General features: G+C 61.0%; 134 protein-coding genes, 2 tRNA genes and 2 riboswitches. Of the genes, 77 read left to right on the top strand and 59 right to left on the bottom strand.

The window, feature by feature from the left end; genetic code table 11:
* Nucleotides 1-53 precede the first annotated feature (53 nt).
* The 6 genes from ALII_RS0104190 (at nt 54) to thiD (ending at nt 6,426) form a co-directional block, all read left to right on the top strand.
* Nucleotides 54-1,241: a CaiB/BaiF CoA-transferase family protein gene (locus ALII_RS0104190; RefSeq protein ID WP_024586074.1), complete on the top strand. Its 1,188-nt coding sequence runs from the start codon at nt 54-56 to the stop codon at nt 1,239-1,241.
* Nucleotides 1,238-2,197, top strand: coding sequence for a hydroxymethylglutaryl-CoA lyase (locus tag ALII_RS0104185; RefSeq protein ID WP_024586073.1), 960 nt, complete (start codon nt 1,238-1,240; stop codon nt 2,195-2,197). The genes ALII_RS0104190 and ALII_RS0104185 overlap by 4 nt, the downstream gene beginning before the upstream one ends.
* A 32-nt stretch (nt 2,198-2,229) precedes the next feature.
* Complete coding sequence (gene dctP / locus ALII_RS0104180; protein WP_201767704.1) at nt 2,230-3,216, top strand: TRAP transporter substrate-binding protein DctP; 987 nt, start codon at nt 2,230-2,232, stop codon at nt 3,214-3,216.
* Between the two features lie 6 nt (nt 3,217-3,222).
* A complete protein-coding gene (locus ALII_RS0104175; RefSeq protein ID WP_024586071.1) occupies nt 3,223-3,753 on the top strand; it encodes a TRAP transporter small permease in 531 nt (176 codons plus the stop codon).
* Nucleotides 3,750-5,033 (top strand): TRAP transporter large permease, encoded by a 1,284-nt coding sequence (locus ALII_RS0104170; RefSeq protein WP_024586070.1) that lies wholly within the window; start codon nt 3,750-3,752, stop codon nt 5,031-5,033. The genes ALII_RS0104175 and ALII_RS0104170 overlap by 4 nt, the downstream gene beginning before the upstream one ends.
* A gap of 434 nt (nt 5,034-5,467) precedes the next feature.
* Nucleotides 5,468-5,584, top strand: a riboswitch (TPP riboswitch).
* 26 nt (nt 5,585-5,610) lie between these two features.
* Nucleotides 5,611-6,426: a bifunctional hydroxymethylpyrimidine kinase/phosphomethylpyrimidine kinase gene (thiD, locus tag ALII_RS0104165; protein ID WP_024586069.1), complete on the top strand. Its 816-nt coding sequence runs from the start codon at nt 5,611-5,613 to the stop codon at nt 6,424-6,426.
* Here thiD and ALII_RS0104160 read toward each other — a convergent pair.
* Genes ALII_RS0104160 through thiC form a run of 5 tightly spaced genes read right to left on the bottom strand, consistent with a single transcriptional unit; the run spans nt 6,423 to nt 10,782 of the window.
* Nucleotides 6,423-7,028 carry a thiamine phosphate synthase gene (locus tag ALII_RS0104160; protein WP_024586068.1) on the bottom strand — a complete coding sequence of 202 codons (606 nt, stop codon included), beginning with the start codon at nt 7,026-7,028 and terminating at the stop codon, nt 6,423-6,425. The two genes, thiD and ALII_RS0104160, sit on opposite strands and share 4 nt — an antisense overlap.
* Nucleotides 7,025-7,798 carry a thiazole synthase gene (locus ALII_RS0104155; protein ID WP_024586067.1) on the bottom strand — a complete coding sequence of 258 codons (774 nt, stop codon included), beginning with the start codon at nt 7,796-7,798 and terminating at the stop codon, nt 7,025-7,027. Before ALII_RS0104155 ends, ALII_RS0104160 begins: the two co-directional genes overlap by 4 nt.
* A 1-nt stretch (nt 7,799) precedes the next feature.
* The gene (gene thiS, locus ALII_RS0104150) at nt 7,800-8,000 is read right to left on the bottom strand and encodes a sulfur carrier protein ThiS (protein ID WP_024586066.1); all 201 of its coding nucleotides are present in this window, start codon (nt 7,998-8,000) and stop codon (nt 7,800-7,802) included.
* Entirely contained in the window at nt 7,997-8,971 is a 975-nt protein-coding gene (thiO, locus tag ALII_RS0104145) for a glycine oxidase ThiO (RefSeq protein ID WP_029660189.1), read from the bottom strand. Before thiO ends, thiS begins: the two co-directional genes overlap by 4 nt.
* Nucleotides 8,972-8,973: 2 nt before the next feature.
* Entirely contained in the window at nt 8,974-10,782 is a 1,809-nt protein-coding gene (gene thiC / locus ALII_RS0104140; RefSeq protein WP_024586064.1) for a phosphomethylpyrimidine synthase ThiC, read from the bottom strand.
* A gap of 84 nt (nt 10,783-10,866) precedes the next feature.
* Nucleotides 10,867-10,986: riboswitch (TPP riboswitch) on the bottom strand.
* Between the two features lie 331 nt (nt 10,987-11,317).
* Here thiC and ALII_RS0104135 point away from each other — a divergent pair.
* The 3 genes from ALII_RS0104135 to ALII_RS21805 all read left to right on the top strand — a co-directional run bounded on the left by ALII_RS0104135 (nt 11,318) and on the right by ALII_RS21805 (nt 13,668).
* Complete coding sequence (locus tag ALII_RS0104135) at nt 11,318-11,677, top strand: transposase (RefSeq protein ID WP_024586063.1); 360 nt, start codon at nt 11,318-11,320, stop codon at nt 11,675-11,677.
* A gap of 177 nt (nt 11,678-11,854) precedes the next feature.
* The gene (locus ALII_RS22270; RefSeq protein ID WP_152529537.1) at nt 11,855-12,301 is read left to right on the top strand and encodes a hypothetical protein; all 447 of its coding nucleotides are present in this window, start codon (nt 11,855-11,857) and stop codon (nt 12,299-12,301) included.
* Between the two features lie 338 nt (nt 12,302-12,639).
* Complete coding sequence (locus ALII_RS21805) at nt 12,640-13,668, top strand: rhamnan synthesis F family protein (RefSeq protein ID WP_024586061.1); 1,029 nt, start codon at nt 12,640-12,642, stop codon at nt 13,666-13,668.
* Nucleotides 13,669-13,716: 48 nt separating this feature from the next.
* Here ALII_RS21805 and ALII_RS0104120 read toward each other — a convergent pair whose 3' ends face one another.
* Complete coding sequence (locus ALII_RS0104120; protein ID WP_152529536.1) at nt 13,717-14,613, bottom strand: hypothetical protein; 897 nt, start codon at nt 14,611-14,613, stop codon at nt 13,717-13,719.
* Between the two features lie 39 nt (nt 14,614-14,652).
* Nucleotides 14,653-15,492 (bottom strand): hypothetical protein, encoded by an 840-nt coding sequence (locus ALII_RS22265; protein ID WP_152529535.1) that lies wholly within the window; start codon nt 15,490-15,492, stop codon nt 14,653-14,655.
* Between the two features lie 1,381 nt (nt 15,493-16,873).
* Between ALII_RS22265 and ALII_RS21800 the strand changes: the two genes are divergently transcribed.
* Genes ALII_RS21800 through ALII_RS23050 form a run of 4 tightly spaced genes read left to right on the top strand, consistent with a single transcriptional unit; the run spans nt 16,874 to nt 18,466 of the window.
* The gene (locus ALII_RS21800) at nt 16,874-17,302 is read left to right on the top strand and encodes a S24 family peptidase (RefSeq protein ID WP_244437292.1); all 429 of its coding nucleotides are present in this window, start codon (nt 16,874-16,876) and stop codon (nt 17,300-17,302) included.
* 5 nt (nt 17,303-17,307) lie between these two features.
* On the top strand, nt 17,308-17,553 hold the full coding sequence (locus ALII_RS23265; RefSeq protein ID WP_348265976.1) for a hypothetical protein: 246 nt from the start codon (nt 17,308-17,310) through the stop codon (nt 17,551-17,553).
* Nucleotides 17,463-18,332, top strand: coding sequence for a hypothetical protein (locus ALII_RS21000; RefSeq protein WP_244437290.1), 870 nt, complete (start codon nt 17,463-17,465; stop codon nt 18,330-18,332). The genes ALII_RS23265 and ALII_RS21000 overlap by 91 nt, the downstream gene beginning before the upstream one ends.
* Entirely contained in the window at nt 18,311-18,466 is a 156-nt protein-coding gene (locus ALII_RS23050) for a DUF4113 domain-containing protein (RefSeq protein WP_244437289.1), read from the top strand. The genes ALII_RS21000 and ALII_RS23050 overlap by 22 nt, the downstream gene beginning before the upstream one ends.
* Before the next feature lie 317 nt (nt 18,467-18,783).
* Here the strand turns inward: ALII_RS23050 and ALII_RS0104100 are convergent, their stop codons facing one another.
* The 10 genes from ALII_RS0104100 to ALII_RS21530 form a co-directional block, all read right to left on the bottom strand.
* Nucleotides 18,784-19,767: a site-specific integrase gene (locus ALII_RS0104100; protein ID WP_024586058.1), complete on the bottom strand. Its 984-nt coding sequence runs from the start codon at nt 19,765-19,767 to the stop codon at nt 18,784-18,786.
* A 151-nt stretch (nt 19,768-19,918) separates the two neighbouring features.
* Nucleotides 19,919-20,341, bottom strand: a complete 423-nt coding sequence (locus ALII_RS20995; protein WP_024586057.1) for a hypothetical protein — start codon at nt 20,339-20,341, stop codon at nt 19,919-19,921.
* Nucleotides 20,341-20,556, bottom strand: a complete 216-nt coding sequence (locus ALII_RS0104090; protein WP_024586056.1) for a hypothetical protein — start codon at nt 20,554-20,556, stop codon at nt 20,341-20,343. Before ALII_RS0104090 ends, ALII_RS20995 begins: the two co-directional genes overlap by 1 nt.
* Nucleotides 20,553-21,212 (bottom strand): hypothetical protein, encoded by a 660-nt coding sequence (locus ALII_RS0104085; RefSeq protein ID WP_024586055.1) that lies wholly within the window; start codon nt 21,210-21,212, stop codon nt 20,553-20,555. Before ALII_RS0104085 ends, ALII_RS0104090 begins: the two co-directional genes overlap by 4 nt.
* Nucleotides 21,212-22,030, bottom strand: a complete 819-nt coding sequence (locus ALII_RS21540; protein ID WP_024586054.1) for a hypothetical protein — start codon at nt 22,028-22,030, stop codon at nt 21,212-21,214. The genes ALII_RS0104085 and ALII_RS21540 overlap by 1 nt, the downstream gene beginning before the upstream one ends.
* Nucleotides 22,017-22,910, bottom strand: a complete 894-nt coding sequence (locus tag ALII_RS0104075; protein ID WP_024586053.1) for a recombinase RecT — start codon at nt 22,908-22,910, stop codon at nt 22,017-22,019. The genes ALII_RS21540 and ALII_RS0104075 overlap by 14 nt, the downstream gene beginning before the upstream one ends.
* A complete protein-coding gene (locus ALII_RS0104070; protein WP_244437296.1) occupies nt 22,910-23,992 on the bottom strand; it encodes a hypothetical protein in 1,083 nt (360 codons plus the stop codon). The genes ALII_RS0104075 and ALII_RS0104070 overlap by 1 nt, the downstream gene beginning before the upstream one ends.
* 5 nt (nt 23,993-23,997) lie before the next feature.
* Nucleotides 23,998-24,189, bottom strand: coding sequence for a hypothetical protein (locus tag ALII_RS0104065; protein ID WP_024586051.1), 192 nt, complete (start codon nt 24,187-24,189; stop codon nt 23,998-24,000).
* A gap of 91 nt (nt 24,190-24,280) precedes the next feature.
* Nucleotides 24,281-24,616: a hypothetical protein gene (locus tag ALII_RS21535; protein ID WP_051375765.1), complete on the bottom strand. Its 336-nt coding sequence runs from the start codon at nt 24,614-24,616 to the stop codon at nt 24,281-24,283.
* Complete coding sequence (locus ALII_RS21530; RefSeq protein WP_051375764.1) at nt 24,617-25,069, bottom strand: hypothetical protein; 453 nt, start codon at nt 25,067-25,069, stop codon at nt 24,617-24,619.
* Between the two features lie 463 nt (nt 25,070-25,532).
* Here ALII_RS21530 and ALII_RS0104055 point away from each other — a divergent pair, with 463 nt between their 5' ends.
* On the top strand, nt 25,533-25,958 hold the full coding sequence (locus ALII_RS0104055) for a DUF1330 domain-containing protein (protein WP_024586050.1): 426 nt from the start codon (nt 25,533-25,535) through the stop codon (nt 25,956-25,958).
* 120 nt (nt 25,959-26,078) lie between these two features.
* Here ALII_RS0104055 and ALII_RS0104050 read toward each other — a convergent pair whose 3' ends face one another.
* A complete protein-coding gene (locus ALII_RS0104050; RefSeq protein ID WP_152529533.1) occupies nt 26,079-26,267 on the bottom strand; it encodes a hypothetical protein in 189 nt (62 codons plus the stop codon).
* 390 nt (nt 26,268-26,657) lie between these two features.
* Between ALII_RS0104050 and ALII_RS22825 the strand changes: the two genes are divergently transcribed.
* The 3 genes from ALII_RS22825 to ALII_RS21790 are packed head-to-tail and all read left to right on the top strand — an operon-like array spanning nt 26,658 to nt 27,388.
* Nucleotides 26,658-26,834, top strand: coding sequence for a hypothetical protein (locus ALII_RS22825; RefSeq protein ID WP_173401392.1), 177 nt, complete (start codon nt 26,658-26,660; stop codon nt 26,832-26,834).
* Nucleotides 26,831-27,172 carry a hypothetical protein gene (locus ALII_RS0104040; RefSeq protein WP_024586048.1) on the top strand — a complete coding sequence of 114 codons (342 nt, stop codon included), beginning with the start codon at nt 26,831-26,833 and terminating at the stop codon, nt 27,170-27,172. The genes ALII_RS22825 and ALII_RS0104040 overlap by 4 nt, the downstream gene beginning before the upstream one ends.
* A gap of 39 nt (nt 27,173-27,211) precedes the next feature.
* Entirely contained in the window at nt 27,212-27,388 is a 177-nt protein-coding gene (locus ALII_RS21790) for a DUF2256 domain-containing protein (protein ID WP_081718884.1), read from the top strand.
* A 72-nt stretch (nt 27,389-27,460) separates the two neighbouring features.
* Here ALII_RS21790 and ALII_RS0104035 read toward each other — a convergent pair whose 3' ends face one another.
* Together ALII_RS0104035 and ALII_RS0104030 are read right to left on the bottom strand one after the other, a co-directional pair.
* Entirely contained in the window at nt 27,461-27,700 is a 240-nt protein-coding gene (locus tag ALII_RS0104035; RefSeq protein ID WP_024586047.1) for a hypothetical protein, read from the bottom strand.
* Nucleotides 27,697-28,395, bottom strand: a complete 699-nt coding sequence (locus ALII_RS0104030) for a S24 family peptidase (RefSeq protein WP_152529532.1) — start codon at nt 28,393-28,395, stop codon at nt 27,697-27,699. Before ALII_RS0104030 ends, ALII_RS0104035 begins: the two co-directional genes overlap by 4 nt.
* Between ALII_RS0104030 and ALII_RS0104025 the strand changes: the two genes are divergently transcribed.
* From ALII_RS0104025 to ALII_RS0103995, 7 genes are read left to right on the top strand one after another with little or no spacing between them, the layout of a single operon-like run.
* Entirely contained in the window at nt 28,383-28,733 is a 351-nt protein-coding gene (locus ALII_RS0104025) for a hypothetical protein (protein ID WP_244437287.1), read from the top strand. The two genes, ALII_RS0104030 and ALII_RS0104025, sit on opposite strands and share 13 nt — an antisense overlap.
* Nucleotides 28,730-28,960: a hypothetical protein gene (locus ALII_RS0104020; protein WP_024586044.1), complete on the top strand. Its 231-nt coding sequence runs from the start codon at nt 28,730-28,732 to the stop codon at nt 28,958-28,960. The genes ALII_RS0104025 and ALII_RS0104020 overlap by 4 nt, the downstream gene beginning before the upstream one ends.
* Nucleotides 28,957-29,274, top strand: coding sequence for a hypothetical protein (locus ALII_RS0104015; RefSeq protein WP_024586043.1), 318 nt, complete (start codon nt 28,957-28,959; stop codon nt 29,272-29,274). The genes ALII_RS0104020 and ALII_RS0104015 overlap by 4 nt, the downstream gene beginning before the upstream one ends.
* Nucleotides 29,271-29,444, top strand: a complete 174-nt coding sequence (locus ALII_RS22635; protein WP_161632235.1) for a hypothetical protein — start codon at nt 29,271-29,273, stop codon at nt 29,442-29,444. The genes ALII_RS0104015 and ALII_RS22635 overlap by 4 nt, the downstream gene beginning before the upstream one ends.
* Nucleotides 29,445-29,486: 42 nt before the next feature.
* Complete coding sequence (locus ALII_RS0104005) at nt 29,487-30,023, top strand: hypothetical protein (protein ID WP_152529531.1); 537 nt, start codon at nt 29,487-29,489, stop codon at nt 30,021-30,023.
* Between the two features lies 1 nt (nt 30,024).
* Nucleotides 30,025-30,195 (top strand): hypothetical protein, encoded by a 171-nt coding sequence (locus tag ALII_RS22630; RefSeq protein ID WP_161632234.1) that lies wholly within the window; start codon nt 30,025-30,027, stop codon nt 30,193-30,195.
* Nucleotides 30,195-30,830 carry a hypothetical protein gene (locus tag ALII_RS0103995; RefSeq protein WP_024586040.1) on the top strand — a complete coding sequence of 212 codons (636 nt, stop codon included), beginning with the start codon at nt 30,195-30,197 and terminating at the stop codon, nt 30,828-30,830. Before ALII_RS22630 ends, ALII_RS0103995 begins: the two co-directional genes overlap by 1 nt.
* A gap of 26 nt (nt 30,831-30,856) precedes the next feature.
* On the opposite strand, the gene ALII_RS0103990 is transcribed toward ALII_RS0103995, so the two are convergent.
* Together ALII_RS0103990 and ALII_RS0103985 are read right to left on the bottom strand one after the other, a co-directional pair.
* Nucleotides 30,857-31,141: a DUF982 domain-containing protein gene (locus ALII_RS0103990; RefSeq protein ID WP_024586039.1), complete on the bottom strand. Its 285-nt coding sequence runs from the start codon at nt 31,139-31,141 to the stop codon at nt 30,857-30,859.
* A gap of 33 nt (nt 31,142-31,174) precedes the next feature.
* Nucleotides 31,175-31,471 carry a DUF982 domain-containing protein gene (locus tag ALII_RS0103985; RefSeq protein WP_024586038.1) on the bottom strand — a complete coding sequence of 99 codons (297 nt, stop codon included), beginning with the start codon at nt 31,469-31,471 and terminating at the stop codon, nt 31,175-31,177.
* Between the two features lie 185 nt (nt 31,472-31,656).
* Here ALII_RS0103985 and ALII_RS0103980 point away from each other — a divergent pair, with 185 nt between their 5' ends.
* Entirely contained in the window at nt 31,657-32,547 is an 891-nt protein-coding gene (locus tag ALII_RS0103980; protein ID WP_024586037.1) for a hypothetical protein, read from the top strand.
* Complete coding sequence (locus tag ALII_RS0103975) at nt 32,544-33,221, top strand: hypothetical protein (protein ID WP_024586036.1); 678 nt, start codon at nt 32,544-32,546, stop codon at nt 33,219-33,221. Before ALII_RS0103980 ends, ALII_RS0103975 begins: the two co-directional genes overlap by 4 nt.
* A 2-nt stretch (nt 33,222-33,223) precedes the next feature.
* On the opposite strand, the gene ALII_RS21525 is transcribed toward ALII_RS0103975, so the two are convergent.
* Both ALII_RS21525 and ALII_RS0103965 read right to left on the bottom strand, forming a co-directional pair.
* Nucleotides 33,224-33,553 (bottom strand): DUF982 domain-containing protein, encoded by a 330-nt coding sequence (locus ALII_RS21525; protein WP_081718883.1) that lies wholly within the window; start codon nt 33,551-33,553, stop codon nt 33,224-33,226.
* A gap of 3 nt (nt 33,554-33,556) precedes the next feature.
* Nucleotides 33,557-33,739 carry a hypothetical protein gene (locus ALII_RS0103965; protein ID WP_051375769.1) on the bottom strand — a complete coding sequence of 61 codons (183 nt, stop codon included), beginning with the start codon at nt 33,737-33,739 and terminating at the stop codon, nt 33,557-33,559.
* Between the two features lie 161 nt (nt 33,740-33,900).
* Between ALII_RS0103965 and ALII_RS21520 the strand changes: the two genes are divergently transcribed.
* Genes ALII_RS21520 through ALII_RS0103935 form a run of 6 tightly spaced genes read left to right on the top strand, consistent with a single transcriptional unit; the run spans nt 33,901 to nt 37,245 of the window.
* Entirely contained in the window at nt 33,901-34,449 is a 549-nt protein-coding gene (locus tag ALII_RS21520; protein ID WP_024586033.1) for a hypothetical protein, read from the top strand.
* Nucleotides 34,446-35,018 carry a hypothetical protein gene (locus ALII_RS21515; RefSeq protein ID WP_024586032.1) on the top strand — a complete coding sequence of 191 codons (573 nt, stop codon included), beginning with the start codon at nt 34,446-34,448 and terminating at the stop codon, nt 35,016-35,018. Before ALII_RS21520 ends, ALII_RS21515 begins: the two co-directional genes overlap by 4 nt.
* Nucleotides 35,015-36,442, top strand: a complete 1,428-nt coding sequence (locus tag ALII_RS0103950; RefSeq protein WP_024586031.1) for a DnaB-like helicase N-terminal domain-containing protein — start codon at nt 35,015-35,017, stop codon at nt 36,440-36,442. The genes ALII_RS21515 and ALII_RS0103950 overlap by 4 nt, the downstream gene beginning before the upstream one ends.
* A gap of 1 nt (nt 36,443) precedes the next feature.
* Nucleotides 36,444-36,800 (top strand): hypothetical protein, encoded by a 357-nt coding sequence (locus ALII_RS0103945; protein ID WP_024586030.1) that lies wholly within the window; start codon nt 36,444-36,446, stop codon nt 36,798-36,800.
* Nucleotides 36,797-37,039, top strand: a complete 243-nt coding sequence (locus ALII_RS0103940) for a hypothetical protein (RefSeq protein WP_024586029.1) — start codon at nt 36,797-36,799, stop codon at nt 37,037-37,039. Before ALII_RS0103945 ends, ALII_RS0103940 begins: the two co-directional genes overlap by 4 nt.
* The gene (locus tag ALII_RS0103935; RefSeq protein ID WP_024586028.1) at nt 37,036-37,245 is read left to right on the top strand and encodes a hypothetical protein; all 210 of its coding nucleotides are present in this window, start codon (nt 37,036-37,038) and stop codon (nt 37,243-37,245) included. The genes ALII_RS0103940 and ALII_RS0103935 overlap by 4 nt, the downstream gene beginning before the upstream one ends.
* 8 nt (nt 37,246-37,253) lie before the next feature.
* On the opposite strand, the gene ALII_RS22255 is transcribed toward ALII_RS0103935, so the two are convergent.
* Together ALII_RS22255 and ALII_RS22250 are read right to left on the bottom strand one after the other, a co-directional pair.
* Nucleotides 37,254-37,499, bottom strand: a complete 246-nt coding sequence (locus tag ALII_RS22255) for a hypothetical protein (RefSeq protein ID WP_152529530.1) — start codon at nt 37,497-37,499, stop codon at nt 37,254-37,256.
* 3 nt (nt 37,500-37,502) lie between these two features.
* Nucleotides 37,503-37,757: a hypothetical protein gene (locus ALII_RS22250; protein WP_152529529.1), complete on the bottom strand. Its 255-nt coding sequence runs from the start codon at nt 37,755-37,757 to the stop codon at nt 37,503-37,505.
* Between the two features lie 62 nt (nt 37,758-37,819).
* On the opposite strand from ALII_RS22250, the gene ALII_RS0103925 reads away from it, so the two are divergent.
* A complete protein-coding gene (locus tag ALII_RS0103925) occupies nt 37,820-38,242 on the top strand; it encodes a hypothetical protein (RefSeq protein WP_024586026.1) in 423 nt (140 codons plus the stop codon).
* Nucleotides 38,232-38,831, top strand: coding sequence for a DUF6362 family protein (locus tag ALII_RS0103920; protein ID WP_029660180.1), 600 nt, complete (start codon nt 38,232-38,234; stop codon nt 38,829-38,831). Before ALII_RS0103925 ends, ALII_RS0103920 begins: the two co-directional genes overlap by 11 nt.
* 517 nt (nt 38,832-39,348) lie before the next feature.
* On the opposite strand, the gene ALII_RS22245 is transcribed toward ALII_RS0103920, so the two are convergent.
* On the bottom strand, nt 39,349-39,708 hold the full coding sequence (locus tag ALII_RS22245) for a hypothetical protein (protein WP_152529528.1): 360 nt from the start codon (nt 39,706-39,708) through the stop codon (nt 39,349-39,351).
* Here ALII_RS22245 and ALII_RS23045 point away from each other — a divergent pair.
* The 4 genes from ALII_RS23045 to ALII_RS0103890 all read left to right on the top strand — a co-directional run bounded on the left by ALII_RS23045 (nt 39,624) and on the right by ALII_RS0103890 (nt 43,905).
* Nucleotides 39,624-40,190: a terminase small subunit gene (locus tag ALII_RS23045; protein ID WP_348265975.1), complete on the top strand. Its 567-nt coding sequence runs from the start codon at nt 39,624-39,626 to the stop codon at nt 40,188-40,190. The genes ALII_RS22245 and ALII_RS23045 overlap by 85 nt on opposite strands.
* Nucleotides 40,147-41,652 carry a phage terminase large subunit gene (terL, locus tag ALII_RS0103900; protein ID WP_024586023.1) on the top strand — a complete coding sequence of 502 codons (1,506 nt, stop codon included), beginning with the start codon at nt 40,147-40,149 and terminating at the stop codon, nt 41,650-41,652. Before ALII_RS23045 ends, terL begins: the two co-directional genes overlap by 44 nt.
* Nucleotides 41,652-43,022: a DUF4055 domain-containing protein gene (locus tag ALII_RS0103895; RefSeq protein WP_024586022.1), complete on the top strand. Its 1,371-nt coding sequence runs from the start codon at nt 41,652-41,654 to the stop codon at nt 43,020-43,022. The genes terL and ALII_RS0103895 overlap by 1 nt, the downstream gene beginning before the upstream one ends.
* 67 nt (nt 43,023-43,089) lie before the next feature.
* Complete coding sequence (locus ALII_RS0103890) at nt 43,090-43,905, top strand: transglutaminase family protein (protein ID WP_024586021.1); 816 nt, start codon at nt 43,090-43,092, stop codon at nt 43,903-43,905.
* Nucleotides 43,906-44,012: 107 nt separating this feature from the next.
* Here the strand turns inward: ALII_RS0103890 and ALII_RS0103885 are convergent, their stop codons facing one another.
* Entirely contained in the window at nt 44,013-44,414 is a 402-nt protein-coding gene (locus ALII_RS0103885) for a cupin domain-containing protein (RefSeq protein WP_024586020.1), read from the bottom strand.
* A gap of 48 nt (nt 44,415-44,462) precedes the next feature.
* Here ALII_RS0103885 and ALII_RS0103880 point away from each other — a divergent pair, with 48 nt between their 5' ends.
* The 4 genes from ALII_RS0103880 (at nt 44,463) to ALII_RS21505 (ending at nt 47,753) form a co-directional block, all read left to right on the top strand.
* On the top strand, nt 44,463-45,332 hold the full coding sequence (locus ALII_RS0103880) for a hypothetical protein (RefSeq protein ID WP_152529527.1): 870 nt from the start codon (nt 44,463-44,465) through the stop codon (nt 45,330-45,332).
* 98 nt (nt 45,333-45,430) lie between these two features.
* The gene (locus tag ALII_RS0103875; protein ID WP_024586018.1) at nt 45,431-46,435 is read left to right on the top strand and encodes a hypothetical protein; all 1,005 of its coding nucleotides are present in this window, start codon (nt 45,431-45,433) and stop codon (nt 46,433-46,435) included.
* Between the two features lie 53 nt (nt 46,436-46,488).
* Nucleotides 46,489-47,091: a hypothetical protein gene (locus ALII_RS0103870; RefSeq protein ID WP_024586017.1), complete on the top strand. Its 603-nt coding sequence runs from the start codon at nt 46,489-46,491 to the stop codon at nt 47,089-47,091.
* 230 nt (nt 47,092-47,321) lie between these two features.
* Complete coding sequence (locus ALII_RS21505; protein ID WP_024586015.1) at nt 47,322-47,753, top strand: DnaT-like ssDNA-binding protein; 432 nt, start codon at nt 47,322-47,324, stop codon at nt 47,751-47,753.
* Here the strand turns inward: ALII_RS21505 and ALII_RS0103855 are convergent.
* Entirely contained in the window at nt 47,750-48,067 is a 318-nt protein-coding gene (locus ALII_RS0103855; RefSeq protein WP_024586014.1) for a hypothetical protein, read from the bottom strand. The genes ALII_RS21505 and ALII_RS0103855 overlap by 4 nt on opposite strands.
* 13 nt (nt 48,068-48,080) lie before the next feature.
* Nucleotides 48,081-48,386, bottom strand: coding sequence for a hypothetical protein (locus ALII_RS0103850; protein ID WP_024586013.1), 306 nt, complete (start codon nt 48,384-48,386; stop codon nt 48,081-48,083).
* Between the two features lie 62 nt (nt 48,387-48,448).
* Between ALII_RS0103850 and ALII_RS0103845 the strand changes: the two genes are divergently transcribed.
* On the top strand, nt 48,449-48,826 hold the full coding sequence (locus tag ALII_RS0103845) for a hypothetical protein (protein ID WP_152529526.1): 378 nt from the start codon (nt 48,449-48,451) through the stop codon (nt 48,824-48,826).
* 18 nt (nt 48,827-48,844) lie between these two features.
* Here ALII_RS0103845 and ALII_RS0103840 read toward each other — a convergent pair whose 3' ends face one another.
* Nucleotides 48,845-49,309 carry a MucR family transcriptional regulator gene (locus tag ALII_RS0103840; RefSeq protein ID WP_024586011.1) on the bottom strand — a complete coding sequence of 155 codons (465 nt, stop codon included), beginning with the start codon at nt 49,307-49,309 and terminating at the stop codon, nt 48,845-48,847.
* A 66-nt stretch (nt 49,310-49,375) separates the two neighbouring features.
* Between ALII_RS0103840 and ALII_RS0103835 the strand changes: the two genes are divergently transcribed.
* Entirely contained in the window at nt 49,376-50,401 is a 1,026-nt protein-coding gene (locus ALII_RS0103835) for a phage minor head protein (protein ID WP_024586010.1), read from the top strand.
* A 46-nt stretch (nt 50,402-50,447) separates the two neighbouring features.
* Entirely contained in the window at nt 50,448-50,822 is a 375-nt protein-coding gene (locus ALII_RS0103830; RefSeq protein WP_152529525.1) for an HK97 gp10 family phage protein, read from the top strand.
* Here ALII_RS0103830 and ALII_RS0103825 read toward each other — a convergent pair.
* Entirely contained in the window at nt 50,794-50,994 is a 201-nt protein-coding gene (locus tag ALII_RS0103825; protein ID WP_024586008.1) for a hypothetical protein, read from the bottom strand. The genes ALII_RS0103830 and ALII_RS0103825 overlap by 29 nt on opposite strands.
* Here ALII_RS0103825 and ALII_RS0103820 point away from each other — a divergent pair.
* The 4 genes from ALII_RS0103820 (at nt 50,993) to ALII_RS0103805 (ending at nt 52,855) form a co-directional block, all read left to right on the top strand.
* Nucleotides 50,993-51,406 carry a DUF4128 domain-containing protein gene (locus ALII_RS0103820; protein WP_024586007.1) on the top strand — a complete coding sequence of 138 codons (414 nt, stop codon included), beginning with the start codon at nt 50,993-50,995 and terminating at the stop codon, nt 51,404-51,406. The genes ALII_RS0103825 and ALII_RS0103820 overlap by 2 nt on opposite strands.
* Nucleotides 51,407-51,588: 182 nt before the next feature.
* Entirely contained in the window at nt 51,589-52,116 is a 528-nt protein-coding gene (locus ALII_RS0103815; protein ID WP_051375763.1) for a hypothetical protein, read from the top strand.
* Complete coding sequence (locus tag ALII_RS0103810; RefSeq protein ID WP_024586005.1) at nt 52,116-52,568, top strand: hypothetical protein; 453 nt, start codon at nt 52,116-52,118, stop codon at nt 52,566-52,568. The genes ALII_RS0103815 and ALII_RS0103810 overlap by 1 nt, the downstream gene beginning before the upstream one ends.
* An 80-nt stretch (nt 52,569-52,648) precedes the next feature.
* On the top strand, nt 52,649-52,855 hold the full coding sequence (locus tag ALII_RS0103805) for a hypothetical protein (RefSeq protein ID WP_024586004.1): 207 nt from the start codon (nt 52,649-52,651) through the stop codon (nt 52,853-52,855).
* A gap of 142 nt (nt 52,856-52,997) precedes the next feature.
* Here the strand turns inward: ALII_RS0103805 and ALII_RS23225 are convergent, their stop codons facing one another.
* Nucleotides 52,998-53,123: a hypothetical protein gene (locus ALII_RS23225; RefSeq protein WP_280113752.1), complete on the bottom strand. Its 126-nt coding sequence runs from the start codon at nt 53,121-53,123 to the stop codon at nt 52,998-53,000.
* Nucleotides 53,124-53,244: 121 nt separating this feature from the next.
* On the opposite strand from ALII_RS23225, the gene ALII_RS0103790 reads away from it, so the two are divergent.
* From ALII_RS0103790 to ALII_RS0103725, 14 genes are read left to right on the top strand one after another with little or no spacing between them, the layout of a single operon-like run.
* Nucleotides 53,245-55,443 carry a tape measure protein gene (locus ALII_RS0103790; RefSeq protein WP_161632233.1) on the top strand — a complete coding sequence of 733 codons (2,199 nt, stop codon included), beginning with the start codon at nt 53,245-53,247 and terminating at the stop codon, nt 55,441-55,443.
* Complete coding sequence (locus ALII_RS0103785) at nt 55,443-56,096, top strand: hypothetical protein (protein WP_024586002.1); 654 nt, start codon at nt 55,443-55,445, stop codon at nt 56,094-56,096. The genes ALII_RS0103790 and ALII_RS0103785 overlap by 1 nt, the downstream gene beginning before the upstream one ends.
* Nucleotides 56,093-56,722 carry a hypothetical protein gene (locus ALII_RS0103780; RefSeq protein WP_024586001.1) on the top strand — a complete coding sequence of 210 codons (630 nt, stop codon included), beginning with the start codon at nt 56,093-56,095 and terminating at the stop codon, nt 56,720-56,722. The genes ALII_RS0103785 and ALII_RS0103780 overlap by 4 nt, the downstream gene beginning before the upstream one ends.
* Complete coding sequence (locus ALII_RS0103775; protein ID WP_024586000.1) at nt 56,719-57,135, top strand: hypothetical protein; 417 nt, start codon at nt 56,719-56,721, stop codon at nt 57,133-57,135. The genes ALII_RS0103780 and ALII_RS0103775 overlap by 4 nt, the downstream gene beginning before the upstream one ends.
* Nucleotides 57,136-57,149: 14 nt before the next feature.
* A complete protein-coding gene (locus tag ALII_RS0103770) occupies nt 57,150-59,873 on the top strand; it encodes a phage tail protein (protein WP_024585999.1) in 2,724 nt (907 codons plus the stop codon).
* A complete protein-coding gene (locus tag ALII_RS0103765) occupies nt 59,870-60,847 on the top strand; it encodes a hypothetical protein (protein WP_024585998.1) in 978 nt (325 codons plus the stop codon). Before ALII_RS0103770 ends, ALII_RS0103765 begins: the two co-directional genes overlap by 4 nt.
* Nucleotides 60,847-61,260 (top strand): hypothetical protein, encoded by a 414-nt coding sequence (locus ALII_RS0103760; RefSeq protein ID WP_024585997.1) that lies wholly within the window; start codon nt 60,847-60,849, stop codon nt 61,258-61,260. The genes ALII_RS0103765 and ALII_RS0103760 overlap by 1 nt, the downstream gene beginning before the upstream one ends.
* A gap of 2 nt (nt 61,261-61,262) precedes the next feature.
* Complete coding sequence (locus ALII_RS0103755; protein WP_024585996.1) at nt 61,263-61,577, top strand: hypothetical protein; 315 nt, start codon at nt 61,263-61,265, stop codon at nt 61,575-61,577.
* The gene (locus ALII_RS22625; protein ID WP_161632232.1) at nt 61,574-61,741 is read left to right on the top strand and encodes a hypothetical protein; all 168 of its coding nucleotides are present in this window, start codon (nt 61,574-61,576) and stop codon (nt 61,739-61,741) included. Before ALII_RS0103755 ends, ALII_RS22625 begins: the two co-directional genes overlap by 4 nt.
* Entirely contained in the window at nt 61,738-61,896 is a 159-nt protein-coding gene (locus tag ALII_RS22620; protein WP_161632231.1) for a hypothetical protein, read from the top strand. The genes ALII_RS22625 and ALII_RS22620 overlap by 4 nt, the downstream gene beginning before the upstream one ends.
* 23 nt (nt 61,897-61,919) lie before the next feature.
* Nucleotides 61,920-62,138, top strand: a complete 219-nt coding sequence (locus tag ALII_RS0103740; protein ID WP_024585995.1) for a hypothetical protein — start codon at nt 61,920-61,922, stop codon at nt 62,136-62,138.
* Nucleotides 62,138-63,049 (top strand): hypothetical protein, encoded by a 912-nt coding sequence (locus ALII_RS22930; protein WP_024585994.1) that lies wholly within the window; start codon nt 62,138-62,140, stop codon nt 63,047-63,049. Before ALII_RS0103740 ends, ALII_RS22930 begins: the two co-directional genes overlap by 1 nt.
* Entirely contained in the window at nt 63,049-63,378 is a 330-nt protein-coding gene (locus ALII_RS0103730) for a hypothetical protein (protein WP_024585993.1), read from the top strand. The genes ALII_RS22930 and ALII_RS0103730 overlap by 1 nt, the downstream gene beginning before the upstream one ends.
* Nucleotides 63,365-63,700 carry a hypothetical protein gene (locus ALII_RS0103725; RefSeq protein ID WP_024585992.1) on the top strand — a complete coding sequence of 112 codons (336 nt, stop codon included), beginning with the start codon at nt 63,365-63,367 and terminating at the stop codon, nt 63,698-63,700. The genes ALII_RS0103730 and ALII_RS0103725 overlap by 14 nt, the downstream gene beginning before the upstream one ends.
* 173 nt (nt 63,701-63,873) lie before the next feature.
* Here the strand turns inward: ALII_RS0103725 and ALII_RS0103720 are convergent, their stop codons facing one another.
* The 4 genes from ALII_RS0103720 to ALII_RS22225 form a co-directional block, all read right to left on the bottom strand.
* Nucleotides 63,874-64,311 carry a hypothetical protein gene (locus ALII_RS0103720; protein ID WP_152529524.1) on the bottom strand — a complete coding sequence of 146 codons (438 nt, stop codon included), beginning with the start codon at nt 64,309-64,311 and terminating at the stop codon, nt 63,874-63,876.
* Nucleotides 64,312-64,477: 166 nt separating this feature from the next.
* On the bottom strand, nt 64,478-65,230 hold the full coding sequence (locus ALII_RS0103715) for a hypothetical protein (RefSeq protein ID WP_152529523.1): 753 nt from the start codon (nt 65,228-65,230) through the stop codon (nt 64,478-64,480).
* A 323-nt stretch (nt 65,231-65,553) separates the two neighbouring features.
* The gene (locus ALII_RS22230; protein ID WP_152529522.1) at nt 65,554-67,392 is read right to left on the bottom strand and encodes a hypothetical protein; all 1,839 of its coding nucleotides are present in this window, start codon (nt 67,390-67,392) and stop codon (nt 65,554-65,556) included.
* Nucleotides 67,361-69,502 (bottom strand): hypothetical protein, encoded by a 2,142-nt coding sequence (locus ALII_RS22225; protein WP_152529521.1) that lies wholly within the window; start codon nt 69,500-69,502, stop codon nt 67,361-67,363. Before ALII_RS22225 ends, ALII_RS22230 begins: the two co-directional genes overlap by 32 nt.
* 1,087 nt (nt 69,503-70,589) lie before the next feature.
* Between ALII_RS22225 and ALII_RS21495 the strand changes: the two genes are divergently transcribed.
* From ALII_RS21495 to ALII_RS0103695, 3 genes are read left to right on the top strand one after another with little or no spacing between them, the layout of a single operon-like run.
* Nucleotides 70,590-71,555, top strand: coding sequence for a glycoside hydrolase family 19 protein (locus ALII_RS21495; protein WP_024585988.1), 966 nt, complete (start codon nt 70,590-70,592; stop codon nt 71,553-71,555).
* Nucleotides 71,555-72,010, top strand: coding sequence for a hypothetical protein (locus ALII_RS0103700; RefSeq protein WP_024585987.1), 456 nt, complete (start codon nt 71,555-71,557; stop codon nt 72,008-72,010). Before ALII_RS21495 ends, ALII_RS0103700 begins: the two co-directional genes overlap by 1 nt.
* Nucleotides 72,010-72,324, top strand: coding sequence for a hypothetical protein (locus ALII_RS0103695; RefSeq protein WP_024585986.1), 315 nt, complete (start codon nt 72,010-72,012; stop codon nt 72,322-72,324). Before ALII_RS0103700 ends, ALII_RS0103695 begins: the two co-directional genes overlap by 1 nt.
* A gap of 43 nt (nt 72,325-72,367) precedes the next feature.
* Here ALII_RS0103695 and ALII_RS0103690 read toward each other — a convergent pair whose 3' ends face one another.
* Entirely contained in the window at nt 72,368-73,117 is a 750-nt protein-coding gene (locus tag ALII_RS0103690; protein WP_024585985.1) for an ATP-binding cassette domain-containing protein, read from the bottom strand.
* A 3-nt stretch (nt 73,118-73,120) separates the two neighbouring features.
* Nucleotides 73,121-73,906, bottom strand: coding sequence for an ABC transporter (locus tag ALII_RS0103685; protein ID WP_024585984.1), 786 nt, complete (start codon nt 73,904-73,906; stop codon nt 73,121-73,123).
* Nucleotides 73,907-74,142: 236 nt separating this feature from the next.
* Between ALII_RS0103685 and wecB the strand changes: the two genes are divergently transcribed.
* Both wecB and ALII_RS20965 read left to right on the top strand, forming a co-directional pair.
* Nucleotides 74,143-75,255: a UDP-N-acetylglucosamine 2-epimerase (non-hydrolyzing) gene (gene wecB / locus ALII_RS0103680; protein ID WP_024585983.1), complete on the top strand. Its 1,113-nt coding sequence runs from the start codon at nt 74,143-74,145 to the stop codon at nt 75,253-75,255.
* Entirely contained in the window at nt 75,252-76,808 is a 1,557-nt protein-coding gene (locus ALII_RS20965) for a glycosyltransferase family A protein (RefSeq protein ID WP_152529520.1), read from the top strand. Before wecB ends, ALII_RS20965 begins: the two co-directional genes overlap by 4 nt.
* A gap of 1 nt (nt 76,809) precedes the next feature.
* On the opposite strand, the gene ALII_RS0103665 is transcribed toward ALII_RS20965, so the two are convergent.
* The 10 genes from ALII_RS0103665 to ALII_RS0103615 form a co-directional block, all read right to left on the bottom strand.
* Nucleotides 76,810-79,767 carry a hypothetical protein gene (locus ALII_RS0103665; RefSeq protein WP_152529519.1) on the bottom strand — a complete coding sequence of 986 codons (2,958 nt, stop codon included), beginning with the start codon at nt 79,765-79,767 and terminating at the stop codon, nt 76,810-76,812.
* Nucleotides 79,768-80,823 (bottom strand): pseudaminic acid synthase, encoded by a 1,056-nt coding sequence (gene pseI, locus ALII_RS0103660; protein ID WP_024585980.1) that lies wholly within the window; start codon nt 80,821-80,823, stop codon nt 79,768-79,770.
* Nucleotides 80,824-80,839: 16 nt separating this feature from the next.
* Nucleotides 80,840-82,321, bottom strand: a complete 1,482-nt coding sequence (pseG, locus tag ALII_RS0103655; RefSeq protein ID WP_024585979.1) for a UDP-2,4-diacetamido-2,4,6-trideoxy-beta-L-altropyranose hydrolase — start codon at nt 82,319-82,321, stop codon at nt 80,840-80,842.
* On the bottom strand, nt 82,321-83,019 hold the full coding sequence (pseF, locus tag ALII_RS0103650) for a pseudaminic acid cytidylyltransferase (RefSeq protein ID WP_029660169.1): 699 nt from the start codon (nt 83,017-83,019) through the stop codon (nt 82,321-82,323). Before pseF ends, pseG begins: the two co-directional genes overlap by 1 nt.
* The gene (pseC, locus tag ALII_RS0103645) at nt 83,019-84,191 is read right to left on the bottom strand and encodes a UDP-4-amino-4,6-dideoxy-N-acetyl-beta-L-altrosamine transaminase (protein ID WP_244437282.1); all 1,173 of its coding nucleotides are present in this window, start codon (nt 84,189-84,191) and stop codon (nt 83,019-83,021) included. Before pseC ends, pseF begins: the two co-directional genes overlap by 1 nt.
* On the bottom strand, nt 84,178-85,176 hold the full coding sequence (gene pseB, locus ALII_RS0103640; protein WP_024585976.1) for a UDP-N-acetylglucosamine 4,6-dehydratase (inverting): 999 nt from the start codon (nt 85,174-85,176) through the stop codon (nt 84,178-84,180). The genes pseC and pseB overlap by 14 nt, the downstream gene beginning before the upstream one ends.
* Before the next feature lie 371 nt (nt 85,177-85,547).
* The gene (locus ALII_RS0103635) at nt 85,548-86,276 is read right to left on the bottom strand and encodes an SOS response-associated peptidase (protein WP_024585975.1); all 729 of its coding nucleotides are present in this window, start codon (nt 86,274-86,276) and stop codon (nt 85,548-85,550) included.
* A 367-nt stretch (nt 86,277-86,643) separates the two neighbouring features.
* Entirely contained in the window at nt 86,644-86,853 is a 210-nt protein-coding gene (locus ALII_RS0103625) for a hypothetical protein (protein ID WP_024585973.1), read from the bottom strand.
* A gap of 141 nt (nt 86,854-86,994) precedes the next feature.
* Nucleotides 86,995-87,402, bottom strand: coding sequence for a thermonuclease family protein (locus ALII_RS20960; protein ID WP_051375762.1), 408 nt, complete (start codon nt 87,400-87,402; stop codon nt 86,995-86,997).
* Between the two features lie 88 nt (nt 87,403-87,490).
* Nucleotides 87,491-87,566 (bottom strand) — tRNA-Val (locus tag ALII_RS0103615).
* A 196-nt stretch (nt 87,567-87,762) separates the two neighbouring features.
* Here ALII_RS0103615 and ALII_RS0103610 point away from each other — a divergent pair.
* A tRNA-Asp gene (locus tag ALII_RS0103610) sits at nt 87,763-87,839 on the top strand.
* Between the two features lie 68 nt (nt 87,840-87,907).
* Here the strand turns inward: ALII_RS0103610 and ALII_RS22615 are convergent.
* The 3 genes from ALII_RS22615 to ALII_RS0103595 form a co-directional block, all read right to left on the bottom strand.
* Nucleotides 87,908-88,072, bottom strand: a complete 165-nt coding sequence (locus ALII_RS22615) for a hypothetical protein (protein WP_161632229.1) — start codon at nt 88,070-88,072, stop codon at nt 87,908-87,910.
* Nucleotides 88,073-88,245: 173 nt separating this feature from the next.
* Complete coding sequence (gene bmt, locus ALII_RS0103600) at nt 88,246-89,256, bottom strand: betaine--homocysteine S-methyltransferase (RefSeq protein WP_024585971.1); 1,011 nt, start codon at nt 89,254-89,256, stop codon at nt 88,246-88,248.
* Nucleotides 89,257-89,309: 53 nt separating this feature from the next.
* Nucleotides 89,310-90,155 carry a helix-turn-helix transcriptional regulator gene (locus tag ALII_RS0103595; RefSeq protein ID WP_024585970.1) on the bottom strand — a complete coding sequence of 282 codons (846 nt, stop codon included), beginning with the start codon at nt 90,153-90,155 and terminating at the stop codon, nt 89,310-89,312.
* A gap of 167 nt (nt 90,156-90,322) precedes the next feature.
* Here ALII_RS0103595 and ALII_RS0103590 point away from each other — a divergent pair, with 167 nt between their 5' ends.
* Both ALII_RS0103590 and ALII_RS0103585 read left to right on the top strand, forming a co-directional pair.
* On the top strand, nt 90,323-91,345 hold the full coding sequence (locus ALII_RS0103590; protein ID WP_024585969.1) for a fatty acid desaturase: 1,023 nt from the start codon (nt 90,323-90,325) through the stop codon (nt 91,343-91,345).
* 40 nt (nt 91,346-91,385) lie between these two features.
* Entirely contained in the window at nt 91,386-92,246 is an 861-nt protein-coding gene (locus ALII_RS0103585) for a PhnD/SsuA/transferrin family substrate-binding protein (protein ID WP_024585968.1), read from the top strand.
* Here the strand turns inward: ALII_RS0103585 and ALII_RS0103580 are convergent, their stop codons facing one another.
* The 3 genes from ALII_RS0103580 to ALII_RS0103570 form a co-directional block, all read right to left on the bottom strand.
* Nucleotides 92,247-94,823, bottom strand: a complete 2,577-nt coding sequence (locus tag ALII_RS0103580; protein ID WP_024585967.1) for an FAD-dependent oxidoreductase — start codon at nt 94,821-94,823, stop codon at nt 92,247-92,249.
* Nucleotides 94,820-95,329: a DUF559 domain-containing protein gene (locus ALII_RS20955; RefSeq protein WP_035449349.1), complete on the bottom strand. Its 510-nt coding sequence runs from the start codon at nt 95,327-95,329 to the stop codon at nt 94,820-94,822. Before ALII_RS20955 ends, ALII_RS0103580 begins: the two co-directional genes overlap by 4 nt.
* Before the next feature lie 121 nt (nt 95,330-95,450).
* Nucleotides 95,451-97,025, bottom strand: coding sequence for a trimethylamine methyltransferase family protein (locus tag ALII_RS0103570; protein ID WP_024585965.1), 1,575 nt, complete (start codon nt 97,023-97,025; stop codon nt 95,451-95,453).
* Between the two features lie 226 nt (nt 97,026-97,251).
* Here ALII_RS0103570 and ALII_RS0103565 point away from each other — a divergent pair, with 226 nt between their 5' ends.
* The 4 genes from ALII_RS0103565 (at nt 97,252) to ALII_RS0103550 (ending at nt 100,837) form a co-directional block, all read left to right on the top strand.
* Nucleotides 97,252-98,415, top strand: a complete 1,164-nt coding sequence (locus ALII_RS0103565) for an MFS transporter (RefSeq protein ID WP_024585964.1) — start codon at nt 97,252-97,254, stop codon at nt 98,413-98,415.
* Nucleotides 98,416-98,583: 168 nt separating this feature from the next.
* Nucleotides 98,584-99,960 carry an aspartate aminotransferase family protein gene (locus tag ALII_RS0103560; protein ID WP_024585963.1) on the top strand — a complete coding sequence of 459 codons (1,377 nt, stop codon included), beginning with the start codon at nt 98,584-98,586 and terminating at the stop codon, nt 99,958-99,960.
* A 54-nt stretch (nt 99,961-100,014) separates the two neighbouring features.
* Nucleotides 100,015-100,431, top strand: coding sequence for a carboxymuconolactone decarboxylase family protein (locus tag ALII_RS0103555; RefSeq protein ID WP_024585962.1), 417 nt, complete (start codon nt 100,015-100,017; stop codon nt 100,429-100,431).
* A 40-nt stretch (nt 100,432-100,471) separates the two neighbouring features.
* The gene (locus ALII_RS0103550; protein WP_024585961.1) at nt 100,472-100,837 is read left to right on the top strand and encodes a hypothetical protein; all 366 of its coding nucleotides are present in this window, start codon (nt 100,472-100,474) and stop codon (nt 100,835-100,837) included.
* Between the two features lie 227 nt (nt 100,838-101,064).
* Here ALII_RS0103550 and mmsB read toward each other — a convergent pair whose 3' ends face one another.
* Complete coding sequence (gene mmsB, locus ALII_RS0103545; protein ID WP_024585960.1) at nt 101,065-101,949, bottom strand: 3-hydroxyisobutyrate dehydrogenase; 885 nt, start codon at nt 101,947-101,949, stop codon at nt 101,065-101,067.
* A gap of 87 nt (nt 101,950-102,036) precedes the next feature.
* Nucleotides 102,037-103,212, bottom strand: a complete 1,176-nt coding sequence (locus tag ALII_RS0103540) for an isobutyryl-CoA dehydrogenase (RefSeq protein WP_024585959.1) — start codon at nt 103,210-103,212, stop codon at nt 102,037-102,039.
* Between the two features lie 128 nt (nt 103,213-103,340).
* On the opposite strand from ALII_RS0103540, the gene ALII_RS0103535 reads away from it, so the two are divergent.
* Nucleotides 103,341-104,804 carry a cobyric acid synthase gene (locus ALII_RS0103535; protein ID WP_024585958.1) on the top strand — a complete coding sequence of 488 codons (1,464 nt, stop codon included), beginning with the start codon at nt 103,341-103,343 and terminating at the stop codon, nt 104,802-104,804.
* Between the two features lie 3 nt (nt 104,805-104,807).
* On the opposite strand, the gene ALII_RS0103530 is transcribed toward ALII_RS0103535, so the two are convergent.
* Nucleotides 104,808-105,212 (bottom strand): cupin domain-containing protein, encoded by a 405-nt coding sequence (locus tag ALII_RS0103530; protein ID WP_024585957.1) that lies wholly within the window; start codon nt 105,210-105,212, stop codon nt 104,808-104,810.
* Nucleotides 105,213-105,389: 177 nt separating this feature from the next.
* Here ALII_RS0103530 and ALII_RS0103525 point away from each other — a divergent pair, with 177 nt between their 5' ends.
* On the top strand, nt 105,390-105,746 hold the full coding sequence (locus ALII_RS0103525; RefSeq protein WP_152529517.1) for a hypothetical protein: 357 nt from the start codon (nt 105,390-105,392) through the stop codon (nt 105,744-105,746).
* Here the strand turns inward: ALII_RS0103525 and ALII_RS0103520 are convergent.
* Nucleotides 105,743-106,627: ATP-binding cassette domain-containing protein (locus ALII_RS0103520; protein ID WP_152529516.1), on the bottom strand; the 885-nt coding region annotated here is incomplete at its 5' end. The two genes, ALII_RS0103525 and ALII_RS0103520, sit on opposite strands and share 4 nt — an antisense overlap.

The raw sequence follows: 106,627 nt of genomic DNA, 5'->3' as shown, positions 1-106,627 counted from the left end.
TTCGAGCGCTACCTTGCCTCCAAGTCGTCGTCAAGCGACCGGAGGAGATGCAGTTGGCGGAACCGTTCAAGCCGCTTGAAGGCATACGCGTCGTCGAGATGAGCCACATGATCATGGGGCCGTCCTGCGGCATGTTCCTCGGCTTTCTCGGCGCCGAGGTGATCAAGGTCGAGCCGCCGGAAGGCGACAAGACGCGGCACCTTTCCGGCATGGGCCGGCCGATGTTCCCGCTTTTCAATCGTGGAAAGAAATCGGTCCAACTCGACCTGAAGAGCGACGAGGGCCAGGCGGCGCTGCGCAAGCTCCTCGCCACCGCCGACGTCTTCATAGAGAATTTCCGCGATCAGTCGCTGGCCAGGATGGGGGCCGACGGCGAGACGCTGCGGCGCGAATTCCCCGGTCTCATCGTCGCATCGCACAAGGGCTTCCTGCGCGGCCCCTATCAGGACCGCACGGCGCTCGACGAGGTCGTGCAGATGATGACGGGCCTCGCCTATATGACCGGTCCGTCCGGCCGGCCGCTGCGCGTCGGCTCGTCGGCGAACGACATCATGGGCGGGCTTTTCGGCGCTCTGTCGGTCCTCGCCGCGCTCCTGGAGCGCAAGGACACTGGCAAGGGCCGCAATCTGCGCATCGGCCTGTTCGAAAACTGCCTGCTGCTCGTCGCCCAGCACATGGTCCAGTTCGAACTCGAGGGCAAATCGCCGCCGCCGATGCCGGAACGCGATTTTTCCTGGCCGATCTACGATATCTTCGACACCGCTGACGGCGGGCAGGTCTTCGTCGGTGCGGTCACCGAAGGCCAGTGGACGGCGCTTTGCCGGCTTCTCGATCTCACCGACCTGATCGACGATCCGCGCCTCCAGACTCGGATGGACCAGATCAACGCCCGCGACTGGACGGTGCCGATCGTCGCCCGCGCCATCGCCGCGCGCGACGCCGACGAACTTTTGAAGCGCTTCGAGGAGATCGGCATTCCCTATTCGCCGATCGCCAAACCGGCCGACATGTACGAGAACCCGCATGTGATGCGGCCGGGCGGGCTCGCCACTTCGCGCATGCCGGACGGGTCGACCTTTCGTGCCCCCTCGCTGCCCTTCGAAGTCGATGGCACGATGCTGACCGGCGGCGGCGACCTGCCGTCGATCGGGCAGGACACCGATATCGTCCTCGCCGAAATCGGCCTCGACGCGGCTGCCATCGAAGCAGCGCGCGGCAAGCCGAAGGCGCGCGCCGCATGACCCGGCTGCGCGACATCTATCCTGCCGACAAGGTCGTCCTGCGCGAGGTTGGCCTCCGCGATGGCCTGCAGCTCGTCAAATCCTTCCCGTCGACCGAAGCCAAGATCGAATGGATCGGCCTCGAGCACGCCGCCGGAGTGCGCAATTTCGAGGTCGGCTCGTTCCTGCCCGCCTCGCGTTTTCCCCAATTCGCCGACGTCCATGAAGTGCTCGCGGCCGTGAAGGCGCTGCCGGGCGCCCATGCGGTCGGCCTCGTCCTCAACGATCGCGGCGCCGACGACGCGATGGCGGCGCAGGTCGACGAGATCATGTGCGTCGTCTCGGCCACCGAAGCGCATTCGCAGGCCAACACCCGCCGCTCGCGGGCGGCGGCCGTCGCCCACGTCAAGCGGCTTTGCGACCTGCGCGATGCCAGCGAACATCGTCCGCTGATCAATGCCGGTATCGCCATGGCCTTCGGCTGCTCGATCACCGGCGCGGTCGACCCGGACGAGGTCGTCGACCTCGCCTCCGCTCTCTTCGAGGCCGGTGCAGATGTCGTCGGACTTGCCGACACGGTCGGATTTGCGGGCCCGAACCAGATCGCGGCGCTCGTCGAACGCACGCGCACCATTGCCGGCGACCGCGCGATCGCCGTGCACCTGCACGACACGCGCGGCATGGCCATCGCCAACGCCTCGGCCGCTCTCGATGCGGGCTGCCGCATTCTCGACGGCTCGCTCGGCGGGCTCGGCGGCTGTCCTTTTGCTCCTGGTGCAACGGGCAACGTCGTCTTCGAAGACCTCGTCTTCCTTTGCGAGACGAAAGGGTTCGCCACCGGCATCGACCTCGAGAAGCTGGTCGCGATTCGCGACATCCTGAAACGCGAAATGCCCGCCGAACCGCTCTACGGCCAGATGGCCCGCGCGGGCCTGCCGCGCGCAGCCGAACTCAGGACCGGCTTATTACCAAGATAAGACAAGGTCACGATTGGGAGGAGACCATGATGATGACGAAGACGTTCCTTGCAACACTCATCGCCACGACGGCGATGGCGGGCGCGGCCAGCGCGCAGGAGGCTATGCGCTGCAGCCACCAGCTCCCGCCCGGCCACCACATCTCGACCGTGATCGACAAGTGGGCCGCCGAGGTCGAGACGCTGTCGAACGGCGAACTCGACGTCCAGGTGTTCGGCGCCGACAGCCTCATCAAGGCGAACGACAACATCCTTGCGGTGGCGCGTGGCGAGATCGAATGCGCCTTTTCGCTGAACTTCCAGTGGGGCCGCACGCTGCCGCTGATGAACGTGACGGTCGGGCCCTACACCATGTCCTCGATCGAGGCGTGGAAGAAGTGGCCGACTTCGGAGGCCGCGGCCTATCTGGAGGACAAGCTCCTCGAAAAGGGCGTCAAGAATATCGCCTGGATGTTCCAGACCAATGTCAGCGTCTTCACCTCCAAGGGCAAGGCCATGACCAAGCCGGAGGACTTCCAGGGCGTGAAGATGCGCGGGCTCGGTCCTGCCTTCGACCGCGGGCTGACCGCGATGGGTGCGTCGACCGTTTCGCTGCCCGGCAGCGAGGTCTACCAGGCGCTGGCGACCGGCGTGATCGACGCGGCCGTGACCGACGTCGCCGCCGCCTATTCGCGCCGCTACTTCGAGGTGCAGGACCACATGACGGTCGTGCCGGTGCTCGCCGCCTACCTGCACGGCTACGTTACGCCGTCCTGGTATGACGGGCTGTCCGACACGCAGAAGGCGGCGCTCGACGAGGCTGGCCAGAAGGCGGCCGAGTGGGCGCTCGAAGCTTCGCAGGAAGCTTCTGCCGAGGCGCCGGCGCAGCTCGAGGAGATGGGCGTCACCGTCCACATCGCCACCGACGCGGAGAACGAAGCGTTTCGCGCGGCGATGCAGCCCGCCTTCGAGGAAGGCTTCGCGGCCGAAACGGGCGACGAGGGCACCGAGCTCCTCTCGCTGATCGAGAAGATCCGGTAGCCCGGAATGCGGGAACCAGCCGAAATGGAAGGGGAGGCGCCCGTCGCCTCCTCGCCGGTCGACCGTCTTGCCGCCGCGATTTCCGGCGCGGGCGGTCTCGTCAGTTCGGTGTTGATCGTGGTGGTGCTGGTCATCACCGGCGCCGGCGTGTGGATGCGCTACGTGATGGGGCGGCCGCTCGTCGGCATCGAGGAGGCGACCGGTTTTTTCGTCGTCGCCATCGTCATGTTCGGCGCGGCCGAGGCTTCGCGCCGGGACGACCATATCCGCATCGACATGATCCTCGACAAGGCGTCGCCCGCCCTGCGCCGCTGGCTCGACGTCTGGGCGCAGCTTTCGGTTCTGGTCTTCTCGATCGCGCTGCTGGCCACCGCCTGGCACACCGTCTCCTTCTCGCGCCGCTTCGGCGCCTATTCGGCAGGCTATCTCGAACTGCCGATGTGGATACCGCAATCGACGATGATCGCAGGCGGCGTCCTGATTTCGGTGGTGTGCCTTGCGCGCCTCTTCACGCTCCTGCGCGGAGGCCGGCCATGATCGTCTTTATCGTCGGTTTGCTGATCGTCCTGCTTTTGACCGGCATGCCGATCTTCGCCGCGCTCGGGATCACGTCGCTTACCGTCCTTTGGTTCTTCGAGGGCAGCATCTGGTCGATGGCGGATACCGTCTTCGCCTCGCTCAACAATCCGCTCCTCGCCACCATCCCCATGTTCGCCTTCATGGCGCATGTGATGATCAAGGCGAAGGTCGTCGACGATCTTTACGAGATGTCGAACAAGCTCGTCGGCCATATCAAGGGCGGGCTCGGTTTCGCGACGATCCTGTCCTGCACCATCTTCGCCACCATTTCCGGTTCGTCCGTCGCGACCGCGCTCACCATCGGCTCGACCGCGATCCCGCAGATGCAGCGCTACGGCTACCGCCCGCGCGACACCTACGGCATCATCGCCGCAGGCGGCACGCTCGGCATCCTGATTCCGCCATCGGGCCCGATGATCCTCTATGCCGTCGTCACCAACGCCTCGATCGGCGGGCTCTTCCTTGCCGGCATCATTCCCGGCCTGATGATCGCGCTCTTCTTCGCCGTCTTTTCGTGGTTCCAGGCAAACGCGCATGGCGAGACGCGGGCGCAGGACTGGCCCGGACTTCGCGCCGTTTTCGCGGCATTCTGGAAATCGATCTGGGCGGTGATGATGCCACCCGTCATCCTCGGCGGCATCTATCTGGGCATTTTCACCGCTGCGGAAGCGGCGGCCGTGGGCGCAGCCTATGCGCTGTTCGTTGCGATCGCGATCTACCGGAACGTCTCGTTGCGCGACCTTGCAGACTGCACCTGGCAGACGATGCGAACCTGCGCGATGCTGTTCATGATCATCGCCGCGGCCGGGATGTTCGGCCATGCGATCACCATCATCCGCCTGCCGGCGGAAGTGATGGAAGCTGTGACCGCGCTCGGCCTGTCGCAGACCGGCTTCATCCTGATCGTCATGGTCGCGATCTTCATCCTCGGCATGTTCCTCGAGACGATCGCCATCATCCTGATCACCACGCCGATCATCCTGCCGGCGATGCTTGCGCTCGAGATCAACCCGATCTGGTACGGCGTCATGCTGATGATCAACCTGGAACTGGCGTTGATCACGCCGCCGGTGGGAATGAACCTGTTCGTCATCAAGGGGATCACCGGCGCGCCGCTGACGCAGATCATGCGCGGCGCCGCGCCCTATGTGGGCATCCTGATCGTCGGTCTGTTCATCGTCTGGGCCTTCCCGCAGCTTGCGCTGTGGCTGCCGCAGCAATCGGGCTTTGGGAGGTAGGAACGCGCACATTTATTCCAACTGGGTGGCTGATGCGCGAGCGGAACCGGTGTGGTCATGGCCTTTCAGACCCTGCCTCCGGAAGCCGTATGTGCCTTGCCATCCGATGAGGACATCACGCTGGACAAGAGGTTTCAGCCGCAGGTGAGACGGAAATCGTTTTCCGTCACAAGTGGGGCAGTGTCTGGACGGTCCGCCTCTGGGCAAAGCTGACGTTTGGACTACGACGTCACATGGCTTGGTCAACCCGCGGCCCGAAACCCGCCTTCTGAATGGAATCCAGATTGGCTCGAGCGATGCCGAACGGAACGGTGGCGGTGAGCGGGTACAATGCTGACATAGCTGCGCAATATACTCACGCAGGTCACCCCTGGTACAGCTATCCTCACTGGGCTGCCATGGGGCTCGTCGTGACCGCTTTGAAGTGCTAGCATCGTGCTACCGAGGGGTGCCCCGCGAGGGGCTGAGATATTGCTGGCCGATCGGCAGCGCAATGACCCTTTGAACCTGATCCGGATCATGCCGGCGAAGGGACGGGTACTGCCTTGATCCTTTGCCGGCCCCAAAAGGGCTGAACATGCAAACCTTCCCAATCAATGTTTTGACCATTGCCGGCACAGACCCCTCCGGTGGCGCTGGCATCCAGGCCGACATCAAGAGCTTCTCCGCGCTCGGCGCCTACGCCGCATCGGCGATCACGGCGGTCGTGGCGCAGAACACGCAAGGGGTGCGCTCGTTCGTGGCGCTGGAGCCTGCCTTCGTGGCCGAGCAGATCGATGCGGTGCTGGAAGATGTGCGCATCGATGCGGTGAAGATCGGCATGGTCGCCAACGCGGGCATCGCGGAGGCGATCGCCGGACGCCTGCGCCGCCATGCCGTCGCCAATGTCGTGCTCGACCCGGTGATGGTAGCGAAGAGCGGGCATCATCTGCTCGACCCCGAGGCAGTTGCGGCAGTGCGAGACCTGCTGGTGCCGCTCGCCACCGTGGTCACGCCAAACCTGCCGGAGGCGGCCGTGTTGCTTGGCGCAGATCCGTGCTGGTCGCTGGACGAGATGCGCCTGCGGGCGGGCGAGCTTCATCGCCTCGGCCCGCAATGGGTGCTGCTCAAGGGTGGGCATCTGGAAGGTTCGGCCGAGAGCGTCGACCTGCTGCATGACGGGCGACGCATGATCGAGCTCGCCGCGCCGCGCATCGACACGAAGAACGACCACGGCACGGGCTGCACGCTTTCGGCCGCCATAGCTGCCCTGCTGCCGTCGCGCGGCGTGGAAGACAGCGTTCGCGCGGCGAAGGCCTATATGCACGCCGCGCTGGCGGCGAGCGGCGACCTGCGGGTCGGCAAGGGCCGAGGCCCGCTGCATCATTTCCACGCGCTTTGGCGGCCGACCTAGCGCCAGCGCGCTGTCGCCGCGATCCATTCGCGCACGCGCGCTTCCGGGTCTGGATTGAGCGTGATGTCGGTCACGACGGCGGCGCTGTCGGCACCATTGTCGAACACGCCGGCCAGCCGCTCCGGCCTCAGCCCGCCGATCGCCACCAGCGGCAGGGTTCCAATGCGGCGCTTCCATTCCCCGAGCCGCTTGACGCCCTGCGGGGCCCATTTCATCTCCTTGAGGATGGTCGGGTAGATCGGTCCGAGCGCGACATAGTCCGGTTCTGCGGCCAACGCGACCTCGAGCTCGGCATGGTCGTGCGAGGAGAGGCCGAGCTTCAGCCCGGCGCGCCGGATGGCGTCGCGATCGGCGTCGGCCAGGTCCTCCTGACCGAGATGCACCCACGCCGCGCCTTCCTCGATGGCGAGCCGCCAGTGGTCGTTGATGACGAGCGCACAGCCATTCGCCGCGCAGATCGCCTTTGCTGCGCGCATTTCCGCGCGCAGTGTCGCCTCGTCGCTGTCCTTGATGCGGAGCTGCACCAGCTTCACGCCGAGCGGCACGAGCCGGGCGATCCACTCGGCGCTGTCGACGATAAGGTAGAAGGGGTCGAGCTTCACGAGAACACCGCCCTTCCGATGATGGGCGTGGAAGGCTCGGCCATGTCGCGCGGCGAAAGCAGGCCGGCCTGGAATCCTTTCCGTCCCGCGTCGATGGCCGTAGCGAAGGCCTTCGCCATCACAACCGGATCTCCGGCCAGCGCCACCGCCGTGTTCAGCAGCACCGCGTCGTAGCCGAGCTCCATCACCGCCGCCGCATGGGAGGGGCGGCCGAGACCGGCATCGACGATCAGCGGCACGTCCGGGAAATGCGTCCGCATGGCCCGCAGCGCGACCGGATTGATAGGCCCTGCGGCCGAACCGATCGGCGCGCACCACGGCATCAGCACCTTGCAGCCGGCTTCGAGAAGCCGCTCTGCCACGACGAGGTCGTCGGTCGTGTAGGGGAACACCTCGAAGCCGTCGTCGCAGAGGGTGCGGGCGGCGTCGACCAGCGCGAAGACGTCGGGCTGGAGCGTATCGTGATGGCCGATCACCTCGAGCTTGATCCAGTTCGTGCCAAACAGGTCGCGCGCCATCCGCGCCGTCGTCACGGCTTCCTTTGCGCTGTGGCAGCCTGCCGTGTTGGGCAGGACGCGCACGCCAAGGTCTCGGATCAGCGCGAAGAAGGCGCCGCCTGCCTTGCCGCCCGCCGTCTCGCGCCGCAGCGAGACGGTGACGATCTCTGCGCCCGAAGCGCGCACGGCGTCCGCGAGGATGGCAGGCGAAGGATAGCGCGCCGTGCCGAGCAGCAGGCGCGACGAGACTGCCGTGCCGTACAGGTCGAGCATGTCAGCCTCCCTGCATGGGCGAGAGGATCTCGATCCGATCGCCTTCTCGCAGATCGAAGCTCGCGCGCGCGTCGCGGAGGACGACCTCGCCATTGACCGCGGTGGCGAGCCAGGCGGCGTCATAATCGAGCTGACACAGCAGCTCGGCCAGCGTGCGGGCCTCCATTGGCTGCGTCTCGCCGTTTATGATCAGTGTCTTCATGCCGCTTTCCTTTGCATGAGGTGGGCCGCCTGCCGCGCCGTGGCGGGGGCAAGCAGGAAGCCGTGCCGGTAGAAGCCGTTGACGAAGATGGTGCCGCCATCGCGGATCACGCGCGGCAGATTGTCGTCAAAGGCCGGGCGGATGCCGGCGCGCGCTTCGATGAGCCGAGCCTCGCCGAAGGCCGGGTGCAGAGCGTAGGCCGCGTTCAGCAGCTCCATCAGCGAGCGGGCGGAAATCGGCCCGGCATCGTCGCTCTCGATCATCGTTGCTCCAACCATGAAACGCCCGCCGCCACGCGGCACGATGTAGAGCGGGTGGCGCGGATGCAGAAGCCGGACCGGGCGCGCCAGCGCGACCTCCGCGGTTTCCAGACACAGCATCTCACCGCGCACGCCCCGCAGGCCGGGCACGGCGCCGATCGCCGCCGCGCCCGTGCAGTCCACGACATGGTCGAAGCGACCGGTCGGCGGCTCCGTGGCACCGAAATGAAGGCGCACGCCCTGCGCCTTCAGCCTCCCGGACAAGCCAAGAAGCGCGGCGCGCGGGTCGAGATGCGCCTCCTCGCGGAAGAACAGCCCCTTTCGAAAGCGCCCCTCGAGCGACGGTTCGAGCGCGGCGATGCCTGCTTCGTCGAGCCATTCGTATCCCTCCGTGCGCGCGGCGAAGCGCGCAAGCTCGCCCGCGTCGCGTGGTGGCGCGACGACCAGCGTTCCTGCGCAGACGACGTGGCCTGGCAGCACCGCGTTCCACCAATCGGAGGCATGGCGGCCGAGCCGCAGCACGTCCTCAGGCGCAGACTCGCGCTCGCAGTACGGCGCCAGCATGCCGCCGGCGAGTCCTGACGCGCCCGCACCGACTTCCGCCTGCCGCTCCACGAGCTCCACCGCGAAGCCGTGTGCGTGGAGTTCGTGGGCGGCGCACAGCCCCGCCACGCCGCCGCCTCGCACGAGGACACGCCCAGGAGTCCGCATCGTCACTCCGACGTCTCCCCGGCAGGCATGTAGAGATCGCCGCCCTCGCGATATTTCTGCGCCATTTGAGCCATGCCGGCCTCGGCGCGGGCGGCGTCGCGTATGTCGTGGCTGATCTTCATGGAGCAGAATTTCGGCCCGCACATCGAGCAGAAATGCGCCACCTTGTGCGCCTCCTTCGGCAGGGTCTCGTCATGGAAGGCGCGCGCCGTGTCGGGATCGAGTGAGAGGTTGAACTGGTCTTCCCAGCGGAACTCGAAGCGTGCCCGGCTGAGCGCGTCGTCCCTGATCCTCGCTGCAGGGTGACCCTTGGCGAGGTCGGCGGCATGGGCAGCGATCTTGTAGGTGATGACGCCGGTCTTGACGTCGTCGCGGTCGGGCAGGCCCAGATGCTCCTTCGGCGTGACGTAGCAGAGCATCGCCGTGCCGAACCAGCCGATCATTGCAGCGCCGATCCCGGAGGTGATGTGGTCGTAGCCCGGCGCGATGTCGGTAGTCAGCGGCCCGAGCGTGTAGAAGGGTGCCTCGCCGCAGACGGCAAGCTGCTTGTCCATGTTCTCCTTGATCTTGTGCATCGGCACATGGCCGGGGCCCTCGATCATCACCTGGCAATCGTGTTTCCAGGCGATCTGCGTCAGCTCGCCCAGCGTCTCCAGCTCGGCGAACTGCGCGGCATCGTTGGCGTCGGCGATCGAGCCGGGGCGCAGCCCGTCGCCGAGCGAGAAGGAGACGTCATAGGCGCGCGCGATCTCGCAGATTTCCTCGAAATGCTCGTAGAGAAAACTCTCCCGGTGGTGGTGGAGGCACCATTTGGCCATGATGGAGCCGCCGCGCGAGACGATTCCGGTGACGCGATCCACCGTGAGGGGGATATGCGCCAGGCGCACGCCGGCGTGGATCGTGAAATAGTCCACCCCTTGCTCGGCCTGCTCGACCAGCGTGTCGCGGAAGAGCTCCCATGTAAGGTCCTCGGCCACGCCGCCGACCTTCTCCAGCGCCTGGTAGATCGGCACAGTTCCGATCGGCACCGGGCTGTTGCGGACGATCCATTCGCGGATGTTGTGGATGTTGCGTCCGGTCGACAGGTCCATCACGGTATCGGCGCCCCAGCGGATCGCCCAGACCATCTTCTCGACCTCCTCTGCCATCGAGGAGGTGACGGCCGAATTGCCGATATTGGCATTGATCTTGACGAGAAAGTTTCGACCGATCGCCATCGGCTCCAGTTCGGGATGGTTGATGTTGGCGGGGATGATCGCCCGCCCGCGCGCCACCTCGTCGCGCACGAATTCCGGTGTGACGTGATCGGGGATGGCGGCGCCGAAGCTCTCGCCGTCGCGCAGGAGCCTCTGCTTCAGTTCCGCGCGGCCGAGATTCTCGCGGATGGCGACGAACTCCATCTCGGGCGTGACGATGCCGGCTCGAGCATAGGCGATCTGGCTGACGGACTTGCCGCCGACGGCGCGCCTCGGATGATGCCGAACCGGGAACTCCGGCGTCAGTCCGTTCGCCGAGACGAAGCCGTTATCCGCCGGCTGCACGTGCCGCCCTTCGTACGTCTGGACATCGCCGCGCGCGGCGAACCATGTCTCGCGCAGCCGTGGCAGACCGCGCTCGATGGCGATGTCGACTGACGGATCGGTATAGGGCCCTGACGAATCGTAGACCGTCACCGGTGGCTCGCCGGCGCTCGGATGCACGGCGACCTGGCGCATCGGCACGCGGATATCAGCGTGGACCGCGCCGGGCCGGAAAATCTTGGTCGAGGCCGGCAGCGGGCCGGTGGTGACCTTGGGTGAGGTATCGGACATGTGAGGCTCCTCGCAACGCGCGTTGGAGACCCAGCACGGACTGGAAGGAGGAATGAATGCCCGGAACGTTGATCTGTCGCCGACAGCAAGGCATCCGCACCGTCCCTACGCCAGTATGAACTGGATCAGGTTCGTCGGGTCCCTGCGCTGCCTTGCGGCCCAGCAGTATCTCAGCCCCTTGTCGGGACACCCCTGGTGACGGCCCAAGCTTGAGCGCCCGATACTCCCTCTGTCAACCCATCTTGCAGATTTCCTGCTCCTTTGCCGCTATGCGCTACACGGAACAAGCGCCTTGGGACGAAGCGTCGTTCTGCCCTAGTGCGCCGATGAGAATCGCATCACGGCTGCGTAGGGGGCGGAAGCGGAAGGTCTGATATCGGATACCCGATAGGCTAGTGAATAGCCCCGAGTTTCGTGGACACCCTCGGGTTCATTTCCTGCTGCGTTCGAACTCTGAGCAACTCCCCAGAAATCTGACGGTGACGGAAGCTACGATCTGACGTCTGCTGATCTCCAATGACGAGGAGATCAGAACATGCGCAAACGCAGGAACCATGACGCGGGCTTCAAGGCTCGCGTGGCGCCGGAAGCCGTGAAGGGCGAGCGGACCGTGTCGGAACTGGCCGCCGAATATGGAGTGCACCCAACGATGATCCACCAGTGGAAGAAGGCGCTGCTTGACGGTGCGGCGGACATCTTCAAGCGGGGCGGCAAGAAGACTGCTGAGGTTGACGAGGAGACCGTTTGGGCGCTGCACGCCAAGATCGGGGAGTTGGCTGTGGCCAACGATTTTTTGTCGCGAAAGCAGCGGCCACACGCCCATGGCGGACAGCCGCCCGCCGTGGTCTACTTCAACAGCATCGAAACCGATCAGCAGGTGCAAACAGTAGCTTAAGTCACGCCGAAATCTGTCCAGGGATCGGGGAGTAGTTCAGCCGATCCTGAGCTTGCCGATGATGGTGACGCAATCGACTACACCGCCGAGGCCACGAAACATGCAAAGCAGGAGGCGGATCGCAAACGCGACCGGAAGCCGGCGTAATCAAGGCGCACGATAACGAAGCCAGACTCGGTGGCGCATCATGCGCTCCGTCGCTATGTGGTCGGCCGCGCCATTGGCCGCGAGCATGCAGAATGGGCTCGATGGGAACCCGGGGCCAAGGGCTGGGTGGGTTGCACTGAAATGGAAGAAGGCCATCCGTCGTACCGTGTCCGTGCACCAGGTATGCCTTGGTGCAGCTACCTTGGCCGCGACACCATGATTGCAGAAGACGCAGAACTGACTGCGTTCTTTGAAGCTCATGTTGATCCGGGCTTCGGCTTCACCCCGCTCCGGGGGCAGGTTTCCCGTCACCGTCGAACCTGTCTCCTTGAGTGGAAGATGCGTGGCCGCGAACTTCTTGACCGTGCCCGGGCGCTGCGCGAAACGCCTGAGATCAAGCCTAAATCGCTTCTTGCCGATGAGTTCGCGGCTCCGGGGAAGGGGCTGCGATCCCTGAAGAACGCCCGCCGCGACTGACATCCCTTCCATGCGCGGCTGTCGCCATGTGCGCGATGATCGCCGTTTTCCGGCGGTACCGTCATCATGTCAGCCATCGCTTTAAACCGGCCAATAACAATGGTCTTTCGACCTCAATCCCTAGCCACAATTAACTACTTGATTTCATATCATGCGAAAAGCACAGTCCCTGTTCTGTATTGTCATCTTAATCGGTCATTTATTGGATGAAACGCGTTTTGCGATACGCATATTGGCGCTGGCGGGGAATCTCGGAGCAACATATTCAGCCATTCTCGACAACACTCTCGTATCGATGGTTTGGCAGGCGACAAGTTAAGATGAATCCGGGCCGAAATATGCTCGGTAGCAAGATAGCCATCTTTTTGATTTATCCGAAATGGGCTCTTAAGCCTTCCCATCTAAGATCGATCTCTTACCTAGAAGAAAAGGGTTTTTCGGTCGTTGTCGTATCCAACTTAGCTCTATCTCGATCTGACATCGACTTGCTGCTCCCAAAGACTGCATGCATTATCGAAAGGCCCAATATCGGTTATGATTTTGGCGGATACCAAGATGCCATCCGGCATATTGCGGGTTCGCGTGGAGCACTGGATCAACTGGTCCTGCTGAACGATTCAACTTGGTTCCCGATAGCGAGCAGTCGAGACTGGATTGACAGTGTATCGCTTCTGGGCGTGGATTTTGCTGGCGCAGCATCAAATTTGGGCCTCGCGCCAGTCCCTCCCAACGAATTCCACTCGTTCTTATGGTCGTATGCTACGGACCGGCCCCACTTTCACTACTGTTCCTATGCGCTGAGCTTCGGGAAAAATGTGCTGCGAGACGATGCGTTTTGGGCTTTTTGGGATCGTTTACAAATTACGAACGACAAAGTTCAGACCGTGCGACGCGGGGAAGTTGGGCTTTCGCAACTTCTGATCAGCCGGGGGCATAGCCACGGCACCATGCTGGCAATGGATGGTATCGGGGATCACATCGAAACTATGTCGGATGATCGCCTCTTAGAACTCGTCCGCGCACTGATCATTCCTCAGGAACCGGAGCTCAGCGCAGCGCGGACCGCATTTCTTGCCAATTCTCCAAAGTCCGCGGATTGGCGGACAGATGCAGTAAAATTCATTCTGAATGCGATCGCTAGAACCGGCATAAGCTATGCGCTACCAGAGTATACGACGCGGGAACTCGGTTTTCCGTTCCTAAAAAAATCTCCGCTAGTTCTCGATTACGAAGGTCGCCAAGAAACACTGCGCATTTTAAGGAACCAGCCCGCCACTCTCGCTGTCGAACTTCTGGCTGAGGCTGAACAGATCGTGGGCGCGAAGGGGCAAAATGAGAGCAGCCTGATCGCTCAGGTTGCTGTATAGCGCGTTGTTTTCGCGGGACCTTCCAGCGCGTAGCCCATCAGTGATTTTTCAGATCAAGGAGTGGGGAGGGTGCCCAAGTTCGATCAGTTTCCTTTGCATAATTTCGCTGTTCTGAAATGATTTCATCTTTCCGAAAAGCGATTTTTTCATGAACGGCATTCCCGCATCGATCAATTCCAGAGGCAGGTTCAGCATTGGGTCCAGGTCTCTGTCGGCAGCACCATGCCAGAAGCTTCCGACGCTGACATGGTGAGCCGCGATGCGGGCAAACTGACATTCCTGACACAAGATGACGTCGCCCGCCCGGTCGAAGGCATGATTAGGAAGCATGACCGTACTGCAATTATCTAGCAAGACTGCGTCAAACGACTTCAGTATATACGCATATGACTGGATGTGATTTTCGATAACGGCCGAGGATGTAAATCCCGTGACCCGCCAAGGAGCGGCGGCGACCAGCTTCTCTATATCTCCGAATGGACCAAAAACTGAATCGTTCATAATCAGAATATCAGCATGTGGAACTGTTCGAGCTATCTGCTCCAGTCCGATCCGGTATGCGGAGAAATCATACCCGGACAGATTCTTCCAAATAAGCGCGTCACTTAATAATGCCAAATCCGGGGGGATTGTCTCCAAGTTGCGCGTCGCGACGATAACCAGTAGTGGCACGCCCGAGGATCGAAGCGACTTTAACGAATAGTGATGAGATGGCGATAATTCTCCTTGGAGAGAAAATATGAAATAAACGTTCCATCTCGGCGCTTGAAATACAGGCTTTAAGACGTGATGTGCAGGTCGTGTAGTTAGTCTGCGAGCAAACCGCCAGCTTCGCCGTAACTTCCACAGCAGCGATGCAGTGCTGGGTTCGAACGTCCACAAATGTTCAAGTTTGTCGACTGGTAGGACGACACGGGCCAGTTGCTCCGAAACAATTGCATCCATATCCTAGTCCTTCAGTCGCTTTCTAGCTAAGAGCGTCGGTTATTTCCCCTTATACTCACTTATAACTTGCCAGACGAGCTCCTGCATCCACGCCGCCGTTTCAGCCGATGGTGGCTTTGTCTGGCCTAGATCATTACTTAGGCCGCGGGGGTCGGTGCCATAAAGGCTTACGAAATGCGCGAGGGTGATCAGGTATGCGCCAGAGTCATTTAAGTGAATGTCATCGAAAAAAAGATCCGCAATATTTGACAGTCCCGGCGCATTCCCGGATGCAATATCGTCGTAAACTTTCGCTAAAACCAAAGGTCCCGGAATCACTTTCATGGAAGGCGTTTCTAATGTTCGGTTAGCGTTAACGTAGTCTGCAATTCGCTCCCATCTTTCCCACTCGAGTGGAAGTCTATCTCTGAATGGGATGTGCGCTTCAGGATCGTTATGAGGGTTCTCGCTATGAGGGCCACTATTTATTGGGACCCATGTGGCATAAAGATATACCAGCGCCCCAAGGCCACCGTTGCCATTGTTCCAGGCGTGATTAACCCAGCGCAGTGCCTCGGCCTCCGAATTGTGCCAAGGCATTGTTCCCGAGAGTGGAGCGCGCTCAGTTATTACCAAGACGTCATAATTTCCGATGTTCTTGCGGGCATCGGGCGCACCGTATCCAGGAGCGTTGTTCCAGCGCCAGTCCATAGGACTTCCCGGGACGGTGGATTTAGCAATCACCGCATCCTTTCCGCTTGCTTCCTTGATCATTCTCTCGAGAACCCAAGGAATGGGATCGGTCAGGCTATGGCCAGACTGAATCACTTTTGATTCAAACGGCAGGGATGCACCAGCTGCGGTGCCGATAAAAGATACAAAAATGAGCAGACGCAACAATATATGTATCATAGCGTACCTCTGGAAGTGAGATCCAATAGTCAACAATTAAACTTCTAATAACGGTCATGATGAAGAAAAAGCCAAACCTCTGGCGGATGCTTTGACGATCTCGCCTCTGGTTCGATGCAAGCGGCCAATTTCAAGGGCCAACTTTGAGATATTTCCCGCCGGAACATGCCAGCCTCCACCGGAGGTTGCTTCTAATCGGGCCCACATCCTATTGTTGAATCCCACGATAGGGTCGCCGCAGGCGAGCGTCTCGAGATATGTGCTAGACTGTTCAGAATAAGATCGCAACTTACGAATATATTCGCATTACTTCGCATAATCGGCATCAGTTCCCTTCGATCGCAAATTGGACCGTGCATATGCACCACATCATTCAAATCTTGAGAAGCGATATGCGTCATACGCCGAATAGCCGTTCATCTGGACACCGGCCGAAGCAAAAAATGCTTGCCTTCTCTCAATTCTTTTCAGACCAATTCGCCCAGCTCGGACGATCGTTCGCATAATGGAAATGGCTTCTAGATGGTTATTCGATTGCTTGTCGCGATGTGTAAACTCAATATTATACACAACGGGGCAGGGCAGAGATTTGATCAAATTTCGAGGCAAAATACCCACGTCATTGTCGCCAGAGAGAATTTCGACGTAATATCTTCCAAAACTACTTAAAAGTACGACGGAATCCTTATTCAATACATTGATACCGAAATATAAATCACGAAACTCATATGACTTAACGTGCGGTATAATGGGAGCGACTTGGTGCATAAAGCGATCTATCGGACCATACCCAGTTATGGATATAAGGTTGCATCGAATCGACAAACCTTCTGTCGAGCACCAACTCCTCATCAGAGATGGCGATGACAGGGGCTGGAACCGACATAGCAAGACGTAACTCGACCATTGCTTTATCCCCAACGCTGAGAATACAGTAGCTGATAGGCGTTTATTGAGAATAGACATTTTGATCTATTAGATCTCAATTTCAAGTGAAAATGTTTATCAGAACAAGCTCTCTGATGGAGTAATTTTATACCCGGACGGAATTAGTCCGTAGCGAATCACATGCCCGATGTCGTTTGGACCGAGGCGACGAATGAGCAGATTTTACTGGCCGGACGACGAGGCATAGGCGCCGGTCGGAGCACACCTTCCACAGACCCAGCATGGCGCGCAAAAGGTCGTTCCTGGTGGAGTATTCAGAGGCATCCAGCTGGCTGCTACCCGCTGCCATCGTGATGTTCGCGTGATGATCGGCCTTTTCGTCGCCATTGCCGTCATGTCTATCGTCGCCTGAATCGCATCGTCCCAGCGTCAACCTGATTCCGGCTCGGCAGCATATCTGTGCTCACGTTATGTTCTAGCGATGTTGTTGTCGCCCGTCACCATCTCGACTCTAATTCATCGTCGCGAATATCGCTTCGTCTCGATATCCGTTCCTGCCGGGTTCCCCAGCCCCGCAGGCGACGACTTTGAAGATAGTATCGACCCATTCGGCTGGATTGTCCGCCATGAAGCATTCACGTATTGGCGCGTAAGCGGCGACAGCCTCATGGATCTTGGGATTGTGGATGGCGATTTTGTCGCCGTAGACCGTGCAGGCAAGCTCCGTCACGGCCGCATCGTCGTCGCTATCGTTGACGGATGTGTTGACCGTCAAAGTCGCCGAACGCAGAGAAGGCCGCATCTGGCTCGTGCCCAAGGCCAGGGGTCGGGGCTGCGAACCCATCTTGGTAGACGAGAACACGGAGGTTTGGGGCGTTGTTGCGGAGATCTGCCGCAGTTGCCCGGTTGACTGACATGCCCGACCCGCTAGCGCTGATCGACGGCATTGATTATTATGTCTCATGCGAACGGGTCTTCGACCCGCGACTCCAAGGAATCCCCGTCGTCGTATTGTCCAACAACCACGGCTGCGCAGTCGCCAGGAGTGCCGAGGCCAAGGCGTTGTTGGCATGGGGCAGCGCTTGCACCATTTCAGGAACAAGGTTCGGCAGTACGGAATCCGCGTTCTATCCGGCAATTACACTTTTTACAGCGACATGAGCCGCCGTGTGGTGGATGCCATCAATAGCTTAAGTCCAGCCGTCGAAGTCTATTCGATCGATGAAACATTCGTTGACCTGTCCGGTTTCGGCTCCCGCATGCTTGATCACGCGACCAAGATGCGCGCCACCGTGCGCCGCCTGACTGGAATCCCGGCCTGTGTAGGCATCGGGCCGACGAAGACCCTTGCGAAGCTCGCAAACCACGCTGCCAAAAAGAACCCAGTGTTCGGCGGCGTAGCAGACTTCATGGATGAGCGAATTCGCACCAATTGCATGCAGCGAATAGCAGTCGGCGAAGTGTGGGGCGTCGGCAGCCGCACAGTGACAAAACTTGCCGTCCACGGCGTTGTCACAGTCGTCCAGCTTGCCGCCATGCCCCGCGAACTCGCCAGGAAGGTCGGCACGGTCGTTCTCGAAAGGACCGTTGCCGAACTCCAGGGTATTCGCTGCCTCGACCTTGAGGACGTGGAACCACAGCGGAAAGGCATGGCCGTCACTAGATCACCCGGAATGCCCATCACCGAGCTAGACACGATGCTCCGGGGCAATCACAGCTCATGCCACTTGAGCAGCCGAGCTGCGATGCCATGGCTTGGTCGCGGGCACGTTGACAGTTTTCTACCACACAAACCCGCACTAGCCCGGCGTGCCGAAGCGCCACGCTTCGAAGAAGCGGGTGTCATGCTGGACGACCTTTTCAGCCCAGAGAATGCACCAACAATGCTCTTCGATTTCGGCCGCGACCGCAGAAACTCATGGATGCCCTCGATGCGGTGAACGACCGTTTCGGCCGCAAATCCCTGGTCCTGGCGAGCGAGGGATTCAGCGACAAAAGCTGGCACCTCAGAGCCGATATGAGGACGCCAAGATACACCACCCGCATTGCCGAAGTGCCTATCCTCAAAGTCTGAGCAAGGCAGGCGGCTCCGCTTGCTACAGCGCTATTTAAGTTGCGCGCTCGCTTCGTCACCACCCACTGCCACGAATGCGCTCCGTTTTCATGGCGGTTTTCGTGGCAGGAAATTGCAACGTGCTGGCTAAGGAGTTGGAAAACATGGTGGGCGATGACGGGCTCGAACCGCCGACATCTTCGGTGTAAACTTCGTGGGCTGCACTGAAACCCGCGGAAAGCCGGGAAACGCACCCTTCGTAAAAGGGTCTTTTCCGGCATGTTTTCCCGTTTCGTTCACGTTTGGCAGGTTCACTGTGCCAAAGCGCACTTCGTAAATCAGAATTCCAATGATGTCGCGAGCTTACGCAGGTGGCCGGGAGAATAGCGGGCGTAAACCCGAAACGTGATGCGTGGATTGTCATGGCCGAGGAACTGCGCGATCTCATTCATGTCGTGACCGTCTTCCGCCAGCCAAACCGCGGCAGAATGCCGGAGCATATGCGGTGACACATCGGGCCGCCCAATGGCGTCGCCGGCGGTCTTTATGCCCTTGCGGATCGACTTCACCGGGCCGCCCGCCCACTCGATGACGTATGGCGTCAGCGCGCCCTGCTTGGCAGTCTGCAGTGCGGCGCGCAGCCGGTCGTTCATCGGGACGGATGCTCGGCCCTTCCGCCGCGACTTGTCGAACGGGTTGCGCAGATGGATCATGCCTCGCTCGAAATCGACCCGGTCCCAGGTGAGCTGCATCGCGGCTTCATTGCGCGCGCCTGTGCCGATCATCAGCATGATCGCCAATGCGACATGCGGCGCGGTCGCGGCGGCAAGCATCTTCGCCGCCTCGTCCTTCGTCAGGTAGCCTTCTTTCGGCTCTGGCTTGGTCGGCCGCTCGATGTGCGGCGCATGCGGTATCATCCGCTCTTTCCAGGCCCATACGAGGACTGATCTCAGGTGACCGAGCTCCGTGTGGATTGACCCGTCGCTGCGCCCGGCGTTACGGCGCCCCGCGGTATAGGCCCGGCAATCGGCTGTGGTGATGTCGGTCGCTTCGATCTCACCAAACCACGGCCCTATCGCCTTCCATGTGTATTTCATGGTCTCAGCGATAGAGCGGCCAGCCTTGTCGAGCCGATATCCTTCCCACAGGTCCGCTACCGTCGTGCCGACCGGACGCGTGAGCTCTGCGTATCGAGCCGGGGCGCGGCGCTCCGCTTCTTGGCGGTCGTCAGTGCCAAGTCGATAACGTCGGCGGACGCCGCCGGCATCTGTCCAGGTGATGCAGAACTCTCCACGCAGTCGGCTGATGCGCCACTCTGGCATTCGATCTTCTCCACGTCTTCGCCCCTGATGCGAAGCAGTTTGCCGCCGAGACGGAAAGCTGGCAATTCGCCATCGGCGATCATGTTGCGCACATGGCGTTCTGAACAGTTCCAGCGCTCCGCCAAAGTGCGCGGGGTGTAGGCAGTCGCATTCATCGGGCGGCTCCATAAAGCGGGCGCTGCCGAGCGGGCAGGGGCAGCTTGTCGGCTGCCTTGGCCTTCTTCTCGGCGCGGGTTTTCGTGGTGGCGAAGGGCTGGCCCTGCATCTTCGGGCCGTCGTCGACGATGCGCAGATGCTTCTTGGCAAGGGCGTCGGTCTTCGCCTTCACCTTCATCTCGGCCGCGGTCTTGGCCTTGTGGAACTCGGCAAGCGCGGGCGCGAGATTGGATTCGCGGTGCTCGCCTCCGAGGATTAGAGCGACTTTGTGCTCGAGTTCCCACGGCTCGCCTGGCGCGATCGGCCGGCCGGACAGATAGCAGCAGCCGTCATAGGCTCGCAGGACGCGCAGGCGGACGCGCGGCGGGACTTTCGCGTCGGGCGTCTTTCCGATCCACTCCTTCACCTTGCGTGGCATCACGCACCTGCCTTCCGGCGCATGACGATCTCGCATTCAAGCATCGTGCGGCGGCAAGAGGCCAATTCGCCCTCAAGGAACTTCCATGCGCGGCGCGCAGCCTTGCGGCCCTCAATCTGCCCGGCGATCACATGATAGCGCCTCACGGCCTCCGCATAGCGCCGTGCGGCCTTCCTGCGGTCGATGATGATGAAGAACCAGGCCAGCGGGTTCATGATGCCCTCCCGATCTGGTCGATGTTGCCGAGATGGACGGTGAAGCTGTAGGCGACGACCCACGGGTTCGCCGACCAGCCGTAGCCGCGATCGGCGTTGAGGCTATCCCAAAGCAGGCGGTACGCATCGACCGCACCCACGAAGGACATGGCGTCGTCAACGCGCCAAGACACTAGGCCCGGCTCGCTCCAGCATTCGACGCCCTCCGCAATTGCATCCGCCTCGATGATCTCCTGCAACCGCTGCACGCGCACCTCGGTGACGATCAGCGTCAGGCGACTCGCCCAGCGGGGCATGTGCATGCCTTGGCGGAAGCGGCCGGGCTTCGAGATGGCCGGATAGCCCCATGCTTGGTGTGCGCCGTCGGCTTCGTAGCGGATCGGCTCATCGCCGCCCATGGCAGCAGGCGAGAGGTCGTCATAGGCAGCATCGCTCCGCCACGCCTCGCGGACATAGAGGCGATCGCCCTCAGCGAAGCGAACCTCGCGTTCGCGCCAGCCCGCGTTACCCGGATCCAGAACATAGCTGTCGGCCCATTGACCGTTGAACAAGCTGGCATGCTTGTCGTTCGAAAGTACCCTCCGCGTCTGCGTCTTGGTCCCTGCGAGCAGGGCGCGGACCATGGGACCGCTGAAAAGGATCGGACGGTCAGCCATCACGCCACCTTCGCCATCAGATACTTGCGGGCCGTGTCGACGTTCGACGGGTCTTCCAGAAGCCGGCAGCACGTCTCGAACACGCGCTTGACGAACGCCTCGTGTGCCGGAAGCTCCTTGAGCCATGCCGTGTAGGCGGCGGACGTTCGTTCCTCGCGCTTCGCCTTCTCATCTTCGGTGGCGGCGCGGAGCATGTTGTCGACGCACTCGCGCATCAACTCAGTCGTGACCGGATCAGCAGGCTCTAAGGCCGGCGCATTGTCGCCTCCGGCCTCTTCGCTCTGGCCGCTCTCCTGGGAGGAGGATTCGCCGGCAGCGGCGTTTTGAGGGGCGGGATCGCCGCTGCCGTTCTCATCGGACGAGGGGGCATCCGACGAGATTTCGTGTTCATCGGCGCCGACGTCGGCCGCTTCCTTGCGCAGCGTGTCGGGATCGATGCCGGTCATGCGCTCGATCAGCGCCATCATTTGATCGACGGCTTCCTGCAGCTCGGGATCATCGAGCTCGGTCAGGCTCTTCGGGTATTGCATGAACTTGCCGCCGACGGTCTTCGTCAGATTGACGATGCCGAGCGCGAGCTTGATCGCCTCGCTGGCCTGTTCCTTGTTCGTCCAAGGCACGTCGCATTGCTTCACGACGAGACCGAGCACGGCCCACCATTTGCGGACGAGCACGCGGTCCTTCTCTTCGGTCAAGCGGACGTTGACGCGGGTGCCGCGTCGATAGCTGTCCAGGCGCTCGGCATCGAAGGCTGTAGCCGGAACGAGGCGGCCGCCCTCAATCAGCATCTTAAACAGCGGAGCGTCATGCTTGCCCATGCTCGCCTCCGATGGTCTTGAGGCGGCGCTTCTTGATGGCGAGCGCGATCGACTGGTTTGTCTCGTCGCCGTCGAAGGTTGCCAGCGGGTCGAACTCGTCCCAGCGTTCCTCTACGCCTTCGGCGGTCGTCTCGGCGCCGAGCGAGGCTTCCAGCTCTTCGAAGAACGCCGTCGCGTCGAAGTCGTCCTCGCGCGCGGTTAGCGCCGACGTGGCTTCGCCCGTCTCGCGCACGATCTCAGCGTCGTCGATGATCTCGCCGGTCTGCGCGTCGTGGTCGATCTGCGCAGCAGGCGGCGCCGGGGGCTTCGGAGGCAAGGGCGGGCTTGCCGGGGTCACGTCCCGCATCTCGGCGATCTTCGCGCCCTCATCGTCGTCGTAGACGCCGGAGAAGCCGAAGGCGAGGCGCGCGGCCTGGATCATCGCCTTATGGCGGAGCATCCGGTGTTCCATCTTCCACGGATCGGTGCTGCGCTTGCACTCGGCGAGGTATTCCGTGACCGCCACCGGCCGGCTGCGATCCTTGCGGAACATTCGGCAGGTGCAGGAGACCAGCTTCTTGTCCTCGTCGTGCTCGAACTCGAATTCGAATCCATCGCTCTGCGGATGCGAGTTCACAAGATTGATCCAGCCGTCGATCGATACGATCGGCACGATGCCGCCGCCCTTGGCCGGGAAGGCGTAGATTTCCTTCACGATCGGGTTGAGGTCGTATTCCTGCGCGACGAGCATCAATGCGGCGAACTGCTCGTTCGTATGGTTCGCCGGCATGACGGTCGCGCGGACGGTCCTCGCGAACTGCTCCGGGTCCATGTTGTGCTTGGACGCCATCATGGCGATGAGGGATGGCCGTGCGGCCTCGGTCTTTGTGACGGCGTTCATCAGGCGGCCCTCTTCTCTTCGTGGATTTTCATGCCGGCGAGCGGCACGCCCGACTTAGCGGCGCGGTTGGCGAGCGACTGAATGACCTCACGGACCTCGTCACGATCCTTGAGCGCCATGACGAGCGCTTCGTAGTCGGTGATCTCCGCGGAGACGAAGGTGCGGAGCGCGACCTTGGCGCCGGTGCGGCCGGCCTGCGCATTGCGCGCCTGGGCATCACGTTCGGCCTGCTCAGCTTCGCGCCGGAGACGTTCGGCCTCAGCCTTCGCCGCCTCGTCATCGGCCGACGCGGCACGCGCGGCTTCCTCAGCTTCCCGCCGGGCCCTGTCGGCTTCCTCGCGCGCCTTGCGTTGGCGTTCAGCCTCGATGCGGGCCTGCTCGTTCAGGAAGTCGTCGCAGGCGCGCTTGAGCTTGGTCGACAGCGCCTTGGGCTCTTCCTTCAAATCGCGCCAGCGGTCGTCGACTCGGCGGCTCTCGTCGAGGCTCGGCTGCTTCTCGACCTTGTGCAGATCGGTCGCCTTCTTCGCGACCGTTGCCAGCTTCTTCGACCAGACCGCGGCGCGGTCGGCCTGATCCTGCGTCTTCACCGGCGCCTTGAGGAACTGCTCGGCAAGCTCGCGCTCGCCGGCGAACTCGATCGACAGCGCCTCGTGCGGATCGTCGCTCGAGTTGTGGCCGATGACGGGATCGGCAACAGGCGGTTCGTCCGACCAGGTGCCGCCTTCGTCGATGGCACGATACGTCGCTTCTTCGATCGGCCACGAGCAGCACCACGTCCAGACCTCATCGGGATCGACGGAGCGGCCGCCGGCCACGGCCAACATGCCGCGCTCGTCCTGCCAGATCGCGACCGGGATATCCGGCCCGTTCTTGTTCCGCTTGCGGTAGAAGCCGGGCCGCGGCTCTGACGTGATGCCGAGTTCCTTGGACTGATCGCGGGTCAACTGCCGGCCCTTGCCCATGTCGAGCCCCGCGCGCCAGAACGCGTACGGATCGCTGCGCGCTGCGGCGGCCTTCGCCACCACGCGGTTTGCGGCTTGGCCGACGCTCTCGAAATGCGGGTCGGTCTGGATCTGATGCACGGTGCTCAATTGCGCCTCCTGGCGGTTTCGTCTTCCATGATTTCGATGACCCGCAGGCGAGCGCCTTCGCGGCCGTAGATGCCGGCGAGCGTGCGGAAGGTCTGGCGGATGCGGTATTCGATCTGACCGGCCGTGCTGGGCTCGCTAGGAGCCTCAAGAGCAGACACGGCGCATTCGATGTATGCGCGCTCGCTCATGCCCACGGCCCCTTGTCGACAATAGAGACGAGAAGGATCGCAGCGCCGATCAGGCGGAGCGGATGGGCGGCGGACCAGTTCGCGAGCGCATTCATAGGCCCAGCCTCGCGTCGTCGGCCCGCGCCTCAGCCGCACCGACTTTGGCATCCTCGATCTGCTCGGCAGCCTCGGAAATCAGCCATTCACGGAAATCGCGGTCGTTGGTGAAAAGCTCATGCTGCCAGTCGGGAATAGAGAGCTCTGTCGCACCCTTGTCTTTGAACAGGCGGATCGTGATGTCCTCGACAGACGATGGTTCGGCCGGATCAATCTCGGTCTGCGGACGAGCCGGATTGACCGTGAACGTCACGACCATATCGACTTCGTGCTCCGGTCCTGCGTCCCAGACGGCGAGGGAGAGCGTGGTGCGGGCGGTGAACTTGGCCATCTATGCCGCCTCCGCCATGCGCCGCTCTGCGGCTTCGTATTCCATGGCCGCAGCGTCATAGGCGCGCTGGGCAGCGGCTTTGTCGTTGATGCGCAGGACAGTCCGCGCCTCTTCAATGGCGACCTGAACTGCTGCGGCATCGACGCGCTGGCGAAGGGTGCGCAGCGGCTCGGGCAGGGCGGCAAGCTCGGCACGGCGAGTGGCATCGATCTCGGCATACTTGCGTTGGCGAACAATGGCCGTTTCCATGCGGGCGAGGCAGTCGGCCTGATCGCGGCCGTAGCCTTCCTCATTGCCAGCGCGCCATTCCCATATCGTCCCGGTCTGGCGAATCCAGCCGACGCGCTCGCTGGTTTCTTGGTCCTCGACCCAGCGGACAGCAGGGGTCGCGCCGAACGTCGCAGACGACAGCGCCGTAGTCAGGTCTTCTGCGGTGGTGCGAAGTGCGGACATCGCTGCTCTCCATCTGTGCCAGCCTCGCCGGGGTGGCGGGTGGCTGATGGAGAGATATTCGCGATAATCGCAAAAATAGTCAAGCCAATAATCGCGAAGATCGCAAATTTAGTTTGACGGCAGTTTTGCGATGAGCGTATCCATGCGCATCGAAGCGGCGACCCGGTGCAAATCCGAGGCAGGTGAAGCCGCAAGCGCGGGGGTCGAAAGTCCTACGGTGCTGCCTGAAACTGAGGACGGATTGCCGAGAGGCGTCCTGGTGCGCGTCCCATCCCGGCTCCAGCCGTCAGGACAGCGCCACTGATCCCCCTGCCTTCGGAGGGCCTTTTCCGGCTTTCTGGGGGTAGGGGGGTCTTTGGCCGGAACCCTCCCCCACCATCCATCAGAACTTGGAAATCCCGAGGAAGAGGGCTTCTGAGATGGTGTAAGGTAGGCTCTATCAATCACGTCATGGAGGAAGCGAATGGTTGGCTACATAGATCCGGAAAAGGAAACGTTCGCTGCTTTCCGCGAAAACGATCGCGAAGGCCCGGTGCACATGCTCAATCTCGTCCGATTCCGAGAGCAGGCGGCATATCCGGACGGGCGGATCGCTACTGGAGCGGAAGCCTATGCAGCCTATGGCCGCGACACCGGCCCGATCCTCAAGAAGGTGGGAGGCAGGATTGTTTGGCGAGGCAGGTTCGAGCTCACGCTGATCGGTGCGGCAGAGGAGCGGTGGGATGCGTGTTTCATTGCCGAATACCCCTCGGTGGCAGCCTTCGTGTCTATGATACGCGATCCTGAATACCGGGAAGCGGTGAAGCACCGCCAGGCAGCGGTAGAGGACTCGCGCCTTATACGAATGTCGCCGGCCCCTGCTGGAATGGGGTTTGGCGGCGACGATTGATAGCGCGCCCAATTACGGAGGGAGACTTGTCAAGAACACAGCGACATACGTTGCCGGCAATGTCCTGATCGCGGCAATAGGCAATTCCACGAACCGGTTGCGGCTCGACTGACAGCTCGCTCATTCACGGGAGAGCAACTGGATGAAGCGAACGGCTTGATCGATGTCGATCGCGTCGGCGAGTAGAAGCCGGTTAACGAGGTCAATGATGTCGGCTTGCGCAGTGATCTCTTCCATGATGTCGTCAACCAGCCCGTGCGCCAACGCCATTTGAATGATCGTCTCTACGGACTCTTCGTTGGCATTCATGCTCTTCGTGTGCTCCTGCACAGTCGAACTGAAACGATGTCAAATGCGGCCGGGCCGCTGTTGAGAGATCCCCACCGCCCCGGCGCCCCAGCCACGAGCACATTTTAGCAGGATGCCGGCGAGGGACATATCCTGCTCATGCTTCGAAAACGCTGGAAGACAGTTTTTCGCTCCAACACGATGAAGCGTGGTGGGGCGGTCAAAGCCTGCGGGGACATCGCTACTGACCGCCCAGGGTCCATGTCACGAAGGGACCAAGGTGACACCGGCTGGGGCTGCGCGGTTGTCGAAGCTTGAACTTGTAATCGAGAGGAATGTTCCGGACGCGCCAAGGCCCGCTTGCTGGAACACAGCACCACTCGTTCAGTTTTCGTCGTGAAGGAGACACCAATGACCGAAGACCGCAACGAGTGGACCAGCCCCGACGACGAGCGCGAGGCTGCAATCAAGCACCTCGTCGAGAACACCGATCTGTCGCCTAATCAGGCCAAGGACCTTGTGGCGATGCGCGGTACCGATCGCGCAAAACTCATGGAACTCGCGAAGAACATGAAGGCGGAAGGGTGAGCGAGGCAGGGGACAGCCGCCCGCTCGAAACGCCGGACGGACGCTACATCGTCGTCAACGGCCGGCTTTGGCGCAAATCGAATCCGACACTAACTCCGGTCGAGCGCCAGCAGTTCACGCAGGATCTGATGGCTGCGTGCCGCGATGTCGGGCAGGGGCAGCGGTCGGGTGACCAAGATGCTGTGCGCGCCGCCCGGGCTCGTGTCGACGAGGCAAAGGTCGCTTTAGGCGAGCGTGGTCCGGTCTGGTGGGACGACGGAGCGCCCGATTACGGACGCAAGCTGGCGAAGAACACGCCGTATGCGGAATGGTTCGCCGAAGTCAAGGAAGGGGTCTAGCTCCCTTGGAGCCGAGCGCGTCGGCGCCATTTCGCCGTCATGCCGAAGATGCGCCGAAAGTCCGATTTGCCTTCTAAGCCGTGTCAGGATTGCAGCCGCCCGATGCTCTGGCGCAAGGCGTGGGCGAAAACTTGGGACGCAGTGCGCTTTTGCTCGGATCGGTGTCGAGCAGATTCAAGACTACTGCGGCGCCGCGGCGGTGAGGGATCTTTCTGATAAGGAAAGAGGTTTGCACACATCAGTCGGGGCCGGGTTTCCGACCGATGTGCGTCTAGCCATCGTGCCGGTTCACGCTTGACCTTCCTCGCGCACCTTCCGGCCCTTCTCGGTCAGCCGGAACCAGAACTGCATCCCGCGCCCCGGCACCATCTCGACCAGGCCTAGGTTTACGAGGACGTGGACTGTCGTGTGCTCGTGGCCTTTGATCTGCTCCAGCTCGAGGCCGACGCTGTCCTCGTGCGCAAAGCCGTCATCCAGCTTGATCATCATGCGGATCTGCGCGGTCGAGAGGTCGGACAGGCGGGTCATGCAGTTTTCAGCTTCAATTGACCCTGCACCCCACCTTGGCGCTCGATTTGGTTCGTCATCCTGCGGAGCTGGTTCGCGCGAATCGTCACGTAGATCTCGCCCACCCATTCCAATTCCTGGTCTTCGATCGGATGATCGTTCCAAGATTCGAGGGTATAGCCGCGCGCGCCGCGCCGGATCGTCTTGAGGAAGCGCCGGCCGTCGCGCGTCCGCACCGCGGCTTCCTCACCAAGGAATGAATCGGTCCCGCGCTTCTGCTCGCGCCAGACGATGATCACGTCGCCCTCGTCATAGCGGGGCAACATCGAAATGCCTTTGACCTGGAACGCGATCATGTCGCCTGGCAGGGGAATGCGGAGCGTGATCTGGTCGAGGCCCTCCGGCGGGGTCTGCTCAAACTCGGGGTCGATCTGCGCGCCCGCACCGACAAAGCCCATCAGCGCGACCGTGCTGGTCGGCTCGTCTGGTTCGTTGTCGGTGGCGACAGCATCAGCGGCGGTAAAGAACTTGCGCATCAGCTCAAGCTCATGCGCGCGGATTTCGCGTGTTTCCTTCTTGGGGTCAGTGTTTGCCATCCGGGTCACGGCGTCAGGACGGACGTTCAGGAAGGCCGCAAGCCTGCCCTTCGCGCCATGCCCCTTCGCGCGCAACTGCTCGTTCAACCAGTCTCGGATACCTGCTTGTGGATCGCTCATGGGTTGATATTCGCGATGCTCGCAAAATTTCCTATCGCGAAGATCGCAAAGATAGGTTGACAAAACTCGCGATAATCGCAAATATTGCGCACATGAGCAAAGATCACCTCGACCCCGCCCGGTCTGTCATCGCCAAAGTCGGCATTGAGACTGTCTCCCAGATCACCGGCAAACATGTCAGCCGCGTGTATCGCTGGATGTACTCCAAGGAACGCGGCGGCACCGGTGGGTTCATCCCGCAGACTGACGCGGCGGTTATCCTTCGCCATGCTCGCGAGAATGACATCGAATTGACGGCCGAGGACTTCTTCGCCCCCGCTGCGGAGACCGCAGCATGAACCGCTTTCTAATCCAAATTGTACATGCCGACGGCTGGCGCAACATCACGACGATCGCATTCGATCCGCTCGTGACCAAGCGCACCAGCGGCTCCATTCCGCGTCCCGAAGCGCTCAAAGATGCGCGCCGCCAGCTTCATGCCTGGAGCCGATATCCCGACTTCTCCGCCGAACGGCTGCGGCTTGTCGAGCATGACAAACGGGGCAAAGAGGTCGCATTCGCATGAGCTACTCCTCCTGGCACGTCGGCATGAAGGTTGTCTTCGTCGGTTTCCCTGAGAAGTTCGATCGATACAGCCATCCGGCACTGGTCGCCGGCCGCGTCTACACGATCACTGCACTCAGCATGGTGGAAGAGGGTGACCACCTCATGGCCTCCGATGGTGAGATCGTCGAGGCCGCAAGTGACGCGCTGTACATCAAGGTCGGCGTCGACATGTGGTTTTTGGCGCATGGCTTCCGCCCCGTTCAAACGCGCAAGACCGACATCAGTGTCTTCACGGCTCTCCTGAACGACCAGAAGCAGAAGGAGCCGGCATGACCTGGTCGCTCTCACTCGTAATCGTTCTGGTTGTCGGCGCCATAGCCGCAGCGCGCGTCATGATCGGCAAGGCTCAAGCTGTTGCTCGAGACGATGCGCGGTTTGAACTGGCGCCCACCATCGACCACGAGCCGGTTGTCGCTGAGTTTCGTCGGGGAGGGGTTCTGTGACCCCCTCCACCCGAACAAATCAAGCTGAAACGGACGCTGTGCTTGGCGGCTTGTCGTCTGTCTCATCGCTTCCTCTGGCCTTCATTCCTGCTCTCGACTTCGACCCGTTTCGGGCCGGTCAGGGCGACCACCGCCCCCACGCCGATCAACCTATGCGTGGGGCATTTCTCAATGACGGAAATTCAACGGCGCGAGACGGAAATCTCACGGCGCGAGGCGGAAATGTATCGAGTTGAAGCAATCCAGGACGAGATGGCCTCGGCGATCCGTGTCCTGGGCGGGGACGGCTCCGCGAAGGAGCAGAACCGACGGGCGGCGCGAGCGTCTGGCCTGTCCATCACGACAATCGAGCGGCTGCGCTGGAAGAAGATCAAGCGGCCCTTCACCGACATCACGGACGCGATCCGTGAGGCCGTCGCTCAGCACAACGAGGAAACCCTGAACCGTGCGAAACACGAACTCTTCATCGAGCAACAGCGAACCGCCGCACTCCGGGCTCGGCTTGCGGAAGTCGATCCGGCTTTCGCTCGGTCGTTCCCTGGTCTCGACCGGCGGCAAGATGCAGGACTTGGGAGCTGAGATGATCGTCGGCGCTTTCAAGGGACGGGTGGGAAGCCGCGCGCGATACGGCTTCTACGCCCTTGCTGGTGTCGCCGCTGCCATCGTCATTGCACTGATCGTCTTCGATGCGAGCGCTTTTGGCATGTCGGAGCCTTCGGGCGTTCAGCGCGCGTCAGGGTGGGCCTGGTGATGACAAACGAGCTTCGCGTCCTCGTTGCCTGCGAGTTCTCCGGCATCGTCCGTTGCGCCTTCGCCAGCCGCGGCCATGACGCATGGTCGTGCGACCTGCTGCCGGCGGAGGACCGTTCGAACAAGCACATCACCGGCGACGTCCGCGACATCCTCGATGACGGCTGGGATTTGCTCGTCGTGGCGCACCCGCCATGCACTCGGCTGTGCAATTCGGGCGTTCGCTGGCTCTCGGCACCGCCGGCGGGCAAGACACTCGATCAGATGTGGCGCGAGCTCGACGAGGGCGCCGCGCTCTTCTCTGACCTCTGGAATGCGCCCATCGAGCGGATCGCCGTGGAGAACCCGGTCATGCACCGGCACGCCAAGGAGCGCATCCGGAATTATCAGGAGCCAGCGCAGTCAGTTCAGCCGTGGCAGTTCGGGCATGGCGAGGTCAAGCGGACATGCCTGTGGCTGAAGAACCTGCCGGCGCTCGTCCCGACGAACATTGTCGAGGGTCGAACGCCTCGCGTCCACCACATGAGCCCCGGTCCAAACCGCTGGAAAGAGCGCAGCCGCTTTTTCCCGGGGATCGCCGAAGCCATGGCGGATCAATGGGGCGACTGCGCTGAGCAAGATCGGAGGGCGGCATGAAGACCACCCTCACTTCCCGCTGTGGCTCAAACGTGGCTGTCGGTGCCCTTCATCATGTGGACCGGCATCATTCCGTCCTCGACCAAGATGTCCTTTTTTCGTGCGAACGCGAGAAAGACACCGCGGGCGGTCTCGGCATCGACATCACCCGCAAGGGCCGCCTTGCAGGCCCGAATGGCGGCTTTCTGTTCGGGGCTGTTGCCGCACCACCCCATGAGCATCTGGTAGGCGTCAGCGACATTGTTGAGTTGTCGGGGAAAGCCAAGGCCCACCCAGACACGGATGGGCTTCTCAAAAGGCTTCGCAAGCATGTCATCCTCCTATGCAGCTCGAATGCGAAGAGTTCAGGCGTGGGCGCGGCCGCCCGAATTGGGTTTGATCATCCACGGCCTGACCGCAGGCTCCTTCTCCAGAATGTCCTTCTTGACGGCGAAGGCTCGCAACGCATCACGCGCGACCTTGACCGGCTTCAATCCATCATGGGCCATGATGCACGTGCGCATCGTCGCGTCGTGCAGGATGTCCCGTTTGTTCTCGGGCCATTTCATGAGGAAATCGATCGCTTCCTCGACATTGGTGATTTCCCGCACGAGCGTTCCATCCTTCAGATAGATCGGTTTCGCGAAGGCTCTGCTCTCCATTTCATCCTCTCACTTGTTGAGCGATTTCAGCCAATAGGCCGCCATCACCGGGCGGCGCCAAAATATTTGAGATCGGACATTTCGGTCGTCAAGACCTATAGCCGCGCTGAAACCCTCCGCCTTTTCATCATCCTCTCTCTCCTGTCCTCCGCAGGCATAGCCGGGCTCGCATGGAGTGGGATGCGATGACCGTTCAGTTCGAACTCACAAGCCCCGAAGCTCCGAAGAAGCCCCGCATCCGCCGTGGCGGCTGGTCTTGGGGACCGGTTGAAGGCGCGAAGCTGCGCGTGGGCTCGCTCGGTGGTGGCATCCAGTCCACGACGCTCGCACTCATGGCCGAGCATGGCGAGATCGAAGGCGGCCCGCCTGACGTGTGGCTTTATGCTCCGGTCGGCGATACGAACGCGACCCGCGAGCACATTCGCTGGCTGGCTTCCGGCAACGTCCTCTCGACCCCCATCATCGAACTCGACGAGCCGGCCGTGCCCCTCCGGCAAGCAATCGAGAACCGAGTCCAGCAGTCGGGCCGGTATGTCTCTATCCCGGCTTTCCTTGACGGAAAGAAGAAGGGTCAGGACCGCCGCCAATGCACGCGCGAGTATAAGGTTGACCGGCTGAACGCCAAGCAACGCGAACTGATGGGCTTCAAGCCGCGCCAGCGCATTCCGGCCGGGGCGTGTGAGGTATGGATCGGGTACTCCACCGACGAGGTGGTGCGCGCAGGCGCAGCATTCGAAACTTGGGCGGTGAACCGTTTTCCGCTTCTCGAAGCGCGGAAGTCAATCGGAGGGTGTGTCGAGTGGCTGAAGAGCCACGGCTACCCGATACCACCGCGCAGCAAGTGCTTCTTCTGCCCGTATCGCGAGAACGCGGAATGGCTTTGGCTCAAGGAGAATGATCCTGAGGCGTGGCTGGAAGCGGTCAAGATCGACCAGCTTATCCGCGAAACTCCAGGCATGCGTGCGAAGAGCTACCTGCACGCTGATCGCGTTCCGCTCGATCAGGTCGACCTCTCCACCGCCGAAGAGCGCGGCCAAGGCATGCTGTTGGTATGTGACACAGGGTGCGGGCTATGACCGCCTCCGCACGAGGACTGTTCCGCGCAACCGGCAAGGCTTCGAAGCCTGTCGCCACGCGTCTGCTCGATGGCTCCTACACGAAGACGGATTCGCTGGAGCGCGAGAAGGACGACTTCTATCCGACGCCGCCCGAACCGACGCGCGCGTTGCTGCATGCAGAGATCGATCGTCTGCGCGACTTCTCCTGCATCTGGGAGCCGGCGGCCGGCGATGGCGCGATGGTGCGCGAGATGGAATCGCTCGGTCTGACAGTTCGTGCGTCTGATCTCGTCGACCGAGGCTGCGAGGCTGACATCCGGTCGTTCTACGATTTCCCGATGGCGCCGTCGCCCGCGATCGTCACGAACCCGCCTTTTCAGGAGTGCGGCTGGGGCAATGGCAAGGCCCGCTGGCTCTATCACGCGCTCGACAACCTCGGCATCGAATACATGGCGTTGCTGATGAATTGGTCGTTCCCCGGCGCCGGTGGCCTCGCGCCGTTCTGGGCGAAATACCCGCCGGCCCGCGTCTACCTCATGCGATGGAAGATCGACTTCACAGGGCAGGGCGCCCCGCCGATGCTCAATGGCTGGTTCGTCTGGGATCGCCAGCACAAAGGCGAAACGGTCTTGCGCATGCTCGATCGGAAAGATGCGCGGCAGGCTGAGCTCTTCGGAGGTGAGTCCGCATGACCTCACATATCGCGCTTCAGCTTCCGCTTTCGACCGCGGCCATAGAGGACCGGCCCTTCGCTCGACGGGATCGACGGTGGCGCCACGGTTGTCCTGGTCACAATGCCGGCCTCTTCGGCAGCGGCATAGAACGCCTCTCTGGCCTTCAGTGCCGAGACTTTCGCATTGTGAACCGCTTCGCGCGCGGCCTCCAGGCGAGGGCCGCGCTCGATCGGCCATTCCTCTTCCAGAACACGGCGGGCTTGAGCCGTGTTGTTGACGTGCAGTCTCGTGCCTTCCTTGCCGGGAATGATCGTCACCGGGGCATCCCACCACATGCGTTGAAGGGTCATGGCTCAATCCTCTCCGCCGACCGGGTAGAGTTCGAGATCGGCCGGCGTTCGGCCCGCCCGCAGGCTCGCCAGTTCAGTGCGGCTGACGTCGTAATACTCACCATCGACGAGCACGCGCGCCGAGTACCGGTCGCCGAACGTCTGGTGGGTGACGAAGACCGGATGCCGCTCGCGCCACTCAGCCATGGCCCGGCGCTGAGCCGCATGTCGCGACTTGTCTATCGGGATCTTGTTCGGGCCGTCGCCCACTACGCACCTCACGCGAATCAGAACGCGACTCAATGCGCCCGGGGCCATGAGGTTGCAGCCCTCAATCGAACTATCGATCAAATGGAAGGAGCACTGGCATGAGCGGCATCGGACACAATGGCGGCGACCTGAGCGAGACGGATCGCAAGGTGCTGTTCTTTATCAATCGCCGCGCGTACCTCGCCGCGAAGGAAGTGCAGCAGCTCGCGAACGCCGAGATGAAGCGCGTCGGCAAGGTCATCAAGGCCGACCTCGGCGCCAACGGCCTCGACCAGATCAAGGCCTATGAGAAGGCCCAAACGACGGAAGGCCTCGCCGAGATCAAGGCCAAGCAGGAAGCCGAGCGCCAGGCCATGCGGTTCGCGGGCATCGCGATCAACACGCAGCTCGACATCTTCGAAGACCGCGCACCGCTGGAAGATCGGGCGTTCCGTGATGGCGAGGAAGCCGGACTTCGCGGCGATACGCTGGCGAATCCGTACAACGAGGCATCGGCCGAGGGTCAGGCCTACGCCAAGGGCTGGCACGAAGGGCAGGGCGCGCTCTTCGCCGGCATCAAGAAGAAGGAAGCCGAGGCGGCGAAGGACGAGCTGATCAAGGGCCATGACGAGGGCGGCGACCTCGACGACGAGGCAGAAGCCGCATGATTATCCTCGGCCTCGACGTTGCGCAGAAGACGGGTTCGGCTCTCCATGATGATAGCCGGCCCCTTTCGGCCATCGAGGCCGGAGTACTGAAGGCGGTCGGCCGGGACTACGAGGACAAGTCGGCCGCCCTTGCACGCGCGCTGATCATTCTCGTGCGCGAGGCCAAGCCTGACCTCGTCGCGATCGAAATGCCGATCCGCACCCAACCTGCCGGCCGGCGCACCGTGAAGATGATGGGCGAAGACGAGGTCGTTGAAGGCGGATCGGGCCTGAACGCTGTGATCTCGTCGAACCAGCTCGTTGGCGCCGTCGCGGCCGTCTGCGGCATCAAGGCTATCCCGTTCGTGACCATCGCGCCGGCGTCGTGGCGCAAGGCCTTCCTCGGTTTCTCCCGCCAGCCCGGGTGGGGCCGAAAGGAGTGGAAGAAAGCCGTCCGCGAGCAGTGCGCCCGCGAGCGCATCGTCGTCACGAACGACGACATGGCCGATGCCGTCGGCGTCGCGGTCGCGGCCAAGACCACCGACACCTACCGGATGCTTCAATACGAGCGCCAGAAGAGGGCCGCATGAACGCGCACGACCGCACCTTCCAGACCGTGCCGCAGAACATCGAGGCGGAACAGGCGCTGCTCGGCTGCATCCTGATCAACAATGCCGTCTACGACGTCGTGGCGCGCATTCTCGAGCCCGAGCACTTCTCTGAGCCGCTTCATCGCCTGATGTTCGAGAAGGTCGGCGCAATGCTGCTCGTCGGCAAAGGCGTGAACCCGGTCACAATCAGAAGCTATCTGCCCGACGAAAAGATCGGCGACATGACGCTAACTGAATATCTGGCGGCGCTGGCTGCACACGCACCGCCGCCGGTCCACGCGCGCGATTACGCGGCCACGATTCACGACATGTGGATCGCCCGGCAGAGCCTTACACTGGCGCAGCAAGCCGTTGACACGATCCTCGACATGCAGCCGGGCGCCGACATCCTCGACAAGTTCGGACCGCTCGAAGAGAGCATCGCCAACCTGCGCGCCCAGCGTCTCAAGGGCGAGAACCGGATCGGTGTCGGCAAGCACTACATCGAGGCGATGAACGCGGCGCGACAGCGCGGCAAGGTCCGCGGCGTCCCGCTCTGCCTCCCTGAGATCGAGGAAGTGATCTCCGAGCCGTGCATGGAGGCGGGGAACCTCTACGGCCTCCTGTCGAGCTCCGGCGAAGGCAAGACGAGCCTGACGCTGCAGATGATCCTTCACGCGCTGCGCAAGGGCCATCCTGTCCAGTTCCTGTCCTATGACCAGAGCGGCGACCAGTGCATCCGGCAGATGGTTGCGCAGGAATACGGCATTGAGGCACGCCGGCAGCGTTTCGCGGACCTGTCCGAAAAGGAATGGATGAAGGTCGTCGAGTTCGGCAATTGGATCGACAGCCGGCCGTTCGAGGTCATCAAGTGCACCGATCAGAATGCGGCCCAGCTCGTCGGGCTCGCGCGAACGTTCGTCAAGCGGCATGGCAATGGCGAGGTGCCGCTGATCGGCGTTGACCACATCGGATCGGTCACACCCGAGGACAAGCGCGCCGACGAGGGCACCAAGGCGAAGAACATCAACAAGGTGTTCAAGGCCGGCGCCGAAATGACGGATGCAGCTTGGCTGATCCTAAACCAGCGCAACAGCTACGGCATGAAGCGCGACAACCCCCGGCCGATCTCGGCGGACTTGTATGGCGGCGATCCGGCAAAGCAGGCCTACGACGCGATCCTGTACCTCTACCGCCAGGAGAAGTTCAAACAGGAGCGCATGGCGACAGCCGCCACGGATCAGGATTGGAAGAAGATCAATAAGGTCTTCGCCGCCGAGGCCGAGGGCATCGCCGAGATCGGCGCCGTCAAGGTCCGGTTCGGCTCGCCCTTTATCCGCAAGATCGTGAAATTCGAGGATCGCTTCACGCGCTACGTCTCCGAGCGCGCTAGCGAGCAGCCGTCATTGATGGAGGGCTTCTGACATGGCCAAGGACTTCCTGCCCGAATACAGCCAGATGCCCTACGGCTCGCGCTACAGGCCTCTGTTCAAGCTTTTCGCCGGCGAGAACTGGCGCTTCGTCCGCAAGGACGGCCAGCCCGTCGAGTACGACACCGCCACCCAGGCAATCGATGCGGCCAGGGCTTGCGTCAAGGCGATCCTGAACCCGGTCATCCGCGCCGAGGTGATCGAGCCAGTCGCCATGCTCGACGAGGTAGCCGAGTGGCGCCAGCGCAAGGAAGCTGAGGCCGCAGAGGAGCGCGCCCGTGCATTCCTCGGTCCCGAGACGCTGTTCAGCAAGGGTCGTCAGGTCGTTGTCGAGCGGAGGAGGGCGCGATGAGCAAGGATAGCCCCGAGCGCATCAAGCGCCGAGCCGCCGCGATGCGCGAGATGATCCGGGAAGCACAGATCGGATTCGAAGCGGCCGGCATGGTCCATGTGGTCCACATTCCGCATGAACATGTCGAGCGCCGGCGGATTTGGGCCACAGTGCCCGATCGCCGCTCGCTGACCGGGCGTCTGCTCGGTGACCCGATCCCAGAGCGATCGGCGCTGCGCTTCATGGAGGCTGCGGAATGACGAAGTGGTTCAGGTGGGAAAGGACGAACGGGCGCTGGTGCCCGGCCGTCTATCACGTCGAGAAGCCCCGGGTGCCAAAGGGTGAGGAAGATCGTTATTCGACCGCGGTGACGGTCCCGGCTGACTGTCTCGACACGAGCGGCGATCCGATGTTCGGCCGGCTGCAGGCCAAGTTTCCGCCGCCGGCGCCGAGGCAGGAGGCTTGATGTTCCCCCTACGGCTTGGGTGTGAATCCGTCCCGAGGATCGGAAGGCTTGTCGCCGATATCGTCGCGGTTCCGATCGAAATCGTCTTCACCATCCTTCGGATCAAGGGGCGTCTTCTCGACCTCCGGCTTCCAATTGGGATCGGGCATCGGCGGCTTGTCGGTATCCTCGCGGGGATCAGCCATGCTGGTACCTTCCTTTCCTGTGAGCCATTCAGGCGTCAATTCAGCGGCGAGGCTTTTGAGAACACCCATCGATCAGGCTCCTCGGTCGCCGCCCACAATGGGCTTGTCGGTGGGGCGCGGGGTTGTGCCGGCTTCGCGGGGGCCTTCCGTGTTCCGATCGGCCAGCTTGTTGGTCAGTGGCTCCTTGCCGCGCTCTGGGGCACCGCTCGTTTTCGGCGCTTGGGCAGCCTGGCTATGCTCATCATCGATCAGGTCACGCTTGTCGTTCTCCGGAACACCGGTTGCGCCGGTATCGCGGACGGGAGGTGTGTTTGCATTGTCGGGCATAGATCGTCTCCTTTGCCCCCGAACAGCGCTACCGGTCGAATTGTTTCTTGGAGGGCCGAAGGGTGACCAGGCCGAAGGGTCAACTCGACGCTCTTCTCGACGGGCTCGGTATCAAGCTGGTGCCGGTCTACCGGCGGCGTGCCGCTGCGCAGAGCCATGCGCGCGGTACAATGCACGAGATCCGCAACACCTACGGCGATGGCCATCTCGTGTTCACCCTGCGCTGCATCCGCCAGACGAAGAACAACCGAGATGAGCTGTGGAGCGAGACGATCGGCGCCATCTCCGACATCCTCGTCCAGCGGCCCGACTGGTCGGAACGGGCGGCAGATGTGCTGGATGCGTTCGACCACATCCCCCTCGGTGTCCTGCGTGGCGAAGCCGTTGCACGGCGCCCGTGGCCGGTGCGCGCTTCCCTGCGAATGCTTATCTACAAGAGCCTCGAAACCCTTCTCGACGAGCCGGAGCAGCGCCTTGCAGTCTGACCTTTCCATCCACGCCGCCGAAGTCGCCGATGCCAGCCTGATCGTGAAGGCCCGGATCGTCGAGGCCGCGGATACCTTCGCGCACATGGACGTCCGCGGGTTGAGCCCGGCCACGCTCCGCACCTTCTGGCCCGCGTCGCCGCCTGATAGTCAGGGGTACGGCTATAACGAGGTCAAGGTCCGGTATCGGCCGTCGGCATCGGCCATCAGTCGAGCTGAAGAAGTGACCTATCGTTGGATGACCGAACTGGTGCAGGATGACGAGCGCCGGGTTGTGCTCGGCATGTGGGCAATGTGTCTGGCATGGCCGCGCATGGTTGGTTCCTTCCGGCAGTTCTGCGCGAAAACCGGTCGGGTTCGTAGGACGGCGGAGCGCCGAATGGACCAGCAGATCAGCGCGATTGCCGCGTCGCTGATCAAAAATGCCCAATCGTTACAGCATCCTAACTGGTCGAGGGTGTCGCCAATGTTGCCAAATCAGGGTAGTGATTTCGGCAGGATCGCGACAGTCACGCATTGGATGGCAGACGGCGCGAAACCTGAGGCGTTGAGCAAGGAAGATAGAGAAGCCAGCCGCAAGGCGGCTTAGCCCCGGTCACACAGCGTTAGGCATGACGAAGATCGCAGCGGAACACTGTCAGCCGGTGTCGGTTGGCAGGCCAAGCTAGGGGATGCGATGACACGGATGTCTATCTCGGCAGTTTCGATTGCCTCGGTACTCATGGGCACGACGGTTGTTTCTCTGCTGATCGGCCGCTGTGCGGTATACGAGTTCTTCCACATGTGCGTTTTGATGCACTAGATTGTTCTGGAGCCCGCGGGAGTGCTGGGTGCATGGACTGGGGCATTGAAGACGTTGCGGCGGCGGCCGTTCTCATTTTGACAGTCGTACTGGGTATCGCGGTCGTTCGCTACCGAGTGAAGACGCAGCCGACTCGATGGCTCCTGATTGCAGTGATAGTCCTCGCCACAGCGGCAGTATGGGCACATTTGGCCGTGGGTATATTCTAGTTGGCGTCAACGCGATGAAGCCAAAACGCAAAAACAGGCGGGCATAGGAATACGCCAGGAAAGCGACCCCGGGCATTCCATTCTCCACCAGATGTCTACAGGAACGGCAACGTGGCGCAGACCAGATCGCCAGTAGCAGCGTCGACGTCCAGCGTGCCTCGAATGGGCTGCTCACCATGACGAGTTGCAGGGACGTCTATTTGGAAGGACCATACCGGGGCCGTCACTGAGGCGCACGGCGTGGAGCCAGCAATGACCAGTGCACTGCTGGTGATGTTCTGAGCAACTTCAGTATGGGTTGCACCATATGGCTCGCCGAGCAAATGCCCCACGGCAAGAGCATGAGCCTCACCCTCTTTCAGATATTGGGATGATGAAGCCGCTGGCATTACGGCCAGCCCCGATAGCACTGCCATCAAGGCAGGTTGTCCCAATCCTGAAAAGCGATAGGCCAAGTATGCCGGTCCTTCGAAATAGCCGTCACGAAAAGTTCGCCCAAGCGCTAGCAAAGGGCATGAACGCGACGGAAGCATACGCGAGCGCCGGCTACAAGGGCGACAGGACAGCCGCCTCTCGGTTGTCAACAAATGTCAACATTGGTCAACGTGTCGCCGAAGTGCAGGGTAGAGCGGCGCGCAAGGCTGAGGTGACGATGGACAGTCTGCTCGTTGAGCTGGAAGAGGCGCGCGCTCTTGCCATCGCAGAGAAGCAGACCAGCGCGGCCGTATCCGCCACGATGGGCAAAGCAAAGCTGACCGGTCTCATCATCGAGAAGCGCGAGCACACCGGCCGCAACGGCGGCCCGATCCAGACCATCGACCTAACGAAATTGAGTGGTGATGAACTCGCACAGCTCGAAAGCATCTTCGGCCCGCTTGCCGGACCCGGCGACGATGATGCGGCTGATCCGGCAGGAGAGGGCGCGCAGGCAGGCTGAGGCCGAACGGGAGCGGGTTTCGAAGGATGCCGAGCGCATCCGTGCGCGCTGCCAAACGCTGACAGGTTTCGTCCGTGAGGCCTGGCACGTCCTCGAGCCGACACAGCCTTACATCCACGGCTGGCACATCGACGCGATCTGCTCGCATCTGGAGGCGATCACGACGGGCCGGTTCCTCGCGATGGGTTTCCCCAACCGGCTCCTGATCAACGTGCCGCCCGGTACAATGAAGTCGCTGCTCGCCTCCGTCTTCTGGCCGGCGTGGGAATGGGGGCCGCAGAGCATGCCCGGCATGCGTTTCCTGACGACGAGCTATTCAGAAAACTACGTCAAGCGCGACAGCCGGCGGATGCGCGATCTGGTCAACTCGGACTGGTATCAATCGCTCTGGCCGGAAGTGAACCTCGTCCGCTCCGGTGAATCCTCGTTCGCCAATTCCAAGACTGGCTTTCGCGAGGGCGTGCCTTTCTCAAGCCTCACCGGTGGCCGCGGCGATCGGGTGATCATCGACGATCCGCATTCGACGGAAACCGCCGAAAGCCCGGCGGAGCGGCAGCGGACGACGCGCATCTTTCGGGAATCGGTCCCGTCACGCGTGAATGACCCGGAGAAGTCCGCGATCGTCGTCATCATGCAGCGGCTCCACGAGGACGACGTTTCGGGTCAGATCGAGAAGCTGAAGCTCGGATATCAGCACCTCATGCTGCCGATGCGATTTGAGCCGGAGCGGCGGTGCTCGACGGCGCTGGGATTTGAAGACCCGCGCTCTGCCGAGGGCGAACTGCTGTTCCCCGAGCGATTCCCGCCAGCCGTACTCGTGCGGGACCAAAAGGCACTGACGGAATACGCCATCGCTGGCCAATACCAGCAACGACCCGTTCCTCGCGAGGGCGGACTGTTCAAGCGCGAGTGGTTCGCCGGCAAGGTCATCCGCCAGGCACCGGCCGGCACACGCTGGGTCCGGCATTGGGACTTGGCCGCGACGAAGAAGACCACGGCGGCGCGCACCGCAGGCGTCAAGCTCGGCAAGGCTCCAGACGGATCATTCGTCGTCGGGCACGTCGTGAAAACGCAGGACGAGGGCAATAAAGTCCGGATGCTGATCAAGGCCACGGCCGAGATCGACGGAAAGGATGTCGAGATCAGCCTTCCGCAAGATCCCGGTCAGGCCGGCAAGGTGCAGGCCAAGGACATGGTCGCCATGCTGGCGGGCTGGAAGGTGAAAGCAGAGCCGGAAACGGGCGACAAGGTCACGCGCGCCGAGCCGTTTTCGTCTCAGTGCGAGGCGGGCAATGTCTACCTCGTCCAGGGCGAGTGGAACGAGAGCTACCTCGACGAACTCTGCCTGTTTCCAGGTGGCAGCTTCAAGGATCAGGTCGACGCGTCGTCCGGCGCCTTTGCGCGCCTCGTCGTGAAGCGCGAGATAAAGACAGAAACGACGACAGTCACCGGGATGTACTGATGAGCGCTGTCGACACCAAGCATCCGGACTGGATCGATCGCCAGGAAGAGTGGGCGATGATGCGCGCCACGGCGAGAGGCGAGAAGGCGGTCAAGGAAGCCGGAGAGGACTATCTGCCGAAGCCATCGGGCTTTCGGGTGCAGGAGGACGGCGGCCGCGCGATGTACGCCGCCTACCAGAAGCGGGCGCAGTTCTCGGAGATCGTCGCTCCGACCATTCGCGGCATGATCGGGGTCATTCACCGCACCGAAGCGCAGATTACGATGCCCAAGGCCATGGAGGGCCTGTGGGAGAGGGCGACGACCGACGGCATGTCGCTCGAGGCGTTCCATCGGCGGATCACCGGTGAACTGCTGCTAATGGGCCGCTATGCGCTCTTGGCGGACGCGGCATCGGCGGGGTCCGATCTGCCTTGGCTCGCGGGATACACGACCGAGGCGCTGATCAACTGGTCGCCCGAACGTGACCTGTTCGTGCTCGACGAGAGCGGCTTGAAGCGCGATGGCTTCCAGTGGAGCCAGAAGCAGGCCTACCGGGTGCTGCGGCTTGAGGATGGGCGCTATTCGGTCGACACCTATACGGGCACCGAAAGGGACGAGGCCGAAGCCCAGCCGACTGTCCGCGGCGGCGGCGCGCTGACCGAGATCCCGTTCGTCGTCATCGGCTCGAAAGACCTATCCGTTTCGCCCGACGAGCCGCCGCTCATTGGCGTGGCCCGCGCCGCGCTGGCGATGTACCGCCTTGATGCCGACTACCGCCACCAGCTCTACATGAGCGGGCAGGAAACGCTGGTCATCATCAATGGCGATGCGCCGTCGGCGGTCGGCGCCGGTGTTGTGCTGACGCTGAAGGCCAGCAAAGACGACCACATGCCGGACGCCAAGTATGTCGGGCCGACGGGAACCGGCATCGATGCACACCGCGTCGCCATCCAGGACGAACGCGCCAATGCTGCGGCGGCCGGCGCCAGGCTGTTCGACAGCGAGAAGAAGTCGGCCGAGAGCGGCGACGCCCTTCGCATCCGATATGCGGCTCAGACGGCAACGCTGACCTCGATCGCGCTCGCCAGCGCTCAGGGTCTGGAGAAGTCACTTCGGCATATCGCGGTGATGATCGGCGCCCGGCCCGACGAGGTGATCGTCAAGCCGAACCTGTCGTTCGTCGATGCTACGCTGAGCCCGCAGGATGCGGCTTCACTGGTCAAGCTCTGGCAGGACGGCGCGGTGTCGTATCAAACGCTGTACGAGAACCTGCAGCGCGGCGAAATCGCCTCCGCCGAGCGCGACCATGAGGCTGAGCTTATTCTGATCGACAAGGAAGACATAGGCAGTGATCCGGTGCAGGCGGGATTGCTATCGGCGCCACAATAGGCCTTTCCTTCTGTTACTCTGCTCCACGCCATCGGCTGTGGCCAGATGAAACAGGACGGAGATCAGTTTGCGAATTCGCGTCGGCAGTGAACTTACCTTTGAATTTCCTCAGCCCACACCACTCATTGCAACCCTCAACGTCCATTCGTCCCGTGTTTCGGACTTGGAAAAGCCAGATTACCTAATCACGCTTCCTTCAGTTCCAGTCGAGGGTTACCGGGACACGTTCGGCAACTGGTGCAACCGACTACTGGCACCCGCGGGGACGTTCTCCCTTCGCACCGAAACGATCGTTCGAGACTCCGGGCAATGGGACAGTATCGATCCTGCTGCTGAGCAGGCACCAGTGCATATGCTGCCGGCCGAAACGGTGCAATTCCTGCTCGGCAGCCGCTATTGCGACACGGATCTCCTTTCCGAGACTGCATGGCAGCTATTTGGTGGGGAGCCGCTAGGATGGGCAAGGGTTCAAGCGATCGTGGACTTCGTTCACAATCATTTGGCCTTCGGTTATGAGCACTCTCGCGCCACGAGGACCGCGTCAGAAGCGTTCAATGAGCGCCAGGGTGTTTGTCGTGATTACGCGCACTTGGCCCTCGCATTTTGCCGGTGTCTGAACATTCCGGCTCGGTACTGCACGGGATACATAAGCGACATCGGCTTGCCACTGCCTCACGCGCCGCAGGATTTCGCAGCTTGGATTGAGGTCTTCCTTGGTGGAAGGTGGCACATGTTTGACCCTCGAAACAACGATCCGAGGATCGGTCGGATTTTGGTTGCTCGAGGGCGAGACGCTGCCGATGTTCCACTCACGCTGACTTTTGGACCCAACATGTTGACGGGGTTCAAGGTGATAACGGAAGAAGCTACTTCCTCAACTTAGCTTAAGCGTTCGGCACTGGCGGCCGGCTGCCGTCGCACGCCTGGGGCGGCTTTCACCACCGGCAGTAACAGCAGCCAACGTCTATAAGAGCCGTCACCCCGCTCGTGCTAACGGTAGCTGCCATATTGTTGGTCGCTGACCGGCTCTAGCCATTCCACGTTGCTGCCGTCCAGCGCTTCATGGATGGCGATGTGCGTCATCGCCGTATCTGGGCCGGCACCGTGCCAGTGCTTCTCGCCAGGCGCGATCCAGACGGAATCGCCCGGATTGATCGGCTGAATGGGTTCACCTTCCTTCTGGATGAGGCCAGAACCGGCGACGACGTGCAGCGTCTGTCCGAGGGGGTGCGTGTGCCAGTGTGTCCGCGCGCCCGGATCGAAGCGAACGATCAACGAGCGCACGCGTGCCGGTGCTTCGGCTTCGACGATCGGGTCATGCCAAACCGAGCCGGTGAAATAGTCGGACGGGCCGCGTCGTGAGGGCGCAGAGCCGCTACGTCGAATGTCCATTCTCATCTCCATGTTTCGAGGCACTGAAGCCTCGTGTCTTGCCGCTAGTTGGCGGCATCCTATGCCCGCGCGTCGGGCTTGCAACCCAGGAGAAGGCCAGTGGCCCTGAAAGCAATCATCGAAAGTCTCGACAGTGTCGAGGAACAATTCCACGTGCTCTACGAGGAGCAGGACGGTAAATTCGTTCTTCAGATCGAGGGGATCGAAGCGCACCCCGGCGCCCAGTCGCTCAAGGCCGCGCTCGATCGCGTCCGTACCGAGAAGCGCACGCTCAGCGAGAAGCTGACGACGGCCGAGGGCAAACTCGCCGATCTGCCGGAAGATTTCGACGCCGAGGAGTGGATCAGGCTCAAGGCCGAGGCTCCCGATCCGGCCGACCCCGAAAAGAAGAAGCCGAGCGACGAACACCTGCAGTCGCAAAAGCGCCTCTACGAGCAGCGCATCGCGAACCTGGAGAAGAAGCACACCGAAGAGATGAAGGCCAAGGACGGCGAGATCGTCGAGCGCGACAGCGTTATCGAAAGCGTGCTGGTCGAGGACGGGCTGACGAAGGCGTTGGTCGAATCCGGTGTCGCCAAGGAATACCTGCGCGCTGCTCGTGCGCTCCTGAAGCCATCGGTCAAAGTCGTCCGCGACGATGATGGAACCCGCCGCGCTGTGGTTGAAACCGATTTAGGCGAGGACGAGATCGGCAAATACGTCGCTAACTGGTCGCAGTCCGACGAGGGCAGGGTCTTCGTCGCGAAGGCGACCGGCGGCGACGCGACCGGAAGCAACGCGCGCATCCTGGGCGATAACCCGTGGGACAACAGCAACGGCAAGAAGCCCAACCTGACCAAGCAGCAGGAACTGATTTCCGCCAATCCGGAAAAGGCCCGTCAGCTCGCAAAAGCGGCCGGCGCAGCTCCGAACTGGTGAGCATTCGGCGTCAGTGACGCTACCAAAGACGAGGTCATGCCCAGTGGGGTGGCCGAGACGACTACCACCCCACATTCTCCCAACTACAGGAGCCTCAAATGGCAACGACCCGTCTGAGCGACGTCATCTATGGCCCGCTCTTCCTCCCCACGACGATCCAGCGCATTGCGCAGCTTTCGCGCATCCGCAACTCGCCAATCGTGTCGACCGACGCCGAACTGCAGCGCTTTGCGAACGGTCCCGGCGATCTCGTCCAGATGCCGTTCTGGAACGACCTGACCGGCAACTCCAACGTCTCGACGGACGACCCGGCGCAGAACGCCACGCCGAACAAGCTGACGCAGGGCCAGGACATGGCTCGCAAGATCCGGCGCAACAACGGCTGGCAGTCAGCGAACCTCGTCGCCTCGATGCTGGCGGAAGACCCGCTCGATGCGGTCGCCACGCTCATCGCCGAATACTGGGTGCGTGAAGAGCAGCGCATCATGGGCGAGCAGATGCGCGGCGTGTTTGCCTCGGCGGGCATGGCCGGCAATGTGCTCGACGTCGCATCCGAGGATGGCGCCGTAACGCCGATCAACCTCGATGCCGAGATTGCCGCCAACGCCTACGCGCTGCTCGGTGAGTATGGCACAACGCTCTCTGCGGTGCTCATGCACAGCCGCATCTTCTACAACCTGCGGGCGGCCCGGGCGATCGAGAAGTTCAAGGACCCGGCTACGGGGCTCGACTTCAACATGTGGGACGACAAGATCGTCTACGTGTCGGACCAGTGCCCGCGCGAGCCGGGCGACGACAGTGGCTTCAAATACACGTCTTACCTCTTCGGCAATGGCGCCATCGGCTATGCCGAGGCTACCGGCGAGGGCGGGCCGAAGAAGCCTGTCGAACTCTCTTCGGTCGCCGAAGCCGGTAACGGTGAAGGCGTGGAGACGGTCTGGTACCGCCGCCACTGGGTCATGCACCCGCGTGGCGTGTCGTTTACCGGCAACCCAGCATCGGCATCCGGCGTCACCGATACCGAACTCGGCACCGGCACGAATTGGACGCGGGTCTATGATCCCAAGCTCGTCCGCATGGTCGCCGTCACGACGAACGGCTGAGGGCAGGGACTTCGACCCCTATCCGCTCTGACCCCTCAATCTGGAGAACTGACATGACCGACCATCAGAACGATCCGCTTCTTGCCGAGGCGATCGCGCGTCGTGACGAAAGCCGTGCGCAGATACTGCGAGCTCGTGCCAATCGCAATGGTGGCACTGCGGCCGACCGTATGGCCGATGCCTTCGACCGGCTGGCTAAGCAGGCCGAACAGCAGGCGAAGACGTCATCGACCGCGCTCAGCGAACTCGAGCCGGCGAAACCCGATCCCGAAGGCACGGCTCGTCAACTGGCAGACAGCAAGGGCAATTTCGCTGCCAATGCCGAGGTGGCATCGGTCGGTGGCATCGGCGTCGAAGCCAGCAACACTGATCCGACGACCGGCAAGCCTGCACAGACCATCGAGCAGGCCGGTGTGGCAACGCAGGAGGGCGCGCAGAAGTTCGTCGGCGATCAGCCGGTGGGCGAGGCTGCCTCTGGGCGCCTGCGCACCACCGAAACGGCAGAGAGCCGTGCCGGCGTTGCGATCCCCGAGGACTGGACCTCGCTGTCCTGGCAGGAGCGCCGCTCGCTGGCCTCGCAGCTCAGCGATGACCCGATCACCAATGGCGAGCAGGCCAACGCAGCGATCGAAGCCGAGTTGAAGCGGCGCGGCTGAACGGATGGCCCGCACCAAGCCGTACACGCAGATCGGCATCAGCCGAGTGCCGTGCGCGAGGTGCGGGCTTTCCTCGCGATATCAGTGGCAGATATGCGCAGACAATCGGGTGTTCCGCGGTCTCTGCGAGGAATGCGACATCGAACTGAACGCGCTGGTGATGCGCTGGGTCTGGGGCGACACACGCGAGGCTGACATTGCGGCCTATGCTGAGCAGGCGAGGACCTGACATGCTTTCATACGAAACGCTTGCTGTCACGGCGGCCGAAGCCGATGCCTATGCGACGTTGCGCGCCTGGACGAACTGGACCGGCGAAGAGAGTGCGAAGACCGCTGCGCTCCGCCGCGGTCAGGACTACATTGCCGGCCTGTACAACAGCCGCTGGAATATCGAGTTCGACAACGAGACTGCGCCGCAGGTCGTCATCTATGCGATCATCGAGGCCGCGCGTCGCGAACTGGCCGCACCCGGATCGCTGATGCCGGACGTGGTCGGCACGGAGCGTGTGCTTCGCGAGAAGGTCGGAGACCTCGAGGTCCAGTATGCGGACGCGAAAGAGCCTGACGACGCGCGCCCGCGGTTGCCGATCATCGACGGATTACTTGCCGGTCTGATCCGCGATGCCGGCAACGTCACGACCTGCTTTCTGGCACGTGCCTAATCGGGCGTCCGGATGGGCGATGTTATGTTGTAGTACGCATCCTCGCTGATCAAGCGGGCCTTCTTCTTGGCCTCGCGCATCGCAACCTCGTGGTTCGCCGCCTCGCGAGCCATATCGGAGCCCTGGTCATCGGTTGCGGACGAATGCGATTCGGTCACGTCATATGGAAGTTCAGGACCGCTGGGCATTTTTCGCTCGTCCTTTTCATGGATTTCGGCCACGCCACCTTTGTCTACTTCAATGATGCGGCCATCGTCCTCGCTGCTATCGTCGCTCTCGATTTCGTCTGTGTTGATGATGATTTTCTCTTTCATGATCCACACTCCTCTACCGTTGGTCGTTATAGGGCTGCTTCGTTTCGCCGACTGTTTTCGCCAGTTTCGAGAATGACCATGGATGATCGGCGCCTGTGAGGTTCGCGATCTGCAGCACGCGGATGGGAAAGCAAACTGCGTCGCGGTTCGCTGGGGACAGTTGATCAATGAACCGTTCATCGCCGATCGCCGTGGCCTCGGCCTTGCGAAGCGCCGTGTCCATCTCGTCCTGCGAGAGCACGCCCTTCGCGACCAGTTCGTGGTTGATCGCCGCGATTGCGAGGCAAAGCCCCTCGAGCTGCAGATTTGCGATGTTCATGGCGTCCTCCACTCTCTGATGGATGACCAACATCGCCAGACGCAAAATGATCCGAGGGTATGTTGAACCAGTTCGATTACGCCAAGAGCGCCGCGACCGCTGACCGCCTGCTCAAGAAATTCGGCCAGGCCGGAGCCATCCGACGCGCATCGTCGAGCGGTGGCGGCAACCCATGGGACCCGGAGGGGCCGACGACGGTTGACCATCCCTGCACGCTGGCAGTGCTGCCGATCAATCTGCAGGACGCGGGTAAGGACGTCGGCGGAACGCTGATCAAGGCCAGCGACAAGCGCATACTGGTATCTGTCAAGGGGCTGACCATCACGCCGACGACGACGGACTATGTCGTCACGGCGGACGGCGTCTACACGATCGTCAAGAACAGCACGCTTTCGCCGGCGGGCATTCCGGTGATCCACGACATTGTCGGGTCGCAATGACCGCCGGAGCTGCCGGTTCTAGGCGGCCTTCGTCTTGCCGCGGCCCTTCGGTGGCTTCTTCTCGCCAGCCTTGCGACCGAGTCCCATTTGCTTTGCCAGCGCCGATCGGGCAGCGGCATAGTTGGGAGCAACCATCGGATAGTCGGAGGGCAGGCCCCATTTGGAGCGGTACTCTTCTGGGGTCAGCCCGAAGTTCGCCATCAGGTGGCGCTTGAGCGACTTGTAATGCTTCCCGTCCTCCAGGCTGATGATGTAGTCCGGAAACACAGACTTCTTCGGGTTAACGGCGGGCTTCTGTGCCTTTTCTGGTTCGGGAACTGAGGGCGTCCCCAAAGTCACCAGAGCGGAATGGACAGCGGCGATCAAGGCGGCCAATTCCGCAGCCGGAACGGGATTATTCGACACATACGCCGATACGATTTCGGCAGTTAGTTCGATGTTCTGATCCGGGGAAGTGCCGGACAGGGCGGTTTCTTCGAGCAAGGCGATATCTCCTTTGAGGTTGCCGGCTTCTACCAGTTCAGAACGACCTTGCAAGGAAATGCAGCGATGGCGCGTCGTCCGACCGCACGGCAGCAGCTTGAGACTCTGTCTGCCAAGTTCGAGCCCGCGCTACAGGCTGCGTTCCTCGCCGCAATCGACGACCTCCGCAATGGCGCCCAGATCGGCCGCATTGCTGAACGGCTGGAGCGGGGCGACATCGACGGGGCGCTGCGAGCGCTGAACATTGAGCCTGCCGCGTTCCGGCTGTTCGAGGAGAGCAATCGCGAGGCCTATATCGGCGGCGGCATTGCTACCACGAACGGACTGCCCGCGCTGCGCGACCCGAGCGGTGCGCAAGTCGTGTTTCGCTTCGATGCCCGGTCGCCAGGTGCGGAAGCCTTCATGCAGGATCTGTCCGGCCGTCGCATCACGCGCATGACCGACGATATCCTCGTCGCAGCGCGCCAGCACATGACGCAGGGCATGGTGGATGGCCGCAATCCACGCTCTGTCGCTCTGGACCTCGTCGGCCGCATCAATCGGGCCACAGGACGCCGCGAGGGCGCGATCATTGGCCTTTCGTCCAGTCAGGAGGGTTTCGTCGCCACGGCGCGGCAAGACCTGCTCTCGGGCGATCCGTCGCGGCTGCGGCACTATCTCGGGCTTGGCCGGCGCGACAAGCGATACGACCGGACGGTTCTTGCGGCTATTCGAGACGGCAAGCCGCTGATGCGCGACGTCGTCGATCGCATGATCGCGCGGTTGTCGGACAGCTATTTGCTCCTGCGCGGTGAGACGATCGCACGAACGGAAGCCATCGGCGCCCTGAACGCCTCGCACAGGGAAAGCTTTGAGCAGGCCATCGCGTCGGGCAACGTGCGGCGTCAGGACGTGCGCAAGGTATGGCGCGCGACCCGCGACAACCGCACCCGCGATACGCATCGGGCGATCGGCGACGAAAGCGTCGGCTACGATGAATTGTTCTCGAATGGGCTGCTTTATCCCTGCGATCCGAACGGGCCGGCGTCAGAGGTCGTGAACTGCCGCTGTAGCGTCGACTATCGCATCGACTTCTTCGCGAACCTGACCTGATCCGATGGCACAGCAATCGTTCACGGCAACAATCGACGAGTGGGTCATGACGACCCTTGCGCGCGTCCTCGCGGTGTTCAGGACCGCAGCGCAGTACGTCATCGAGGACGTGCGGGACCGGACGCCAGTTAACACGGGCTACCTGAAGAACTCGCTCACCGTCTCACTGGATGGACCGCTGCCGATGCGTGGCACGCAGGGCGATGGATACGCCGCCGCACCATATGCGCTGGCGATCGTCGGAGCCGATCTCGGCGACACCATCTATGCCTCATTCGTGGCGGAATACGCGGCAGCGATTGAGTATGGAGCGCGCGGCCGGGAAGGGCGGGGCATGGTCCGGCTGTCGGTCCAGAACTGGCAGGCGCATGTCGACCGCGCCACGGCAGAGGCTAAGGCTGCGGTTCGCTCGCGCGGATAAGCCCGGCCATCATCATCACCAGTGCGCCGCGGCTTGCTCTGAGAGCGGTATCACCACGCAACGTCTCGCCTTTCAGATGCTCGAGTTCGAACGCCATCTGGTGGAGGCGGTCAACAATCTCGTCGTCATTCAAGGGCGGGGGTGTCTGGTTCACGTGCAGAAGGTAACCCATGCCATCGATCGAGGAAAGCATCGAGACGGCGCTCTTCACGCGCGCCAATGGGCTGGCTGCGCTAACCGGCCTGGCGATCTCGTGGCCGAACGTGTCCTTTACCGCACCGCTGAGCGGCCGCTATCTGCGCGTGTCGCACCTGCCGAACCAGACGCAACGGCTCTTCATCAACTCCGCCGCCCATCGCCGGCCAGGCATCTTGCAGATCAGCGTCGTGGTGCCGCTCAACGTGGGCGCCAGCGCCGCCACACGCATGGCAGGGCAGGTGGCGGAGCATTTCCCGATGGATCTGCGCATGACCCCTGGCGGCGTGTCCGTGCGGGTGACCAAGGCTCCAGACATCGCGCCGGCGCTCAAGGAAGACGCCGCGTGGATCGTGCCGGTCAGCGTGAGCTACGAAGCGTTGACTTAGAGAGCAGCGCGCCGGCGGGGTTCGAACCCGCTATTCGGTTTCCATCAGGAAATTGTCTCTGAAGGTTTCCACCTGAGATTTGTTTGCCGTCCTTTACGCCTCAGAGGCAGCAGCGCACCGTGGCGCAAATTTACGCCGTTCAGGCTCCTTCGGCAAGGGCATCATCAGCACAGGAGGCCGACATGGCCCAGTCATTCCCCGTCGCGGGCGCAAACCTGTTCATCGGCGGTGTCTTTGTGCCGCCCACGACAGGTCGGCTCCTTACCATCGACGATTTCCCCGAGATCGGCGACAGTGGTTTCATCCGTATCGGAAAGTGGCAAACGATGGGCGCACTCGGCGGCGACCAGGCCACGATCACGCAGGCGTACATCAACGAGGACTACGACGACGTCCAGATGGGCACCAAGAACCCCGGCGTGATGCAGAACACGTTCGGGGTGTTGGATGCTGATCCCGGTCAGATAGCGCTTTACGCGGCCGCTGGCGACAGGCGACTGCGCTCGTTCATTGTTGAGCTGCCCGACGCTCCTGTGGGTGCATCGCCCCACGGGAGCCTTCGGCTCTTCGCGGCCTACGTCAAGCAGCCCAATGAGCAAGGCGGGGAGGCGAACACCATGCAGGCGATGACGTGCGAGTTGGTCAAGTTCCGCAACACGGTCAAGGTTGCGGCATCAGCAACCGGTGGCCCGATCGGAGTTGCAGAATAATGGATATCGCATCTCTCAAGCGTGACAGTTCCAAGGTCGAAGCCGGCGATTGGGTGAGCGACATCCCTGGCATGGGGGACGTTCGTTTGCGTGTCCGCGGCCTCTCCAGCCCAACCGTCGTTGCGCTGCGCTCGCGCAAGGAGCGCAAGGTCACGCGGGAAGATCGGGAGCGTGACGGATCGCTCAAGCCCGAAGCTGCCATGCGCATCTTCGGCGAAGTGCTGCACGAGGCGGTCCTCTTCGATTGGGACGGCTTCACGAACGGCAAACAGCCGCTGCCATTCGACGCCAACCTCGCGAAGGAATGGCTGACCAACCCCGATTACGTCGCCTTCGCCGATGCGGTCGTCTGGGCCGCCCAAATCGTCGACAAAGGCCGCGCCGGGGAGACGGATGACATGGGAAACGGCTCAAAGCGGTCGTCGCGCGCAGCCTCGCCGGCGACGACCTGATCCTTGAAGGCGATCTGCTGCCCGGCACCCTGGACTGGCTTCATGCCTTTTGGGAGCTCTGCACCGATCGCCAGATAGGCATGGGCGTCGGGGCCATCCCGGCGTCCGCCATCAACTCGTGGGCGGCACAGTCTGGTCTGGACGATGTCGAGACGGCGACTTTCCGGGCCTGCATCAGGGCCATGGATGGCGCCTATCTCGAATATGCCAGTAAGCCGGAGAGCGAGCGCAAGAAGGTCGAGAGCCGGCCTCTCAGCGGTGAACTGTTCGATGCGCTGTTTGGCTAGTTCGGTGATGCGCACCTGCCAGCTTCGCCAGATGACGTTCGATCAGCGCGACATAGGCAATCATCCCGCACGCGAGTGCCGCGACCAGAATAGCAACGGCGCCACCGAAGAACGTGCCGAATGGCGAGCCGTTGATTAGCCGCTAACCGATCACGCCGCCGGCCGCGACGATGGCAATCGCAATCAGGCAGGTAACCGCCGTCAGCGTCTCTGCGAGCAATCTGGCCGTGCCTACGAGGTAACCAATGGACATTGCTACCCTGGGCATTGCGGTCCGCTCCGAGCAGGTCGACCAGGCCAATGCCTCTCTCCAGCGCTTCGCGCAGGCATCAGGCGCAGCAGAACGCGCCGCCAAGAACGTCGGAACAGAGGCGACCAAGGCCGGGCGCATGGCTGCAGCCGCCAATGACAATGCGGCAGCATCGGCAAGCCGTGCGGCGCAAGCCTATGGTGGGTGGGAGAAGTCCGCCGCAATGGCTGCCCGCGCGATCGGTGCCGTTCTTGGCGCGCTGGCCACGAACGCCCTGATCCAGTTCGCCGATACGTGGTCCGACATCAACGCCCGTGTCGGGCTGGCCGTAGGCAATATGGATGCGAGCGGCGTCGTGCTGGATCGCCTGGCGACCGTTGCCCGGCGCACATACTCGGCTCTGGACCTGACGGCCGAAAGCTTCATTCGAAACGCCACGGTTCTGCGCGAACTCGGGAGGACCACCGCCGATCAGTTGGACTACACCGAGGCGCTGAACCTCGCACTGGTCGTTTCTGGCGCCCGCGCTGATCGCGCAGCGCGCGTTCAGGACGCTCTCGGCAAGGCCATGGCGGGGGGTAAGCTGAGCGGTGATGAGCTCAATACCGTCATCGAGACGGGCGGCCGCGTTGCCGAAGTCTTGGCCGAAGAGCTTGGAATCGGCGTCAATCAGCTCCGCCAGTTCGGCGCCGACGGCAAGATCACTGGCGACGTTATCTACAATGCCCTGACGAAGCGGATGGAAGGCCTTCGCGCTGAGGCCGAACTGATGCCAGCCACGATGGGCGATGGCGTGATGCTGATCCGCAACTCTTTAATGCAGTACATAGGCACGATGGACCAAGCCGCTGGCGCGTCTGAAACTTTCGCCGCCGGTCTGATCATCATCGCGGACAACATCGGGCGTATCGTCACCACCGCCGCAACCGCGGTCACGATGTACGGCACATACTACGTCGCGGCATTCGTGGCAGCCAATGTCGCCACCATGACGCTGGCCGGCTCCCTCGCATTCTTGAGGGCCGCCCTGATCCGCACTGGCATCGGCGCCGTCGTCGTTCTTCTCGGCGAGCTCGTCTATCAATTGATCGAAGCGCGCCAGCACGTCGATAGCTGGGGTCAGGCGTTCGAGGACGTGTTCGAGCGGTCGAAGGCCATCGCGGCGGCATTCGGCTATGGCTTTGAATCGGTCGTGGCCGGGATTCAGTCTGTCTGGGCCACCTTCTTGGCCGATATGGTCGAGGGCTTCGAAAGCTCGTTCGGCGGCATCCTTCGGGCATTCGGCATCGGTGTTGAGCAGGTGTCCGGCATGGTGGACAAGCTGCGCAACGAGGCGGAGCTTGCCACCGCTCTTGCCGACGCATCCGGCAATCTGGCGCAACTGGCATGGAACCATGGCACGCGTCCACGTGAAGGGGCCGCTGTCGAGCTACCGGGCGGTAGCGGGTCGGGCATCAAGCCAACCGGCGAAGTTGACAAGGCGGCGCAGCGCGCAGCGGAACGGGCGGCGAAGTCCTACGAGCGCATCACGCGCTTCGCACAGCAGTACATCGAAGCGCAGAAGCTCGAAGCGCAGGCCATCGGCATGACCGAGCGCGAGGCCAACCGGCTTCGCTACACGCAGGATCTGCTCAACCAGGCGCAGGATGCGGGGATCAAGCTCACTTCGGCTCAGAAGGCGGAACTTGAAGGCTTGGCCTCCGCCATGGCCGATGCAGAAGCGAACACCACTGCGCTGCGCGATGCCTTTGACTTCGCCAAGGAGGTCACGTCGGGCTTCCTCAACGATTTCAAGTCGGGGCTGGAGCAGGGCAAGGGCGTGCTTCGTTCCTTTGCCGACGCGGCGCTCGGCGCGCTGAACAAGATCGCTGACAAGCTCATCGAAATGGCGATCAACAGCCTTTGGGCCAACGCGTTCGGTGGTGCAAGCGGTGCAGCGTCCTCCGGCGGCGGCGGGATGTTCGGCAGTTTGTTCAGCGGGCTCGGCAAGATGTTCGGGTTCTCGTCGGGCGGCTGGACGGGTAGCGGCGCAACCAGTGCAGCTGCAGGCTTTGTCCACGGTCAGGAGTTCGTCGTCCGCGCGGGCCCGGCCGCTCAGCACCGGCAACTGCTCGAGGCCATCAATTCCGGTCGACCGGTCAGCGCAAACAACAACCAGCCAGTGGCTGCAAACGGAAATCAGCCGGTCCAGATCAACGTCAACGTTTCCGGCGCGCGCGGCAACCAGGAGATCATGCAGATGGTCGAAAGCGGCGTGCGGCAGGGTATCGGCGAGTATGACCGCAACCTCGCCGGCAGGGTCAACGAGATCGCGAACGATCCGAGGATGGTTGGCTGATGGCTCTGCCAGATATTCTGCCAGCCGAGACGTTCGTCGATCGGCTGCGCATTCGCTCGGTCAAATGGCACCTGCAGCGGTTCGACGAACTCTCGGGGCTGGCGTCGGGAGACGTGCTGGCCGCGCAGATGTCGATGCCGAAGTGGACGGGTGATGTGAGCCTTGGCCCGATGTACCATGCCGACGCGGCGCAGGTTCAGGCATTGGTCGAAAGCCTCGATGGTCCTATGCGCAGCTTCTACCTCTATGCGCCCCAGCTTCCGTATCCGCAGCATGACCCAGATGGGTCGAACCTGGGGGTATCGATGCCAACGCTCCACACGATCGGCGCGAACAACAAGTCGCTGCGCGTGACCGGCCTGCCGAACGGCTACCGCCTGACGGTTGGTGATTTCCTCGCCTTCGAGTATGGCGCCAATCCCGTCCGCCGTGCCTTCCACCGCGTTGTCGAGACCGTGCAAGCCTCGTCGGGCGGACTGACGCCGCTGTTCGAAGTGCGGCCCCATCTGAGGCCTGGCGTCGTGACCGGTCTCGCTGTCGCGCTTCGCAAGCCTGCCGCCAAGGTGTTCATCATGCCCGACACGTTCGATCCCGGCACGGCGGAAGGCCTCATCACGGCGGGCATGTCGTTTCAGGTGATGCAGCGGCCATGAAGCAAGTCGATGCAGCAACAGAGGCGCACCTGCGCGCTCGCAAAGGCGTGGCGCCCATAAACCTGGTTTGGGTCGAGGCCTGGAACCGCCAGACCGGCGGTATCGAGACGCTTGGCCTTTCCAACCTCGACGACACGGTGACGCTGACGGTGATCGATGGCAGAACACGGCTGCCAGTCACGCGCACCTATCAGGGCATTGGCGGCAATCTGCGCGTCGATTCGATCCCGCAAACAACAGACCTGAACATCCGGACTATCCGGGTGGGGCTGTCGCAGATCAGCCAGGCGGTCCAGCAGCTCGTGCGGGGCTATGAGACGCGTCGCGCGCCGATCGAAGTCCATCGCGGGCTCCTCGACCCGGCCACGAGCTTGATGATCGCGCCGCCGGTGCCACGCTTTGTCGGCTGGATCAATGGCAACCCGATCGAGACGCCGGCGGCCAATGGCGAGGGCGGGGTGCAGGTGTCGTGCGTCAGCTTTGCGCGCAAGCTCACCTTCACCAATCCGCTGAAGAAGTCGGACGAACAACAGCGCCGGCGCCAGGGCGATCGTGTCCGCCGTTACACAGACGTCGCCGGGGGCTGGCTTGCCAACATCAGCTGGGGCGAAGAGGGCAAGCGATGACGCGGTCCGAGACCTGGCATGCCGATCTGGCGGCCTACATCGTCAGCGTCGGGGCGCGTCCCTTCGCCTGGGGCACACATGATTGTGCGATGTTCGCGGCAGGTGCCGTTCAAGCCATGACCGGCGAGGACTTCGCCAAGCCCTATCGCGGCCGATACAAGAGCCTGCGGGGTGGCCTTGGCCTCTTGAAGCGCAAGGGCTTTGCCACGCACGCTGACCTCGCCGCATCGCTGTTCGATGAAATCCATCCGAGCCTTGCGCGTGTCGGTGACCTCGCAGCGGTTCCCGTCGATGACGCCGCGCTGATCGCTCTGGGGGTTGTCCAGGGCGAACGCATCTTCGTTCTGCGGCCGGGGCAGTCAGGCATGGGCACTGTTGACCTACTGAGCGCCACCCGCGCCTTTCGCATCTGAACCACGGAACTCCGATGAAGCTTCTTAACCTTGCGGCTCTGGTCGCGTGGTTCACCTTCGCATTGGCCGGCGTTGCCAATGCCGGCGTGGTGGCCGCGGCGATCGGCTGGCTCGCGACATCAACTTTGGGCAAGCTGGTGCTGGGCGTGGCCCTGCAGCTCGGCACATCGCTGCTCGATCGCGCGAGGCAGAAGAAGCAGGTCGACCCGGGCATCACCGGCCAGATCCAGGTCGGCGGCAACAACTCATTCTCGTTTATCGTCGGCACCTATGCCACGGCCGGCCAGCTCGAATATCCCGGCACCTATGGACGCGTGGGAAAGACGCCGAACGCGGGTCTGATCCAGGTCTTCACGCTGTCCGATCTGCCCGTGACCGCAATCGGCAATCGGGCCTGGATCAATGGCGAGGAGTGTAACCGCAATCCGGCGGCGACAATCAATCCGGCGACGCACGCGTGGCTTGGCGCCGGCAGCTTTCCGTTCACCGAGTACTATAGCGGCGGCTACTACTTCCTGTTTGCCAAGTACCTGCTCGGTCACCAGACGACGGCCGATCCGGCACTGCTGTCGCGCCTTGGCACCGGCGCGCGTCCATGGATGAACGACATGGTCGGGCGCGGTCTGGCGCAAGTGATCCTGTCGGCCGAGGTCAAGCGCGAGCTGTTCAAGGGGTTTCCGGCCGGACGTTGGCAGGTCGACGGCCTGGCGCTTTACGATCCGCGCAAGGACTCGACCGTCGGCGGTTCAGGCGCGCATCGCTGGAACCCCGCCACCGCAGGCACGCCCGCGTCGACCTATGAGTTCTCAAACAACCCCGCGGTGATCATCTACAATATCCTGCGCGGCATCTATTATCAGGGGGAGTGGATATACGGCCCGGAAGTGCCTGCGCTGGCGCTGCCATTAGCGAATTGGTTCGCGGCCATGAACGAGTGCGATCGGCCTATCGCGCGCGCTGGTGGCGGCACGGAGCCTCAGTTCCGGTGCGGCTACGAGATCAAGGTCGAGGAGATGGAGCCGGCCGACGTCATCGAGGAATTGCTGACGAGCTGCAACGGCCGCATCGCTGAACTCGGCGGAACCTTCAAGATCCATGTCGGTGCGCCGGGCGTGCCGGTGTACTTCTTCACCGATGACGATATCGAGGTGCTCAACAGCACACAGAACTTCGACCCGTTCCCCGGCTATCAGAGCGTCTTCAATGGCGTAACGTCGACCTATCCCGAGCCCGCCGCGGGTTGGGAGATGAAAGACGCGCCGCGCTACGTGAACATAGCCCATGTGTCGGCCGACGGTGAGGAGCGCCTTGCCTCGGTCACCTACAACGCCGTCCCCTTCGCCGGCCAGGTTCAGCGCCTCATGCGGGCCACCGCCGAGGACAACAGGCGCTTTCGCCGGCATCAGCTGACCTTGCCGCCAGAGGCGTTCCTACTGGAGCCCCTCGACGTCGTGGCATGGTCGAGCGCGCGCAACGGGTATGAGGTCAAGCACTTCCCCATCAACGCGATGGACGACCTCGACAACGTCAACCAGAACGTCGCGCTGCAGGAAGCGGACCCGTCGGACTATGACTGGTCGACATCGTTCGAGCTGTCGTGGTCTGTCGCATCGCTCACGCCGAACCGCCCGCCGGCACAGCTTCTCACCGGGTGGCAGGTGGCGCCGGCGATCATCTATGACGAGCAGGGCCGAGCGCGCAGGCCATCAATCGAAGTGTTCTTCGACGGCGATCTGGAAGACGTGCGCGAGGTGCGGATCGTCACGCGCGTGGCAGGGGCGACAAAGCCGAACTTCGATGGCTATCTGCCCTATGGCGATCCGCTAGAGAACCAGAACCCTCGGTCAGTGATCCTCAACGGAAACTTCCCGCCGAACACGCCGCATGTCGTTCAAGGCATCCTGATCCCCACCAGCGGACGCACTGCCGTCTGGTCCGCGCCGCTGGAGGTGGTCACGCCTGACGTCCGGCTGTCGGAGCTGGATGTGATCTTTTCCGATGACCTTCGCGCAGAGATCGAGGAAAGCTACCAGCACGCGGTCGCGTTTACTGGCGAGTTGGCCCGCCAGGCGCGCGAGGCAGCCCGACGCCTCGCCATGTACGGCCTCGAGCAGGATGGTGCGAACGTCCTCGACAAGCAGGAACTGCGCACGGTCATCACGGCCGCCGCGCAAGGGATGGAGGCGCGGTACGAAAACGTCGTGACGCTCGTCGTTGCGCAGGACCAGGTCATCGCACAGCGCTTCGAGGAAGTCTCTGCTCAGCTTGGTGAGAAAGCGAGCCTGTCGGCCGTCAACCTCCTGTCTACGGCGATCACGATGCAGGGCGAGACGATCACCGCCATCGGCGATGCCCAGATCGCGATCGACGCCAAGGTCGGCAACTTCTATGCCGGAGGCATTCTTCGTTTCCAGCAGATCGCCACGGATGCCGGTGCCCTATCGACCGTCGCACTTTCGGTGGCTGCGTCGGAAGGAGCGGCGACGCCGTCTCAGGCAGCTATCATCATGAGCGCGAAGGCGGGCGGTATCTCCGAAATCGGCCTGATTTCAAACCGGACATACCTTCGCCAGGGAGACGAGCTGACCCAGCTTGCCACGTTCTCGGGTGGAGTTTTCCGTATCGGCGGCGGCATCCGCGCAAACTGGGCGCAGATCGACAATGTGCAGGTGACCAACGCCCAGATCGCCAATGCCGCGATCACCTCGACCAAGCGCCACGGGCTGATCGTCCAGTGACCGCGGTCAACGTCCTGCTGACCGCCGACGAGGTGCATGTCTTCAGCGATGGCGGGCATTATGACCCGGCTGGCAACATCGTGCGCGTCGGCGCGAAGACATTCCATCTGCCGCGCTACGACGCAATCCTCGCCTTCTCGGGTCCGACCGGCGCCATACCGGAGATCCTGCGCCGGATCGAGGAGGCTGATATCGCGAGCCTTGCTGGGCTGTGCGCTGCAGCGGCCGTTCTCTTGGCCGGTGCGGTGCCGATCGAGATGGCCTATTCGGTGATCCTCGCCGGCATAGAAGACGGCGAGACTGTCGGCGTTGCCCTGGAGGAGCGCGGGCGGGTTCATCAGCTTGGACCCGGATCGATGGTGCGCTCACTAAGCTGCCATATCACCTTCGACCCGCTCGACATCGTCGGCAGCGGTAGGCGCATGATGGCGCAGCAGCGGGCTGAGCATGGCGTCGTTGCTGGCTTTTGCCTGCACAGTTGCCTGTCGCGAGGCGCACTGTCGAGCTACGTCCTCGATCGCTGGCCGATCCTGATGGCAAAGCCCTTTCGGCCAAGCTTTGCCGCGAAGATCGCCAATCTCGAAGTCGACACGATCAACATCGCCAACAATGCGGCGCTGGCAGTAGTGACCGGAACCTCGTCGATCGGCGTGCCGAACCCGATGGCTGCACCGGTCAAGCTCTTTGCGTCTGGAACGGCGAACTACCGCAACACCGGCTCGTCCGGATCGGTGCAGTTCGAGATCCGCATACGGGCTTCGACGGGCAATCGCATCCTGGCGATCTACACATTCACCAGAGCGGGCAGCGGCACCGAGGCCCTTCACATCCCCCTCTCGGCTGTCGACCTCGCCCTGCACACCTCGCAGACCTACACCGTGCAGACCGAGACCTTTGCCGCGACCCCTGGCCTCGGCATCACGATCATTCCGTGGTCGGACGTCGTGATCAAAGCGCTCTACAGGAAGCGGTGATGGCGAAGATCGGCAATCTGGCGGTCGACACGCTTAACATCGTGCCGGCTGCAATCACCACAGTGTCGGTCGGCAATCCGATCGGGGTCTCGAACCCGGCCGCACTGCCGATCGAGATCCATGGCACCTCCACGATCCAGTATCAGGGCGTTGCCAGCGGATCGAACGGCTCCGCGACCTATCGCATTCGCCGCAACCGCGACAACGCCATCCTGTTCGAAGAGAGCTACGGCTTCAACGGATCGGGTGGGGGCGCCGCGTTGGTCAACGCATCGATCCTCGACGATCAGGCGACGGCATCGGAGACGTACCGCGTTGAGGAACTGCCGAGCTATAGCCCCGGCACGCCGGGCGGACAGGGTGGCGTGACGATGAACTCGTCGCATCTCTATTGCCTCGCGGTGAAGAAATAGCCATGGCGAAGATTGAAGAGCTCAGCGTCGACACCATCAAGATCAAGGATGGTGCGCTGACCGCCTTCTTCGGCGGCGCGGGCACAAGCGTCGTCGTCAATGCCGCCACGCCGAACCCGGTCGAAATCTTCATCCGGGCCGCCGGCTCGAACGTCCAGGTACGGCGCACACGGGGCAACGTCCTGATCGGCCAGACGAGCGGTCCGGTGATCGCCGCCATGTTCGTCGATCCGGAGCCGGCCAGTGGCGACACCTACACGATCAGCGGCAATACGAGCCCGTCGCCGCGCATCCGGGCAGTTGTGAGGTTGCGATGAAATTCCGGGTCACTTTCAGGCACGGCCTGTTCTTCGACTATGAGGCAGCGTCGATGGACGATGACGGCCAGACGCTGACGCTGCGCGACGAGAATGGCGGGCTCGTCGTCTCCTACCAGGACAGCGACATCGCTTCCTGCCTGCCGGTGGAGGATGCGCCATGACGCTCTATCGCATCGTCCTGCCGGACGGCACCGAGCGGCTGCATGAAGCCGAGACCGTCGAGGGCGGGCCCAACTTCCTCAAGCTGATCGATGCGAATGGCCGCGTCGTCGCCTGCTACCGCAACCACGGCTTCGTTCTCTTCGAACCGGCCTGATCCCACCAACAGGACAATCCGACATGACCGACCCGAACCCCTCGGCGGGCGAAGCCGTGCGCATCGACCCGGCCATCGCGCTGCGCGAAACCAAGCTTTTGATGCAGGCGATCGACACGCACTATCACCACCGCAACCTGATCCTTGCCCAACAGGCGCATGACCTGGCCGGCCAGCTCGCCGCGTCCGCACAGCGGGTAACGGAGCTCGAGGCGGCGCTTGGCGCGAAGGAGCCGTCCTGATGCCGGCGTTCTGGAACACAGGCACCATCACGCTGGCGACGAACTCGGCCGCCGTCGTCGGGCAAGGGACAAGCTTCAACCTGTCTCTCTTGCGGCCGGGCGACACGATCGAGAGCGATGACGGCCGGCGCGCGACGATCGCAAGCGTCAACTCCGCCACCTCTATCACGTTGGACAAGCTCTGGCGGGGGACGGGGCAGACGGCGGCGGCTTACAAGGCTTGGTACACGCCCGACGATGTCACCCTCGAGGGCCTCGGGCGAGCCGCGCTGTCGGCGCTCTCGTCCGGTAACGTGAAGGCTCTGTCGGACCTTACCGGCGCCGCCAACAAGCTACCGTTCTTCAGCGGCGCGGGCACTTTGGCTCTCACGGACCTGACTGCATTCGCGCGTACGCTGCTGGATGATGCAAACGCGGCGGCATTCTATGCGACCTTGGGAGAAATCCCGAACGCACAAATCCGTAGCGATCTACCGGCCGATAAGGCTTATCGGCGCGGGAACGTCCTTGGAAGTCTCTCCCAGTCGGGTGGTGTCCCCACAGGCGCGGTCATCGAACGCGGATCGAACGCAAACGGCGAGTATGTCCGCTTTGCTGATGGAACCCAGATTTGCATGCGATCCATCACCGTCGATGCATCAAATGGCAGTATCGTTTCGTGGCCGTACCCGGCAACGTTCGCATCAGCCCCTATTGCCAATTTCATATCCGGCGAAACCTCGTCCGGAAGTCTGTCGCCGCTTGGCGGCAGTGGTTATTCGCCAAGGCTTAGAGCGTTTCAGGGAACCTTGCTTTCGCGCGACGGCCAGGCGTGGGCATACCGACTGGAGAACACAGTTCAAACCTGGCTCGGAGACTTGAGCGGCGGAAGCTACGCGGCAAGTCTCGGCGCCATAGGGAGGTGGTTTTGATGATCATCACATTTGCTCCTCAGCGTCGTAACGACACCCTCACGCTCGAAAAGACCTCGGGCGACCGGCTGCGCATCAATGGCGACCTGTTCAACTTCAACCCGCTGGCGGATGGCGACACGATCCCGGCCGGTACAATCCCCTGCGAATGGATCGTCGGCCCGGTCGAGCGGATCGACGGCGAGGTGCGCCTGACGATTGTACTGCCGCATGGGCCGAACCCTTCGCAGGCCGTCGCTTTCCCCGAGCCGCTCGCAGTGAGCGACGACGGGCCGATTTCGGTCCCGCACGATGAACCCGAGGAGGAGCCTGCCGATGTGGACGCCTGACCCCGAGATCATCGTCACCGCGGCGCAGAAGGCAGCGGAAGCGCAAGCCGCTACCGTCGAGGTTTTTCGCGCCGCCATCCAGGCGCATGTCGACGTAACGGGCAAGAGCCACAATTACGATGGTGGCAACGCGCTCGCGTCCTATGTCGCCAGCACCAACTCGCAATGGGCGGCCGAGGCACAGGCCTTCGTCGCCTGGCGCGATGCGGTCTGGCTCCATGCATATGCTGAGCTCGACAAGGTCATGGCCGGCGAGCGCGAGCAGCCGAGTGTGGAGCAATTGATTGGCGGCCTACCGAAGATCCAATGGAAGGGTATCTAGCCTATCCCTATCAACTTCAATTATGCGGCTCTAGCGGGGCGCCGAACGCCCAATTGAATATTGATAGTATCGCGATGATTATTGCGAGCACAGCGAGACTAGGCGAATAGCCGGGCCCGAGAGCGAGCAGCCAAAGCGGTGTTGCTATGGCTAGTAGGCTAAACCGGCCGACTTTAAGCCTGCCGGTCACGGTCATTCGCTTTGGGCGTTAAGCCGTAAGAGTCGTTTTCATCATCCTCGAAAAACATGTGCTCGCCCATCGCGTCGTCACCTTCATCTACCGTGTCGAGCATCTCGTTGGCGCGTTCGAAAATATCGCGTCCATCGACGAGCGCCGTAATGTCGTCCTCAGAAAACTCACTGAAGGCGATCGTCGCGGGCTCCTTATCCCAGGCGAGTGTTTTTATGCTGCCGCTGCCAACCGCAAAAATCTCAGCCTCAGCCTTGTAAAAGATGTTGATACGCTCCAAGCCAAGGAATTCGCACGCAACATTCAGACGTGCAATAAAATTTGCCGGAGATGGCGAACTGTCACGAAGTCTTACCTCAACTCGCTTGCCAGCAGCAGCGTTTGCCGCTGCCCATAAGTCGGTTTTGAATAGCGGGTCCATGTAAATCCGTTGTTTGCTGCTGGTTTGCTAACGCTTCATTGCGCTCGAGATCCACGCTTACCGGAGGAACTCAGCGTAGCTAAATAAAGGGGTATTGCGGCGCTGGCTATCGGAAAGCCTGAGCGCGATCTGACAAAGAAGTCCAGAATGGACAGAGTGCTGGACATCAGAAAGAAGCACCTTCCTGATTCCATTTGCCAAATGCGGCGCAGACAAACTCATCACGAGAGCGGCCGCGATCAATCAGGTCCGGCCGATCAAGATACGCGACCCAGCACAGCGTCCAGTTGAAAAGAATTTTATAACCCATTCTGTCTGCGCGAATGGTGACCGCTGTTCCACGCGGAAAACCGGCCAGAACCCGGGCCGCAAGGTCTGCATCGAATATGCGTAGTGCTAAATGGCGCTCCCCAGCGATAGCTTCCAAGCCCGCAGGATCCTCCCGCTGCCGACGGAGAACCTCCTTCTCTATTTCGTCAAGAGCAGTCACCGCGTTGGATAGATGGATACGTCCCTGAGTAAGACGCTCATGAAGAAAAGCGCTCTGTTCGGCAGACGGACCAATGGCGATACTTATCCATCCGGCTGCCACGAGAACGAGGTAGAGAAGGACGCCAGCAGTTGTCGATAAGACTGCCCCGCCAAACACCGCGGCAGTCGAGCCTTGGGTTTGATGGAGCCCCGCTTGCCGCGTAGATGAGACGTCCCTTGCTTCATCCTGGACCGCCGCGATAGCCTGCTCCATCCCCGCCCTCATGGCTGCTTCTCTTTCGGAATTGAGCAAATGTGGGTTTTTGACGAGAAGTTGGTCGTGAGCGTTTCGGAGCCGGTCCACCGCTTGGAAGAAGCTTCTCGGATTTGATGGGTCCGAACCGGCCAGAAGCCTTTCCAGACTAGCGCGATATTTTGATTCGTACATTGCAAACCAAATCTATCGCACTAGCGAGTTTAAATAGCCTGTGAACCGAATAGACTGATTTTAACAACAGTTATGCTCCGATAAACTTTGCAATTCGACTGCAGCAAATACATAAGGCAGCCATTTGTATTCGCTCAAAAGTGCATGCGTCGATTACTATGCTCGATACACGCCAAGTGGCTGACCCGCACGGGTGTCGGATACAGCTAACTTCCCTATGGTGCAACTCCTTAACCGAGGGCGGAAGATCCACGTATTGCTAAAGTGACATCCAGAAACAATTAAAAGTAGGTTCATCAAGTAGAGAGTATTAATGATTTGCTTCAAGGAAAAATTCTTGAGATGATCTCATCCATGATTGGATCGCCTTCTGTAAGAAGATCATCCAAATCTTCCTCGTAAAATCGAGGCGGACCAATGTAATCGTTTATGGCAGCTCTGCGCACGTATCTATAGGGCATAGAAACATACTCCGATTTCATAAACCTGAGAAATGCCGCCGCTTTACGCCGCGTCTCCTCCGAAACTCCCACACTACTCTGGCCGCTGAGAACGCGCTCGTAAGCCTCTCTGGTTTCCAGGATATCAAGCCCAACAGGATAGTCTCGCGGACCCCATACGCTCGCTTGGAACACGGGAACGCCTAACACTGGAAATTCGACAGAGGCGGTCCCGTTCCAGAGAAAAGCCGCATCTACGATTTCGGCCAGTTCATGCGTGTTCAATCCATCGTGGGGTAAAAAGACGGCGTTACCGGGTAAGTCGGCGGGCACAAGATCTCTCAGTAACTGCACGCCGCCCATGACAATCTCTTCGCGGAGTTCGTGCGGATGAGGTTTAATCAGCAGCAAATTGTCAGTCTTCGAGATCCCATCGATTAGGTGATTAATCCATTCTACGAAATCACCATGCGCTAGGCCGCCGTCCCCGGGAGCGGCGAAGTCGATAGAAACCTTTCCAAAGGCAACGAAGACCTTCCCCCCCCGGGATCTGACCGACAGAATACGATCTTTGATCTCGGAAAAATCGGACGGGACTGTTTTGCTTCTGTTCTGTGTAATCCACGAAAATACCTCCTCATCAGCAAAATCTAATACGTCTGGGAAGTTAGATGTGAATTGTTTGAAGCGCTCCGCGCCGCCTAGTAGAGGGGTTCTGACGTCTGGATGCGCAGTGAGGTCTTCCACTGCAAGCGTCGCAGCCTCACGGGTCGACAGATTGCTGTAATAGTTCTCGTAGCCGGCACTTAGGGCCACCACGTGAATATCAAAATCTCGGCCAACAACGTTGCACCACTCTCTTGGGATCCCCCAAGGAGCGAAGTGGCTATCCATACAAAGAATTCGGATCGGCAGCCCTTTCGAGGCCAAGGGTATTAGCATTTTGCAAAATTTTAATGCTCGATCCGCTCTCAGCAACAGCATTTGGAAAAGCTTAGACGATTCTGGATCGTCAAGAATGTTGGCGCTGTAACGTCGCGCCTTCTGAGACACCCGCTCATGGAAATATGGGAAATAATTGATACCTTCACATTCGACAGTACCGGCGGACCAGTCAACGTGCCACACATGATAGAACCCAGTAAATGGATCGTTCACTAGGCCGGATCCGTCGTTAGCCAACATGCTGCATACGGCGTCAAACTCTGGAACACCTGCAGGTGCCTCCCAGGTTGCAAAGGCCGCGGCGCCGAAGTGATAACCGCGTTGACGGAGAGCCAATCCTATCGGAAGTGAAACTCCTGACAAAATATCATGCGCAACGTTGAATGCGATGCAAAAACCTTTTTGTTCATCGATCTTCGGAGGCGGAACACGCTTTAAGTAATCGCTACCATCTATATAGAGCTGTGCAATGCCCATATGATTTTTGGCGCGCCTTCTTTCCTTATCGGCATTTTCATGGCTGGGATCGATATCCTTTAGGACGGAATTCTCTAATTCGACTGCTTGTGGATAGTATCCAGATCTCAGCAAAGTATGCGCGAAGCGGCGGCGATAGGGAAGCGAAGCCCTTTCCGACCAACGCTCGCCCACGAGCAACGCGCCACTTCTTGAGAAATAGTTATTTTCCCATAGTTTCTTAGCGGCTACCCAGGTGGTCCGCTCTTCGGAATTTTCCGAGAGCCAGTCAGCGAGGTGCTGTTGAGTTTGATCGACCATGATCCTTACTTTCCCCCTGAACAAGGAGTTGTTCGATACGCGAAATAATGAGTTCGGCTAGCCCGGTACCTGAGAAGTCCCCTTCGAAGGGCGAATTCGCGTGTACGATTGACGGGAACCATATGTCCCTTCCGCTGTCCAACTGCCTCATTGCCACAGCCGAACTTCTGGAGGTCAAAATCGTAGGGGCTCCGATGAAGCCCGACAGTTCCGCCAAAAAGGTAGCAGGAGATATGACAATATCGAGCTGAGAGATCAGTGCGGCTTTGGCATTGAAGTCATTTTTGAGGTCAACCGTATCCACAAAATGGACTCTGCCTGGTGCTGCGTTTCGCAGCGATTTAGCTTCCTCCATCGACACGTCGGCCTGCAAAATGATCCAGTGCTTATTGATACGTCCAACAACATCCAAAATGACTGAGAATGGTGTGTAGTGCCTACCACGAGCGTACCCGGCGAGATCGCTTCTCCATGCTAGGCCTAAACACTGCGCTGCAATCATACCTATTGATGATGATACTCGATGCGCTGAACCAGTCCGATTGTCTGAGTTCTCAAGAGCATTCGCTAAACTGGGCATGGCATCGTAAGTCGTGCATACGGCATCAAAATCTTCTAGTTTCTCCCATCCGACATTGTCTAAGAAGTAAGTGAGTGATCCAACGGGTACCTGATCGTATTCCGAACGGGGAACACGATTAACAATTTTAAACCTCCGGCGTACCGGGATGAAATGGATAGCAGGGTAGGCCTCGCAAAGCAGTTCGTGTAGTCGAGGATCGCACGTGACATAGGTCGATCCGTCCTGCGGCAGCCGTCTGTAAGTGGATGCCCAGCGAATTTCATCTCCTACCCCCGAAGACGCCAGAAGCAGTCGTTTAGTTGCCTTGCTCCAAGATTTATAGTCACCTGTATAGTTAGAGCCAGCGACTCCGTCTCGAAAAGGCTGCAATGTGCCACGACTAGTGTACTCAGAGAACGCCTTAGCATAGTCTCGCTTTGAAAATTTGGCGGCAAATCGAGCTGAAGAGAAAGCAGCAGTCTTTCCGTCAGAGGTGGCCTTGTCTGCCAACTCAGTCGCTGTCTCAAGGTTGCCTTGTTCAACGGCTATTTCGGCGAGTTCCAGTCGGACTTTGTCTGGTCGATGATCTAAGCGAAGTAATGTCTCAAGGATCACTTTTGCTTCAAAAAGTTGCCCGGAATTCCTTAGATAATGAGCTATCCAAAATGCCGCCAGGTGCGAAACTTGGGAGTCATTAAGAAGGCCTGCCAACATAGCCATCCCTAGGCCATGTCCGCCAGATTCATAGATTCTCCGTCCAGCGGCCAATCCGTCTTTACCGTTCTGGAACTTGGCCAATCGCTGCTGGATCAGCTTTACCAGCTCGGCGTCCCCTAGGTCTTCCGCCACATCTAGAGACCGTGCGAGTTGATTGACGGTCTGATGATTGAGATTAAGCAGTGTCTGCAAAAAAACTCGGCTCGAGATCTGTTCTCCGGCATATAAGGCCAGTTGGGCTGATAACACCAACTGGTGGGATCCCGCAGTCCCCCGAGCGATTGAAGCGGTTAAAGCAAGCTCTCGGCTAGCGGTACTGAGATCGCCGACATCGAGCGACGCTTGAGCTATAGCATGGAGCGTTCTGACATCTTTTGTAGTTTCCTTGAAGCTGTGGGCCGCGGCAGAAAGTACTCGCGGTGATAGAAAGTTAGTCGCAGCTTCTAACATGAATGGCCGTTGAGAAGGTTCAGCGGAGACGAGCGCCGAATGCAGTTCTTCAGAAATAATCGCACAATCTCGTTTTGCGGCGATGATCCTGAGGGCGCTCAGCCAACCGATAGGAACTAACCGCCTGCTTAACGGGCCTTTGCTAGGTGCCTCGTCAGCGACATGCGCCTGGACTGCGGCCTGTAGACTTCTGCTTTTTCCAGTCACTTGCGTCGGTCGAGCGATTTTTGTTGATAGTTTTCGACCGATCGAACGCAATTTTGGCTGTGCTGCGGCAGGAAATCGGTTGATGAGACCGTGAGCTATCAACCGCAATCTTTTGGGCAAGAACACAGCATTCCTCATATTAAAGCCTCGTGGTGTTGCAGAAATCTGGGTCAATGGGTTCCGCTGGCGAGCCTGTAGGCGACTTGAGGCTCGCTACCCGCTACCCTTTCGCTGATTGATGCTAACTGATGTGAATCGTCCTTCCGTTTTCACATCCCAATAATAAGTGCGATTTAGCGATGCAATGCACCGGTCATTCGCCGCGTTCCACAATCGGGCGAGCCAAGGAAACGAGTAGCTGATTCTACAAAATCCTTGTGAGCGTCCTGATTTAAATTCTTGCGGGGCAAAGGAGTTTCTACCATAGGCTGCCGGCAATACAGGCAAACGCCACCGGGGTAAACCGCAAATAAAAGCCTCCTCCATCAAGTCTTTAATCACGCGGGCCGTGCCCACGGGAAAGGACATTTGTCGTGGACTCCATAGTACCGGCCGGCGTCGTCCGGTTGCTCGATTTGGGTAGCCAGATCGAGTTTGGGGCTTAGACCGCATAGCCTTAATGTCGTCTAGGCTGCACGCCGGACAGGCTCGCCAAGCCGGTCACGCCAATGACTGTCGAGGATGTTCAGGTGCAGCTAGACACGCCAGCTTAGCTTATCGCGGCTTGCGTGTGTCTGTCCAAGCAGGCGATGCTCGCCGTATGCGCCACAATCGCGGCTATGCTAAGGAGCTTGCTGCTTGCCTCAACGCTATGAACGAGAGGCGTTACCTAGCCAAAGTCGGTGCGTGAGCCTAACGGAGGACGCTTCGACTGCATAGCGAGATTTGGTGATGTAGTGAGGGATCGGCGTCCAACACCAGGATTGGGACGCCGACCCGACAAGCGACGCTTGCGCAACGCCACCAACTACTAGCCTAGCCCAAAATGTGAAACGTTCAATCACCTGGCCGCATCGGGCACCATTCCCTATAACCAGAGAGCGCCCCGATTAACCGCCACCCATTGCGTAGACGGTCAAAGCAAGAACGACCGCCAACCCCGATGCCGCCTTCAGCCACGTCCAACGCGTGATCTTGTAAGGTCCATTTGGATCCTTGTCGTAGCCACTCGACATCTCGCGCCCTCCGCCTGGGCGGCAACTCTATCCGCACTCCCTAAAACTTTAATCACCCGGCCGCACCGGGGGAAAGGACACTCGCCATGAACCGAGCTGCGTTCTTCGCTGCCTTGCGCTCTGGGCCGCTCTTTGGCAGCCGGCTGCTTCAGCAACAGGTCGAGGGCACCGAAGCCTTGATCAATGCTGCCGAGCGCCATGGCGTCTCCAACATCCATCACGTTGCGAACATCCTGGCACAGGTCTATCGCGAGACCGGCGCGTACATGCTGCCGATCAAGGAGACGGTGTACGCGAGCCACAAGGACAAGAACCCGTCTGACGCAACGGTGATCGCCCGCCTCGATGCCGCCTTTGCCAAGGGGCAGCTATCGTGGGTGAAGACGCCTTACTGGCGGGATGGATGGTTCGGCCGCGGTCCTGTCCAGCTCACACATGAAGCCAACTACGAGCGCATGGGTCGCCGGCTGGGCGTGGATCTGGTTGGCAACCGCGATCTGGCGCTGGAGAAGTCGGTCGGCGCCGACATCGCCGTCGTCGGCATGTCCGAGGGCCTGTTCACCGGCAAGAAGCTCGGCGATTACAATTTCCCTGCCGCGCTCGATGCGTCGCCAAGCTCCAACCCGCGCCGGATCGTCAATGGTGTCGACGGGACCGATGTCGAGGTCGCCGGCTATCACCGCGCGTTCGTCTCCGCGCTGCAGGCGGCTGGGTTCGGCTCGCAGCCGGAGATCATCGTCCGGCCCATCCCACCGATCGAGGAAACGCCCATGCCAACCTATCCGCCCATCGGCCACAATGGCGGCCCGCCGATCGAGCTTGGCTATGAGCATACGCCGAAGCCGTCTCCAGTCGAGCAATCGGCCAAGGCTGTCGGTGCCGGCAAGTGGGCCGCCATTGCTGGCGCGCTCTGGACCGCAATCGTCGCTGCCGATGTGCTGCCGGCGGCGTTCACGACTCCGGAGTTCAATGCTGCGGTCACCGCCTTCATCGGTGCGGCTGCGGGCGCGATCGGTGCCTACCGTGCGCCGAAAAATGCCGAGCCGGGCTGATGATCATCGTTCGTGTCTATCGCGGCGTCGCAGACCATTTCCCTATCCGCATGTCGGAATGGGTGATGCTCTGGCCGGCACTCGGGTTGTGGATCGGGCTGCAGCTCTCGCCTGACATGTTCGAGACCTCGAACTCGTTCGCCTACCTGGCGCATTGGGCGGACGAGCGAACCTGGGCGGCGATCATCGGGTTGTGCGGCCTGATGAGACTGAGCGCCCTGACGATCAACGGGACGTTCAAAGGCTTTGCGTTCTCACCGCACATCCGCGCCGCCGCATCGATCGTCGGGGCCGCGATCTGGTCGCAGGTCTCGCTCGGCTTCCTGATGGCGTGGATGAACGTCGGCGGCGCGCCGTCAGGTGCGGTCGCGTGGTCGACGATGGTCCTTCTCGAGATAATGAACACCTACCGCTCGTGGTCGGATGTCGGAAAGAATGCTGCGGAGCGGGGCTGATGGAATGGATGACGAAGATCGATCTTGTTCAGGCAGCCAATGCACTCGTCATCCTGATCGTCGGCCTGGCGGCCGGGCTCGGCTGGCGCTCGGGCAAGAAGTCGCCCCCTCAGACGCCGGAAGACGCGACCGTCGCCGTCGCCGGCGCGCTGGTTGACGGCTCGTCCGTTCGCATTCTGGCAGAGGTCATTGAACACTACCGCGTCGACCAAGAGCGGGCGCGAAAGATCGGGCACGAACTGGTTGAAGAGATTGAGCGGCTTCGCACCGAGCTGGGCGAGATCCGGCGTGAAATGCAGATGCGGCGCCGGTGACTAATGCTGATGCTGTAATAGACCACCGTGGTGTAGAAGGAAATCACTGATGCGTTTTGAGCCAGGACTTATATTGCGCATACACATCAGCGATCGACCCATCAGCAACTATTTCACCTTGCTCGAGCCATATCAGTCGATCTACCCAACTCTTAAGAACACGCTCTGAATGGCTAGCCAAAACGAGGATCTTACTTCGCTGCAGAAGACGACTCTGAATGCCTTCAATAGCCTCACTCAATCGCGGGTCAGCAGCATTGACCCATTCGTCCATAATTAGAATTTCGCCTCGCACCAAACCCAAGAGGCTCATCACTAGCCGCGACCGCATGCCAGCTGAGTAGCTACGCATAGGTAGTTCGAAATAGCCGCCTAGACCGCTCAGAAGTTTGACGTCTTCAACGTATTTGGCGATCGACCGCTGTGGCACGCCGAGATAGAGGCACTTGAGTTCGGCATTAAGCCTTCCCGACAAGTCTTGCTTCAGCCCGGCGGCTAGGGCGAATTGCGGGCTCACAGCGCCTTCAATGAGGACTGAGCCAGACTGAGCTGACAATGCGCCAGCGCAGAGTTTGAGCAGCGTTGACTTTCCAGAGCCGTTCGAACCGATCAATCCCACACGATCTCCTTCGGAAATGGCGAGATTGATGTTTCGCAGTGCGGCAATTTCCAGATAGGCTTGGCCGACGATGATGGGCGCGCCGACTGCGTCGCGTTCAAACTTTTTTCCAGCAGATGCCGTCCTTCGCATGAAGTAGCTGACGTTAACATCGTGCATCTCGATTTTTGCCATGCGCTATTTCAGATTCCTGACAAATGAATTTGAGCGGCGATATGCAATTGCGGCAACGGCGCAGAGTGTTGCCGATATGCCAATCATGACAATCCAGTCTTTGATTTCGATCGGTAGGACCCCAAAAGCCTGCCTGAACGACGATAAAAAATAGGCTGCAGGATTATAGTCGATAAGCATAGCGCGAATGCCGGTGGCATCGCCTTCGGCGCCCCAAAACACCGGCGACACAAAGAACATGAGCCTTACACCCACAGAAAGTATCGTGTCCAAATCCGGAAAAAAGATAACAGCTATGTTGGTCAGATAGGCAACTGCGAGCGACACCAGCGCTAAAATGAGCAGCAGCGGCGGCAGAAGCAGAAGATGAACTCCAATGCTTCCAGGTGCTAAAATTATGAGGGCAATGACGACCAAAATAAGGTCCATGCCCATAGAGAATAGCCGATCGATGAGAAGCTTGAGATATAGCCGCCCCAACGTCAGCCCGTTGTGGATGGCAAAATCATACCGCTTCTGGATGACCATCGTGCTGGAAGTGATGGTGGCCGCTATAAAGCTCCACAACGCATACCCAGACAACACGTAAAGATAGAATTCGCTTGCCGTGATCAGGTGTGGTTGCCGAAACACCAAAGCAAGCATCAGCGTGAAAATCAGGGTGGACAAGGGCGCCCATAAAATTCCCAGATAGCTGGACTGACGCTCTGAGCGCGCCTCAATGAAGCTGATATGAAAAAAACGCACCAACCAAGATAGGTGGGGGCGAATGGTGTTCCAGACTGTCAACTTTATCAGCTCGCGCGTTTCAGGGTTAGGGTGCGCATAGCCCGCTAGCGCCCTTGACGCAATCACTGCCGGGTCGGGTACTCCACTCAAAAGCGATGGCGCTTTGATACCACAAGTGAACTTCGAGCGCGTTGAAAACTGGTCCGCAGCTTTTTCCAGCCAGGTGAGCGAGGCTTGCTAGCGCCCGTACAGGGGGCTACGTACCGCAGAGCATAAGGTGACTAGGAAAATTGTCGATGCAGCACGTGTGCAAGGTTCATCTTATCGCGGGTACCCGTCCAAATGTTATGAAAATCGCGCCATTATACAAGGTGCTCAAAACGCAAAAATGGTGTCTCCCTAAGGTAGTTTTTCTTGAGCAGCATGCTAGTGCCCATATGGGCGCGGGCATCTTCGAGGAATTTGGCGTAGACGGCATCACGAAACTGCAACTGACTGATGGTGACTTTGGCCTCCGTCTCGGTTCGATAGTCAGCTCGTACACTTCGGAATTGCAGCGAGACGCGCCGGACCTCGTCGTTGTGCCCGGAGATGTTGACGTCTCGCTAGGAGCGGCACTGGCGGCGAAGCGTGCGCTGCGACCCGTCGCGCACCTTGAAGCGGGTCTGCGCAGTACAGATCGCCGAATGCCCGAAGAGCTGAACAGGGTGTTGATAGATTCGATTTCTGACATCCTTCTTGCGCCATCCGAGGCGGCTGCTGAGAACCTCATCTTCGGCGAAGGTCAACCACGAGAGAAGGTCCATTTTGTAGGTAACATAATGATCGACGCTCTCGTTTCCGTGCTCTCGAAAGAAAGAGCCGACGCGCAATTGAAGAGATTTGGAGTGTCACCGAAAGGATTTGCGATTGCGACGTTCCACCGACCCAGCAACGTCGACGATCCCCAAAGCCTGGACAAGATCGTGGAACTTATCATTGAACTTTCGGCGTCCCGTCCGCTAATTTTCCCAGTTCATCCTAGAACTCGAGCCCGGATGACGGCTGCTCAAGTTGAGAGACTACATGCTAGTGAACGGGTTATTTTGTCGGAGCCTTTAGCCTATCCAGAGTTTGTCAACCTGTTGCGGGAGGCGGAATTTGTAGTGACCGACTCTGGGGGGATTCAAGAAGAGACGAGTTATGTCGGCACGCCTTGCCTGACGCTCCGGGAAACGACCGAACGACCGGTCACGACCATTCTGGGCACAAATGTGCTAGTCAGCTTTGACGATGTCGTGGAGCATTCGCGAGCTGCCGCCATCCGTGGTTGGCCATCCCAAAATATTCCTCTTTGGGACGGCTTTACTGCACTCCGCTGCGCACATGTACTCAGCACGTGGTGGCGGTCTGCGGGACTTAAGCCGTGACTGAAGTGCTTCGAAAATGGCTGTGGGAACTGCGCAGATTCGGACGGCGCCTGCGAGCCTCGACAGCTCTGAACCAAATACTTGCCGGCCCCGCTACCAGAGCCATTCGCGAAGCGGACATTGAAGCCCGCAACCGAAACTTCCGAAAATCAATCGCACTGCTGGAAGCCCTGCCTGACACTTCCGTCACCCTTGAGAGGCGTGCGTTTAATTATCTGCAAGCTCGAGATTTCGAAGGCGTTTTGCGGATCCATGCCCGATCAATCGAATTGGGTTGCTGTACGAAAAAGTTGCGCAGGATCAATCTTGAAGCTTTAGCAAACTTAGATTCTAAGCGAACTGGCGAGCAATCTGTCGAAGAAATTGCAGGATCGCACGACGACATTGATCAACTGGCATACCTGTTCCGATACGTAAGGAGGTGCTCCCCAGAGCGGGTATCGGAGTTTTCTAATTCTCTGATCGAGCACCCAGATTACAGGGCTTTGACTCTCGTCCAGAAGGTGATGCTGGCGCACGATTGTCTTGAGCGCGGGGAAATCGAGAAGGCAACGCAGTTGCAAAATGACCTACGTGAGCGTGACGTCCGGGTGGCAGGATCGGCCGTCGATTTACAGCTGTTGGCAAGCCAACTGCAATTTAAGCATGGCAACTACGGCGGTCAGGTCGCAGCTATAAACCTAGCACTGCTTGCCCAAGGGCTTTCATCAGTTGCGCTGATCGACGTTGGCAGTCCCTTCGCCGCGAATAACATCCGCGGTGAGGTTGGACCTGCCACTGGAGCGCTCCTGAATTCTGTGAGTGTCATCATGACCGCTCGGAACAGCTCCGCCACGATTGCTTATGCAATTGAATCGATCCTCAGACAAACCCACCGAAATCTAGAGCTAATCATCATCGATGACGACAGTGAAGATCTGACCGTGGCAACAGCGCAGCGCGCGATCGGATCGGATGAGAGGGCTAAAATCGTCTCCCTACCGAAGAATGTTGGAACCTATGCCGCTAGGAACGTAGCTCTATTGCATGCGAAGGGCGAATTCGTGACGTGCCAGGATTCCGATGACTGGGCACACCCTCAGAAGCTTGAGAAGCTAACGGCGAGCCTTGCGAAAAGTTGCGATAAAATTGGGGCGTTTTCGCATCATGTCCGCTGCTCAGCGGTCCATGGAATGCACAATCGAAATGGGCATTATACTAGGAGAGACATATCGTCGTTGCTTTATCGACGGGAGAAAGTTGTTCAAGCTATAGGGTATTACGACGAAGTTAGAGCGGGTGCAGATGGGGAGCATCAGTTTCGTCTCGAACGTACATTCGGGAGTGAATCCCTTATTGATATGCCGCTTACCTTAAATTTCGTCGCGCTTTCGGAAACCTCGCTCACCGGCGGAGGACCATTCTCAATCGACGACAACACGGGTAGTTTCTCGCCGCTGCGGAACGAATATAGGCGATCCTATTGTGCGTGGCATGAGTCAGCAAGCAACCTATATCTGCCCCACGCTCCCAAAAATCGTGCTTTTCCCGTGCCTGCGGAATTGCTGCCTTAAGCTAAAAGAGCGCTCCATTTGGAACTCCCACTAACGCTTCAACTTGGCCACCGAGATCGAGCGCAACTGCCCCGTTGTCTTTGGCTAGCCCGATCAAGCCTTTGCCCGCAACGCCAGCGCTAACCAACACTAGGTCGCCAGGGCCCACTCCAACAGAACGCAACTGCTCAGCGATCCTTGAGATCACGACCGGAAGAGCCTCTATCGCTTCGGTAAATACCGGATTGGATACGGTTTTCGCATGTGTCGGAATTTCAATCACATCGAGCCTGTTGCATGCACGTCCAATAGCTTCCTCAACCACGCTCCTTTTTATGCTAGAGATAACAATCGTCCGATCAGCAGTGCTCAAATATGGCGCCAACAATTCTGGGGTAAAAACCAAGTGATGAATTCGATCTTCGGTTACTAGGGAATGGTTAAGCCCCAAATTCTGAAAGCCTACCAACGACGAGACAATGCCCCTATTCGCCGTACTGCCGAGAAGATCCGACGAGCTTTCTGAATAGTCTCGAACAAATCGATGGATACTGGGAACACCGACGACGTCAGCCTGCCGTAAAGCATATTTGCCCCGTACACAAATATCCGTTCTCGTCTCCGCGTCCAGCTCACAATTCCACCAATGCCTCTCTCGCATTCGACGATCAGCCTCGGTAAAGGGCAAGCCTTCGTCGTCAAACAAGTAAGCTTCTCCGTCGCCCAGTCGGAGTAGTGAGAAGGGCTTGCGTCCGGTGATGGCGGTGGCGATCGCCTCGATAAGATCGTTCCGAACCTGGAGATTGGTGCGCGCGTCCATGTAGATCATGCGCTCGCGCATCGCATCATAAGCCGGAAGGACCAGCTCTCGAAATTTCGCCGACAGAGACGGTCTGGCCAGCGCAGCGAACATCACCTCGAGCGATTTATGGTCTGACGAAGAAACCATCGCGGGACCACCGCTCGCAGAGATCTTCAATCGATCGAAGTGGCTCAGGCCCGCCACAAATTGGTCTTTTTGCCGGTCGTCAAATGGTGCATTTGCAGGAAGCAAATGTTTCGCGATCTCCACCTTCATGTTGCCGCTCAAAGTGCTGACCTGATGCACTGGCGACCGTTCGATGAGCGCCAAAGCCGCGGAGATATGCTTGTTCTTCAGCAGGACACGCATCGCTGTTTGTTCATATGTCCTCCTTAGTTTGAGGTCATGAACGGAGCTCAATTTGGCGATCAATAGCTGTGCGTCTTCTGGGGAGATTGGGATGGCTGCAATCTCGTGCGTAATCATTTGCAGCCAAGGATCGGTGTTGTCGGACTGACGATCAACAGCGCCCCGAATGAGATCGAAAGACAGAGGGCTACGCGAAGCCCAATTCGAATTGAACCATGAGATCAGCGCAAGTTTTACTGACGCATCCGACGTGTTCAATATTGCATCCGCGAGATTGTAAGGATTTTTAGACCCGTTCATCAGCCACGCGACATCTCGACTGGGCGGTCTGCTAATGTCTCCGACTTGGAGGTTAAACGACCGCGCCGATAAAGGAACGGATGATGAAACTATTACGGCCAAGCGGTTAAACTCGCGGGGAAAATGTTTTGCGAGAATGTCCAATAGACGTTGGATGCCTGCCGCCAAACTGCGATTGATCCTGTTTCGGAAGGTCACCGCCTGGCGGACGCCTTTGACCCCTTCGTCGATCGGCGCGACAGGGTCCAGAACTAGCTCGCGTGCAATCAGCATTGCCAAGTCGCGTCGTGCGTCCTCTTGCCCCGCGGCTGCTGAAGGATCGAAACGCGCTGACCGCCGCAACCAGTCATCATTGTAGAATTCAGCGCACCAGAACCTTGAGCGTTCACATTCCTCAATCGTGACTGACTTCGTAAGCCCCCCTGCTACAAACCCATAGTAGTCGTTCTCAATGTCATCCAATGCGAAAAGCTGGAAGACAGGAACACCCATGCCGAGCAATTCGGCTGCGACGGACGAGTTTCCGACAACAGCTACGTGGGGCTGTTCAGGAATGTCTGTTGTCACCTCATAGCGAGCATCTTTAGGACTTATGAGCTTCGTTCCACTATTAGGGTGCAGTTTGATAACAACTTTTTCAACGAAAGGGTTTTGACTAATTTTCTTGGCGATACCTTCAACTCGAGCAGCATCGAATTGAGATGTCGGGTAAATACCCACCACGGGCCGATCGTTGGTAAACGTTTGTGCAGCTACAACTTCAGGAAAACGCGAGTTCGACAGCGTTCGAGACAAGACGGCTGTTGAGCCTTTGACGGGCCCAATCGCTTGATAAGTCTCCAAAGACTTCGCGTTTCGAAGCACGCTAACGTGAAAGTCCAACGGCGGGAATGCGGGGGAGATTTCCGCGTGCTGTAGGTAAACGACAGGGACCTTTAGCTCGTCCATAACGGCTTTGTATGCAACTTGCGCTGGTGAATGATCGTTGGCGACGACACCGATCTTTGGACAACTGTCCGGTCGATCACTATAGGATGCGCAAAAGGAAGCGTATGAAGATGCGTACTGGATCAACTGCCAGCATTGGGCGACCTGAAAATCGCATTGTTCCGCGAAGGAAGCAGCCTCTGCCCGGATGCGCGAGATTAAGCCGAAATGCGACTTTGCGTGCACGCGCGCATGCTGAAAACTGTCAATGAAGTTGACGTCCGAAAAGTCAACGCCGTTCTCCGAAAGAATTGCCTTCAAAAACGCAAATTCTTTACGGTTGTTTACGGTTTTTCCGAAAAAACAAATATCGGAGCGTTCGGTCGCGTAGATCGTTATTCTAGATGTATAATCGAGAATAACACGGTTAAAAATGCTTGATTGGGTAGATCTGTCTGTTGTCCTCTCAAGGGCAAGCAGTCCTTGAGGGGCTTTAGAAGTAACAATACTTCTAAAACTGACATTCTTCTCGGCGATCCATACGGCCCGTTTGCACCCGTTCGTAAACGAGGAATGTGTCATTTACTGTTCGCTTTTCAGCAGATCCCAAGTGAACGGCGTTCCACGCGCTGCACCGGCTGGTAGCTTCTGACCGAGAAGAGTGGACAGATATTTTGTTGGTAATCCGCGGCCAGGACGAATAGCCCGCAAATTCTGCTCGTCCAACATCCCTCCTGGAGGGACGTCTTGAACGACATAGAGTGAGCGTCTGAACTGCAATGATTTTTTCTCAGCCGAAAGCGGGCCATAAGTTACAGAGCCTAGGGATTCCCAAGCTCGCTTCGTTTCGATGACCAACTGCTCCATTTCCGCCGGCTCCATGGAGAATGTGCTGTCCACACCTCCATCTGCGCGCGCCAAAGTGAAATGCTTCTCAATAAGCGTGGCACCGAGCGCGACACTGGCAACTGAAACGCCGACCCCCATCGTATGATCCGACAGGCCAACCTCTGTTCCGAACAACTGACGCAAATGAGGGATCGTAAGAATGTTGGAGTTTGCAGGCGTCGCAGGATACGTGCTGGTGCATTGAAGAAGGATAATATCGTCACACCCCCCTTCGCGAGCAGCCCGCACTGATTCATCCAGTTCTGCAACCGTTGCCATTCCAGTGGAAATGATCATCGGCTTGCCGGTAGCAGCCACCCGTCGAATAAGTTCGACGTCAGTATTTTCAAAGGAAGCAATTTTATAGCAAGGCGCATCTAACTCCTCTAGGAAGTCGACGGCGCTGGCATCAAAGGGGGTGCTCAGGCATACTATGCCACGTTCAGCCGCTCGCTCAAAAATCGCGCGCTGCCAATCCCATGGGGTGTGTGCCTCTTCATAGAGTTTATATAGCGACTTGCCTTTCCATAAACTCTGAGGGTCGGAGATAAAGAAATCCCCGTCCTCGAGATCGATGGTCATGGTGTCGGCGGTGTAGGTCTGCAATTTAACGGCGTGGGCGCCGGTATCCGCAGCAGCGTCGACGATCTTCAAAGCGCGCTCTAGCGACTGGTTGTGATTGCCAGACATCTCCGCAATGATGAACGGCGGATGGTCACGTCCTACCGAATGATTGCCAATCTTGATCATGGCTGGTTCCTTTAAACTAAATTGTCAGGTCGACCGTGAAACGGCGAACTTCAGATCCGTCTTGCTCGCTGCGAAAGCCCATGCCTTCGAACACGCGTACCGAACGAGTGTTGAACGCCTTCACCTCCGCAACCAATTTGCTGGCCCCACTAAGCGCCATCAGTTGCATGCCCCGCGCTATGATTATTTTCGCGAGGCCGCGACCGCGAACCAAGGGGTCTAATGCGTAACTGAGGCGATAAATCTCATCCTCCAATCGGTCAAAGCGAATTTGGCCGATTGGAAGGCCGGCTGAGGTCTCCAGTACGAATAATCTGCTATCTCTTGAAGATATGCGGTTACGGAACCAAGCCTCGTGATCGTTCCAACTTATAGCATCTACCGATAATGAATTTTGCCGGGCCTCAGTCTCGTTAGCCCACGCGAAGTAGACCACGGCGTCTGAGAGCCGGGCAGGGCGGAGACTGACAGAGTCGTTGCCGGTTGGCGCGATCACCTCAGCGGCCCTTAGAGCACCGTAACCGTCGACGCTAAGTGGCCCAGCCTCAGACATTGCAGCAAGCTTGTCGGGAGACAACAAGAATTCCCGCACGACTCGCGCGACATCAGAAATACGCTCGTGGGAACCGATATAGGAGATCAGACCTGCTTGCGCCAAAGCCTCGCTCGGGCCGATCTGATTATCGGCGACGCTCACGACGATTGCAGGAAGGCCGCTGTAAAGTCTTTCCCAGTTCGTCGAGCCGCCAGCACCAATTGAGAGATCAGCGTCGTTCATCAATCCAGCTAAGGACGGCTGCAAAGGATAGAGGGACGCGTTGCCACGACTAGAAACCAAGGACTCAATTGAGTGCAGACGGGGATGCGTCGGTCCGACAACTACATCCAGTTTCAGATGAGCGAACTCCGTGGCGGAGAGGCTTTCAATCGTTTTTGACGTTAGATCGAATGTATCTCCGCCACCGAAAAAGACGAGGATCCGGTTAATGCCTGTCCGCACTCTTGGGTGCTGGTGCAAGAATGATCGGTCAAGAAGCGCGTAACGAGGACCCAGCATCTGGAGAGCACCGGGAGCATAGCTGTCATAACGCCCAGCGGCTTGGACATTCTGATCTAAAAGAAAATCACACGAGTGAGAGCGATTGGCGAGATCGTCTATCACTACGAGACGATTGCAGTGGGCCTGCATCTGCTCTTCCCAAGAGCGCCCGAGCGAGTAGTGATCGACAACGACGCAGTCATAGTACCCACCATCGACGGCATCCACGGTGTCCGAGAAATCCATCGCCTCGGGCGCTGGATCACGCCCCTCCCAAGGGATGACCCGCGTAGCAAACCCATCGGCCGTGATAATGCCGGTCTGATGTCCGGGCAACTCGCGGCAAACGAATGTCACTTCATGGCCGTTCCGCAAAAGCTCCCGAGCCAGACTGCGACAACGCATAAGGTGGCCAAGCCCCATTTGCGACGACGAGTCCGCTCGTATCAGCACATTCATTACTGGGCGCTCGGTAGTTTCAACGCCTGATACAACAATTCAGCCATGTACCAATCATCGGCAGTATCGATATCGATTGCTCGCCATGCCGGCACGACCAAGGTTGTTCCATTTGCGTGGACCGGCAGTTGTCTAAGCCACACATCGCGGTTCGCCCAATAGAACTGGCCAGCGTCGTAGAATGCCTCGCTCATGTCCTGCGTTCTGGCTAGGACATTTTCAGGAAAAAAAGGAACTGCTACCCCTTCGGATGTACGCCGGATTGCTCGGTGTATCGACGAAGGGAAAGCTACAACGGGGAACACATACCGATCACCAGTCTGAGCCGCTAATTGCTTTGCCTGGCAGAGATCAACAGGATCGAGAAACGGAACCGACGGATATATGCAACAAGCTGCCTCGATGGACGTCTTGGTCGCTCGTTCGAGCGATTCAATAGCGTGCGCTATGACTGGGACGGTTGGAGTATGGTCATCTGCGAGATGAACCGGCCTAGCCAACGAAGTCGCACCCAGTTCTGAAGCTATTTTCAGGATCGAGCTGTCATCACTCGAGACCACAATCCTCTCGAATAATCCAGAGTCTCGGGCAGCAGCTATGGCATAGGCCAGCATTGGCTTGCCATGGAACTGTTTGATGTTCTTGCCCGGGATACGCTTGCTACCACCGCGGGCCGGTATGATGGCAATCGCACTCACTATCCCAGGACCTCACGTAAGGCCAAAACCACTTCGTTCTGCTCGTCTTCTGAGAGATCTGGATAGAGCGGTATGCTCATAGCCGAAGCATAGTAAGTTTCTGCCTGGGGGAAATTCGCTGCATTAAACTCTAGTGGCTCGTAGTCCGGCTGACGATAGACGGGAATGTAGTGAAGGTTGACCAAAACACCACGTTCTCTTAGCGCCTCAAAAATCGCACGATGATTTTTCTTCAGATCGTCGCGTAGCCTTACCACATACAGATGGAAGCCCGAGTAATCTTGCTCGTGCCTCCAGGGCAGGACCAATGGTAAGTCTTTGAGGGCTTCATCATATCGCCGTGCGAGCAAGTGGCGACGCGAAACAAACTCCTCTAGGCGACTGAGCTGGCTCAGACCCAATGCGGCATGGATATCAGTCATCCGGTAATTGTAGCCGAGTTCTAGCTGCTCATAATACCAGGGTCCGTGTGACGAATGTTGCATTTCGTCCGCTTGGCGCGTGATCCCATGACTATTTAGACGCGCAATTTTGCGAGCGAGGCGCTCGTCATTTGTCAGAGCCATCCCACCTTCGCCGCTTGTTATCACCTTCACAGGATGAAAGCTGAAGATGGTTATGTCAGAGTAGGCGCAGCTTCCGATCTTGGTCGATCGATAGCTTCCACCGATCGCATGAGAAGCATCTTCGATGACATAGAAGCCATACTGTCGGCTCAGTGATCGGATTGCCGACATATCAGCTGGATGCCCGGCCAAGTGCACGACCACGACGGCTTTGGGCAACTGCCCATGCTTCTCCGCTTGCTCGAGCTTTTCGCGCAGTCGATCGACGCTGAGATTGTAGCTCAGCGGATCAATATCGACGAAATCAACCGATGCACCGCAGTACCGAGCGCAATTTGCGCTTGCAACAAATGTGATCGGCGTCGTCCAGACTACATCGCCTGGACCGACCCCTAACGCTAGACAGGCGAGATGAAGCGATGATGTCGCACTATTGGAAGCAATGGCATGAGCGGCGCCGACGCGGTCCGCAACCGCACGTTCAAACGCAGCTACAGTCGGACCTTGTGTTAGATAATCAGAGTTCAGGACCGCTATGACCGCGTCGACGTCCGCTTGGCTTATCGACTGTCTGCCGTATGGAATGGACTTCTTAGATTTTACCAATCTTGCCTCGATTGCTGTCGATCCAGGAGGCGAGATCGCCCTGGCTCATCCAAGCTGGGTTGTTATCCGAACGATACGAAAAATCAGGGGCTACAGGTTTCCCGTTCTTGATGCGATTGGGGTCCTTGAACCAGTCGTTGATCGCCGGAAGAATCTTGTAGTGGCCCTCATACTCGTACGTGTAGGGCACGTCCTCCTCTCCAATCATCTGCTCATGCAGCTTTTCGCCGGGACGGATGCCTACAGGTCGATGCGGAACGCCTGGCGCGACCGTATTCGCAATGTCCACAATATTCATAGAAGGGATTTTTTTGACGTAAATTTCCCCGCCGACCATGTCTTCGAAGGCGTGCCAAACGAGCTCGACGCCCTGTTCGAGCGTGATCATGAACCTCGTCATGCGAGGGTCAGTAATTGGTAATTCGCCGCTCTCGGCAAGTGACATAAAGAGCGGGATGACCGATCCCCTAGACCCCATCACATTACCGTATCTAACCACTGAAAACTCAGTGTCTTGGGTGCCAACGTACGAATTGCTCGCAGTGAAAAGCTTATCAGATGCCAGCTTCGTTGCGCCGTAGAGATTTAGTGGACTGCTGGCCTTGTCAGTTGATAGTGCAACAACTCTTCGCACCTTCTGATCGATGCAAGCGTCGATAAGGTTCATTGCGCCGAGAATATTTGTTTTGATGCATTCAAACGGATTGTATTCAGCAGTAGGTACGATTTTGGTAGCCGCAGCGTGAACCACGTACTCGATGCCGTCCAATGCCCGTTCTAGGCGTGCTTTGTCACGAACATCGCCGATGAAGAACCGCACGCGGGGATCGTCACCGTAGAGTTTGGCCATTTCCCACTGCTTCATCTCGTCTCGAGAGAATATCACGAGCCGCCGCGGATTGTACTTTTTAAGTGTCAAGGGGACAAAAGTGTGACCAAAAGATCCGGTTCCGCCGGTAACTAGAATTGAAGAGTTGGACAGCATTCGGAAATCTCACAATCGAATCTCATTTGAAACAGCGGGAGGGCTCATGACACAGGCCTAGCTTGATTGCAACGACGCCGGTGCGTGCAAGTTTCATTGCAGCCATACATTTGTCCCGTGCGGGTCAGGGTTACTATTTTTTGCGCGATAGGTCTTCAATTGGAGTACGGCTTGCCATAACACACGTTATCGGTTCGATTGCGCGCTATGCGGGTGGGACAGGTAAATGCCGCAGCAGTTTGGCCATTAGGAACACCCATGCAAGATACCAAGCCCCTTAGCTGGCCCTCAGATTTCCCGAACAAGCATGATCGTGTACGTGCACTCTCGACGTCGCAGCGGTCATAAACTGTTGGTGCGCTCGCGCACGTCTAGCTTTTCGGTTGTAGCTGTTCGATCTTGATGAGTTGATGATCGGGCAGGGGACGTTGCAGCGATGTCGCTTCGTCCCAAGGTGCGCGCAGCCAGACGTCGATCTCCTCATGGGACGTCAAGATCACCGGCATCGCCTTCGGGTGGAACGGCGCGACGACAGCGTTCGGCTCGGTAGTCAGAAACGCAAAGATGTCGGCCGTCACCATACCCTCCTTCGCCTTACGGACGCCGTTCCAGGTCGTCCACATGCCGGCGAAGACGAACAATGGCTTGGTTTCATCGATCGCGAACCAGTGCAGGGGAAGGCGGCCATCGGGGCCGCGGACATTGCCGTATTCACTGAATGAGGTGGCTGGAACCACGCAGCGGCTCTCAACGCCCTGCCACGGACGCCAGTGCGGCGAGGACAGGTTGCGGACGTTCGTCGTGCCAGCATCCGGCTCGATCGAAAGCAGCCGCTTGAACTCCTCGTCGTCAACAACCTTGCCCTTGGCTCGCATCTTGTCGACCCGCTTCACCGTCGCGTCGAAGGTCGCCTTCTTCGACGACGGCATTCCCCAGCGAGCCCGGACGAGTTCACGGCTGGCGCCGCCTTCCCGCACAATCGGCGCGGGGTAGTCGGGGTAGATGTTCTGCGGTTCAAGGTTGCCCACGCTATTGGTCATCGCTCGGGTCAGCTCGAGAATGGCCTGTGGGCCGATCGTGATGTTGTAGAGGTTGCACATATCGAATGTCTTTCACCGGCAGTGAGGGTCGTCAACCGGAGGCGGCCAGAATGGCCGTCGTTGCGACATCGACACGTCCGGACCGACGTGGAGGGTTTGCTCGACCGGCCGGCATATGACGCGCTTGCTCGTCCCCTGCTTGAAATGTTTAGGGTCGAACCGCCACCCGTCGCAGAACCTGATGATCCTGTCGGCGATCAGCGGATCACGCAGGTAGAGCACTGCAAGCTGTTCCCCATTGTCGTCAATAGAGCCCTGTCCGCGAGGGGCGGTGTGCCGGCCCATCCACGGGATCAACGGTCCCCATAGGTCTCGGGGCACAACAATACAGATCGGCCAGTCCCGTCTGACGTGCGACAGCCGCAGCTCACCCTTGCGTAATACCATCGGTCGCGATCGTTGGCTGCCAACCGCGGGTAAAGCCGGAGCTGACCGCCAGGCTCGCCAATGCCAGTTCGTGCCGCAGCCGTTCGACTTCGGTCATCGACACCTCCAGCGCTGCGCGCAGATCGCCGCCATGCTCGACAATCATCCAGTCGACATCGTTGGGTTCGACAACGGGGGCAGGGCGCGGCATGGGAATCTCCGGGCAATAGGAGATCGATCGCGGCGCGGTGTGCGCCGGCGCGGCATCAATCTCGATTGGTGATGTTCCTAGAATGTTCTCGTCGATCCGTAGAGTCAATCCGGAAAGGATTGCTGTCCTATCGTCACGTGATCAACGGCACCAGATGCCAGGCTCATGCGGCCAGACAACAGCAAGCCCTTCCTCGACGAGCACCCGGCCGGCGTCGCGGCCGTCTGGAATGCGGATGGTCACCAGCGCACGGCCGTTGCGATCCGCGCGGCCGCTGTCCTCGATGACGTAGCCGCCACGCATCAGGTCGCGCATGCGTTCCGTTGATTGCGCCGCCGTGACAGTCTCCGCTGGGCACTCGGCATGCGGAGCATATTCAGGCGTGTCGATGTCGAGCAGGCGCCATTTCGATCCGCGGTACCATCCAGTGTCGCCATCGACGATGCACGTGACTTTTCGCGCCTCGCGATTGCCGCCCGAGCACATGTCAATCGCATACGCAGGACCTGCTGCGACAAGCAAGAAGGCGAGAGAGGCAATGCGCAGCAAAGGGATTCTCCGGCAGGTGAAGGCGAGGGCTCCCGTTCAGTGAACCTGCCGAACACTTCGTAAAAATCGGGCAAACCCTTGGAGGACATGGTGGGCGATGACGGGCTCGAACCGCCGACATCTTCGGTGTAAACGAAGCGCTCTACCAACTGAGCTAATCGCCCTCACGAGGCTGGAGATTTATGCGGTTAGCGTCGTGCGTGCAAGGCCGAATTGGCGGCGCGGCGGGCTTCCGCTGCGTCGCGTCGGATCGCCTGCGAAATAACCGTCCGGCGCGCTTGGAGCGCTTGACACCTCCAGTCGAACCGCTTAATTCACCCACCAACGCGGGCCGCACGAAACGTGCCGCAAGCGTCAAGCGCGGGTGTAGCTCAGTCGGTTAGAGTGCCGGCCTGTCACGCCGGAGGTCGCGGGTTCGAGCCCCGTCACTCGCGCCATTTCTCTCAGCAGATCGCTGTCGAAATGTTTCAACTCGGCTCTCAAGCCGGGTTTCGACTTCGCAATTCTACGGCTGTTGTTCCTCTCCGGTCTCGACCTGCGGGGCGATCTCATCCGTCGCCTCGGGTTCCGGCTCGCGCGCCTGTTGCGTCAGGAGCAGCAACACGAGCGCAAGCCCCGCAAGAACTTTCCAGAATCCTGCCGCCAGTCGCTTTCCCGGATCGTTGATCATCGTGCGACTGTCCCGCGCGTTTAGCCCACATGCAAGGCTCAAAACGAAAAAGGCCGGGCTTGCGGCCCGACCTCTAAAGTCTCGACGGCGGTGCCAGTACATCCGTGGTCACCGGCCGGAGACGATCTCTCGTAGAACCATAGATGGGAATCGATTCCCCATCCTGCAAGGGGTCACCCGCGCGGGCGTCGTCGCTCCCGGCGATTTCCCTCGCCGCCGCTTTGCGAGGCCAGCTTGTTGCGCATCGGGCCGATCCGCGCCTCGATCGTCTCGACGTTTGGCCGCTCGCCTTTGGTGTAACCGTCGATGGCCGCGCGCATCGCGGCCAGATGCCCGAACGACGTGCCGCAGCAGCCGCCCACGATCTGCGCCCCGCCATCGACAGCCAGCCGAGCATAGTCGGCCATCAGTTCCGGCGTACCCGAATAGTGAATTTCCGAACCACGGAATTCGGGAATGCCGCAATTGCCCTTGACGATGATCGTCGCATCCGGCCGCGCCGCGCTCATGTCGAGGAGCGAGGCGAGGATATCTGACGCGCCGACGCCGCAATTGGCGCCGACCGCGACGGGATGCTGCGAAAGCTGGTCGCCGACCTCGTGGATCGCGTCCGGCGCGAGGCCCATCATCGTGCGCCCGGCCGTGTCAAACGATCCGGTATAGGTATAAGGCAGGCCGACCCTGATCGCGGCCTCGGCAGCGGCCTTGATCTCGTCGGGCGCCGACATGGTCTCGATCCACGCGACCTCCGCACCGCCGGCCTTCAACCCCTCGATCTGCTCGACAAAGGCGGCAACCGCCTCATCATAGGTCATCGCACCGAGCGGGACGAGCAGTTCGCCCGTCGGCCCGACCGAGCCCGCCACGATGACGCGACGCCCAGCCCCGTCGGCGACGCCGCGCGCGATCTCCGCCGCCCTGCGGTTGATCTCGTGCACGCGATCCTGCGCATGGTGCAGCTTCAACCGGTGACGCGTGCCACCAAAGGAATTGGTGAGGATGATGTCTGCGCCCGCATCGACGAAACCCTGATGCAGCGCCTCGATCTTCTCCGGCGCGGTCTCGTTCCAGAGCTCCGGCGCGTCGCCGGCCTCAAGGCCCATCGCGAAGAGATTGGTGCCTGTGGCGCCGTCCGCGAGGAGGACGCCTTTCTCGGCGATCAGGGCGTCGATCGGATTTTCCATGGAAGGTCTCGATTTGCTGTTTGCGGAAGATATAAAGAAATCTTTATATCTGGTCAATCGATCGGGTCGTCGGCCAATTGCCGGCAATAGGCGGCGGCCTCGTGCGCGTTGATTTCGGCCGCGCGGATGAGATTGTCGAAATGCCGCGTCAGCGTGCGCACCGGGGTCACGGCGTTCAGCACCAGATACATCTCGCCGACATAGATCGCCGCACGGATTTGCCCGAAGATCGTGTAGGGGATCGAGTAGCGCTGGCGCCCGTCATACAGATAGAGCCGGAAGCTCGGATAGAGGTCGTCGATCAGCCGCGCCATGTGCGAAAGCTGCTCGCGCCGCTCGGTCTCAGGTAGCCCGCTCCACACGCCGTTTCCCTTGGCGAAGATTTCCAGCATGTGGCGCGGCATGCACACCTCCATGTCCGTCTCCGGCCGCCGGTTGTAGTCGATCCGGTAGTCCTTCTCGTCGATCTGGCTGTCGCGGTTCTTGCGCGTGATCCCTGCCTCGTAGTCGATCACGGCGTCGGTGCGCAGAAGGTCGGGAATGCCCGCCGGCACGTAGCGGATCTTGGTCCCCGCCGCCTCCGCATGCCACGCCGCCAGTAGCGTGCGGTCGAAACTGCCGGTGCCTTCCTCGATCTCGAGACTCTCGCGGATTTCCGAGGCCAGCCCCTCGTCCTGGCTGATGCCGAGCAGCCAGTCGAGCGAGACATTGTAGGTCGCGGCGATGTTGAGCAGCGTTTCGGCGCGGGGCAGGCGCGTCGACTGGCCCGATAGAAGCTGCGACAGGGCCGAGCGATCGATGCCGACGCCGGCGGCGAAGGCCGACTGGTTCTGGCCGCTCCGGGCCAACATCAGTTTCAGCCGCTCACGGAAGAGCTGGGAAAGGTCACGCTTGTCCATATCGCAGCATATCGCGTTTGTTGACCAAACAAAACATCTGCGGCATTCGGGTTTCACTATCAACGAAATATGCGCAAAGTCACATTGGTGTGAGCCTCATTTGATGTCAGCATCATGTCAGCAGGATCGGGGGATTCGGCGGTTCGGACTTGGGGCGGGACATGGAGATGAAGGAAATCGACAGACGGACCGCACGACGCTCTCCAGCCGCGATCGGCGCGGTCGAATGGCCGACAGTCACGTTGATCGCAGGCTGTTATGGCGTCTGGCTTGCGGCCGGAACGATCGGCTGGATGTTCGCGCCCTGGCTGGCCATCATCGTCCTCACGATCGCCATAGCGCTACAGTCCTCCCTGATGCACGAGGCCGCCCACGGCCACCCGACCCGCAACGGCTTCGTCAATGAAATCCTCGTCGGCCTGCCGATTGGTCTCGTCTATCCCTATCGCCGCTTCAAGAAGCTGCACCTTTGCCACCACGCCGACGAACGGCTGACCGATCCATTCGACGATCCGGAGAGCTACTATCAGGCCTTCTGGAGGCATGAGACCCTGCCGGATTGGCTGCGCGGGCTCCTGTCCTTCAACAACACCATGGTCGGCCGCTTCCTGATCGGTCCCGCTCTGTCGAACGTCGCGTTCCTCGCGTCCGACCTGAAGCTTCTGCGGGCCGGCGATGTCGGCGTTCAGCGCGCCTGGCGCCATCACCTCGTCGGCCTCGCCGTTCTCATCCCCATCCTCGTCTTCGCATTCCAGATGCCGCTCTGGCTCTATCTCGTGCCGGTCTATCTCGGCCAGTCGCTGATCGCGATCCGCACCTTTGCCGAGCATCAATGGTCGGAGCGACCCGATGGCCGCACGATCATCGTCGAGCGTTCCCCGCTGGCGCTGCTCTTCCTCAATAACAACCTCCATCTCGTCCACCACAAGCAGCCGACCGTGCCGTGGTACGAACTCCCGCGCCTCTTCCGCGCCCGGCGGGAAGACTGGGTCAGGATGAATGGCGGCTACGTCTTCCCCAACTATCTCGCACTGTTCCGCACCTTCGCGCTGAAGCCCAAGGAGCCGATCGTCCACCCCGTGCTGCGCCGTCAGCCGGAGCAGGGCAGGGCATTCCGTCCGCGCATCCGTGCCCGCTCCGTCCACGGCCTCGGCACCGCGCCCGTCCCGGCCGAGCCATCGACGGAGTAGGGGGCTTGCATCCTGCCTTTGCGGCATCCGATAAGGTCCCATGACCGATCGCATCGCCGCCCTTCCCATGTACGACTGGCCGGAAGTTCGCGCGCAGACGAACGCGCAATGGACGCGCATCCGCGAAATCCTGCGCACCGCCGGCATTGATGCCCACGAGACGCTGACCCGCGAAACCGGCGACCTCTACGACTTCTGGCGCCGCCCCGAACTCCTGTTCGCCCAGACCTGCTGGGGCCCGATGGGGGATGGTTTGGCGGAGCATGTCCACGTCATCGGCCAGCCGGATTATTCGGACGTGGAAGGCGGGGAGGGGGAGTTCTATCGCAGCGTGGTTCTGATGCGCCGGAATGATGACTCGCTGAGCTCCGGAACACCCCCCTCTGTCCTGTCGGACATCTCCCCCTCAAGGGGGGAGATCAATCTCTCCGCAGTCGCGCCAACCTTGGCTGAGTTGACGACGCGCGTAATCTCCCCCCCTGAGGGGGAGATGTCCGGCAGGACAGAGGGGGGTGTGACGAAGCGCTTACCTTCGATTACCTCCCATCAGGAAGCGATCCGCAACAAGCGCCTCGCCTACAACGTCCCCGACTCCATGTCCGGCTACCTCGCCCTCCAGTCGGACCTCGGCTCCCTCGACCTCTTCAGCGAACACATCTCCACCGGCGGCCACCGCGCCTCGATCCGCGCCGTCGCGTCCAATCACGCCGATGTCTGCGCCATCGACTGCCGCTCCTGGGCGCTGGCCCAACGCCACGAACCGGCCGCAGCAAACCTCATACCCATTGGCTGGACGACCCCACGCAAGGGCCTGCCCTACATCACCAGCCGCCAGACTCCGCCCGAAACCGTGGCCGCGATGCGCGCTGCCTTGATGGCTGCCGGCCTGATCGTCGCCTGATCAACCCCGCATCTTCTCGCCCGCCGGGTCGAACGGCGGCTCGATGGCGATTCGTGCCGGACGCCGATGCCCGAGGATCTCGATCTCGAACATCCCGTCGCTCGCATCCTCCGAAAGCGCCGCCGGCACATAGCCTTGCGCCATCGACTTTTCGACGAAATGCGCATAGCCGCCCGACGTCACCCAGCCGACTACCGACCATTCGCCATCGTGAATCCCGCGCACGGCCGAGGCGTCGGTCGCCGCCTGCGATCCGCGGACGTCCTTGCCGTCGGCATCGAAGCGCGGCGCGCCATAGCCGTGCGGCTCTCCGACCGTGCCGAATTCCTGCCCGTTGACCTTCGCCCAGATCGGTTCGTCGCCCATCACGTCTGCGTCGAGCGCATCGACCTTGAATGACACGCGCTGCAGCTTCGATCCTTCGGCCTGTTCCTTGGCCGCCGCCTCGCGTCCGATGAAATCGTTCTTCTCCAGCTTGATGAAGCGATCCATCGCACCCTCGAAGGGCCCATAGATCGGCCGCAGCTCGCGGAACCAGGTCGGGAAGTTCTTTTCGAGCCGCATCGACAACAGCGCCCGCATGCCGAAATCGACGATGCCGAATTCCGCGCCCTCGCGCTTGATCGCCTCGTAGACGAGCCGCTGATAGGCCGGCTCCATCCAGATTTCGTAGCCGAGATCGCCCGTATAGGAGATGCGGTTGACCATGCAGGGCGCACCGGCCACCGCCATCTCGCGAAAATCCATGAACTTGAACGCCGCGTTCGACACGTCGACATCGACCAGCTTCTGTATCAGGTCGCGCGACCGCGGCCCGGCGATCGAGAGCCCTACCAGCGTCTGGTCGAAGCGGATGATCCGCACCGAGCGGTCCTTCGGCAGGTGCTTTTCGAACCAGCGCATGTGGTATTTCTGCGCAGCCGAGGAACCCCAGACCATGAAGCGGTCGTCATCCGCCTTGGCGATAGTGAAATCGCCGATCAGCTTGCCGAACTCGTTCAGCATGGGCGTTAGGACGATGCGGCCGGTCTTGGGCATCCGGTTGGTCATCAGCCGGTTGAGGAACTCTTCGGCGCCCGTTCCGGCCACTTCGTATTTGGCGAAATTGGCGATTTCCGTCACGCCGACGCGTTCGCGCGTCGCACGAACTTCCGCGCCAATATGCTCGAAATCGTTGGAGCGGTGGAACGAGACGACATCCTTGGCCTCGGTGCCCTTCGGCGCGAACCAGAGCGGCGTCTCCAGCCCCCAGCTATCACCCATCACGGCATTGTTGTCGCGCACCATGACGTCGTAGAGCGGCGTCGTCTGTGCCGGCCTTGCAGCCGGTAGCTCTTCATTGGGAAACCTGATCGAGAAACGCCGCGAATAGTTCTCGCGCACCTTGGCGTTGGTGTAGCGCAGGCTCGCCCACTCGCCGAAGCGCGCGACGTCCATGCCCCAGACGTCGAACCCCGGATCGCCGTTCACCATCCAGTTGGAGAGCGCCAGCCCGACGCCGCCGCCCTGGCTGAACCCGGCCATGACAGCGCAGGCGCACCAGAAATTCGTCAGCCCCTGCACCGGCCCGACGAGCGGATTGCCGTCCGGCGCGAAGGTGAAGGGCCCGTTGATGATCTGCTTGATGCCGGCCTTCTCGATGCCCGGAAAATGCTTGAAGCCGACTTCGAGCGACGGCGCGATGCGGTCGAGGTCGGGTTGCAGCAGTTCGTGGCCGAAGTCCCACGGCGTGTTGACCGGCGACCAGGGCTTGCATGCCTTTTCATATGTGCCGAGCAGCACACCGTTGCGTTCCTGCCGCGTATAGATTTCGCCCTTGAAGTCGAGCACGCCGACCATCTCGCGGCCGGTCCTGGCGTTGAACTCCTCGACCGCCGGCATCGGCTCGGTCAAAAGATACATATGCTCCATGGCGAGCAGCGGAAGCTCGACGCCGACCATGCGTCCCACCTCGCGCGCCCAGAGCCCTCCGCAATTGACGACATGCTCGGCCTTCACGGTGCCGTTCCTGGTGACGACGTTCCAGGTGCCATCGGCCTCCTGCGTCAGCTCGATCACCGGGTTGCGCAGGACGATCTCCGCGCCGAGCGTCTTCGCCGCCTTGGCATAGGCGTGCGTCGTGCCCGAAGGGTCGAGATGCCCTTCGACCGGGTCCCACATCGCGCCGACGAAATTCGTCTCGTCCATCAGCGGAAACATCGCCTTGGCTTCGGACGGCGTGATGAGCTCGGTGTCCATGCCGAGATAGCGGCCCTTGGCGTGCGCCAGCCGCAGGAAATCCAAGCGCTCCGGCGTATCCGCCAGCATGACGCCACCCGTCAGATGCAGCGAGCAGGACTGGCCCGAAATCTCCTCCAGCTCCTTGTAGAGCTGCACCGTATAGGCCTGCAGCTTGGCGACGTTCGGATCGCCGTTCAGCGTGTGAAACCCACCGGCCGCATGCCAGGAAGAGCCGGACGTCAGTTCCGACCGCTCGATCAGCATCACATCCGTCCACCCGGCCTTCGCCAGATGGTAAAGCACCGAACACCCGACGACGCCCCCGCCGATCACGACCGCTTTTGCATGGGATTTCATATGAACCTGTCCGCCCGAAATTCTGATGAAACTGATGGTTTGAATTGAAGATCGACGGCATCGACCTTGGATGCAAGCCGCCCGGTCAACGCCGCGAGAATGATGTCGCAAACCTCGCCGCGTTTCCTGATCACGTCGTGATTCCAAAAGCGCACGATGGAAAACCCTTGTGTGTTCATGAACGCATCGCGCTGAATATCATGGACACTTCCGGCATGTTGGCTTCCGTCGATCTCAACGACGAGCCACTGCTCGCGGCAGGCAAAGTCAGCGAAGTACAGCCCGACTGGAAACTGCCGCGTAAATTTGTATCCGCCGAGCTTGCGACGCTTCAGCTCCAACCAAAGCAGCGCCTCCGCCTGGTTGTCGTTCTGACGCAAGCCACGCGCGCGAGCAGTCGTGCCCGTCTTTCGGCGGCTTCGCGTCTCACCACCGCCTTCCCCCACTCCGTCGCCGCTGCGCGGCGCCACCTCTCCCCCCTCCGGAGGGAGAGGAAAGGCGCGCATCACCGCTTCCTCCTCAAAATGAAGCCCGCTTCCTCTCCGCATTTCCTCTCCCCCGTCGTTCGGGGGAGAGGTGGTCCGCGAAGCGGATCGGAGTGGGGGTCGCCTGGCCTCGCTCATCGCGTCAAAAATCCGTCGGCGCGCCGCCCTCTGCGATCCGCCGCTGGACGAAATCGTTGACGGCTTCCTCGACCGCCGGGTCGATCGCCGGTTTCTCCCACGCCGCGAGCCGTTCCTTCCACACCCGGTTGGCCTTCTCAACAGCCGTCGGGCTGCCCGCCAGTTGCCAGCTTTCGAAATTGCGCCAGTCCGACAGGATCGGCGAATAGAAAGCGTTCTTGTAGCGGTCCTGCGTGTGTTGTGTCCCGAAGAAGTGCCCGCCGGGGCCGACCTCGCGAATGGCATCGACCGCCAGCGCGTCTTCGGAAAGATCGAGCGGTGTCAAAAACTCCGCCACCATCTGCAACAGGTCGATGTCGAGGATCATCTTCTCGTAGGAGCAGCGCAGCCCGCCCTCGAGCCAGCCCGCCGAATGCAGCATGAAATTCGCGCCCGCCTGCACCGCGCCCCAGAGCGAGAAGACGCTCTCATAGGCCGCCTGTGCGTCGACGGCGTTCGCAGCGCAGACGTTCGACGTGCGGTAGGGGATGCCGTAGCGCCGCGCGAGTTGGCCGCCGACGAGCTGCGCCTTCATGTATTCCGGCGTGCCGAAGGCCGGCGCGCCCGACTTCATGTCGACATTGGAGGTGAACCCGCCATAGCCGACCGGCGCGCCCTTCCGCACCATCTGCGCGAACGCGATGGCCGACAGCGCCTCGGCGTTCTGCTGGACCAGCGCGCCCGCGATCGTCACCGGCGCCATCGCGCCGGACAACGTGAAGGGCGTGATGATAACGATCTGCCCGCGGCTCGCCATCTGGATGATGCCTTCCATCATCGGAATGTCGAGCTTCAGCGGCGAGTTGGTGTTGATGATCGTATAGACCGACGGCTCCAGAAGGAGTTGCTCTTCCGAGATCCCGCGCGCCAGCCGCGCGATTTCGATGCCGTCTACATTGCGCTCCCGCCCGAGCGAATAGATGTGGAACGGCTTGTCGGTGATCAGCGCCAGATCGCGCACGCATTCGAGGTGCCGGATCGACGGGTGGATGTCGGTCGGCTCGACCGGATAGCCGCCGGTGGCGTGGATGATGTTGTGGACCTGCGCGAGCTTCAGGAAATTGCGGAAATCCTGTTGGTTGCCCGGCCGGCGACCCCGGTCGAGGTCCGAGCAGTTTGGGGCCGAAGCGACCTGCGCGAAGACGAGGTTGCGCCCGCCGAAATGGACGTCATGCGCCGGATTGCGCGCGTGCAGCGTGAACTGCGACGGGCAATGCGAGACCAACTCCAGGATCAAATCGGCATCGAAGCGCACGCGCTCCGACCCCTCGCGCACGTCGGCGCCCGCCTCCTTCATGATCCGCCGCGCTTCGTCATGCAGCACGTCGACGCCGATCTCCTTCAGCACGCGCAGGGAGGCAAGGTGGATGGACTCCAGTTCGTCCGCCGAGAGAAGTTCGGTCGGTGGGAAGGGGATCGTATGACGGCGATAGAGCGGTTGCTCGAAAGCCGCCGATCCACCGGCGCGTTTTCCAGCCCGTCCGCCGCGCCGGCCGCGTTCGGTGACGAGCGCCTCGGTGGGCATAGTCAGATCGGTCATCGCGGCCTCGGCGGAATGCTCAGAATCTGGCCGCATACTGGACCGCCGGCGACCCATCCGACAACGGACCGGCGACCCGCAGAACGAGGGAATCGACACGGGCGACATGGCGCTATCGAAGGAGCGACATCGCCGGATTTGCCGTGTCTGGACCACCGAAATCCAACTTTTCGGCCACGCTCGTTTTGCTCTGGCGCGCAGCTTGAGGACGGGTTCATGTCTTGCGATGGAAACGACCGTCGTCCCCGCAATCAAGCCCGTGCCATGGCTCGCCATCGGCGCCGTGACGGCGACTGTGTCGGTGTTCGCGATCGCGCAGGGCCTATCCTATCCGCTCCTGAGTTTCATCCTCGAGCGGCAGGGTGTTTCACCGACCATGATCGGCCTCTCCGCCGCCATGTCGCCGCTCGGCACGATCGTCTCGTCCTCGCTCGTGCCCATGCTGGTCAAGCGGCTCGGCGGCGTGCGCACCGTGCTTTGCTGCGCTGCCTTCTGCGCGACGCTTCTCGCGCTCATCGGCGCGACCCAGAACGTCTGGCTCTGGTTCCCGCTGCGCTTCATGATCGGCATGTCGGTCATCCCGCTGTATGTGCTCTCCGAAGTGTGGATGATCTCGCTAGCACCGGCGCATGCGCGCGGCCGGTTCATGGGCTTCTACACCTCGACCATCTCGCTCGGTTTCGCGCTCGGTCCGGCAACGCTTGCGCTGGTCGGCACCCAGGGCTGGCCGCCTTTTCTCGTCGGAATCGCCGCCTTCCTCATCTGCGGCCTGTTCGTCGCGGCCGCCGCGCCGCGCCTGCCGCAGTTCCACGAGGACGAGCAGCAGGGCACCGTGCGCCGCTTCCTCCCCGTCGCGCCGACGCTGCTTCTCGCGGTCGTCGTCGCCGCCGGGTTCGAGACCGCGATGCTGTCGCTCCTGCCGTCCTACGGCCGCGCCTTCGCGGTCGGCGAGGCGGAAATGGCCACGCTCCTCACCGTCTTCATCATCGGCAATTTCGCCCTGCAGGTGCCGTTCGGCATGATCGCGGACTGGTGGAGCGCCCGCGCCGTCATGCTCGTCTGCGCCGTGCTGACCATCGTCGGTTGCGGGCTTCTCCCGCTGGTGCTCGGCACGCCCGCGCAATGGCCAGTCGCCTTCTTCTGGGGCGCATTCGCCTATGGCATCTACACGATGGCGATCGTCGAACTCGGCCAGCGTTTTTCCGGCTCCATGCTGGTGGCGGGCAACGCCGCGTTCGCGTTGATGTGGGGCATCGGCGGCATTTCCGGCCCGCCGAGCGCCGGCGTCGCGATGCAGATTTTCGGCCCGCACGGCCTGCCGGCCGTCATGGCCGCGCTCTGCTTGGCTCTCGTGCTTGTCGGCGTCGTTCGCGCCCGCCAGCGCGCTTGAACCGCCGCGACGCCGCCGCTACAAAGCCATATGCATCGCTCTGTCAAAAGACATGCCTCGACGCCGTCGCCGCGCACGCGGCACGCCGAGCTTTTGCGCCTGTGCGCCCGTATCGGCTATTCCCCTCCGCACTCCGCCTGAACCCCTCGTTCAACGGAGAGACAAGACATGACCTACCAGAACTATTCCCTGAAGCAGCTTCAGGAGATCGATGCGGCCCATCATCTCCACCCCTTCACCGATCACAAGGATCTGCGCGACGCCGGCTCGCGCATGATCACGCGCGCCGAGGGCCCGTTCGTCTATGACAGCGAAGGCAAGCAGATTCTCGACGGCATGGCCGGACTGTGGTGCGTGAATGTCGGCTACGGCCGCAACGAACTGGCCGAAGCCGCCTACGCGCAGATGAAGGAACTGCCCTACTACAATTCCTTCTTCAAATGCACGACGCCGACGCCGGTCCTGCTCGCACGGAAGCTCGCCGAAATCGCGCCCGCCAACATGAACCAGGTCTTCTACGGCTCGTCCGGTTCGGAGGCCAACGACACCGCGCTGCGCCTCGTGCGTCACTACTGGGCGCTCGAAGGCAAGCCGCAGAAGAACCGCATCATTTCGCGCAACTGGGCCTATCACGGCTCCACCATCACCGGCACGTCGCTCGGCGGCATGTCGGCGATGCACGGCCAGTTGAACGGTGCGGTGCCGAACATCGTCCACGTCATGCCGCCCTATGCGTTCGAACTGGCGAACCCCGGCGAGAGCGACCATGATTTCGGCGTGCGCGCCGCAAAGGCTGTCGAAGATGCGATCCTCGAGGCGGGCGCGGACAATGTCGCCGCCTTCATCGGCGAGCCGGTCATGGGGGCAGGGGGCGTCAAGATTGCACCCGACAGCTACTGGCCGGAAATCCAGCGCATCTGCCGCAAGCACGACGTCCTCTTGATGCTCGACGAGGTCATCACCGGCTATGGCCGCACCGGCGAGTGGTTCGCCGCGCAAACGCTCGGCATCGAGGCCGATACGATCACCACCGCAAAGGCGCTGACCTCCGGCTACCAGCCCCTTTCCGCGCTTCTGGTCGGCGACCGGATCGCCTCGACGCTGGTCGAAAAGGGCGGCGAGTTCTATCACGGCTACACCTATTCCGGTCACCCGGTCGCCTGCGCCGTCGCGCTCGCCAATCTCGACATCATCGAGAAGGAAGGCCTGATCGATCGCGTGCGTGACGAAACGGGACCGTATCTCGCCCGAGCGCTTGCGGAACGCCTCGCCGGTCACGGCATCGTCGGAGAAGTCCGCAGCATCGGGCTCATGGCCGCCATCGAGATCGTCAAGGACAAGGCCTCGCGCGAGCGGTTCGAAAATGGCGGCTTGGCGGCCGCCACGGTCCGCGACCATGCCATCGCGGGCGGCATGATGATGCGCGCCGTGGGCGACACGATGATCCTGTCGCCGCCGCTGATCTGGACGAAGGAAACCATCGACATGGCCTGCGAGCGCATCGGCAAGGCGCTCGACCTCGCCGAGCGCGATTTGCGCAAGTAATGCGCACGACCCTTCCGCGTCGGCGCGGGAGGGTCCCCACCGGAGACCGACACCATGACCGCACCCATCCTGCCACTCGTCGAATATGAAGACGCTTCGCCGCAAGTCCGTGAGGTCTATGACGACATCATGGAAACGCGCGGCTCCGACTGGATCAACAATTTCTGGAAGGTCCTCGCGCACGACCCCGCGACGTTGAAGCGGACGTGGCAGGACGTGAAGCAGGTGATGGCACCCGGCGCGCTCGATCCCTTGACCAAGGAACTTATCTACATCGCCGTCTCCGCCACCAATGGCTGCGAATATTGCACCTATTCCCACACCGCCGGCGCCCGGGCCAAGGGCATGACGGACGCGCAGTTGATGGAGGTCATGGCAGTCGTCGGCATGGCGAACGAGACCAATCGACTTGCCAATGGTCTGCGACCGCCGGTCGATGCGCAATTCCTGCCGGAACATCCCGAGACGTGATACGTTTTGTGCAGCGCAATATTGTGCGAGGGACATGACCATGCCGATCAAGCCCAACACCCGTTCCGTGCGCGCCGCCGCTGCGCTGACGGGAAATCTCATGCTGGCGCCCGCCGTCATCGCCATGCGCATGCCGATGCTGACGGCCGAGGCCAACAGTTCCAACCCTTATCGCGTCGAGACGACGCGCGCCGTGACGGAAAAGATGTCTGCCATGGTCGAGGGGGCGCTGGCGGCGCAGATGGCGTTCGCCCAGGCGGCGATCCAGTTCTGGCCGGAAGTCTGGTCTGGCCGCACACCGGCACTCTTGAGCGGCGTCGCGGCCGACAGGGCCATGCGTGCCGCGCTTCTGCCCTCCGGGCGCGCGGTCAAGAGTAATCATCGCCGTTTGAGCCGAGTGAAGTAGATAAACGCAAAAACCGCGCTCTCCGGAAGAGAAACGCGGTCTTGCCACAAAGACGCATGGCACTTCGCGACAAGATACTTGCGAAGGATACTGCTCCGGTACGCAATACCTGATCCGGAGCGGGAGGCGGCTGCGACAACCGCCTTGTCATCTGTTCTAGCGGGACAATCTTACCAGCGGGTTAGCAGTCACTTAAGCAAAGATGAATCTGCCGAAAATCGCGTCGATCAATCTGTTTTCCCGCGCAGGAAGTTGATGATGCCGGAAAAATCGGTCCCGCCCTGGCCCATCGCGTTGAAAAGCGCGTAGAGCTGCGTCGCCTCGGCGCCCAGCGGCGTCACCGCGCCGGCATTCTGCGCGGCCTCCTGCGCGAGCTTCAAATCCTTTAGCATCAGCGCGGCGGCAAAGCCCGGCTTGTAATCGCGGTTCGCAGGCGAGTTCGGCACGGGGCCCGGAACGGGGCAGTAGGTCGTCAGCGACCAGCACTGGCCCGACGACGTCGACGCGACATCGTAGAGCGCCTGGTGCGACAGGCCGAGCTTTTCGGCCAGCACGAACGCTTCGCCGACGCCGATCATCGAGATGCCGAGGATCATGTTGTTGCAGATCTTCGCCGCCTGGCCGGCGCCGGCGTCGCCGCAATTGACCACCTTGCCGGCCATCGGCTTCAGCACCGGCGCGGCTTTGGCGAACGCATCCGCGCTGCCGCCGGCCATGAAGGTGAGCGTGCCGGCCTCCGCCCCGCCGACGCCGCCCGAAACCGGCGCATCGACCGAGAGCATGCCCGCATCCGCTGCGATCTTGTGCGCCTTGCGCGCCGAATCGACGTCGATTGTGGAGGAATCAATGAAGAGCGTCCCCTTGGCCGCCGCCGGCACGATGTCCTCATAGACCGACACGACATGCTTGCCCGCCGGCAGCATCGTGATGACCACCTCGGCCCCGGAAATTGCCTCGCGCGCGCTCGCAGCCACCGCCGCGCCATTGGCCCTGGCGGTTTCGAGATTGGCCTCGACGAGGTCGAACCCCGTCACCTTGTGCCCCGCCTTGACGAGATTGGCCGCCATGGGATTGCCCATATTGCCGAGGCCGATGAATGCGATGGTCGTCATGTGTTCCTCCGATGTGAGGGGAGTAGGGGAGTAGGGGAAGTTCGGTCAGCGCTTTTCACCTACTCCCGTACTCCCCTATTCCCCTCTTCACTTCCCGATCAAACTGCGCGCGATAATCACCCGCATGATCTCGTTCGTCCCTTCGAGAATCTGATGCACGCGCAGATCGCGCACGATCTTCTCGACGCCGTAATCGTGCAGATAGCCATAGCCGCCATGCACCTGCAGCGCCTCGTTGGCGACGTCGAAGCAGGTGTCGGTCACGAAGCGCTTGGCCATGGCGGACCACTTGCCGGCATCGTGCGCCTTGCGGTCGAGCTTGGAGGCCGCCGCGTAGAGCAGCATGCGCGAGGCGCTGAGGTCGGTTTCCATGTCGGCCAGCTTGAACTGCAGAGCCTGAAACTGGTCGAGCGTCTTGCCGAAGGCCTGCCGCTCGGCGGCATAGGCCAGCGCCTTGTCGAGCGCGGACTGCGCGCCGCCGAGCGAGCAGGCGGCGATGTTGAGCCGCCCGCCGTCGAGCCCGGCCATGGCGATCTTGAAGCCCATGCCCTCGTCGGCGAGCAGGTTTTCGGCCGGCACCTTGCAGTCGTCGAAGATCACCTGGCGGGTCGGCTGCATGTGCCAGCCCATCTTGTTTTCGCTCGCGCCGAAGGAAAGGCCGGGCGCATCCTTGGGAATGACCAGCGTCGAAACGCCCTTCGGCCCGTCCTCTCCGGTGCGCACCATCGCGACATAGACGTCCGATTCGCCCGCGCCCGAGATGAACTGCTTGGCGCCGTTGACGATGTAGTCGCTGCCATTGCCGCCCGAGCGCGTCGCGCGAGTCTTGAGCGCGGCGGCGTCGGAGCCAGCCCCCGGCTCGGTCAGGCAGTAGCTGGCGATCCATTCGAGCGAGGTCAGCTTCGGCAGGAAGCGCTGGCGCTGCGCCTCGTCGCCGAACTTATCGATCATCCACGCCGCCATGTTGTGGATCGACAGGAACGACGAAAAGGCAGGGCAGGCGGCTGCCAGCGCCTCGAAGATCAGCACCGCGTCGAGCCGTCCCAGTCCCGAGCCGCCGACATCCTCGCCGATATAGATGCCGCCGAAGCCGAGCGGCCCCGTCTCGCGGATCACGTTGGCGGGGAAGTGCCGCTCGCGATCCCAGTCGAGCGCATAGGGCGCGACCCGCTCGGCGGCAAAGCCCGCCGTCATTTCCTGGATGGCGCGCTGGTCCTCGTTGAGTTCGAACTGGCTGGCCGTGGCGTCGGTCGCGGCGTCCATGCCGACCTCCCTGTCGCGATGGATTTTCCTCGGCCGGCAATCTAGACCATTGTCCGACGCGCGCAACGTGAAGCCTGTGCGCCGAGCGACAAGGGGATGTGCATGGGTTCGAGTCTGGGGTGCGCCGTTTGACCCGCGCCATCATGCTTCAAGGCACCGGCTCGGATGTCGGCAAGACGCTGCTGGTCGCGGGCCTGTGCCGAGCGGCCCTGCATCGCGGCCTGCGCGTGCGCCCGTTCAAGCCGCAGAACATGTCGAACAACGCAGCGATCGCCATCGGCCTCGACGGCTCGCCCGGCGAGATCGGTCGCGCGCAATGGCTGCAGGCGCGCGCCTGCAAGGTCGCGCCGAGCGTCGACATGAACCCCGTCCTGCTCAAACCGCAAAGCGACGTCGGCGCCCAGATCGTCATCCATGGCCGAATGGCCGGCGAGGCGGCCGCGCGTAACTTCGGCGCGCAAAAGGACCGGCTGATGGCGGCCGTCATGGAATCCTGGCAGCGCCTGCGCGAGAATGCGGACCTCATCATCGTCGAAGGCGCCGGCTCGCCGGCCGAGATCAATCTGCGCGACCGCGACATCGCCAACATGGGCTTCGCCACCGTCGCAAATGTCCCGGTCGTGCTCGTCGGCGACATCGACCGCGGCGGGGTCATCGCCTCCATCGCCGGCACCCACCTCATCCTGCCCGACGAAGACCGACGGATGATCGTCGGCTTCATCGTCAACAAATTCCGCGGCGAGCTTTCGCTGTTCGACGACGGCCTCGCCGCCATCGAGCGCTTCACCGGCTGGCGCTCCTTTGGCGTCGTGCCGTGGCTGAAGGAAGCCGCGCTCCTGCCCGCCGAAGATGCGGTCGTGCTCGACCGCGCCCCGCGCGGCGGCAAGGGACGGCTGACGATCGCGGTGCCCATGCTCTCGCGCATCGCCAATTTCGACGACCTCGACCCGCTGCGCGCCGAACCGGACGTAGATGTCGTCTTCGTGCCGCCCGGTCGCCCGATCCCGCCGGTCGATATCGTCATCCTCCCGGGCTCCAAATCGACCATCGCCGATCTCGCCTTCCTGCGTGCGCAAGGCTGGGATCGCGACATCGCCAGCCACCATGCTGCCGGCGGCACGATCATCGGCCTTTGCGGCGGCTTCCAGATGCTCGGCCGCCGCGTCAGCGACCCTACCGGAACCGAAGGACTGGACCGCGACGCGCCCGGCCTCGGCCTTCTCGATGTGGAAACCGTGCTCGAGCCGCAAAAAACCCTTCGCGAGGTGACCGCCCGCTCGCTCCGTCATGGCGTCGACACCTCTGGCTACGAAATCCACCTCGGCCACACCACCGGTCCGGATTGCGCGCGTCCCGTCTTCGGCATCGACGGCGCGCCGGACGGTGCAATGTCGGCTAACGGCCAGGTCTGGGGCACCTACCTCCACGGCCTCTTCACCGGAGACGAGTTCCGCCGCCGCTTCCTCGCCGATCACGGCGTCGAAGCCTCGCCGCTCGGCTTCGAACAGCGCATCGACGACGCGCTCGACGCCATCGCCGAAGCGCTCGAAACCCATCTCGACTGCGCCGCGCTGTTTGCTGCAGCCCGCTGATCGTCAGCCGTTTTCCTTGAACCAGTCGACGATCGCCGGCATGTTGCGCTCGAACCCGCCGGGGATGAAGAAGTTGAGAAGTCCGGCGCGCGCATCCGTCCGGTTCTCGAAATCGTGGATCGTTCCGGCCGGGATGCGCAGGAAATCGCCCGGCCCGATATCGCGCCATTCCGCACCGGCCAGCACCGCCATGACCCCGCCGATCCCGTAGAACACCTCGTCATTCGCCTCGTGGCTATGCGCGCCGGGCCCGGTCGTCTGCGGTTCGAGCCACCATTCGGAGACGCTGTAGGCCTCCTTCGTTTCCGTCTCGTCCGCCTTGAAGATCGCCCGCATGCCCGGCATGTCGTAGCTTCGACCGGCGCCGGCCGCGAGCTTGATGATCTGAGGTCCTGATCCTTCGTCCATCCTTCCCTCCCACATTCGAAGCGAGAATAGCGCGCACAGCTATCGGCCCGCACGCGCGAATTGAAGCCCCACGAACATATCCGCGCCACGTCGCCAAGTATAAATGGTTCGTAAGGGTCGTTCAGGTAGCAATGAAACGTACGGCGCGGCCGTGACGTGACCATCGGAGGTTGATCAGTGCTGATGACGGGCCAGGACCTCAAGATGCCGGTCGAAACCTTGCTCGTTCTGGCGATCATCCTGCGCGAGGGCGACAGGCTGGATCAGCTCGGCCTGCTGTCCGAGCGCGTCTACGACTGGCTGGCGCTCGGGCCCGAAGAACGCGAGCTGCTCGCGGGCGAGCTGCGAACCTATCACGCAGGCGTCAGTTCCGCTGCAAGCATACTTGCATTGCGCGCCTTGCCCGGCGACCGGCGTCGGCTCCTCGCAAGCCAGGTGCTCGACTTCGCCGCGTCCGATCCTTTGCTGCGCCCGCACCAGCGCCGTCTGGCAATCCGTGTCGACGACATTCTGGCCGTCGACGATCCCCTCTAGACGAGCAAGGCTTGCCGCCGTGCAAGCGCGCGATCGAGGTCGGGCGAGGCGGCGACCAGCATCTTGCCGGCCTCCGATTGCGGATCGTCCAGCACCGCGCCGGTATCCCCGCGCTCCACGATCTCGCCCTCATGCATCACCATCACCTGATCGGTGATCGCCCGCGCGACCGCCAGATCGTGCGTGATGAAGAGATAGGCGACGCCGAGCCGCTGGTTCAAATCAGCGAAGAGATCGAGCACCTGCGCCCGGATCGAAACGTCCAGCGCCGACACCGGCTCATCGGCGACGATCAGCTTCGGCCGCGTGATCAGCGCCCGCGCGATCGAAAGCCGCTGCCGCTGGCCGCCGGAGAATTCGTGCGGATATTTGTCCATGTCCGCAGCCGAAAGCCCGACTTCGCCAAGCGCCTGCGCCACCCGCTCGCGCCTTTCTGAGCGCGATGGCTGGCTTTCCAGAAGATGCAGCGGTTCGGCCACCAGCCGCTCCACCTTGTGGCGCGGGTTGAACGAGCCGTAGGGGTCCTGAAAGACGACCTGCATGTTGCGCCGCGAAGGGCGCAGTTCCGCTTCGCTTTTCGTCGTCAGTTCCTCCCCGCCGAAACGAATCGAGCCCGCTGTCGGCCGGTCGAGCGCGAGGATCATGCGGGCGAGGGTGGATTTCCCACACCCCGACCGCCCCACCAGCGCCATCGACTGGCCTTCGTGCAGGTCGAACGACACGCCCCGCACGGCGCGGAACGGCTCGGGTTTTGAGAACAGCGAGCGCCGCCGGCCGGCATAATTGCGGGTGACGTCGCGGATTTCCAAGAGTGGAGGGTACGAGCCCGGCTCACCCCCCTCTGCCCTGCCGGCCATCTCCCCCTCAAGGGGGGAGATCAG

It is taken from the genome of Aliihoeflea sp. 2WW, from assembly GCF_000497755.1.
GTDB lineage: Bacteria > Pseudomonadota > Alphaproteobacteria > Rhizobiales > Rhizobiaceae > Aliihoeflea.
Note: the sequence above shows the minus strand (reverse complement) of the source record. Positions and strands in the feature narration are given on the sequence as shown.

Bases quoted from the DNA above. Each gene is read 5' to 3' on its own strand.
- ALII_RS0104185 (WP_024586073.1), top strand. From the start codon at position 1,238: ATGACCCGGCTGCGCGACATCTATCCTGCCGACAAGGTCGTCCTGCGC.
- ALII_RS0103555 (WP_024585962.1), top strand. From the start codon at position 100,015: ATGACCGCACCCATCCTGCCACTCGTCGAATATGAAGACGCTTCGCCG.
- ALII_RS0103825 (WP_024586008.1), bottom strand. From the start codon at position 50,994: ATGGGTTACCTTCTGCACGTGAACCAGACACCCCCGCCCTTGAATGAC.
- ALII_RS0103990 (WP_024586039.1), bottom strand. From the start codon at position 31,141: ATGCTTGCGAAGCCTTTTGAGAAGCCCATCCGTGTCTGGGTGGGCCTT.
- ALII_RS0103530 (WP_024585957.1), bottom strand. From the start codon at position 105,212: ATGGACGAAGGATCAGGACCTCAGATCATCAAGCTCGCGGCCGGCGCC.
- ALII_RS23265 (WP_348265976.1), top strand. From the start codon at position 17,308: ATGCCCGACCCGCTAGCGCTGATCGACGGCATTGATTATTATGTCTCA.
- ALII_RS0103815 (WP_051375763.1), top strand. From the start codon at position 51,589: ATGGCCCAGTCATTCCCCGTCGCGGGCGCAAACCTGTTCATCGGCGGT.
- ALII_RS22620 (WP_161632231.1), top strand. From the start codon at position 61,738: ATGACGCTCTATCGCATCGTCCTGCCGGACGGCACCGAGCGGCTGCAT.
- ALII_RS22930 (WP_024585994.1), top strand. From the start codon at position 62,138: ATGCCGGCGTTCTGGAACACAGGCACCATCACGCTGGCGACGAACTCG.
- ALII_RS0104085 (WP_024586055.1), bottom strand. From the start codon at position 21,212: ATGGCTGACCGTCCGATCCTTTTCAGCGGTCCCATGGTCCGCGCCCTG.
- ALII_RS22825 (WP_173401392.1), top strand. From the start codon at position 26,658: ATGACCGAAGACCGCAACGAGTGGACCAGCCCCGACGACGAGCGCGAG.
- ALII_RS21800 (WP_244437292.1), top strand. From the start codon at position 16,874: ATGTTGTTGTCGCCCGTCACCATCTCGACTCTAATTCATCGTCGCGAA.
- ALII_RS0103830 (WP_152529525.1), top strand. From the start codon at position 50,448: ATGACGACCCTTGCGCGCGTCCTCGCGGTGTTCAGGACCGCAGCGCAG.
- ALII_RS0103810 (WP_024586005.1), top strand. From the start codon at position 52,116: ATGGATATCGCATCTCTCAAGCGTGACAGTTCCAAGGTCGAAGCCGGC.
- ALII_RS0103770 (WP_024585999.1), top strand. From the start codon at position 57,150: ATGAAGCTTCTTAACCTTGCGGCTCTGGTCGCGTGGTTCACCTTCGCA.
- ALII_RS21790 (WP_081718884.1), top strand. From the start codon at position 27,212: ATGCCGAAGATGCGCCGAAAGTCCGATTTGCCTTCTAAGCCGTGTCAG.
- ALII_RS21535 (WP_051375765.1), bottom strand. From the start codon at position 24,616: ATGGCCAAGTTCACCGCCCGCACCACGCTCTCCCTCGCCGTCTGGGAC.
- ALII_RS0104050 (WP_152529533.1), bottom strand. From the start codon at position 26,267: ATGAATGCCAACGAAGAGTCCGTAGAGACGATCATTCAAATGGCGTTG.
- pseB (WP_024585976.1), bottom strand. From the start codon at position 85,176: ATGCTGTCCAACTCTTCAATTCTAGTTACCGGCGGAACCGGATCTTTT.
- ALII_RS0104020 (WP_024586044.1), top strand. From the start codon at position 28,730: ATGAACCGCTTTCTAATCCAAATTGTACATGCCGACGGCTGGCGCAAC.
- ALII_RS0103805 (WP_024586004.1), top strand. From the start codon at position 52,649: ATGGGCGTCGGGGCCATCCCGGCGTCCGCCATCAACTCGTGGGCGGCA.
- ALII_RS0103885 (WP_024586020.1), bottom strand. From the start codon at position 44,414: ATGGACATTCGACGTAGCGGCTCTGCGCCCTCACGACGCGGCCCGTCC.
- thiO (WP_029660189.1), bottom strand. From the start codon at position 8,971: ATGCGGACTCCTGGGCGTGTCCTCGTGCGAGGCGGCGGCGTGGCGGGG.
- ALII_RS0104090 (WP_024586056.1), bottom strand. From the start codon at position 20,556: ATGAACCCGCTGGCCTGGTTCTTCATCATCATCGACCGCAGGAAGGCC.
- ALII_RS0103875 (WP_024586018.1), top strand. From the start codon at position 45,431: ATGGCAACGACCCGTCTGAGCGACGTCATCTATGGCCCGCTCTTCCTC.
- ALII_RS0103720 (WP_152529524.1), bottom strand. From the start codon at position 64,311: ATGGACCCGCTATTCAAAACCGACTTATGGGCAGCGGCAAACGCTGCT.
- ALII_RS0103785 (WP_024586002.1), top strand. From the start codon at position 55,443: ATGGCTCTGCCAGATATTCTGCCAGCCGAGACGTTCGTCGATCGGCTG.
- ALII_RS0103895 (WP_024586022.1), top strand. From the start codon at position 41,652: ATGAGCGCTGTCGACACCAAGCATCCGGACTGGATCGATCGCCAGGAA.
- ALII_RS0103565 (WP_024585964.1), top strand. From the start codon at position 97,252: ATGGAAACGACCGTCGTCCCCGCAATCAAGCCCGTGCCATGGCTCGCC.
- ALII_RS22615 (WP_161632229.1), bottom strand. From the start codon at position 88,072: ATGATCAACGATCCGGGAAAGCGACTGGCGGCAGGATTCTGGAAAGTT.
- ALII_RS0103855 (WP_024586014.1), bottom strand. From the start codon at position 48,067: ATGAAAGAGAAAATCATCATCAACACAGACGAAATCGAGAGCGACGAT.
- thiC (WP_024586064.1), bottom strand. From the start codon at position 10,782: ATGTCCGATACCTCACCCAAGGTCACCACCGGCCCGCTGCCGGCCTCG.
- ALII_RS0103635 (WP_024585975.1), bottom strand. From the start codon at position 86,276: ATGTGCAACCTCTACAACATCACGATCGGCCCACAGGCCATTCTCGAG.
- ALII_RS21000 (WP_244437290.1), top strand. From the start codon at position 17,463: ATGGGGCAGCGCTTGCACCATTTCAGGAACAAGGTTCGGCAGTACGGA.
- ALII_RS0104015 (WP_024586043.1), top strand. From the start codon at position 28,957: ATGAGCTACTCCTCCTGGCACGTCGGCATGAAGGTTGTCTTCGTCGGT.
- ALII_RS22255 (WP_152529530.1), bottom strand. From the start codon at position 37,499: ATGGGTGTTCTCAAAAGCCTCGCCGCTGAATTGACGCCTGAATGGCTC.
- ALII_RS0103695 (WP_024585986.1), top strand. From the start codon at position 72,010: ATGGAATGGATGACGAAGATCGATCTTGTTCAGGCAGCCAATGCACTC.
- ALII_RS0103835 (WP_024586010.1), top strand. From the start codon at position 49,376: ATGGCGCGTCGTCCGACCGCACGGCAGCAGCTTGAGACTCTGTCTGCC.
- thiD (WP_024586069.1), top strand. From the start codon at position 5,611: ATGCAAACCTTCCCAATCAATGTTTTGACCATTGCCGGCACAGACCCC.
- ALII_RS23050 (WP_244437289.1), top strand. From the start codon at position 18,311: ATGGATGCCCTCGATGCGGTGAACGACCGTTTCGGCCGCAAATCCCTG.
- ALII_RS0103950 (WP_024586031.1), top strand. From the start codon at position 35,015: ATGAACGCGCACGACCGCACCTTCCAGACCGTGCCGCAGAACATCGAG.
- ALII_RS0104065 (WP_024586051.1), bottom strand. From the start codon at position 24,189: ATGAGCGAGCGCGCATACATCGAATGCGCCGTGTCTGCTCTTGAGGCT.
- thiS (WP_024586066.1), bottom strand. From the start codon at position 8,000: ATGAAGACACTGATCATAAACGGCGAGACGCAGCCAATGGAGGCCCGC.
- ALII_RS0103700 (WP_024585987.1), top strand. From the start codon at position 71,555: ATGATCATCGTTCGTGTCTATCGCGGCGTCGCAGACCATTTCCCTATC.
- ALII_RS22230 (WP_152529522.1), bottom strand. From the start codon at position 67,392: ATGGTCGATCAAACTCAACAGCACCTCGCTGACTGGCTCTCGGAAAAT.
- ALII_RS0103590 (WP_024585969.1), top strand. From the start codon at position 90,323: ATGAAGGAAATCGACAGACGGACCGCACGACGCTCTCCAGCCGCGATC.
- ALII_RS20995 (WP_024586057.1), bottom strand. From the start codon at position 20,341: ATGCCACGCAAGGTGAAGGAGTGGATCGGAAAGACGCCCGACGCGAAA.
- ALII_RS21495 (WP_024585988.1), top strand. From the start codon at position 70,590: ATGAACCGAGCTGCGTTCTTCGCTGCCTTGCGCTCTGGGCCGCTCTTT.
- ALII_RS21515 (WP_024586032.1), top strand. From the start codon at position 34,446: ATGATTATCCTCGGCCTCGACGTTGCGCAGAAGACGGGTTCGGCTCTC.
- ALII_RS0103540 (WP_024585959.1), bottom strand. From the start codon at position 103,212: ATGGACGCCGCGACCGACGCCACGGCCAGCCAGTTCGAACTCAACGAG.
- ALII_RS0103975 (WP_024586036.1), top strand. From the start codon at position 32,544: ATGACCGCCTCCGCACGAGGACTGTTCCGCGCAACCGGCAAGGCTTCG.
- ALII_RS0103550 (WP_024585961.1), top strand. From the start codon at position 100,472: ATGCCGATCAAGCCCAACACCCGTTCCGTGCGCGCCGCCGCTGCGCTG.
- pseG (WP_024585979.1), bottom strand. From the start codon at position 82,321: ATGAATGTGCTGATACGAGCGGACTCGTCGTCGCAAATGGGGCTTGGC.
- ALII_RS0103935 (WP_024586028.1), top strand. From the start codon at position 37,036: ATGACGAAGTGGTTCAGGTGGGAAAGGACGAACGGGCGCTGGTGCCCG.
- dctP (WP_201767704.1), top strand. From the start codon at position 2,230: ATGACGAAGACGTTCCTTGCAACACTCATCGCCACGACGGCGATGGCG.
- mmsB (WP_024585960.1), bottom strand. From the start codon at position 101,949: ATGACGACCATCGCATTCATCGGCCTCGGCAATATGGGCAATCCCATG.
- ALII_RS0103715 (WP_152529523.1), bottom strand. From the start codon at position 65,230: ATGTACGAATCAAAATATCGCGCTAGTCTGGAAAGGCTTCTGGCCGGT.
- ALII_RS0104100 (WP_024586058.1), bottom strand. From the start codon at position 19,767: ATGCCAGAGTGGCGCATCAGCCGACTGCGTGGAGAGTTCTGCATCACC.
- ALII_RS0103585 (WP_024585968.1), top strand. From the start codon at position 91,386: ATGACCGATCGCATCGCCGCCCTTCCCATGTACGACTGGCCGGAAGTT.
- ALII_RS22630 (WP_161632234.1), top strand. From the start codon at position 30,025: ATGATCGTCGGCGCTTTCAAGGGACGGGTGGGAAGCCGCGCGCGATAC.
- ALII_RS0103775 (WP_024586000.1), top strand. From the start codon at position 56,719: ATGACGCGGTCCGAGACCTGGCATGCCGATCTGGCGGCCTACATCGTC.
- ALII_RS0103740 (WP_024585995.1), top strand. From the start codon at position 61,920: ATGACCGACCCGAACCCCTCGGCGGGCGAAGCCGTGCGCATCGACCCG.
- ALII_RS0103730 (WP_024585993.1), top strand. From the start codon at position 63,049: ATGATCATCACATTTGCTCCTCAGCGTCGTAACGACACCCTCACGCTC.
- ALII_RS0103595 (WP_024585970.1), bottom strand. From the start codon at position 90,155: ATGGACAAGCGTGACCTTTCCCAGCTCTTCCGTGAGCGGCTGAAACTG.
- ALII_RS0103850 (WP_024586013.1), bottom strand. From the start codon at position 48,386: ATGAACATCGCAAATCTGCAGCTCGAGGGGCTTTGCCTCGCAATCGCG.
- ALII_RS0104075 (WP_024586053.1), bottom strand. From the start codon at position 22,910: ATGAACGCCGTCACAAAGACCGAGGCCGCACGGCCATCCCTCATCGCC.
- ALII_RS0104175 (WP_024586071.1), top strand. From the start codon at position 3,223: ATGCGGGAACCAGCCGAAATGGAAGGGGAGGCGCCCGTCGCCTCCTCG.
- ALII_RS0103580 (WP_024585967.1), bottom strand. From the start codon at position 94,823: ATGAAATCCCATGCAAAAGCGGTCGTGATCGGCGGGGGCGTCGTCGGG.
- ALII_RS21540 (WP_024586054.1), bottom strand. From the start codon at position 22,030: ATGGGCAAGCATGACGCTCCGCTGTTTAAGATGCTGATTGAGGGCGGC.
- ALII_RS0103980 (WP_024586037.1), top strand. From the start codon at position 31,657: ATGACCGTTCAGTTCGAACTCACAAGCCCCGAAGCTCCGAAGAAGCCC.
- ALII_RS0103560 (WP_024585963.1), top strand. From the start codon at position 98,584: ATGACCTACCAGAACTATTCCCTGAAGCAGCTTCAGGAGATCGATGCG.
- terL (WP_024586023.1), top strand. From the start codon at position 40,147: ATGATGCGGCTGATCCGGCAGGAGAGGGCGCGCAGGCAGGCTGAGGCC.
- ALII_RS0104120 (WP_152529536.1), bottom strand. From the start codon at position 14,613: ATGGATGCAATTGTTTCGGAGCAACTGGCCCGTGTCGTCCTACCAGTC.
- ALII_RS21505 (WP_024586015.1), top strand. From the start codon at position 47,322: ATGCTTTCATACGAAACGCTTGCTGTCACGGCGGCCGAAGCCGATGCC.
- wecB (WP_024585983.1), top strand. From the start codon at position 74,143: ATGCAGCACGTGTGCAAGGTTCATCTTATCGCGGGTACCCGTCCAAAT.
- ALII_RS0103790 (WP_161632233.1), top strand. From the start codon at position 53,245: ATGGCTGCAGCCGCCAATGACAATGCGGCAGCATCGGCAAGCCGTGCG.
- ALII_RS0104170 (WP_024586070.1), top strand. From the start codon at position 3,750: ATGATCGTCTTTATCGTCGGTTTGCTGATCGTCCTGCTTTTGACCGGC.
- ALII_RS21530 (WP_051375764.1), bottom strand. From the start codon at position 25,069: ATGTCCGCACTTCGCACCACCGCAGAAGACCTGACTACGGCGCTGTCG.
- ALII_RS21520 (WP_024586033.1), top strand. From the start codon at position 33,901: ATGAGCGGCATCGGACACAATGGCGGCGACCTGAGCGAGACGGATCGC.
- ALII_RS0103755 (WP_024585996.1), top strand. From the start codon at position 61,263: ATGGCGAAGATTGAAGAGCTCAGCGTCGACACCATCAAGATCAAGGAT.
- ALII_RS0103780 (WP_024586001.1), top strand. From the start codon at position 56,093: ATGAAGCAAGTCGATGCAGCAACAGAGGCGCACCTGCGCGCTCGCAAA.
- ALII_RS0104055 (WP_024586050.1), top strand. From the start codon at position 25,533: ATGGTTGGCTACATAGATCCGGAAAAGGAAACGTTCGCTGCTTTCCGC.
- ALII_RS0103820 (WP_024586007.1), top strand. From the start codon at position 50,993: ATGCCATCGATCGAGGAAAGCATCGAGACGGCGCTCTTCACGCGCGCC.
- ALII_RS0103985 (WP_024586038.1), bottom strand. From the start codon at position 31,471: ATGGAGAGCAGAGCCTTCGCGAAACCGATCTATCTGAAGGATGGAACG.
- ALII_RS0103625 (WP_024585973.1), bottom strand. From the start codon at position 86,853: ATGCCGCGCCCTGCCCCCGTTGTCGAACCCAACGATGTCGACTGGATG.
- ALII_RS0103665 (WP_152529519.1), bottom strand. From the start codon at position 79,767: ATGACACATTCCTCGTTTACGAACGGGTGCAAACGGGCCGTATGGATC.
- ALII_RS0103945 (WP_024586030.1), top strand. From the start codon at position 36,444: ATGGCCAAGGACTTCCTGCCCGAATACAGCCAGATGCCCTACGGCTCG.
- pseI (WP_024585980.1), bottom strand. From the start codon at position 80,823: ATGATCAAGATTGGCAATCATTCGGTAGGACGTGACCATCCGCCGTTC.
- ALII_RS22625 (WP_161632232.1), top strand. From the start codon at position 61,574: ATGAAATTCCGGGTCACTTTCAGGCACGGCCTGTTCTTCGACTATGAG.
- bmt (WP_024585971.1), bottom strand. From the start codon at position 89,256: ATGGAAAATCCGATCGACGCCCTGATCGCCGAGAAAGGCGTCCTCCTC.
- ALII_RS0103995 (WP_024586040.1), top strand. From the start codon at position 30,195: ATGACAAACGAGCTTCGCGTCCTCGTTGCCTGCGAGTTCTCCGGCATC.
- ALII_RS22250 (WP_152529529.1), bottom strand. From the start codon at position 37,757: ATGCCCGACAATGCAAACACACCTCCCGTCCGCGATACCGGCGCAACC.
- ALII_RS0103690 (WP_024585985.1), bottom strand. From the start codon at position 73,117: ATGGCAAAAATCGAGATGCACGATGTTAACGTCAGCTACTTCATGCGA.
- ALII_RS0103725 (WP_024585992.1), top strand. From the start codon at position 63,365: ATGTGGACGCCTGACCCCGAGATCATCGTCACCGCGGCGCAGAAGGCA.
- ALII_RS0104035 (WP_024586047.1), bottom strand. From the start codon at position 27,700: ATGACCCGCCTGTCCGACCTCTCGACCGCGCAGATCCGCATGATGATC.
- ALII_RS0104030 (WP_152529532.1), bottom strand. From the start codon at position 28,395: ATGAGCGATCCACAAGCAGGTATCCGAGACTGGTTGAACGAGCAGTTG.
- ALII_RS0103760 (WP_024585997.1), top strand. From the start codon at position 60,847: ATGGCGAAGATCGGCAATCTGGCGGTCGACACGCTTAACATCGTGCCG.
- ALII_RS22635 (WP_161632235.1), top strand. From the start codon at position 29,271: ATGACCTGGTCGCTCTCACTCGTAATCGTTCTGGTTGTCGGCGCCATA.
- ALII_RS0104155 (WP_024586067.1), bottom strand. From the start codon at position 7,798: ATGCTCGACCTGTACGGCACGGCAGTCTCGTCGCGCCTGCTGCTCGGC.
- ALII_RS20955 (WP_035449349.1), bottom strand. From the start codon at position 95,329: ATGCGCGCCTTTCCTCTCCCTCCGGAGGGGGGAGAGGTGGCGCCGCGC.
- ALII_RS0103965 (WP_051375769.1), bottom strand. From the start codon at position 33,739: ATGGCTGAGTGGCGCGAGCGGCATCCGGTCTTCGTCACCCACCAGACG.
- ALII_RS0103940 (WP_024586029.1), top strand. From the start codon at position 36,797: ATGAGCAAGGATAGCCCCGAGCGCATCAAGCGCCGAGCCGCCGCGATG.
- ALII_RS0104135 (WP_024586063.1), top strand. From the start codon at position 11,318: ATGCGCAAACGCAGGAACCATGACGCGGGCTTCAAGGCTCGCGTGGCG.
- ALII_RS0103570 (WP_024585965.1), bottom strand. From the start codon at position 97,025: ATGACCGATCTGACTATGCCCACCGAGGCGCTCGTCACCGAACGCGGC.
- ALII_RS0103870 (WP_024586017.1), top strand. From the start codon at position 46,489: ATGACCGACCATCAGAACGATCCGCTTCTTGCCGAGGCGATCGCGCGT.
- ALII_RS23045 (WP_348265975.1), top strand. From the start codon at position 39,624: ATGATGAAGCCGCTGGCATTACGGCCAGCCCCGATAGCACTGCCATCA.
- ALII_RS21805 (WP_024586061.1), top strand. From the start codon at position 12,640: ATGCTCGGTAGCAAGATAGCCATCTTTTTGATTTATCCGAAATGGGCT.
- ALII_RS23225 (WP_280113752.1), bottom strand. From the start codon at position 53,123: ATGCCCAGGGTAGCAATGTCCATTGGTTACCTCGTAGGCACGGCCAGA.
- ALII_RS21525 (WP_081718883.1), bottom strand. From the start codon at position 33,553: ATGACCCTTCAACGCATGTGGTGGGATGCCCCGGTGACGATCATTCCC.